Annotated in this window: 104 protein-coding genes and 3 pseudogenes (2 of these 107 running past the window's edge); 60 read left to right on the plus strand and 47 right to left on the minus strand. The window is 55.4% G+C overall.

Features of this window, described 5'->3' with window-relative positions:
• On the minus strand, positions 1-441 hold the start of the coding sequence (locus tag B3B59_RS10520; protein ID WP_286808938.1) for a PD-(D/E)XK nuclease family protein. Its footprint begins 708 nt before the window's first position; only the first 441 of its 1,149 coding nucleotides appear in the window; its start codon is at positions 439-441; its stop codon lies beyond the left edge, outside the window.
• Between the two features lie 163 nt (positions 442-604).
• Between B3B59_RS10520 and B3B59_RS10525 the strand changes: the two genes are divergently transcribed.
• The gene (locus B3B59_RS10525; RefSeq protein WP_286808939.1) at positions 605-943 is read left to right on the plus strand and encodes a hypothetical protein; all 339 of its coding nucleotides are present in this window, start codon (positions 605-607) and stop codon (positions 941-943) included.
• Positions 944-976: 33 nt separating this feature from the next.
• Here B3B59_RS10525 and B3B59_RS10530 read toward each other — a convergent pair whose 3' ends face one another.
• Positions 977-2,074, minus strand: coding sequence for an NADH:flavin oxidoreductase (locus B3B59_RS10530; RefSeq protein ID WP_286781986.1), 1,098 nt, complete (start codon positions 2,072-2,074; stop codon positions 977-979).
• Between the two features lie 120 nt (positions 2,075-2,194).
• Here B3B59_RS10530 and B3B59_RS10535 point away from each other — a divergent pair, with 120 nt between their 5' ends.
• From B3B59_RS10535 to ampC, 5 genes are all read left to right on the plus strand, one after another.
• Positions 2,195-3,082, plus strand: a complete 888-nt coding sequence (locus tag B3B59_RS10535) for a LysR family transcriptional regulator (protein ID WP_286808940.1) — start codon at positions 2,195-2,197, stop codon at positions 3,080-3,082.
• 265 nt (positions 3,083-3,347) lie between these two features.
• Positions 3,348-5,537 (plus strand): TonB-dependent siderophore receptor, encoded by a 2,190-nt coding sequence (locus tag B3B59_RS10540; protein WP_286808941.1) that lies wholly within the window; start codon positions 3,348-3,350, stop codon positions 5,535-5,537.
• Positions 5,538-5,666: 129 nt separating this feature from the next.
• Complete coding sequence (gene hipB, locus B3B59_RS10545; RefSeq protein WP_286808942.1) at positions 5,667-5,936, plus strand: type II toxin-antitoxin system antitoxin HipB; 270 nt, start codon at positions 5,667-5,669, stop codon at positions 5,934-5,936.
• Positions 5,936-7,267, plus strand: a complete 1,332-nt coding sequence (locus tag B3B59_RS10550) for a type II toxin-antitoxin system HipA family toxin (RefSeq protein ID WP_286808943.1) — start codon at positions 5,936-5,938, stop codon at positions 7,265-7,267. The genes hipB and B3B59_RS10550 overlap by 1 nt, the downstream gene beginning before the upstream one ends.
• A gap of 238 nt (positions 7,268-7,505) precedes the next feature.
• Complete coding sequence (gene ampC / locus B3B59_RS10555) at positions 7,506-8,648, plus strand: class C beta-lactamase (RefSeq protein WP_286808945.1); 1,143 nt, start codon at positions 7,506-7,508, stop codon at positions 8,646-8,648.
• A gap of 32 nt (positions 8,649-8,680) precedes the next feature.
• On the opposite strand, the gene B3B59_RS10560 is transcribed toward ampC, so the two are convergent.
• Positions 8,681-9,052: a cupin domain-containing protein gene (locus B3B59_RS10560; RefSeq protein ID WP_040075696.1), complete on the minus strand. Its 372-nt coding sequence runs from the start codon at positions 9,050-9,052 to the stop codon at positions 8,681-8,683.
• 156 nt (positions 9,053-9,208) lie between these two features.
• Between B3B59_RS10560 and B3B59_RS10565 the strand changes: the two genes are divergently transcribed.
• The 6 genes and pseudogenes from B3B59_RS10565 to B3B59_RS10590 all read left to right on the plus strand — a co-directional run bounded on the left by B3B59_RS10565 (position 9,209) and on the right by B3B59_RS10590 (position 12,682).
• Positions 9,209-10,102, plus strand: coding sequence for a siderophore-interacting protein (locus B3B59_RS10565; protein WP_286808946.1), 894 nt, complete (start codon positions 9,209-9,211; stop codon positions 10,100-10,102).
• A gap of 63 nt (positions 10,103-10,165) precedes the next feature.
• Positions 10,166-10,525, plus strand: coding sequence for a nuclear transport factor 2 family protein (locus B3B59_RS10570; protein ID WP_286808947.1), 360 nt, complete (start codon positions 10,166-10,168; stop codon positions 10,523-10,525).
• 103 nt (positions 10,526-10,628) lie between these two features.
• Complete coding sequence (locus B3B59_RS10575) at positions 10,629-10,955, plus strand: YebG family protein (RefSeq protein WP_040075693.1); 327 nt, start codon at positions 10,629-10,631, stop codon at positions 10,953-10,955.
• A gap of 504 nt (positions 10,956-11,459) precedes the next feature.
• Positions 11,460-11,654: pseudogene (locus B3B59_RS10580) on the plus strand (hypothetical protein); the annotation flags it as partial.
• The gene (locus B3B59_RS10585) at positions 11,651-11,980 is read left to right on the plus strand and encodes a hypothetical protein (RefSeq protein WP_286809515.1); all 330 of its coding nucleotides are present in this window, start codon (positions 11,651-11,653) and stop codon (positions 11,978-11,980) included. The pseudogene B3B59_RS10580 and the gene B3B59_RS10585, both read left to right, overlap by 4 nt.
• A gap of 417 nt (positions 11,981-12,397) precedes the next feature.
• Positions 12,398-12,682: a hypothetical protein gene (locus B3B59_RS10590; RefSeq protein ID WP_286808948.1), complete on the plus strand. Its 285-nt coding sequence runs from the start codon at positions 12,398-12,400 to the stop codon at positions 12,680-12,682.
• A 210-nt stretch (positions 12,683-12,892) separates the two neighbouring features.
• Here B3B59_RS10590 and B3B59_RS20430 read toward each other — a convergent pair.
• From B3B59_RS20430 to B3B59_RS10610, 5 genes and pseudogenes are all read right to left on the minus strand, one after another.
• A pseudogene (locus B3B59_RS20430) lies at positions 12,893-13,163 on the minus strand (conjugative transfer ATPase); the annotation flags it as partial.
• 154 nt (positions 13,164-13,317) lie between these two features.
• The gene (locus B3B59_RS10595) at positions 13,318-14,880 is read right to left on the minus strand and encodes a hypothetical protein (protein WP_286808949.1); all 1,563 of its coding nucleotides are present in this window, start codon (positions 14,878-14,880) and stop codon (positions 13,318-13,320) included.
• A gap of 461 nt (positions 14,881-15,341) precedes the next feature.
• Positions 15,342-16,175 carry a hypothetical protein gene (locus B3B59_RS10600; protein ID WP_142900985.1) on the minus strand — a complete coding sequence of 278 codons (834 nt, stop codon included), beginning with the start codon at positions 16,173-16,175 and terminating at the stop codon, positions 15,342-15,344.
• A gap of 222 nt (positions 16,176-16,397) precedes the next feature.
• Complete coding sequence (locus B3B59_RS10605; RefSeq protein ID WP_286808950.1) at positions 16,398-18,107, minus strand: GTPase domain-containing protein; 1,710 nt, start codon at positions 18,105-18,107, stop codon at positions 16,398-16,400.
• Between the two features lie 9 nt (positions 18,108-18,116).
• Positions 18,117-20,213: a GTPase gene (locus tag B3B59_RS10610; protein ID WP_286808951.1), complete on the minus strand. Its 2,097-nt coding sequence runs from the start codon at positions 20,211-20,213 to the stop codon at positions 18,117-18,119.
• Between the two features lie 1,087 nt (positions 20,214-21,300).
• Between B3B59_RS10610 and B3B59_RS10615 the strand changes: the two genes are divergently transcribed.
• Positions 21,301-22,137: an alpha/beta fold hydrolase gene (locus B3B59_RS10615; RefSeq protein WP_040075692.1), complete on the plus strand. Its 837-nt coding sequence runs from the start codon at positions 21,301-21,303 to the stop codon at positions 22,135-22,137.
• Between the two features lie 66 nt (positions 22,138-22,203).
• Here the strand turns inward: B3B59_RS10615 and B3B59_RS10620 are convergent, their stop codons facing one another.
• Positions 22,204-23,391, minus strand: coding sequence for a PLP-dependent aminotransferase family protein (locus B3B59_RS10620; protein ID WP_040075691.1), 1,188 nt, complete (start codon positions 23,389-23,391; stop codon positions 22,204-22,206).
• 243 nt (positions 23,392-23,634) lie between these two features.
• On the opposite strand from B3B59_RS10620, the gene B3B59_RS10625 reads away from it, so the two are divergent.
• Positions 23,635-24,405, plus strand: a complete 771-nt coding sequence (locus B3B59_RS10625; RefSeq protein ID WP_286808952.1) for a hypothetical protein — start codon at positions 23,635-23,637, stop codon at positions 24,403-24,405.
• A 56-nt stretch (positions 24,406-24,461) separates the two neighbouring features.
• On the opposite strand, the gene B3B59_RS10630 is transcribed toward B3B59_RS10625, so the two are convergent.
• The gene (locus tag B3B59_RS10630; protein WP_286808953.1) at positions 24,462-25,520 is read right to left on the minus strand and encodes an NAD(P)-dependent alcohol dehydrogenase; all 1,059 of its coding nucleotides are present in this window, start codon (positions 25,518-25,520) and stop codon (positions 24,462-24,464) included.
• Between the two features lie 110 nt (positions 25,521-25,630).
• On the opposite strand from B3B59_RS10630, the gene B3B59_RS10635 reads away from it, so the two are divergent.
• The 4 genes from B3B59_RS10635 to leuA all read left to right on the plus strand — a co-directional run bounded on the left by B3B59_RS10635 (position 25,631) and on the right by leuA (position 29,436).
• The gene (locus B3B59_RS10635; protein ID WP_046885457.1) at positions 25,631-26,032 is read left to right on the plus strand and encodes a winged helix-turn-helix transcriptional regulator; all 402 of its coding nucleotides are present in this window, start codon (positions 25,631-25,633) and stop codon (positions 26,030-26,032) included.
• Between the two features lie 45 nt (positions 26,033-26,077).
• Positions 26,078-26,365, plus strand: coding sequence for a VF530 family DNA-binding protein (locus B3B59_RS10640; protein WP_207291728.1), 288 nt, complete (start codon positions 26,078-26,080; stop codon positions 26,363-26,365).
• 6 nt (positions 26,366-26,371) lie between these two features.
• Complete coding sequence (locus B3B59_RS10645) at positions 26,372-27,679, plus strand: glycoside hydrolase family 10 protein (RefSeq protein ID WP_286808954.1); 1,308 nt, start codon at positions 26,372-26,374, stop codon at positions 27,677-27,679.
• Between the two features lie 98 nt (positions 27,680-27,777).
• Positions 27,778-29,436, plus strand: a complete 1,659-nt coding sequence (leuA, locus tag B3B59_RS10650; RefSeq protein ID WP_286808955.1) for a 2-isopropylmalate synthase — start codon at positions 27,778-27,780, stop codon at positions 29,434-29,436.
• On the opposite strand, the gene B3B59_RS10655 is transcribed toward leuA, so the two are convergent.
• The 8 genes from B3B59_RS10655 to B3B59_RS10690 form a co-directional block, all read right to left on the minus strand.
• On the minus strand, positions 29,433-30,197 hold the full coding sequence (locus B3B59_RS10655; protein ID WP_286808956.1) for an AraC family transcriptional regulator: 765 nt from the start codon (positions 30,195-30,197) through the stop codon (positions 29,433-29,435). The genes leuA and B3B59_RS10655 overlap by 4 nt on opposite strands.
• Positions 30,198-30,200: 3 nt before the next feature.
• On the minus strand, positions 30,201-31,154 hold the full coding sequence (locus B3B59_RS10660; RefSeq protein WP_286808957.1) for a hypothetical protein: 954 nt from the start codon (positions 31,152-31,154) through the stop codon (positions 30,201-30,203).
• Complete coding sequence (locus B3B59_RS10665) at positions 31,151-31,819, minus strand: hypothetical protein (protein ID WP_286808958.1); 669 nt, start codon at positions 31,817-31,819, stop codon at positions 31,151-31,153. Before B3B59_RS10665 ends, B3B59_RS10660 begins: the two co-directional genes overlap by 4 nt.
• 119 nt (positions 31,820-31,938) lie before the next feature.
• On the minus strand, positions 31,939-34,014 hold the full coding sequence (gene glgX / locus B3B59_RS10670; protein WP_212476092.1) for a glycogen debranching protein GlgX: 2,076 nt from the start codon (positions 34,012-34,014) through the stop codon (positions 31,939-31,941).
• A gap of 23 nt (positions 34,015-34,037) precedes the next feature.
• A complete protein-coding gene (treY, locus tag B3B59_RS10675; RefSeq protein WP_286808959.1) occupies positions 34,038-36,536 on the minus strand; it encodes a malto-oligosyltrehalose synthase in 2,499 nt (832 codons plus the stop codon).
• On the minus strand, positions 36,533-38,323 hold the full coding sequence (gene treZ, locus B3B59_RS10680) for a malto-oligosyltrehalose trehalohydrolase (protein ID WP_286808960.1): 1,791 nt from the start codon (positions 38,321-38,323) through the stop codon (positions 36,533-36,535). The genes treY and treZ overlap by 4 nt, the downstream gene beginning before the upstream one ends.
• 187 nt (positions 38,324-38,510) lie before the next feature.
• Positions 38,511-39,725 (minus strand): diguanylate phosphodiesterase, encoded by a 1,215-nt coding sequence (locus tag B3B59_RS10685; protein ID WP_286808961.1) that lies wholly within the window; start codon positions 39,723-39,725, stop codon positions 38,511-38,513.
• Between the two features lie 118 nt (positions 39,726-39,843).
• Positions 39,844-40,305 carry a winged helix-turn-helix transcriptional regulator gene (locus tag B3B59_RS10690; protein WP_286808962.1) on the minus strand — a complete coding sequence of 154 codons (462 nt, stop codon included), beginning with the start codon at positions 40,303-40,305 and terminating at the stop codon, positions 39,844-39,846.
• Between the two features lie 96 nt (positions 40,306-40,401).
• Between B3B59_RS10690 and B3B59_RS10695 the strand changes: the two genes are divergently transcribed.
• Positions 40,402-41,622: an MFS transporter gene (locus B3B59_RS10695; RefSeq protein WP_286808963.1), complete on the plus strand. Its 1,221-nt coding sequence runs from the start codon at positions 40,402-40,404 to the stop codon at positions 41,620-41,622.
• On the opposite strand, the gene B3B59_RS10700 is transcribed toward B3B59_RS10695, so the two are convergent.
• Positions 41,543-43,012: an alpha/beta hydrolase gene (locus tag B3B59_RS10700; protein WP_286808964.1), complete on the minus strand. Its 1,470-nt coding sequence runs from the start codon at positions 43,010-43,012 to the stop codon at positions 41,543-41,545. The two genes, B3B59_RS10695 and B3B59_RS10700, sit on opposite strands and share 80 nt — an antisense overlap.
• A 274-nt stretch (positions 43,013-43,286) precedes the next feature.
• Between B3B59_RS10700 and B3B59_RS10705 the strand changes: the two genes are divergently transcribed.
• Genes B3B59_RS10705 through B3B59_RS10740 form a run of 8 tightly spaced genes read left to right on the plus strand, consistent with a single transcriptional unit; the run spans position 43,287 to position 51,111 of the window.
• Positions 43,287-44,153 carry a MurR/RpiR family transcriptional regulator gene (locus B3B59_RS10705; RefSeq protein WP_286808965.1) on the plus strand — a complete coding sequence of 289 codons (867 nt, stop codon included), beginning with the start codon at positions 43,287-43,289 and terminating at the stop codon, positions 44,151-44,153.
• A gap of 11 nt (positions 44,154-44,164) precedes the next feature.
• A complete protein-coding gene (gene ddpX / locus B3B59_RS10710; protein WP_286808966.1) occupies positions 44,165-44,719 on the plus strand; it encodes a D-alanyl-D-alanine dipeptidase in 555 nt (184 codons plus the stop codon).
• 31 nt (positions 44,720-44,750) lie between these two features.
• Positions 44,751-46,289 carry an ABC transporter substrate-binding protein gene (locus tag B3B59_RS10715; protein ID WP_286808968.1) on the plus strand — a complete coding sequence of 513 codons (1,539 nt, stop codon included), beginning with the start codon at positions 44,751-44,753 and terminating at the stop codon, positions 46,287-46,289.
• 42 nt (positions 46,290-46,331) lie between these two features.
• Entirely contained in the window at positions 46,332-47,354 is a 1,023-nt protein-coding gene (locus tag B3B59_RS10720) for an ABC transporter permease (RefSeq protein WP_286808969.1), read from the plus strand.
• Positions 47,351-48,244, plus strand: coding sequence for a D,D-dipeptide ABC transporter permease (gene ddpC, locus B3B59_RS10725; RefSeq protein WP_233802386.1), 894 nt, complete (start codon positions 47,351-47,353; stop codon positions 48,242-48,244). Before B3B59_RS10720 ends, ddpC begins: the two co-directional genes overlap by 4 nt.
• A complete protein-coding gene (locus B3B59_RS10730; protein WP_286808971.1) occupies positions 48,244-49,230 on the plus strand; it encodes an ABC transporter ATP-binding protein in 987 nt (328 codons plus the stop codon). The genes ddpC and B3B59_RS10730 overlap by 1 nt, the downstream gene beginning before the upstream one ends.
• The gene (locus B3B59_RS10735) at positions 49,223-50,149 is read left to right on the plus strand and encodes an oligopeptide/dipeptide ABC transporter ATP-binding protein (RefSeq protein ID WP_286808972.1); all 927 of its coding nucleotides are present in this window, start codon (positions 49,223-49,225) and stop codon (positions 50,147-50,149) included. The genes B3B59_RS10730 and B3B59_RS10735 overlap by 8 nt, the downstream gene beginning before the upstream one ends.
• Positions 50,149-51,111, plus strand: a complete 963-nt coding sequence (locus B3B59_RS10740) for a mannuronate-specific alginate lyase (RefSeq protein WP_046885437.1) — start codon at positions 50,149-50,151, stop codon at positions 51,109-51,111. Before B3B59_RS10735 ends, B3B59_RS10740 begins: the two co-directional genes overlap by 1 nt.
• Here the strand turns inward: B3B59_RS10740 and B3B59_RS10745 are convergent.
• Entirely contained in the window at positions 51,108-51,857 is a 750-nt protein-coding gene (locus tag B3B59_RS10745) for an SDR family oxidoreductase (RefSeq protein ID WP_286808973.1), read from the minus strand. The two genes, B3B59_RS10740 and B3B59_RS10745, sit on opposite strands and share 4 nt — an antisense overlap.
• Before the next feature lie 123 nt (positions 51,858-51,980).
• Here B3B59_RS10745 and B3B59_RS10750 point away from each other — a divergent pair, with 123 nt between their 5' ends.
• Positions 51,981-52,895, plus strand: coding sequence for a LysR family transcriptional regulator (locus tag B3B59_RS10750; protein ID WP_046885478.1), 915 nt, complete (start codon positions 51,981-51,983; stop codon positions 52,893-52,895).
• Positions 52,896-52,927: 32 nt separating this feature from the next.
• Here the strand turns inward: B3B59_RS10750 and B3B59_RS10755 are convergent, their stop codons facing one another.
• On the minus strand, positions 52,928-53,356 hold the full coding sequence (locus B3B59_RS10755) for an OsmC family protein (protein WP_040075664.1): 429 nt from the start codon (positions 53,354-53,356) through the stop codon (positions 52,928-52,930).
• 78 nt (positions 53,357-53,434) lie between these two features.
• Positions 53,435-54,313, minus strand: a complete 879-nt coding sequence (locus B3B59_RS10760; protein ID WP_286808975.1) for a LysR family transcriptional regulator — start codon at positions 54,311-54,313, stop codon at positions 53,435-53,437.
• A gap of 109 nt (positions 54,314-54,422) precedes the next feature.
• Here B3B59_RS10760 and B3B59_RS10765 point away from each other — a divergent pair, with 109 nt between their 5' ends.
• The 6 genes from B3B59_RS10765 to B3B59_RS10790 all read left to right on the plus strand — a co-directional run bounded on the left by B3B59_RS10765 (position 54,423) and on the right by B3B59_RS10790 (position 60,509).
• Positions 54,423-55,274 (plus strand): Vmh family MBL fold metallo-hydrolase, encoded by an 852-nt coding sequence (locus B3B59_RS10765; RefSeq protein ID WP_286808976.1) that lies wholly within the window; start codon positions 54,423-54,425, stop codon positions 55,272-55,274.
• A 51-nt stretch (positions 55,275-55,325) separates the two neighbouring features.
• The gene (locus B3B59_RS10770) at positions 55,326-55,847 is read left to right on the plus strand and encodes a VOC family protein (protein WP_040075661.1); all 522 of its coding nucleotides are present in this window, start codon (positions 55,326-55,328) and stop codon (positions 55,845-55,847) included.
• Between the two features lie 140 nt (positions 55,848-55,987).
• Positions 55,988-56,203: a biofilm-dependent modulation protein gene (gene bdm / locus B3B59_RS10775; protein WP_040075660.1), complete on the plus strand. Its 216-nt coding sequence runs from the start codon at positions 55,988-55,990 to the stop codon at positions 56,201-56,203.
• A gap of 95 nt (positions 56,204-56,298) precedes the next feature.
• Positions 56,299-56,436 carry a stationary-phase-induced ribosome-associated protein gene (sra, locus tag B3B59_RS10780; protein ID WP_040075659.1) on the plus strand — a complete coding sequence of 46 codons (138 nt, stop codon included), beginning with the start codon at positions 56,299-56,301 and terminating at the stop codon, positions 56,434-56,436.
• Positions 56,437-56,613: 177 nt separating this feature from the next.
• The gene (locus B3B59_RS10785; RefSeq protein WP_040075658.1) at positions 56,614-58,311 is read left to right on the plus strand and encodes an NAD-dependent malic enzyme; all 1,698 of its coding nucleotides are present in this window, start codon (positions 56,614-56,616) and stop codon (positions 58,309-58,311) included.
• Positions 58,312-58,805: 494 nt separating this feature from the next.
• Positions 58,806-60,509 carry an ABC-F family ATP-binding cassette domain-containing protein gene (locus tag B3B59_RS10790; protein ID WP_233802376.1) on the plus strand — a complete coding sequence of 568 codons (1,704 nt, stop codon included), beginning with the start codon at positions 58,806-58,808 and terminating at the stop codon, positions 60,507-60,509.
• 41 nt (positions 60,510-60,550) lie between these two features.
• Here B3B59_RS10790 and B3B59_RS10795 read toward each other — a convergent pair whose 3' ends face one another.
• The gene (locus B3B59_RS10795) at positions 60,551-61,150 is read right to left on the minus strand and encodes an inorganic diphosphatase (RefSeq protein ID WP_233802374.1); all 600 of its coding nucleotides are present in this window, start codon (positions 61,148-61,150) and stop codon (positions 60,551-60,553) included.
• A 273-nt stretch (positions 61,151-61,423) separates the two neighbouring features.
• Here B3B59_RS10795 and adhP point away from each other — a divergent pair, with 273 nt between their 5' ends.
• Entirely contained in the window at positions 61,424-62,434 is a 1,011-nt protein-coding gene (gene adhP / locus B3B59_RS10800) for an alcohol dehydrogenase AdhP (protein ID WP_040075655.1), read from the plus strand.
• A 32-nt stretch (positions 62,435-62,466) separates the two neighbouring features.
• On the opposite strand, the gene B3B59_RS10805 is transcribed toward adhP, so the two are convergent.
• Positions 62,467-62,976 carry an RrF2 family transcriptional regulator gene (locus tag B3B59_RS10805; RefSeq protein ID WP_040075653.1) on the minus strand — a complete coding sequence of 170 codons (510 nt, stop codon included), beginning with the start codon at positions 62,974-62,976 and terminating at the stop codon, positions 62,467-62,469.
• A 223-nt stretch (positions 62,977-63,199) separates the two neighbouring features.
• Here B3B59_RS10805 and B3B59_RS10810 point away from each other — a divergent pair, with 223 nt between their 5' ends.
• The gene (locus B3B59_RS10810) at positions 63,200-64,402 is read left to right on the plus strand and encodes an NAD(P)/FAD-dependent oxidoreductase (protein ID WP_286808977.1); all 1,203 of its coding nucleotides are present in this window, start codon (positions 63,200-63,202) and stop codon (positions 64,400-64,402) included.
• A gap of 67 nt (positions 64,403-64,469) precedes the next feature.
• Here B3B59_RS10810 and araJ read toward each other — a convergent pair whose 3' ends face one another.
• Positions 64,470-65,645 (minus strand): MFS transporter AraJ, encoded by a 1,176-nt coding sequence (araJ, locus tag B3B59_RS10815; protein WP_286808978.1) that lies wholly within the window; start codon positions 65,643-65,645, stop codon positions 64,470-64,472.
• Positions 65,646-65,843: 198 nt separating this feature from the next.
• Between araJ and ppk2 the strand changes: the two genes are divergently transcribed.
• From ppk2 to B3B59_RS10830, 3 genes are all read left to right on the plus strand, one after another.
• Positions 65,844-66,662 (plus strand): polyphosphate kinase 2, encoded by an 819-nt coding sequence (gene ppk2, locus B3B59_RS10820; protein ID WP_212476053.1) that lies wholly within the window; start codon positions 65,844-65,846, stop codon positions 66,660-66,662.
• 104 nt (positions 66,663-66,766) lie between these two features.
• Positions 66,767-66,955: a hypothetical protein gene (locus tag B3B59_RS10825; protein WP_040075649.1), complete on the plus strand. Its 189-nt coding sequence runs from the start codon at positions 66,767-66,769 to the stop codon at positions 66,953-66,955.
• Positions 66,955-67,263: a CcdB family protein gene (locus tag B3B59_RS10830; protein WP_286808980.1), complete on the plus strand. Its 309-nt coding sequence runs from the start codon at positions 66,955-66,957 to the stop codon at positions 67,261-67,263. Before B3B59_RS10825 ends, B3B59_RS10830 begins: the two co-directional genes overlap by 1 nt.
• A gap of 58 nt (positions 67,264-67,321) precedes the next feature.
• Here B3B59_RS10830 and fdnI read toward each other — a convergent pair whose 3' ends face one another.
• The 3 genes from fdnI to fdnG are packed head-to-tail and all read right to left on the minus strand — an operon-like array spanning position 67,322 to position 71,914.
• Complete coding sequence (gene fdnI, locus B3B59_RS10835) at positions 67,322-67,978, minus strand: formate dehydrogenase-N subunit gamma (protein ID WP_040075646.1); 657 nt, start codon at positions 67,976-67,978, stop codon at positions 67,322-67,324.
• Positions 67,971-68,855 (minus strand): formate dehydrogenase subunit beta, encoded by an 885-nt coding sequence (gene fdxH, locus B3B59_RS10840; protein ID WP_040075645.1) that lies wholly within the window; start codon positions 68,853-68,855, stop codon positions 67,971-67,973. Before fdxH ends, fdnI begins: the two co-directional genes overlap by 8 nt.
• Before the next feature lie 11 nt (positions 68,856-68,866).
• Entirely contained in the window at positions 68,867-71,914 is a 3,048-nt protein-coding gene (fdnG, locus tag B3B59_RS10845; protein WP_156132611.1) for a formate dehydrogenase-N subunit alpha, read from the minus strand.
• Between the two features lie 220 nt (positions 71,915-72,134).
• On the opposite strand from fdnG, the gene yddG reads away from it, so the two are divergent.
• The 3 genes from yddG to B3B59_RS10860 all read left to right on the plus strand — a co-directional run bounded on the left by yddG (position 72,135) and on the right by B3B59_RS10860 (position 75,211).
• Positions 72,135-73,013 carry an aromatic amino acid DMT transporter YddG gene (yddG, locus tag B3B59_RS10850; protein ID WP_286808981.1) on the plus strand — a complete coding sequence of 293 codons (879 nt, stop codon included), beginning with the start codon at positions 72,135-72,137 and terminating at the stop codon, positions 73,011-73,013.
• Positions 73,014-73,625: 612 nt separating this feature from the next.
• On the plus strand, positions 73,626-74,702 hold the full coding sequence (gene ompC / locus B3B59_RS10855; RefSeq protein ID WP_046885423.1) for a porin OmpC: 1,077 nt from the start codon (positions 73,626-73,628) through the stop codon (positions 74,700-74,702).
• A gap of 68 nt (positions 74,703-74,770) precedes the next feature.
• The gene (locus B3B59_RS10860) at positions 74,771-75,211 is read left to right on the plus strand and encodes a GFA family protein (protein ID WP_286808982.1); all 441 of its coding nucleotides are present in this window, start codon (positions 74,771-74,773) and stop codon (positions 75,209-75,211) included.
• On the opposite strand, the gene B3B59_RS10865 is transcribed toward B3B59_RS10860, so the two are convergent.
• On the minus strand, positions 75,201-76,145 hold the full coding sequence (locus B3B59_RS10865) for a LysR substrate-binding domain-containing protein (RefSeq protein ID WP_286808983.1): 945 nt from the start codon (positions 76,143-76,145) through the stop codon (positions 75,201-75,203). The genes B3B59_RS10860 and B3B59_RS10865 overlap by 11 nt on opposite strands.
• Positions 76,146-76,316: 171 nt before the next feature.
• On the opposite strand from B3B59_RS10865, the gene B3B59_RS10870 reads away from it, so the two are divergent.
• Genes B3B59_RS10870 through B3B59_RS10900 form a run of 7 tightly spaced genes read left to right on the plus strand, consistent with a single transcriptional unit; the run spans position 76,317 to position 82,766 of the window.
• Positions 76,317-77,267 carry a branched-chain amino acid ABC transporter permease gene (locus tag B3B59_RS10870; RefSeq protein WP_286782085.1) on the plus strand — a complete coding sequence of 317 codons (951 nt, stop codon included), beginning with the start codon at positions 76,317-76,319 and terminating at the stop codon, positions 77,265-77,267.
• 8 nt (positions 77,268-77,275) lie between these two features.
• A complete protein-coding gene (locus tag B3B59_RS10875) occupies positions 77,276-78,382 on the plus strand; it encodes a branched-chain amino acid ABC transporter permease (RefSeq protein ID WP_040075635.1) in 1,107 nt (368 codons plus the stop codon).
• Complete coding sequence (locus B3B59_RS10880; RefSeq protein WP_286808984.1) at positions 78,379-79,146, plus strand: ABC transporter ATP-binding protein; 768 nt, start codon at positions 78,379-78,381, stop codon at positions 79,144-79,146. Before B3B59_RS10875 ends, B3B59_RS10880 begins: the two co-directional genes overlap by 4 nt.
• Positions 79,139-79,858: an ABC transporter ATP-binding protein gene (locus B3B59_RS10885; RefSeq protein ID WP_040075633.1), complete on the plus strand. Its 720-nt coding sequence runs from the start codon at positions 79,139-79,141 to the stop codon at positions 79,856-79,858. The genes B3B59_RS10880 and B3B59_RS10885 overlap by 8 nt, the downstream gene beginning before the upstream one ends.
• A 24-nt stretch (positions 79,859-79,882) precedes the next feature.
• Positions 79,883-81,040, plus strand: coding sequence for a branched-chain amino acid ABC transporter substrate-binding protein (locus tag B3B59_RS10890; protein WP_233802360.1), 1,158 nt, complete (start codon positions 79,883-79,885; stop codon positions 81,038-81,040).
• Between the two features lie 17 nt (positions 81,041-81,057).
• Complete coding sequence (locus tag B3B59_RS10895) at positions 81,058-81,543, plus strand: L-2-amino-thiazoline-4-carboxylic acid hydrolase (protein ID WP_040075631.1); 486 nt, start codon at positions 81,058-81,060, stop codon at positions 81,541-81,543.
• Entirely contained in the window at positions 81,540-82,766 is a 1,227-nt protein-coding gene (locus B3B59_RS10900; RefSeq protein ID WP_233802358.1) for a Zn-dependent hydrolase, read from the plus strand. The genes B3B59_RS10895 and B3B59_RS10900 overlap by 4 nt, the downstream gene beginning before the upstream one ends.
• Before the next feature lie 74 nt (positions 82,767-82,840).
• Here B3B59_RS10900 and B3B59_RS10905 read toward each other — a convergent pair whose 3' ends face one another.
• Positions 82,841-84,331, minus strand: a complete 1,491-nt coding sequence (locus B3B59_RS10905) for an MFS transporter (protein ID WP_286809516.1) — start codon at positions 84,329-84,331, stop codon at positions 82,841-82,843.
• A gap of 116 nt (positions 84,332-84,447) precedes the next feature.
• Between B3B59_RS10905 and B3B59_RS10910 the strand changes: the two genes are divergently transcribed.
• From B3B59_RS10910 to narI, 6 genes are all read left to right on the plus strand, one after another.
• Complete coding sequence (locus tag B3B59_RS10910) at positions 84,448-85,023, plus strand: TetR family transcriptional regulator (protein ID WP_233802356.1); 576 nt, start codon at positions 84,448-84,450, stop codon at positions 85,021-85,023.
• Positions 85,024-85,225: 202 nt separating this feature from the next.
• Positions 85,226-86,617, plus strand: a complete 1,392-nt coding sequence (locus B3B59_RS10915) for a NarK family nitrate/nitrite MFS transporter (RefSeq protein ID WP_040075627.1) — start codon at positions 85,226-85,228, stop codon at positions 86,615-86,617.
• Positions 86,618-86,685: 68 nt separating this feature from the next.
• Entirely contained in the window at positions 86,686-90,426 is a 3,741-nt protein-coding gene (locus B3B59_RS10920; protein ID WP_233802352.1) for a nitrate reductase subunit alpha, read from the plus strand.
• Positions 90,423-91,967, plus strand: coding sequence for a nitrate reductase subunit beta (gene narH / locus B3B59_RS10925; RefSeq protein WP_212476030.1), 1,545 nt, complete (start codon positions 90,423-90,425; stop codon positions 91,965-91,967). Before B3B59_RS10920 ends, narH begins: the two co-directional genes overlap by 4 nt.
• Positions 91,967-92,662: a nitrate reductase molybdenum cofactor assembly chaperone gene (gene narW, locus B3B59_RS10930; protein WP_233802350.1), complete on the plus strand. Its 696-nt coding sequence runs from the start codon at positions 91,967-91,969 to the stop codon at positions 92,660-92,662. Before narH ends, narW begins: the two co-directional genes overlap by 1 nt.
• A complete protein-coding gene (gene narI / locus B3B59_RS10935) occupies positions 92,659-93,339 on the plus strand; it encodes a respiratory nitrate reductase subunit gamma (RefSeq protein ID WP_212476028.1) in 681 nt (226 codons plus the stop codon). Before narW ends, narI begins: the two co-directional genes overlap by 4 nt.
• A gap of 29 nt (positions 93,340-93,368) precedes the next feature.
• Here the strand turns inward: narI and nhoA are convergent, their stop codons facing one another.
• From nhoA to B3B59_RS10955, 4 genes are all read right to left on the minus strand, one after another.
• Positions 93,369-94,214: an N-hydroxyarylamine O-acetyltransferase gene (gene nhoA, locus B3B59_RS10940; RefSeq protein ID WP_233802348.1), complete on the minus strand. Its 846-nt coding sequence runs from the start codon at positions 94,212-94,214 to the stop codon at positions 93,369-93,371.
• A gap of 73 nt (positions 94,215-94,287) precedes the next feature.
• Positions 94,288-95,943: an ABC transporter permease gene (locus B3B59_RS10945; RefSeq protein ID WP_286808985.1), complete on the minus strand. Its 1,656-nt coding sequence runs from the start codon at positions 95,941-95,943 to the stop codon at positions 94,288-94,290.
• 38 nt (positions 95,944-95,981) lie between these two features.
• Entirely contained in the window at positions 95,982-96,950 is a 969-nt protein-coding gene (locus B3B59_RS10950; RefSeq protein WP_046885407.1) for an ABC transporter substrate-binding protein, read from the minus strand.
• A complete protein-coding gene (locus tag B3B59_RS10955) occupies positions 96,947-97,639 on the minus strand; it encodes an ABC transporter ATP-binding protein (protein WP_233802344.1) in 693 nt (230 codons plus the stop codon). Before B3B59_RS10955 ends, B3B59_RS10950 begins: the two co-directional genes overlap by 4 nt.
• Positions 97,640-97,774: 135 nt before the next feature.
• Here B3B59_RS10955 and B3B59_RS10960 point away from each other — a divergent pair, with 135 nt between their 5' ends.
• Complete coding sequence (locus B3B59_RS10960) at positions 97,775-98,347, plus strand: flavin reductase family protein (protein ID WP_233802342.1); 573 nt, start codon at positions 97,775-97,777, stop codon at positions 98,345-98,347.
• Between the two features lie 46 nt (positions 98,348-98,393).
• Here the strand turns inward: B3B59_RS10960 and fusA are convergent, their stop codons facing one another.
• Positions 98,394-100,496: an elongation factor G gene (fusA, locus tag B3B59_RS10965; RefSeq protein WP_233802340.1), complete on the minus strand. Its 2,103-nt coding sequence runs from the start codon at positions 100,494-100,496 to the stop codon at positions 98,394-98,396.
• A gap of 159 nt (positions 100,497-100,655) precedes the next feature.
• Here fusA and B3B59_RS10970 point away from each other — a divergent pair, with 159 nt between their 5' ends.
• Entirely contained in the window at positions 100,656-100,976 is a 321-nt protein-coding gene (locus B3B59_RS10970; RefSeq protein WP_233802338.1) for an ArsR/SmtB family transcription factor, read from the plus strand.
• 19 nt (positions 100,977-100,995) lie between these two features.
• Here B3B59_RS10970 and B3B59_RS10975 read toward each other — a convergent pair whose 3' ends face one another.
• Positions 100,996-101,871 (minus strand): MBL fold metallo-hydrolase, encoded by an 876-nt coding sequence (locus tag B3B59_RS10975; RefSeq protein ID WP_233802336.1) that lies wholly within the window; start codon positions 101,869-101,871, stop codon positions 100,996-100,998.
• A gap of 119 nt (positions 101,872-101,990) precedes the next feature.
• On the opposite strand from B3B59_RS10975, the gene B3B59_RS10980 reads away from it, so the two are divergent.
• Positions 101,991-102,899 (plus strand): LysR family transcriptional regulator, encoded by a 909-nt coding sequence (locus B3B59_RS10980; protein ID WP_233802334.1) that lies wholly within the window; start codon positions 101,991-101,993, stop codon positions 102,897-102,899.
• Positions 102,900-103,057: 158 nt separating this feature from the next.
• On the opposite strand, the gene pptA is transcribed toward B3B59_RS10980, so the two are convergent.
• The 10 genes and pseudogenes from pptA to B3B59_RS11030 form a co-directional block, all read right to left on the minus strand.
• Entirely contained in the window at positions 103,058-103,288 is a 231-nt protein-coding gene (gene pptA / locus B3B59_RS10985) for a tautomerase PptA (protein WP_040075610.1), read from the minus strand.
• Between the two features lie 36 nt (positions 103,289-103,324).
• Positions 103,325-103,942, minus strand: a complete 618-nt coding sequence (locus B3B59_RS10990; protein ID WP_040075609.1) for a glutathione S-transferase family protein — start codon at positions 103,940-103,942, stop codon at positions 103,325-103,327.
• 40 nt (positions 103,943-103,982) lie between these two features.
• Complete coding sequence (locus B3B59_RS10995; RefSeq protein WP_233802332.1) at positions 103,983-104,870, minus strand: transporter substrate-binding domain-containing protein; 888 nt, start codon at positions 104,868-104,870, stop codon at positions 103,983-103,985.
• A gap of 9 nt (positions 104,871-104,879) precedes the next feature.
• Positions 104,880-105,653 (minus strand): amino acid ABC transporter ATP-binding protein, encoded by a 774-nt coding sequence (locus tag B3B59_RS11000; protein WP_212475992.1) that lies wholly within the window; start codon positions 105,651-105,653, stop codon positions 104,880-104,882.
• On the minus strand, positions 105,637-106,563 hold the full coding sequence (locus B3B59_RS11005) for an amino acid ABC transporter permease (RefSeq protein ID WP_233802330.1): 927 nt from the start codon (positions 106,561-106,563) through the stop codon (positions 105,637-105,639). The genes B3B59_RS11000 and B3B59_RS11005 overlap by 17 nt, the downstream gene beginning before the upstream one ends.
• 10 nt (positions 106,564-106,573) lie before the next feature.
• Positions 106,574-107,083, minus strand: coding sequence for a GNAT family N-acetyltransferase (locus tag B3B59_RS11010; protein ID WP_212475990.1), 510 nt, complete (start codon positions 107,081-107,083; stop codon positions 106,574-106,576).
• Between the two features lie 9 nt (positions 107,084-107,092).
• Positions 107,093-109,356, minus strand: a pseudogene (locus B3B59_RS11015) (NtaA/DmoA family FMN-dependent monooxygenase).
• Positions 109,357-109,372: 16 nt separating this feature from the next.
• Complete coding sequence (locus tag B3B59_RS11020) at positions 109,373-110,494, minus strand: amidohydrolase (protein WP_286808986.1); 1,122 nt, start codon at positions 110,492-110,494, stop codon at positions 109,373-109,375.
• Positions 110,491-111,471, minus strand: coding sequence for an LLM class flavin-dependent oxidoreductase (locus B3B59_RS11025; protein WP_233802326.1), 981 nt, complete (start codon positions 111,469-111,471; stop codon positions 110,491-110,493). The genes B3B59_RS11020 and B3B59_RS11025 overlap by 4 nt, the downstream gene beginning before the upstream one ends.
• Before the next feature lie 110 nt (positions 111,472-111,581).
• Complete coding sequence (locus B3B59_RS11030) at positions 111,582-112,121, minus strand: AAA family ATPase (protein ID WP_233802324.1); 540 nt, start codon at positions 112,119-112,121, stop codon at positions 111,582-111,584.
• A 344-nt stretch (positions 112,122-112,465) separates the two neighbouring features.
• Between B3B59_RS11030 and B3B59_RS11035 the strand changes: the two genes are divergently transcribed.
• Positions 112,466-114,001, plus strand: coding sequence for a methyl-accepting chemotaxis protein (locus B3B59_RS11035; RefSeq protein WP_286808987.1), 1,536 nt, complete (start codon positions 112,466-112,468; stop codon positions 113,999-114,001).
• Positions 114,002-114,030: 29 nt separating this feature from the next.
• On the opposite strand, the gene B3B59_RS11040 is transcribed toward B3B59_RS11035, so the two are convergent.
• Entirely contained in the window at positions 114,031-114,429 is a 399-nt protein-coding gene (locus B3B59_RS11040) for a (R)-mandelonitrile lyase (protein WP_233802320.1), read from the minus strand.
• A gap of 110 nt (positions 114,430-114,539) precedes the next feature.
• Between B3B59_RS11040 and B3B59_RS11045 the strand changes: the two genes are divergently transcribed.
• On the plus strand, positions 114,540-114,863 hold the 5' portion of the coding sequence (locus tag B3B59_RS11045; protein ID WP_212475969.1) for a LysR family transcriptional regulator. Its footprint extends 567 nt past the window's final position; only the first 324 of its 891 coding nucleotides appear in the window; its start codon is at positions 114,540-114,542; its stop codon lies off the right edge, out of view.

Raw genomic sequence — 114,863 nt, forward strand, 5'->3', positions numbered from 1 at the left:
CGGACAGCGGTTAGCGTCTGGCTTCACAATGCAGGTATAGATTGGCTGCCCATTGTCCACACAGCTTTCAAGCAACTGCTGGTAGCTTGCAAAAGGGTTATTAATGGCGGAAAAGGTTTTATGCTCAATGCCGATAATAAAATCCTGATGATAGATCAGCAGATCGAGAAACTTGCCGTCTTCTGTTATGACCTCCCGGCTGACCTCAAGGGACGTGGTATCCAGCGCGTCGCCCTCGTTGCCGATGTTCAGGCAATGTAGCAATGCGTTTAACAACCAGGGCGGTACCCCCGCGTTTTCCCCCATAAACAATGCCAGCAGATCCGAGGTGGGATTCTCCAGATATCCCGAACCGCCTGCGGTAAAGAAATTCACTTCCGGAACGGCCTCTGGCGGCAGAGAATCCAGCTGCTGCAAAAAATCGGTGCTCAGGTCACTCATTTTCCAGTCTTTTCTATGGCTTACAGTCCGGTGATCCTACCGGACACAGGCGCCAGGCAATGCGCGAATTAACCCTGAAGTTTGGTGGGTTTTGGGCCTTTCAGGCGTATCGGCACGCCATGGCCTATTATTCAGAGAGTAATGACTGGGGTTACTGGAGTGCATGATGATCAAAACAATACGTATTGTGTCGCTCGCTTGCCTGCTGTTGGGTGGCTGCTCCAGCAGCCCACTGACCCCGCAGGAGCAGAAGTATCAGCAAATCAAAGAGGCGGCCCGCGTCTGCTCGGAAGAGGTGAAAGCACACACGATGGAGCTCTCCACCGAGGGGCAAACGGCCGACAGCATAGCAACGACCGTGGATTATGATATGGGGGATGGATTGCCGCCGCGTACGGTGGATTCCCGTTCATCACCGGTGCTGGATAACGGGACGCCGGGCAATGCCTGGACTGCGTGCATGAAGCGCAAAGATGCGCTGGTACCCGAACTGAAGATCTGAGCCCGGACAGAATCCGGGCTGCGCGGGGTGTTATCAGACCACCAGCTCGCTCTCTTTAATATCCGCAATGGGTGAAAGAATCGCGTTATCAAAATCACGCGGAGTCGTCCCCGCGGCAATACGGTTTGGCCAGTCATGATTGGCCAGGGCACCCCGGCCCAGGGAGATAAAATCAGCCCCCATTCCCATGACTTCTTCCGCTCGCGCCTTATCATGCAAACTGCCGTTCGCCATTAGCGTCAACTGTGGGGCGTATTTACGCGCCAGTTCCACCAGCGAGAGCGGGTTGTCCGGGAAGGCCGGCTGCCAGGCCTCGTGCTCGGTGAGATGCAGGTAATCAATGCCCGAGTGCGCCAGCAACGTAAATACGGTGCGCGCATCCTCTTCACCATTAGCCCATTTATGGAAAAAGTCGTTAACCTTGCCCTGAGAGAGACGTATGCCGACAACCACATCTGCGCCTACACGAGCACGTACCGACGCGATCACGTCCAGGCTCAGACGCAACCGTCCGGCGATATCGCCACCCCAGCGGTCGTTACGCGTATTGGTATAGTCGGTGAAGAACTGATCGAGAAGATACCCGTTAGCGCCGTGGATCTCCACGCCATCAAATCCGGCAACGTTCACGGCGTAGCTGGCGGCATCTGAGAAGCTGTCGATAATCGCGCCGATTTCGGCTTCATTGAGTGCGCGTGGAACAGGGTATTCACCTTCCCCCCGGTAGAAGGCCATCTGTTGACCGACCGGGCGAATAGCCGACGGGGCCACGGTACCGCTCAGATAGTGGTTTCCCTGTGAGAGGGCGCCCGCATGCTGGATCTGCGCGAAGATTTTACCCTGCTGACGGTGCACGGCGTCGGTGACGCTACGCCAGGCGGCCGCCTGCTGCGGGCTGGTTAGCCCCGCCTGGAAGGCATAGGTTTGTGACCATGCCCGATCGATATAGATCCCCTCGGAGATCACCAGCCCGAAGCCGCCGCGCGCAAAATCCTGATAGTACGACTTCATCCTTTCCGTGGCATGCCCATCGACGGTTGCGGTGACGCGTGTCATGGGGGCCACCACCAGGCGGTTTTTTAGCGCGACATGCCCAATGCGGCCAGGGATAAGAAGGGGGGAGCTGTTCATAAAAGTCCTGTCAGTTTTAACTCTTTTACGCACTATAATCACTGACGAATACGCTATAAACCGGGCAAAATGATAAGGCTGTATATCATTTATCGTTATAATCGCCATGTTGGAGTTGTTATGAATCTTCAGGATGTCTCGCTGTTTCTGGCGATCACCGAAACCCGTAGCCTGACGCAGGCTGCGAAGCGGTTGGATGTCACGCCGATGGCCGTCTCACGCAGGCTGGCCTCTCTGGAACAGGAGCTGGGCACCCGGCTGCTGCAACGCACAACCCGCTCGGTGTCGTTAACCCAGGAAGGGATGGAGTTTTTGCCCTATGCCCGGGCGCTGGTGGATGCCGAAACGGGGGCGAAAGCGCTCTTTTCACCCACCACGCAGGGGGCTTCCGGACTGTTACGGATCACGGCGCCCACCGGCTTTGGTCGGCGTAATATATTGCCGCTGGTGCCCGGGTTACTTGCGGCGAATCCGAAGCTCAATATTGATCTGCAGCTCGGCGAAGACGTGGTGGATATTGTCGGCAGGGGTATTGATGTGGCGATCCGAATTGCTCCGCTGAAAGACTCGAACCTGATTGCACGTAAGATTTGTGATAACCCCCGCATTGTCTGCGCCTCGCCGGCGTATCTGCACGCCTTCGGTCATCCCCAAACCCTGGCCGACCTGGCGGAACATAACTGCTTACGTCTGACCAGCGTGCCGCAATGGGTATTTGAGCGTGATGGCGAGATCATCAGCGCCGCCGTAGAAGGGCGTTTCAGCTCCGATAACGTAGAAGGGGTGCGCGAACTCTGCGTGCAGGGGTTGGGGTTGGTACAGTTGACCCGCTGGGATGTATTAAAGGAGCTCAACGACGGCACGCTGGTCGAGATCGTTCTGGCGGATGTGCGTCCGCAGTCGCTCTCCATCTGGGCGGTACTGCCCACCACACGTTTCCTTCCGCTGCGAGTGACCACCTTTATCGATACCCTTAAATCGTCATTAACCTCTCCAGCCAGAGATTAACCCTGTTTAATGAATGGGCAAAAAAAGATAGGGAGTGGATGTTGTTCCAAATAATCAAGCCGTTAAAGAAAGACTTACTGCCTTCCTGTTAATGAATTATTACATTCCGCATTGTTTAAGTAACAAAAATAAATATCATAACGAGAATCGTTTCGAACAAAGCCCGCAGGCTGAATACGATTCTTACCCCCTGTTTTTGCACGATAAAGCTTCATTGTACGGCCTGCGTTACGTTTAACCTCCACCTACAGGAAACGTTACACCCATGCAGCGTCACTTTTTATGGGCTCTTAATCCTTGCCTGCTTGCACTTTTATCCACCCCAGCCTGGGCGGCAGCCGCCGAAGAGGACGAGCTCGTTGTCTCGGCCAGCCGTTCGCACCGTAGCGTGGCGGAAATGGCACAAACCACCTGGGTAATTGAACAGTCTGAGATTGAGCAGCAGGTACAGGGCGGGAAAGAGCTGAAAGAGGTTCTTGCCCAGTTAATTCCCGGTATGGATGTCAGTAGCCAGGGACGAACGAATTACGGCATGAATATGCGCGGTCGTTCCATGATGGTGATGGTTGACGGGGTTCGGCTTAACTCTTCGCGCAGTGACAGCCGACAGCTTGACGCGATCGATCCATTTAATGTCTCACGTATTGAGGTTATCTCGGGGGCCACAGCGCTGTACGGCGGCGGAAGTACCGGCGGCCTGATTAACATTGTCACGAAAAAAGGGCAGTCGGAGAAAGAAGTTGAATTGCAGACGGGGATAAAAAGCGGATTTAACAGCCATAACGATCATGATGAAAACGTGGCGGCCGCGGTAAGCGGTGGCACAGACCGCGCTTCCGGTCGACTCTCTGTGGCGTATCAGCGCTATGGTGGCTGGTACGATGGCCACGGTGACGAAGTTATTATTGATAATACCCAGACGGGGCTGCAGTATTCAGATCGTCTTGACGTGATGGGCACCGGTACGCTGGATATTGACGACCATCAGCAGATTCAGCTCACGACCCAGTACTTCAAAAGTGAGTCGGACGGTAAACACGGTCTCTATCTTGGTGAGAACTTCTCTGCCGTTACCGGGCAAGGTAAAGCTTATAACTCGGGCAACCTCGACGCCGATCGTCTGCCAGGCACCGAGCGGCATTTGATCAACCTCCAGTACTCCAATACCGATTTTCTGGGCCAGGATCTGGTTGCGCAGATCTACTACCGTGACGAAAAACTGACCTTTTATCCTTTCCCGACGCTTGCGGGCGGCAGCGTGGGGAGCATTGGCGCCTCTCAGCAGAATACTGATTACTGGGGCGGCAAACTGACGCTCAACAGTCAACCCGTCGACGACCTGACCCTGACGTATGGGGTGGACGCAGACCATGAGACTTTTGATGCTAATCAGCAGTTCTTCGACCTGACGAAGGCCGCGCAGAGTGGGGGGATGGATCTGCAGAATGCGTACCGGGTGGGGCGTTATCCGAGCTACAGCATTACCAACCTGGCGCCGTTCCTGCAATCCAGCTACGACATTCGTGCCATTACGCTCAGCGGCGGCGTGCGCTATCAGTACACAAAAAATAAAGTCGATGACTTTGTGGGGTATAACCAACAGCAGGCCATTGCCCGGGGGGATGCCCTCTCTGCCGATGCCGTACCTGGAGGAGAGACCAGCTATAACAACCTGCTGTTTAACGCCGGTATTCTGGGGCGTGTGACGGAACGCCAACAGGTGTGGTTCAACTTCTCTCAGGGGTTCGAAATTCCCGATCTGGCGAAGTACTACGGCTCTGGCCGTTATCAGCTGGTGGACGGTCACTATCGTCTGATCGATAGCGTGAACGTCAACGACTCCAGACTCGATGGTATTAAAGTCAACGCCTACGAACTGGGATGGCGTTATAACGGCGATAACCTGCGTACGCAGATTGCGGCCTATTACTCGCTCTCTGACAAAACGATCAATATTAATAAAACGGATATGACCATTAATATTGAGGACGACAAGCGCCGGATCTATGGCATTGAAGGGCAGGTTGACTACTTCTTCCCGGACAGCGCATGGAGTACCGGTACCAATTTCAACGCCATCAAATCAGAAACGCAGGTGGATGGGCAGTGGCAGAAGCTGACCGTCGATAGCGCCAGCCCGTCGAAAGTGAGCGCGTGGCTTACATGGGCGCCGGGTCCCTTAAGCCTGCGTGTGCAGAGCACACAGACGTTTGACGTGTCGGACGAAGCCGGTAAAAAGATCGACGGCTATAACACGGTCGACTTACTGGGCAGCTACGAACTTCCGCTGGGTAAGCTGAGCTTCAGCGTCGAAAACCTGCTTGATAAAGATTACACCACCACGTGGGGGCTGCGCGCGCCGGGCCTCTATAGCCCGACCTACGGCGATGCCGGCCTCTATACCTATAAAGGGCGTGGCAGAACCTTCGGCCTGAACTACTCCGTTCTGTTTTAACTCGTCATCTATGTGCTTTCACCTTCCGCTGGCCCCTCCGGGCCAGCAGTGGCTTGACTTTATCCCCGATAAGGGATAAACCTGTCTGTATCCCTTGTAGGGGATATTCACCGCCACCCTGAGAGTGATATGAAACCACCCATGATCTACAGCCCCGTGCAGCTGGCAAATTACCTGAAATTAACGCGTCAGAAGAATAACTGGACCCAGAGTGAACTGGCCCGAAAGATTGGTATCAAGCAAGCCACGGTGTCGAATTTCGAAAACAACCCCGACAACATCACCCTGACCACTTTCTTCAAGCTATTACAGGCCCTGGAGTTAACGATGGTGCTATATGAGAAGGGTGAAACGGTCGAGGATAGCACCTCTATTCAGCATCAGGATGTAGAGTGGTAATGCCTAAGCTCGTGACGTGGATGAACAATGAGCGAGTTGGTGAACTAACCAAGCTTCCTAACGGCGCGCATACCTTTAAATATGATCGTGAGTGGCTCTATAACCGCCACGCCAGGCCCATCTCGCTGTCGCTTCCCTTGCAGACCGGCACGCTCAACTCTGATGCGGTCTTCAATTTCTTTGACAACCTGTTGCCGGATAGCGCTGTGGTGCGGGATCGCATTGTTAAACGTTATCAGGCGCGCTCAAAACAGCCCTTCGATCTGCTGGCGGAAGTGGGCCGCGACAGCGTCGGTGCCGTGACCCTGCTGCCCCCGGATGCGATCATCTCTGCCCCGATCATGCGCTGGGAGACGCTGGATGAACCCCGGCTCGAAAAGGTGCTCTCTGCTTATCAGGCCGATATTCCGCTTGGCATGATTAAAGACGAGAACGATTTTCGTATTTCGGTGGCGGGCGCCCAGGAAAAGACGGCGCTGTTACAGATTAACGACGCGTGGTGCATTCCGAAGGGGATAACCCCCACCAACCATATTATTAAGCTGCCCATCGGGGAGATCAGACAGCCCAATGCCACCCTGGATCTTCGCGATAGCGTGGATAACGAATATTTCTGTCTGGCCTTTGCCAGGGCGCTGGGTCTGTCGGTTCCTGACGCCACCATTATTACCGCCGGGCAGATTCGGGCGCTGGCGGTGGAACGTTTTGACCGCCGCTGGAACGCCGATCGCACTATGTTGCTGCGATTGCCGCAGGAGGATATGTGTCAGGCCTTTGGTTTACCCTCTTCGGTGAAGTATGAATCCGACGGCGGGCCCGGTATTTTGCCGATTATGTCGTTTTTGCTGGGATCGAGTGAAGCCCTGCAGGATCGCTATCACTTTATGCAGTTTCAGCTCTTTCAGTGGCTTCTGGCCGCGACGGACGGGCACGCCAAAAACTTCTCGGTGTTCATCCAGCCTGGCGGCAGTTACCGTCTAACCCCGTTTTACGACATACTTTCAGCTTATCCGCTGCTCGGCGGGGCGGGTCTGCACATCAGCGACCTGAAGCTGGCGATGGGGCTCAAGGCTTCCAGAGGGCGAAAGAACGCTATCGATCGTATTTATCCGCGTCATTTTTTTGCGCTGGCAAAAGAAGTGGGGTTTGCACAAAGCGAGATGGAGAGGATCATGCAAACCTTCGCCCAACAAGTTCCTGATGCGCTGCGTCGTGTGAACGATGCGCTTCCGGCTGGTTTCTCCAGCAGGGTAGCTAAAACCATTACCGCCGGGGTGCTGCGACTGCATCAACGTCTGGTAAATGGATTATCCCTTACAGGGGATAAATAATGAATTATCCCTTAGCGGGGATAAGCCTGCAGGTTAACCTCAGATTCTCTTCACCCGCAGAGATCTGTTCAGGTATGAAGCATTACCGGGCTGGTGGCACGAAAGTACCTGATTTTAGAGTTATAGTTCGCGGGGCAGAAAATGAAAAATCTCTCTCTGCCGTGCTATTTCTGTTTATTCAGAAGTCATTTTACTTAACGCGATGATGAAGCGATCGCCCCTGAAGAAGATAACCGCAATGAAGAAAATCGCCCTCTGTTCTCTGTTGGTTTTACTGTCTGGCTCCTCTCTGGCAGCTACTACCAGCGCCACAAATATTGCCGACGTGGTCACGCCGGTCATCACCGCGCTGATGAAAGAAGAGGCGATACCGGGTATGGCCGTTGCGGTGATTTATCAGGGAAAACCTTACTATTTCACCTGGGGGCTGGCCGATGTCGCGGGTAACAAAGAGGTCGATCGGCAAACCCTGTTTGAACTGGGTTCGGTAAGCAAAACCTTTACCGGCGTGCTGGGCGGCGAGGCAGTGGCGCGGGGAGAGGTAGCCCTGGACGATCCCGCCAGCCGGTATTGGTCCGCACTGTCGGGCAAACAGTGGGAAGGGATCACGCTGCTGCATCTGGCCACCTATACCGCAGGGGGCTTACCCCTGCAGGTGCCGGACGACGTCACCGATCGGACATCGCTTGCAGGCTTTTACCAGCAATGGCAACCGCAGTGGGCTCCGGGTACGAAACGCCTCTATGCTAACAGCAGTATTGGCCTTTTCGGTGCACTTGCCGTGACACCGTCACGTTTAAGTTTTGAGAAGGCGCTGGGTGACCGGGTACTTAAACCTCTGCAGTTAAATCATACCTGGCTTCAGGTTCCACCGAGCGAAAAACAGCACTATGCCTGGGGCTATCGCGACGGAAAACCTGTTCATGTGTCGCCGGGCATGCTGGATGCCGAGGCTTACGGCGTGAAAACCACCATTGTCGATATGGCGGCATGGCTACAGGCCAATATGCAGCCCGCTGAAATAAAAGTGCAGTCGCTTAAACAAGGCATGACGCTAGCCCAGTCACGCTACTGGCAAGCAGGCGCAATGTATCAGGGGTTGGGCTGGGAGATGCTTGACTGGCCGGTCAGCGAATGCACGCTGGAGGAGGGCAGCGCCAATACCTACGCGCTGTCGCCGCAGAGCGTAGAGAAAATCACGCCGCCGACACCGCCCGTGAGCGCCTCCTGGGTGCACAAAACCGGGGCTACCGGCGGATTTGGTAGCTATATCGCCTTTATCCCGGAAAAGGAGATCGGTATCGTGATGCTGGCCAATAAAAACTACCCGAATCCTGTGCGTATTCGGGCCGCGTACCGCATTCTTGACGCCTTACAGTAAGCCGCAGGGCCTGCTTCGGCAGGCCAACAGACCTACCAGTCGGGATCGTCATCCGGCAAGTCTTCCTGAGTCCACTTTTCACTTAGATGAATATCCAGAGTCTCAAGGGGGCCGGAACCGGTATTCTTGAACTTATGCGGCACGTTGGCCGGGCCGAAGAGTACGTCGCCGCTTTGCGCTTCAATAACCTCTTCGCCGATTTTAAACAGCGCTGTTCCGCTAAGGATGACGAAGATTTCCGGGTAGGTGTGGACGTGCAGTGATGGCCCTGCGCCATACGCTTCCTGGGTATAGCGCAGGACAGAAACCTGGGTACCAAACACCGTACCGTCGAAATTGCCGTTTTTAAGATCTGGCAGGGATAACCATGCGCCAGCATCGAGCTTCTGAGCTTTATCCGTCATAGAGGAACGCCTTTTTTTGTCATGCCTCCCTAAAGGATAGTCTTTCGATCCTGAATTTCCTCACCCGTTTCGGGGCGGTAATAAGCATTCTCATTATCATTTCCGTTTGCTACTATCGGTCTCTCTAACTGTTCGTTATGGCTGTAAGGCGGTGTTATGTCGGCTGTTCAAAGTTATCGCTTATTCAACGTTGTGCTGGCGCGAAAAGAGAGGCTTTCCCCCTCGATGCTGCGCTGCGTGTTTAGGGGTGACGAGGTGCGTCATATGAAAATCGATGCGCCGGATCAGCGTATTAAGCTACTTTTCCCGTCGCTGAATGGCACCCCGGCGGCGTTAACGTCCGACGGTTCCTGGTGGGAACAGACGAAGGCACTGCCTGAAGATCGTCGTCCTGTACTGCGCACTTATACGCTGCGTCGCGTCGATGTTGAGGCCGGGGAAGCGGAGGTCGAGTTTGTCATGCACGGGACTGATGGCCCGGCATCTGCCTGGGCGATGGGCGCACAGCCGGGCGATGCGCTGCAGATGGTGGCGCCAAACCGTGATTATCCAGAAGATAGCGGTGGGTATGAGTGGAATCCCCATCCAGAGGCCGAACGGGGACTGATTATTGCGGACGAAACGGCGTTGCCCGCAGTGAAGGGTATTCTGGAGCAGTTGGCCCATCGCGATACGCCGCCTCAGATTCAGCTATTTATTGAAGTGCCGAAGCAGGGCGATTGTAGCGATCTCAGCGCCTGGCCTTTTGCAGAAGTGCACTGGTTAGCGCGTGAACTGACCGGAGCCAGCTACGGCGAGGCGCTACTCCAGGCGGTAAAACAGCATGTGATGTTGCCTGACTATGCGCTGACCCGCTGCCAGGAAGTGCAAGAAGAAGAAGAGGGCGAGTTACTGTGGGATCGCGCCGAGAGTGATAACCGCTTCCACGGTTGGGTAGCAGCAGAATCCACGACGGTTAAACATCTGCGACGTTACCTTATTGGTGAACGCAACGTGTCGAAAGAGACGATCAGCTTTTTGGCTTACTGGGCGCGTGGCCGCCGTGCGTAGCGGTGCGGCCTCTTATGTGGTTGAATAGGCCCAGGAATTAATCCGTCTGCGAGGTAGGCCGCAGTGACACTTCTTGAACAATTAATAGAGCTTGAATGTTCACTTCATAACGTCCGGCGAAAGGATGGCGAATGGCTGGAAAAGATCCTTCATCATGAGTTCAGGGAGATTACACGTTCTGGTGTATGGGTTAGCCGCACGGAAACCATTGAAGCGCTGACGCATGAAGACGCCACCACGCTGATTCAAAGTAGCGATTTCCAGCTGATCTCCTTAAAAGAGAATGTCGCTCTATTGCATTACCGAACCTTCAGCCCCGATGGCAGCAGACGCGCTCTTCGTACATCGTGCTGGATATGCGGTGATGATGGGCAATGGCAGCTAAGGTTTCACCAGGGGACACCAGAAGCTGATGGCGCATAGCGCGCCAGCGGGGTTGGCCTGGGGAGTACAAATAAACAACATTCCGGCTGCAACACCATTCCGGAACTGTTATACTGTATATAAATACAGTAGGAGGCGTGAAATGGCTGTTGAAACAAAATTTGTAGTCGTAAGAAAAGGTGAAGAGAAAATGACATTTGCCAGTAAGAAAGAGGCGGACGCTTACGACAAACTGCTTGATATGGCAGATGCGTTCACCGACTGGCTGCTGCAAAGCGATATGCAGATGGATGAAACACAGGCTGAAAATCTGGGTCTGTATCTCGCCGAGCAGAAAGAGGCCGTGCAGCATATTCTGCGTACCAGTAAGCTCCCTGAATCAAATGATGCCGCAAGCGCAACGCCAGATGAGACCGCAGAGTCTGATGTGGCCGGCAGTAAGAAAATCAGGGCAGTGAAAGCAGCCTGATCGCCAGAGTATCTCATCGCTAATAACGGCGCCGTAAGTGGGAAACCGCTTGCGGCTTTTTTATGTCTGTGTGGCGCTGAGTACTGAGTGACTGAGTGACTGAGTGACTGAGTGACTGAGTGACTGAGAGAGTAGAGTGTTGGCGAAACGGTTTGAACGTCGGCTGGATACGTCAAAAAGATAATGCCGGTGATGAGAAGGAAAACGTCGCTAAGAGGCGGTTATCGAAACATCCACACAGACTCGTGCTAAAGACCAACGCAGCTGAGTCAAAGATGAGATGTGTGTGCCGAAGCCGGCCACAGCAATCAGCCACACAAATACCGTAGAATTGAGCTTATAATCCTTTGGTGCGCATAATGTATATTATGTTAAATCACCTACTGTGGTAAATAAGTTCATAAGACACTCCCACTGACTGATAAATCAATACGTTAGGATTTCTGATCTCCCTCTCATTTCTTGCATTAGGTACAGAGTACATTCTCTTCATATCCATGATAAGAACGGCGAAAATCCGCCTCGTTGGTGCCCTTGCAGCCAATATCGACAGCACTAACTGCCGCGCCCTCTTCGTCCTCCATTGCTACGCCACTGGAAATCGTCAAACGGACCGGCCAACTGGCGGTCACGGAACACATGACTTTGGACAATACCATCAAAACCAACCTGCATACTTTTGACGATCGGGATGAATTAGGCTCAAGGCAAAAGGTATCGTTAACGGTGGTTTAAGTACGCTGAGCAGCCTAGAGCGTAAACGCCTAATTGCTGCCTATGTTGATCAGCAACTTAGCCCATTGAATCTACGCCCAAAAGAAAAACAGCAATACGTCAATCGCAAAACCCGTCAGGCTTTGCTGGCCAGAAACCAGCAGTTGCAGGCTGAAGTAAATGAATTGCGAGACCAATTAGCGCAAAATACCCTTTCGTTGATAGAAATTGTCAAAGCGGTAAAAATCAATTCGGTTATACCGGTGGAAAGCCTGTTGGCCAACCATATGATTCGGGAACTACATAAGTAGTCATATTTCTGACATGGAAGATTTAGCCGACAGCTTCCCGGTTGTCGGCAGAATGCTGGTTGTATTGATAAACATATATTTATGGCTCCCTCTTTTGAGTTTGTTATCTGAGAGAGCGTCTTCCACTGTAATGCCCTGCTTGGTTCATTACATCAGTGTAATGCTACACTTTCGTTACCTTCAAAAAGTTCAGTCACTTTATGTGTAATATCATTTTTTGTCAGCATGCTTTTCGCCTGGATGCTTTTTGAGTGATCGGAAGTTCTGGATTTCAACTTTACAAACTCTGACCACGGGACTCTCCCTCTTTTATTCTTTTTGTCCACTCGCCTGTCGTAAAGATAACTACATGTCCGTTTTATCTGGCCCCAGTCAACCGCTGAGCGCTATCCCGCACTTCCCCCTGCCTGGGACACCGTGGCTGATGCGGCCGCGTGGTGCATCGCGCAAGCAGAGCAACTGAATTTTTCGTTATTGTCGCCAGAATCCCTGATCTGGAAGCTGGCCGGTCTGGTCCAGCTCGCCGCCACCGGAGGTGATGCCGACGGACAGCATGCGTTTTATACCCGGGATCTTCCTGGCCTGTTCGAACAGCTCATCGTTCAGTTACAGGACTTCCCTGCACCGCCGACACTCTACCGGCCACAAAGAGAGGAACCCTCTTTTGTGTCGGATGAGCGGATACGCATCATTTGCGGTTAGATCAAAATCTTCATAACTCCGAAAACCCCGGAATGGTCCAGGTGAAAGATGGTGCAGACTCTGCCAGCGCCATCCGACGCCTGCTGCTAATGAATCCAGTTGCGGCTGGCTCGGATCGGTTGCAACAAGCTGCTGGTTTGGTCATTTCCTCGTGTGCCTTCGCGGAACGGGTTTGATAGGCAGGATGATAACACCACTTTTTAGACGGTTTTATGCCAGACCTTTAAGATTATCGATCCCCCGCACCACCAGAATGGCCGCATCCAGCTCGCTTATCCCCCGCTCGCTCATCATCTGCGCGCGTTCTGCCTTTTTGTGTTTTTTCGTCATTCCCAACGCAAGAAATAAGCTGGGTGGCACCATGCAGAATAGCGCTTCTATATTGCTCGCCACGACAACGCCTTCGGTATATTTGCCCGGCAGAGAGCAGTGGCTGGTGCTGGGCATCCGTTAGGGTTTTAAATCGATCCAGCTGTTCCAGCTATTCTAACAAAGACTGCCCTACAGTGGCTTCAGAAACATGTTTCGGTGCACTAAAAATCAGCGAAAAAAGAAGTAGGTGTTTTTTCTTCATACCCCATCCAGTTTTTTTCTTTAAGCGTTCTGGTAATGATGGCCACACAATGCCATGTTCCTCATAATTCTCTTGCTGGCACCCCAATTAGTATTCCTAAGACTTGCGAAACCGAAACGAAATTGGGCAGCAATTTGTGGCTATGATCATGATTTTTTATGAAGTTAACTGTACGTCTTCCTGACATAATAAGCTCTGAAAGTTGCTGATCAGGTACGTCGTCGTTCATCACAAAACCAATCTGGATTTTTGCTGGTCCACTTTCACTGGTATACGTAAAGATTTGCTGTGCATCAGCATTTATTTCATCATGCATATCTTGCGTGTTGGTGAACACCTTTATTGTTCCCATAAAACGTCTTGTGTCTATGTCAAAAATCAGCTCGGCATCTGGTGTCACCCTCGCAATATTATTTGCTGTGTAAATAATAAACTCGTGTAATGTTTCCGGATTATCAATACGTAAATTGGCATAGCAAGACAAAATGAATTCCTCAATTCCAGGTTTTCTCAACGTTTTATCTGGGTACAGATTCTCATAAAAACGGTAGGTATCCTCGAATTCCTTTACCAAAAAATCGAAGTCAATAAAAACGACTGAACGAGGTGGCAAATAGAGGGGGGCATTATTTTTATTGGCTCTGGCCACCTGCATGTTATTGTCCCTAAACGTCTCTACAGCTTGCCAAGGCATATTATAAAATCGCAACAAATCATTAATACAGCACGTGGTATAAAGTTGCAATCTGCTCAATAAGGAGTCAATATCCCCTACATTGAGCAAATCATCTAATTGCACACCCATATGTATGATTTTAGTTCGTAATCCATCGTTTGCTGTCCCTCCAGTATAAGAACGAAACTCCGTTTCCAGTCTAGATTCATCGTAACTATTGCGGGCTAAGTGCTGAGTTATTTTCGCTCTAACTTTTTGAAATTTTTCATAACTATCTGGAAAAGCAATAAATTCAAAAATGCGCATGAATTCAACAAACTTTTCCGTCGAACCAGAACCTTCCAGCGCAGCAGAATATAAATGCATCGCATGCAATGCTATATTCCCTGTTTCATTAATATCTAGTTTATAGATCGGAAATCGATCAAAAACAGAAGTAGACAAAAGCTCAATCCCATGAACAACATGCAATACATTACCGTAAATATCCGCTGAAGCAATTCTGGGAAACCCACCGAACCGATTGGTGACTAGCGCTACGGTGTTCCCACTCTCAAGTTGACCTACTCTTCCTGTCATGAGTCTTTTATCAAGTATAGAACCGTAATTCAGACGAATGAAATCCACTACAGGCCTGGCTTTTTTAATAGCTTTACGCAATATTTCAGCGTTAGACCCTTCGTTATAAATTAATTCGGCATACGCGTCATCACGGACAACAATTGTTGTACTGGATAGAATGGCGGATAAATAATCACGCTTCTTTTTGGATCTTTCCTCGAATATATCAAATGTATTTTTAAATAAATCATTGAATTCTAATGTATTTGCTGGATGTATAGAAACATCACCAAAACTGTACCTCTCCGGGATGGTTAGTCCGACTATGGGAAGTATATAAATATAGTGTTTATCGCTATCAAGAAACAATTCGGTGAGGTTAGGCATACTCGCTCCATACAGTTATCGTGCAAATAAATTGTTTTAGCTGTTTAGCAGGCCATTCATGTTCCCCGGAATCAAACAACACTCCACCATACCCGTCAGAAACATACGTGCCTGCCGAATTTGCTCAAGTGTCAGTTCGTTATGCCGAAGTCAGACAGGTTGTGGTACAGAAATATTACGTACACCCGGATAGGATATCGTTGGTACTATCTGGAAATCATCATGGAACTTTTTCCCGCGCCTAATTTCACGTTTACATACCAGTTCAGTGCCAGCCCCGAGAGAAAATGGGTTTCTTCGATCAGTCCACTAAGTTACGTGCGTAGGGATCAATAACCGGCGTCGGAAAAATCTACTCTGCCAAATGGTTATTCAAATCAGGGACAATATTATGGACGTCACATCATGTTCAACAGCAATTCAGGGATAACCCGTATCTACCCAATCGACCAGTCTATTACTCACTCAATAATGTTTATCGTGGTAGTAGGCCAATTTGTTTTTTCAGTTTCGAAAGTATCTGGGTCAAAAGCCAACAATTCATTTCTTTCGAAATGCATCAATACCCTACCACCAAAAGTGATTTCTTTAGACTCTTTGTTAGGCCAGTAAACATTAAAGGCTTTCGTATTTAAGTGATTATAAACTTTGAATATTTGAGGTGCCCCCCCGATGTATGGTTTTTGTCGATCAAAGATGAATTCTTTTAAAACTTCAAATGGCTCCATATGTATACCGATATCTTCAATTCTGTTCCTTTCTCTTAAAAGAGCATAAACTCTTTCATTAGCCAGATTGGCATCATCTCCTATAAATGCAAAGTATTTATTTCCACCACCTTTTTTTCTGTGAGTAGATGCACTTCGAAACTTGAATGCATTTTCTCTATTATCAAAATATACAGTCCAAATTTTGAAGGATTGAGTTTTCCATGAATACCCAGCTAATATGAACTTCACTTCGGCAGGATCGGGTAATTTTTGCCCACGTGGAAGATCTGTGATTTGCTTCCACATCTCATTGAATAAAGACAATAAATACCCACGAAGAATGGTTAAATCGAAAGCTCTTGATCTCATTTTGGGATGCATTTGAACTGCAGATTGTAGTTGCAACATCAGAGGGTACGCATTGTTTGTATCTCCAGCAAAAGCTATAACTGAATCTCCTCGGCCTAAGTCTAAGACTTTTGGACCAATGTCCCACGCTCTACCACCACTAAGGCGTGAGTCACTAGAAACATACAGTTCTTTGGTATTATTATTATGTCTAACCCAAGCTGCGACTAATGTCATATCTTTCCTTATTAAGTTTATCTATTGGTCTTTAATGATTAATCTTAGCATCCTACTAAATTAACTTCTAAAGTTGACAACAATCCAAACATTATCCTAATTAAGAATCAACAAAGGCCAGCCCATCTTTTAATTGGTAAAAACAGGCTGGCAAGAGTGTATAGTTTTGGAACACCTATTTAGCGCAGAACACTAGATACAAAATAATTATGTCTTGAAATATTAAAAGGCACCATGAATCTCTTCGCGTAAATTTTTGATTTCATCCAGTTGTGCCCGCAGCGCATTAGCGCTATCGGATTTACCTTCAACCTGTGAGCGTATTTCATGCAGAGCCTCATCGATATTCGTGATAGGCAGATCAAAGCCCATTTCAAGCACCTTCTTGAGCTGAGTATCCATACTCTCACGCACGGTTTCGCTGTATTCTTTAAAGTTTTTGCGAATGTCCCGCTTAATTTGAACAATCTTTTTTGCATGCTCAGACTGTTGATAGTCATCATAAATCTGCATACCCACCCCAAAAATCGCCATGGCGGGACCCAGAAATTTTGCGCCCTTCCCTATTTTTTCCGCTATTTTTACCGCCTCCCAAGCTTTGAACTTGTAGCCAAAGAAGCCCCCAATTTCTTTAATAGCACTGTGCAGGCTGCTACCAGAAATGGATTTCAGCCCCGTTTTAGAGGCATCACCTATAGCGCTTTTTGCCAGGAAGGAAAACCCTTTCTCTGCAGACTTCACCATACCCTGATTAATTGCACTATTAAGCTTGAAGGGATCGTCGTTTGAGACGCTGCCGACTTTCCCTTGTTCGGCTTCGGGGTTGAAATTTTTTGCAGTCAATAGTGCTTCATTGATCTTCGCGCTGGCAGGGGTATTCGCCAATTCGACTAACTCAGCCTCCAGATCTGACAGACACTCGTCTACAGTGTCCCGCAGCGCTTCCAAAGTCGAATTAATTAGTCGCTCACATTTGTAAATCGCGCTGTCCTGCATCTTTTCGAATGCTTCCTGTTCTCCACCTAAAGCATCGGCCAGTTGGTTGCCTTGCTCAACGATCTGACTATTCAGCGTGTCCAGATTCACTCCGACTTTTTTAATCAGATCACGCCTGTTAGCCATAAATACGCGCTTGTTTTGAGTGAGTAAGCTCACCAAGCCTTTTTGCAGCGGGTCAGAAATAGTCAGCTCATCTATTTTTGATTCCAGCCTGACTTGAAGCTGCTGGAGAGGCGTTGTCAGCCTGGCGTACAGACCACGTTGCGCCACAAAACTATCAATGGCTTTGGTGAGCCCTTCCGCGTTGGAAAGCTCCAACAGCTCTTGACGCTCTTGCTCATCGTCCTCATCCAACGCGTCGAAGAATGACTGCGCGTCAGTAAAAACGATGGGAAAGTCCTCAGGAATTTTGGGCTCAAGCACCTGCGTGATACCCGAAATCTTAGTCTCTTTATCGGCCGAGTCGCTTTCAAACTTATTGATGACGATCATTATCTCCCCGGCGCGTCCTTGCTTAAAGCACAGGTCCCGGAAGGCCGCGCCAACGACATCATCAAACAGTTCATTGGTAATGACATAGACCAGAAGATCTGCTTTCGATATCGCCTCAAGCGCTTTGGCATCATGTTGTTCGCATTCACCCGCAAGTATCCCAGGCGTATCCCAGATGTTTAACGACTTATGCTGATATTGAGTAACCGCATCTGTAGTAACACCGGACCCAGTTTTGATATTCTCGATACCCGTCAGCATTTTAATGAGAGAGGACTTGCCAGCACTATACTGTCCGGCAAAAACAAGATTTAACGGCGCTAAATTAATATCAAAATTTGCTTCCGATGCATTGACGTTACCGGCGCACCATAACTCATGAGAACGTTGGTAAAGGCTTTCCACCTTTTCTTTGAGCGTGTTGTAACCAATTTCGGTCATGACTCTTCCTTAAACAGTGATGAGGTCTATTTCACAGGAACAAAGCGCAGCCACCATTTTTATGCGGCGGTGGTCTTTCCCAATAATTTTACTTATATTTTTTTTCTGAACGAATACGGAAACATTATTATCTCCGGTCAGTTCGACCCTATCTACGAGCCCTTTATAAAGATGTGATATTTTTTTATCTAGGCTTGTGTTATACACTGCAAGTATCTTTTCTCTCATGGATTTACTCATAGCTATAAGAAGGTCAGTGTTTCGGAAATAATCTGAAATAAGAAAATAACATGCATAGCCAGGAATGCGCACCACCTTGATCGGCCTCGGCAGGACAAAATGTTGCTTAGTGATGATATGAGCCACTCTGTTCAGTAGCCTAAAGTTAATCTCGTGCTTCAAGGTACAGAGTTGACTGTCGGCAACATCCATTTCACTTATAAACTTACTCAGTGCTTGACAAAGAAGAGACAGGTTGTTTTCCGCCGGGATAATGCAGGCCCGATGGATATTCATTTCGAACCAATCGACTAGATTAGCCTTTATTTTTTTCTTACTTCCCTCGATATCATCAAGCAAAACCTGACGCTGTTTAGACTTAGCCTCTTTAAGTTTTTTAGCACGACTATCTGAGAATAACGAGAATATGGTGAATACTAAACCAATACCAGCCGCCACCCAACCGACAGGATTCCAGGCATTAAAGAATGCAATAGCACTTATAGCCCCGGCTATCGCCGAACCCCAGCCATTTATTCGCCTGAAGTCGAACTCGCTGAAGTTCTTCCCATTGTGGATAACTTCAAAAGACAGAGTAATATCAAGTCCCTCATTCATTTCACGATTGAAATCCTGAAGTTCCTCCATCACCTGCTCAGCCAAATCCTGCACCGATTTCTCAATATTTTTAACAATATTTAAACTTTTATAATGACGATCCCAGGCGCCTGCCGCATTGTCACTCTCAATATTGTCATCAACAAAATCAGCCACAGAGTCAATGAGAGGTTTAAAAGCCAGATCGACCTCCCTTGAGAGGAACCGTGGTGCATCGCGAAGCGTCTTCATCTTCCATTGGGAAATACGTGTGAGGCCGCTTTCATACTGTGGCAAAAGCATGGAAAGTTGATCCCTTTGTCTTAGAATCAGTAAACTCTGCTCCTCAATATGGTGAAGGCTTGAATCTAGAAACGTCTGGACTCTACGGATCGGGCCATTGCCTTCGACTTCTTCAATGAGCGCATTAAGAATGTGATCGATTCGGCTCAGCTCATGCAATTGAGTACCTTCTTCACCCGTGATAGTCGTTGCCAGGAAGGCAGCTTGGGCATGAATGGGGATGATTCGAACCGCGCCGGGATTAATGCCTACACGGCCAGCGAGTTTTTTTAAGCGCTCAGTATGCCCTTGAATATCTTCTTCTTTGAAAATATATTTTTCCGGATTATTCAGCGCCCGTCGCCGATTTCCCTCATTCTCCAGATCTTTTTTCATGTTCAACACGAAGATCAAGGGTTTGTTGAGCTTATGAACATGTTCGAGCTCAACAAAAGTTGATTCCTGAATACTGTCGCTATTCAGCATGAACAGCACGACGTCTGACTGTTCAAGGATCTCGTGGGCAACCTGCGTGTCCTCCAGGCCGTTATAGGCTCCGAAGCCAGGAGTGTCGACTATCCTTAAGTTGTTCCATTCGTACTCTTGAACGTCGCGTGTTGTTCTTTGTGCTCCTTTACCAATGGTCCGACCATCTCCTCGGGTAATCGCCTCGCGAACCGTACTTTTACCCGCCATTGTGCGACCAAAAAGCATGACGTTAAAGCAATCAAGACTTCTTAGCTGCTTTGCAAGATTGGCGTTTCGTTTCGAGAGTAGCTTTCCATAATCCCTCTCAAGGTTATGCAGCATGTCGGTAAGACCATCAACAACCATCTTATCTTTGGAAAGCGTTCGGCTACCATGTTCAATCACGCGTTGCAATTCTTTACTCAACCCATCGATAATGGCATCGCATTGTTCGAAGTGGCGCTGAACAGTCGTGTACTCTTCTTTGGCGATCCGTCTACAGGTCTCGAGCGACGCCAGGTAGTTATTTTGATCCGTCATTGCTAACTCCGTTTTATCCCTCGGTTTCGGATTTAACTCCCACTGACCAATAATTTAATTTTATTCAAAATTTCAATAGGATAATCAAAATTATTGATGATACCAGTTGAGAGAAGATAAGCTCATTTTATATTAATAATATTCATTAGAAATAGCGGATGTTTTATTAAACATATGGCTTTCCGTATTACATGATACTAATTTTATTTACTTATTCCTTAACGTTGACACCTGAAGCGCCAGGGTGATTAATTTTTTTTTGAAGCCCCCCTCACCAATACTATTTCGCTTGATTCTTTGTGTGTTGTTAGATTGGTTTATTAATAATTATAGTCGCGTTTTATTGCCCTATCACCGTTTGCATAGAATATTGTTATAACTTGGATGCAATGAAAGTTTCATTTTTTAGAAATGATTGCTACCAGGGTTGAGCTTAAACTCAACGGGAAAACTAGTCAGCAGTGACAACGCTACCGCTTTCAGAATTAGTTATTCTGAATAAGTCTTAGTGCATCTAGATGTTACAGAAACTAAACATTTTTTCAAGAAGGCAATCAGAAAACCCCTAAACATGGTGTGTGTGATTCTACGGCGAACATAGCTAATGTTCCATGCACTGAACAAGCGTATGCTGCCAGAACATGCTCATAGGAAATGAATACCCTGTTAGTTCATGAAGTCATTTAGCTTACCCCAAGAAAAATATCATTTAAATCAATGATATACACAATTAATTTCTAATGAACAGAGCTCTCACTCAACATAAGTTAAATTGGATAATTACGTATTCAGCTTTAGATTCCCTGACCTCTGTTCTCCAATTAACTGGCCTCATCCCCGTCCTCTTCATGCGTTTGCTCGTTCATCCCCAATAAGAAAACTAAGCCATCAGCGAATTTTTACGCAGTGCTGTATTTATATACAGTGCACGGTATTTGCCACATTATTCCCCTTCCCTTTCTCACCCATGAATGCAGACGCAGCTTCGCTACACTACACTTCAACACGGCATGTTATCGCCATCCGATTGCCTGTTCACCAGCGCAACATTCATCCCGACTTTTATTCATTTCGCGAGAGGTCAATCATGTCATTTGTGACGACAAAAGATAATGTCAGTATCTTCTTCAAAGACTGGGGTCCTAAAGATGCACAGCCCATCTTTTTCCATCACGGTTGGCCACTCAGCGCCGATGACTGGGATAATCAAATGCTCTTCTTTTTATCCGAAGGCTTTCGCGTGATCGCGTCCGACCGTCGTGGCCATGGGCGTTCCAGTCAGGTCAGCGACGGGCATGATATGGATCACTATGCAGCGGATGTCTCGGCGGTGGTTGAACATCTGGATCTGCACAATGTGGTGCATGTCGGCCACTCCACCGGTGGCGGCCAGGTGGCGCGCTATGTCGCACAATATGGGCAGCCGCAGGGGCGTGTCGCAAAGGCCGTGCTGATCAGTGCGGTTCCGCCTCTTATGGTGCAAACGCCAGATAATCCGGGCGGGACACCGCTGGAGGTCTTCGATGGTTTCCGGCAAGGGCTGGCAGCCAACCGGGCGCAGTTTTACCTGGATGTCGCATCGGGTCCGTTCTACGGATTTAACCGCGACGGCGCCGACATCTCGCAGGGCACCATTCAGAACTGGTGGCGTCAGGGAATGATGGGCAGCGCAAAAGCGCACTATGAAGGCATTAAAGCGTTTTCAGAAACCGATCAGACCGAAGATCTGAAGGCGATAACCGTACCCACTCTCATTCTTCAGGGTGATGACGATCAGGTGGTCCCCTATAAAAACGCCAGCCTGCTTCAGGAGAAACTTGTCTCTGACAGCACGCTGAAAGTTTATCCTGGCTATCCGCACGGTATGCACACCACTCATGCGGAGAGCATCAATCAGGATCTTCTCGCCTTTATACGGGGCTGATCGCCCTGCCCTTTAATGAGCAATGCCGCATGCGCTAAGGCGTATGCGGCATATTTCATGGGTAACTTAACCCGGCAGCGAGGCTTTCAGGCGACGCACCGCTTCCTGCAGGTTTTCATCGGTCACGCTGACATAAGACATGCGTAAGGTACTGTGGTCCGGTTCATTACAGTAGAAGAACTCGCCCGGCACGTACACCACGCCGTTGTTGAGGGTCGTTTTCAGCCATTCCGTGGTATTCATCTCGTATTTGAATTTCGCCCATAAGAACATCCCGCCCATGGGTTTATGGAAGGTCAGATGATCGCCCAGCTCGCGTTCAACCAGCTGGCACAGCGTCTCGCATTTATGCTTATAGGCTTTGCGGATCAGCGCAATTTGCCCTGGCAGACGACCACTTTCCAGATAATGATAAGTGAGGGATTGGGACAAGGTACTGGTATGCAGATCCGTCGCCTGTTTCAGGTTCACCACCTGCCGTTTAATCCAGGCCGGCACCACCAGCCAACCCACCCGTGCGCCAGGCGCGAGGATTTTTGAGAAGGTAGAGGTATAGATAACGTTATCGCTGTTATCCATCTCTTCAGCCCAGGCTTTCAGAGGCTTGAAAGTGTTATCGGTAAAGTTAATCTCGCAGTAGGGATCGTCTTCAATAATCACAAAATCATAGCGTTTAGACAGTGCCACCAGCTGTTTACGGCGATGCTCAGCCAGCGTCACCCCGCCCGGGTTGCCAAAGGTGGGAACGATATAGACGGCTTTGATTTGGGTGGTTTTCACCAGCGCTTCCAGCTCGTCGATAATCATCCCGTCGCCGTCGGTTCCAACAGACATCAGGTTTGCTTCGGCCAGCTGCATAACCTGCAGTGCCGCCAGGTATGTCGGGCGTTCTACCACTACGATATCACCCGGATCGATCAGAGCACGCGCCAGTAGATCCAGTGACTGCTGAGAGCCAGAGGTCACCACCACATCATCGATATCGCAGTGAATGGCGCGCTCCCCCAGCAACTGGCAAATGGCGCCGCGCAATTCCGGGCTCCCTTCGCTCAGACCATACTGGAAGGCCTCTTTCCAGGCGCTGGAGAGCACCTTCTCCATGGCCATCTCTAATCCTTCGCGATCGAACAGTTCCGGATTAGGAATGCCGCCGCCGAGAGAGATGACCCCTTCCATTTTGCTGTGCTTCAATAACTCACGGATTGCCGATGACTGAAGATTCTGGACCTTTTTTGCTATTTTGTTCTGCGACATCTTCCCTTACCCATTTATTAATGTATCTCAGACTTATTATCACATGCGCAACAATTTGATAACCGTTTAATGGCCCAAATCGATATGTCCCGCCATATTATCCCTCCCAGATCTACATTTCAGGCATGGAATGGCGTTTTCGGACGCGTAAAAATAGCCAATCTGATGGCGTAAATTGTTCTTTAATCTCCTAAGTACGCGCGCTAAGCTCCGCTCACACTCAGTATATTAAGAAACACTATCATGAAACTAGAGCAGTTCAGCGGTCTGTTAACCACGTTAACGCATGACTTCACCAAAACGCTGCCAGGGGAGCTGTTGCTGACGACCGAAGGCGATATCACCACCTTTTATGCCCCCTTTGACTACATTAATACCCAGGCAAAAATCGTCTTGTGCGGCATTACGCCAGGTTTACAACAGGCCAGCCGGGCGCTGGAAGAGGCGCAGCGCCATTTACGGATGGGAGCCACCGTCGAGCAGGCGAGAAAAGCGGCAAAAGAGACGGGCAGCTTCGCCGGTCCAATGCGCAGTAATCTTACCGCTATGCTGGATCATATTGGTCTGCCCGATATTCTGAAAATTGAGCGCTGCGCCCAGCTATTCGGAACGCACAGCCACCTGGTTCATTACACGTCAGCGCTGCGCTACCCGGTGTTTATCAAAGGGAAAAATTACAGCGGTTCGCCTGGCATGTTGCAGCGCGCCAGTATGCGTCAGCAAATTGAAACCCATCTGGCTGAGGAGATTGCGCTGCTGGGGCCTGAATGTCTGTACGTTCCTCTTGGCCCTAAAGTGACGGAAGTGTTTCTGCATTTGCAAGCACGCGGGCTGCTCAAACCGGAGCAACTGCTTGACGGCCTGCCTCACCCGTCCGGGGCGAACGCCGAGCGCATCAGTTACTTCCTCGGTAAGAAAGCGCGCGCTACGCTATCAGCCAAAACCAATGCCGATACGATTGATAATGCCAAAGCCAGACTGCTGGCGAAGATGGCTACCCTGCAAAATCGTTAACGGTTTAGATGACAAAAGCCAGCAAACCATGAGCCTGCTGGCTTTGTGTAGAGTCCTTAACTCGCTGACCAGCGCGTCCCCTGCATATCTATCACAAACCGGTAGCGTACATCGCCTTTCAGCATGCGACTAAACGCCTGTTCGACTTCGTTACCGGTAATCAACTCGATATCGGCGGTAATGTTGTGAGTGCCGCAAAAATCGAGCATCTCCTGAGTCTCTTTAATACTGCCAATCGATGAGCCGCTGATGCTCAGGCGTCGGAAAACCATTGGCGTGATATCCGGAGAGAGATGCGGACTGTCCGGAATGCCCACCAGCACCAGTCTTCCGTTAGTTTTCAGCGTTGCGAGCAAGGGATTCAGATCGTGTGGGGCCGCTACGCAATCAATAATGATATCGAGCGAGCTCTGCACCTCGGCCATTTGCGCCGCATCGCGGGATACCACCACCCGCTTCGCACCCAGCCTTGTCGCATCCGCCCCCTTTTCCGGGGAGGTGGTGAAGAGCGTGACCTCCGCGCCCAGCGCGCTGGCCAGTTTCACCGCCATATGCCCCAGCCCGCCGAGACCAACCACCCCTACGCGATCGCCCGCCTTCACATTGAAGTGGCGCAGCGGAGACCAGACGGTTACGCCGGCGCAGAGCAGCGGCGCGACCCCTGCCAGATGAAGGTTCTGCGGCACTTTGACCACGAAATGCTGATCGACAATCACATTCTGGGCATAGCCGCCCCAGGTGCTCTCACCGGTCACCTTGTCGATACCGTTATAAGTTGCGGTGAAGCCAGCCTCGCAGTATTGCTCCTCCTGCTGTTGGCAGAAATGGCACTCGCGGCAGGAGTCAACCATTACGCCTACGCCGACAATGTCTCCCGGACGCAAGCGATCCACATTGCTGCCGGTCGCCACCACGCGGCCAACAATTTCGTGACCCGGAACCAGCGGATATCGGCTCACACCCCACTCGTTACGCGCCATATGCAGGTCGGAGTGGCAGACGCCGCAGTAGAGGATTTCAATATTGACGTCCTGCTTTTGCAGGGGACGCAGGGTAATGTTCCCGGAGACCAGGGGTTGTGTCGCCTCATGGGCAACTAACGCTTTAACTTTCATGCCACCTCGCAATGCACTGGCTTTTCTCAATCGAAGGCGGCAGACTTTACGTAAATAGGTTCACAATTGATAGTAGTTACCATTTGGTGACCATAAATGAGGAGCACGCCATGCCCGCCTGGGTAGACGGAAAACTGTTTTTTTACGCCGATTCACCGCCGCGCCGGTTAATGGATCTCTTCTCGGTCAAATGGAGCACCATGGTGCTGCACGCCCTCTACCACTGGCCGGACGATCGCGCCCGCACGGGCGAGCTGCAGCGCAGTCTGCAGGGGATCTCAAAAAAGATGCTTTTTCAGACGCTTAAAGAGCTGGAGCAGCGCGGACTCATTAGCCGACACGTCTATGACGTTATCCCGCCCAAAGTGGATTATCGCCTTACCCCGCTGGGCCGAACCTTTGCCGAACCTATAGAGCAGATGTATCAGTGGGGGCTGGATAACCAGGCGGCGCTGGATCAGATGCAGGCATGCTATCAGGCTGCGATAAACACGCAGAAAACCGGCGGATAATGATGTAACCTTTCTTAGCGATAAATGACAACAAACGGACACAGCATGTCAGCACAAATTTCGAAAGATCCTCTGCACGGCGTTACCCTCGAGATGCAAATTAACGCTCTGGTGGCGCGCTACGGTTGGGAAAAGCTGGGTCAGCTTATCAAGATTAATTGTTTCAACAGCGACCCGAGCGTGAAATCCAGCCTGAAATTTTTACGCCGCACACCGTGGGCGCGTGCAGAGGTTGAAGCCCTGTATCTCGATAGCCTCGACGAACCCGCACCGGAATCCGCGCCGGCGCCCACCGCCAGCCCCTGGTCCAATAATCGCCATACAAAGAGCTGACACGCCATGATGCGAGACGTTACACGGTCGGGCATGCTGCTCGTCTGCGCCCTTTTGTTAGCCAGCTGTGCCTCTGAGCCGCCAAAATCGTTGGTCACCCCGCTGCCGCCAGTAGCCAAACAGCCGGTACCAGACCAACGCCAGCAGGATAATCAGCCGATGCGTGGCGTCTGGCTGGCCACGGTCTCTCGTCTCGACTGGCCGCCGGTAAACTCGGTAAATGTCAGCAGCCCCGCGCTGCGCATTCGACTGCAGCAGCAGGCATTAATCACCAAGCTGGACAACCTCAAAAGCCTCGGCATCAACACCGTCTTCTTCCAGGTCAAACCGGACGGCACCGCCCTGTGGCCATCTCAAATTCTGCCGTGGTCAGATATGCTGACGGGCACCATTGGCCAGGATCCGGGCTATGATCCCCTGAAGTTTATGATCGAGGAAGCGCACAAGCGCGGAATCAAAGTGCATGCGTGGTTCAACCCGTATCGGGTTACCACCAATACGAAACCGGGCACGATTACGGCGTTGAGCCGGACCTTGCCGCAAAATCCGGCCAGCGTGTATGTGCTGCATCCTGACTGGGTTCGCACCTCCGGCGACCGCCTGGTGCTCGACCCCGGCATACCCGCAGCGCGGGACTGGATCACCAGCATCGTGGCCGAAGTGGTGGAACGCTATCCGGTAGACGGCGTGCAATTCGATGACTACTTCTATACTGAAACCAAAAGCTCCACCCTCAACGATACACAAACCTGGCAGCAATATGGCCAGGCCTTCGCCTCGAAAGCTGACTGGCGCCGCGATAACACCCAGCAACTGATTGCGCAGGTGTCGCGTACCATTAAGCAGATCAACCCTAACGTGATGTTCGGCGTCAGCCCTGCCGGGGTGTGGCGTAACCGTTCGCACGATCCCGCCGGGTCAGATACGCGCGGAGCCGCCGCGTATGATGAATCTTTTGCCGATACGCGGCGCTGGGTGCAGCAAGGGCTGCTGGATTACATCGCCCCGCAGATCTACTGGCCATTTTCCCGCGATGCCGCGCGTTATGACGTGCTGGCAAAATGGTGGGCCGAGGTAGTTAAACCGACCAAAACCCGGCTCTATATCGGCGTGGCGCTCTATAAAGTGGGCGAACCGTCGCGTAACGAGCCCGACTGGACGGTCAACGGCGGCGTACCGGAGCTGCGTAAACAGCTTGATCTGAACGACACGATGCCGGGCATCAGCGGCACGATCCTCTTTCGCGAAAACAACCTCAATCAACCGCAGGCCCAGCAGGCCGTCAGCTATTTACGCAGCCGCTGGGGCAGTTAGCCCTTCGGTTGTCCAGTTCTCATAACCCTCTGTCCAGGGCGCTAAAGCAGCGCCCTTTTCTCCTGCGCACAATGGAATGAAAACCACAGGAGATGATCATGCTGAGTCACCCACAACAGAAATATCGCCCCTTCCCGCCTCTTAATCTGCCCGATCGCCGCTGGCCATCACAGCAGATCACCCAGGCCCCGCGCTGGCTCTCTACGGATCTGCGCGACGGTAACCAGGCACTCGCTGAGCCCATGGACAGCGAGCGCAAACGCCAGTTCTGGCAATTACTGCTGGCCTGCGGCTTCAAAGAGATTGAGGTGGCTTTCCCTTCAGCGTCGCAAACTGACTTCAACTTCGTTCGTGAGCTGATTGAAGAGGATCTGATTCCGGACGATGTCACCATTCAGGTGTTAACCCAGGCGCGGAAAGATTTGATTCTGCGCACCTTCGACTCTCTGCGCGGGGTGAAACGGGCCACGGTGCATCTTTATAACGCCACTGCCCCGCTGTTTCGTGAGCTGGTCTTCGGCCTGGAGAAAGCGGACATCATCGCCCTTGCTACTCGCTCAACCCGCCAGATCCGCCAATTGTGTGAACAGCACCCGGAAACGCACTGGCAATATGAATACTCGCCTGAGACCTTCTGCTTCACCGAGCCGGAGTTTGCGCTGGAGATTTGTGAAGCGGTGGCGGATATCTGGCAACCATCGTCCGACCGCCCGATGATCATCAATCTGCCGGCGACGGTTGAAGTGAGCACCCCGAATGTCTACGCCGATCAGATTGAATTTTTCTGCCGCCATTTTTCCCGGCGCCAGGATGTCTGCATTAGCGTACATCCGCATAACGACCGGGGAACCGGCGTCGCCTGCGCCGAGCTGGCGGTTATGGCGGGAGCCGATCGCGTGGAAGGTTGCCTGTTTGGCAACGGCGAACGCACCGGCAATGTCTGCCTGGTGACCCTGGCGATGAATCTCTATAGCCAGGGTATCCCACCAGGGTTGCGCTTTGATGATATGAAACAGGTGGTTGAGGTCGTAGAGCGATGCAACCAGTTGCCGGTGCATCCTCGCCATCCGTGGGCCGGTAGCCTGGCTTATACGGCGTTTTCCGGTTCGCATCAGGATGCGATCAAAAAAGGCTTCGATGCGCGTAAGCCCGGTGAGCCCTGGGCAATGCCCTACCTGCCGGTCGATCCCCAGGATATTGGCTGCAGCTATGAAGCGGTGATCCGTGTGAACAGCCAGTCCGGGAAAAGCGGCAGCGCCTGGCTAATTGAGCAGAATCACGGTCTGAAGCTCCCGCGCGCATTGCAGCAGGATTTTAGCCAGCACGTACAGCGTGAAACCGACGCCCATGGCCGGGAGATGACGCTCAACGCCCTCTGGCAACTGTTCCGTACCCGTTACCGGCTGGTGCCGCAGCCCCCGCTGGCGCTGAAGGAGTATAAAAGCGAAAGCCAGCAGAATGGTCAGTTAAAGCTGAATGCTACGCTGCAGGTGGCCGGCGAGCAGCGCAAAATTGAAGGATATGGCAACGGCCTGCTCTCTGCCGCAGCCCAGGCTGTCTCGGGGCTCATCAGGCAGCCGGTGGTGATTAAGGATTACCACGAGCACACCCTGGGGGAACGCAGTGACAGCCGCTCAGTAGCCTATATCCGCTGTCTGTTTGCCGATGGCAGCAGCCGCTGGGGCGTGGGGATTGATAGCGACATCTCCCGCGCGTCGCTGCAGGCGTTCTTCAATGCAGCGCAGCTGGACGATTAACCATCCTGAAAATAGTCGCTGGGTGATATTCCCATCACCCGGCGGAACATGGTCGTAAAGGCGCTGTGGCTGCCATACCCCAGCTCCAGCGCGACGGTCAGTACCGCCTGCCCCTGCGCCAGCCGTATCAATGCCTCCATCAGTTTCGCCCGCCGCACCCACTCTCCCCAGGTGAGCTGGGTTTGCTGCTGGAAATGGCGGTTCAGGGTACGTTTACTCATGTTCACCTGTTTTGCTGCCCGGCTGCTGCTCCAGTCTTCTGCAGGCGACTCGCGCATACACGCGCAGAGCTGGCGCAACACCTCACTGGTCGGTTCGGCCAGACCAAAAGGCAGCACCGACATGCCGCGTATTTCATCGAGAATAAGTTCATAAATGCGCTCGTCCCGGCTGCCGGGTGCGTACGCTTCCGCCAGATCGAGCGAGGCCACAATCAACTCCCGCAGCAACGCCGTAACCTGCACAATCTGACAGCTGGCGGGGAAATCTGCCCGCGCCAGCGGATCGATAAACAGCGTTCTCGCCGCCACCTGTCCGGTGATCCGCAGCGAATGCCGCGTGCCGGCCGGTAGCCAGACCCCCCGCCCAGGCGGCACCACCCAACTGCCGAGCGGTGTGTCTACCCGCACCACCCCGCTCAGAATATGCAGCAGCTGGGCGCACTCATGCTCATGCCAGGGCTCACTCTCTCCGTGGGCGTAGTCATGGGCAAAAGGCACCAGCGGCCGGTGGGTAAACGAAAAGGTTAAGCGGGTGGTCATGGGTTAGCCGACCTTTTGCCCCACCGGAACCGGATCCAGCATACGAATAGCGTCAAAAGGATTATTCAGCAGTTGGCATTGAGGTACTTTTAACGCCAGTGCCAGGGTGTTCTGACTGGATAGCATCTCCGACTGTGTTTCAAGCTGGCGAAAATTAACGACATCGGTTTTCAGCATATCCAGCGCTTCGCGACTGATCACATGGGGGCTGAGGGCTCCGGTTTTTTTCAGCTCTTGCAGACGATGGCGAAGCAGCGCATTCGAGTCCGCATTACGCGCAAAATATCCCTGGGCGATATCGTCCTCTTCAAGACGAATATGGGTTTGACAGAGCACAAAGGTAGCTTTGTTCTTGAGATCCGCCACCAGCATCACAAAGTGAACATTCTCGATAAACGCTTTGTTATCGAGCCCGTCGAGCATGCTTCTAAGCAGGGTATCGAGATCGTTCAGCGCCCGGCGCAGCGGGGTAATATGCAGGCGGATGAACTGATGATCGCTCTGCTTCTGGTTGGCATAGAGTGCCTCTTCAATAGCCGCCAGTGCGCTGCTTTTAATCTCACTGATTTTGATTAACTTACTAAAACGGGCTTCATCCAGCAGCTGCTCGGCCTTGTGATCCAGCGCGTCAATTTTTTCGCTGATCTCTTCCAGCTGTTGACCTAGGGTCTCGGTCGTCTGCTGCGCAGACATGATATTTATCGCTGAAAGCGAAGCCGTCTGACTGGCGAGCTGTTCCATTACCTCTGCATGATTCTGGCCCAGCTGTTTCTCTAGCTGCTCCAGCGGACTTTTTTGACCAGGCTGCCCTTCTTGCGGGAAGATAAGATGTTTAACGATCTTACCTGCAACATCGCGAATAGTGCCGCCATGAATTTTTAGCTCCCCGGATTCAATACGGGCAATAATGTCTGCCGTCAGCGGTAGTGCACGTTCAAGAATCACTGAAAAAATCATAGGTCGATCTCACTGGCATAGTTTTCTGCAGCCAGACGTGAACGAATACTGCCAATAATTAGTACCGCCGGGATGGTCACGCTGTAGGCGGTGCCGGTGAAGGCAAACAGCACCCCTGCCACGCCGGTGAGCACGCCAATAAACTGTCCGGCGACCGGTATCGCAGCAACCACACCGCGACGCAAAATAAAGGTGCCGACAGCCATGAGCGCCGGGGTCATACTCAGCAGGCTTCGGGCGGCGGCGTTTTTGGCGTCGGTTAACATTTTCTGGTCGTCCAGGCTTTCCCGCAATACCTGTTCAAAGGCTTCACGTTCGCTATCTGAAAGTTTGGCTTTATAATCGGCAATGACTTTCTCGGCGATTTTCTCTTCGATTTTAATCAGGTCGCTTTTCATATCGACTTTGGCACCGACTTTCTCCGCAACATCGCAGACGATTTCACGGTAGTTCACCCCGCGTCGACGGAACAGATTCATCACCGTATCGCCTCCCATGCTTTGCAGCTCAATGGTCAGTTTCAACGGATCACGTTCTTCTTTACTGATATCGGCGGATCGCTTACTCGCTATCACCTCGGCCAGAAATGCCTTCTCCTGGTCACTTGCTTGCTGCAATAGAGGATAAAGATCCTGATCGTTACGGGCAAAATGGATGCTTTTCATTTTTGTAGTTTCTGCTTTGCTGTGTGATTGATGGTGAGAATGCTACTCAAAGCAAGCATAACGTCAAGGAATCAATGAGATGAAAAGCAGAGCCAGCGTTAACTGGCTCTCAGGAGGCTTCAGGATTTGCTAAAGAGGGTGATACTGCGAGCGGCCAGTTGCCAGACCGTCTGGTCTTCCTGCGTCGGTGATGACGGGTTTTCACCGGCAGTCGACAGTTGCAGCATCCAGTCGTTGTCGTCGAGGCGCGGGAGCTGGAATGTCACCTCTTCTGTTAACGGATTAAACAGCATCAATACATCGTGCCACACGCCCTCTTCGCGCTGCAGATCCGGACGGCTGATGACGACACCGAGCGTGGCGCTGGCATCCCAGTGTTCATCTTGCTGTGGCCCGCCGTCCGGGTTAAACCAGTGGATCTCCAGCCCGTCGCGCCAGTTTTCCCTGCGTAATAAGGGTTGCTCCGCGCGCAGCTGAATAAGCTTGCGGGTAAATTCCCGCAACGCATCGGCGCTCGGCGGCAGGTTTTCCCAGTGAACCCAGGAGATCTCGCTGTCCTGGCAGTAACCATTATTGTTACCCATCTGACTGCGGCCAAACTCATCCCCGGCCAGCAGCATCGGGGTGCCATGCGACACAAACAACGAGGTGAGGAAGTTACGTTTTTGCTGTTCGCGTACGGCATTAATGGCTTCGTCTTCGCTCGGCCCTTCGGCACCGTAATTGCAGGAGCGGTTATCGTTATGGCCGTCGTTATTGTCTTCGCCGTTATCCTCGTTGTGTTTGTCGTTGTACGACACCAGGTCGTTGAGGGTAAACCCGTCGTGCGCCGTAACAAAGTTGATGCTGGCCCACGGGCGGCGACCATGCTGATCGTACAGATCGCCGGAGCCCAGTAACCGTGCGGCAAAATCGGAAGAGACATTATCCCCGCGCCAGTACTCACGCACCGTATCGCGGTATTTGTCGTTCCATTCTCCCCAGCCCGGCGGGAAGCCGCCAACCTGATATCCGCCGGGGCCGATATCCCAGGGCTCACCAATCAGCTTCAGTTTAGAGAGCTGCGGATCCTGCATAATGGCGTCAAAGAAGCCGCCACGCGGGTCAAAGCCCTGCGGTTCGCGGCCCAGAATGGTGCCCAGGTCAAAACGGAAACCGTCGATGTGCATGGCGTCCGCCCAGTAGCGCAGGGAGTCCATCACCATCTGCAGTACCCGGGGGTGCGAGGTGTTGACGGTATTACCGGTCCCGGTGTCATTAATGTAATAGCGGTGCTGATCCGGCAGCGTGCGGTAATAGGCGAAGTTATCAATGCCCTTGAACGACAGCGTTGGACCCAGTTCATTGCCCTCTGCGGTATGGTTATAAACCACATCCAGAATCACCTCGATGCCCGCGTCATGATAGGCACGAACCATCTCACGAAAACCCTGCATTCCCCGTGGGCCGTAATAGTGCGGCGTCAGGGCGAAGAAGCCCAGGGTGTTATAGCCCCAGAAATTCTTCAGCCCTTTATCAAGCAGATGTTGATCGTGGGGGAACCAGTGCACCGGCATCAGCTCGACGGAGGTAATGCCCAGGCTTTTGATGTAGTCGACCGAGGCCTGATGCCCCATCCCTTCAAACGTGCCACGCAGCGCCTCAGGAATGGCCGGGTTAAGCTGGGTAAAGCCTTTCACGTGGGTTTCGTACAACACCGTATGGGGCCAGGGCACCGCCGGACGGTTGTTATCCTGCCAGTCGAAGGCGTTGGGGTCGATCACCCGACATTTTGGTGTGAACGGCGCGCTATCGCGGGTATCGAAGCTCAGATCCAGATCGTCATGCCCCATCTCATAGGCGAAGTGTGACGGATCCCACTGAAGCTCGCCCACCAGTTCCCGCGCATAGGGATCGATTAAGAGTTTATTGGGATTAAAACGGTGCCCGTTTTCAGGATCGTAAGGACCGTAAACGCGATAGCCATACAGCGCACCGGGCTGAAGGTTCGGGACATAGCCGTGCCACACCTCGTGGGTGAACTCGGGTAGCTCCAGCCGGGCAATCTCCGTTTTACCACTGGGATCGTACAGGCAGAGCTCAATGCGCTCGGCATGTGCAGAAAAAATCGCAAAATTGACCCCTTTTCCGTCGTAATTGGCCCCTAACTGATGGCTGGACCCTGCCTGAATGTCGAAATGATTACCGTTTGGCATGCTTATCTCCATGTGTAACACGCTCAGTCGCAGGCGACCAGTACCCGCCAGCACCACTGTGCAGAGGCTAATTCAAGGGTGTCGTTGAGGGCGAACACCTCTTCTGTGAAGAGATCCCGATAACGGCGTCCGGCCAGAGGCTCAGGCAACGCGACGGAAGTCTCGGGCCATAACGCGGCGCCGGTATAGCTGGCGGCGGCAAAAACCAGCCGTGGGGCGACAACAATCACCGCGTCGTTGCCGTCGGTGCGGGCAAAGGCGATGGCCTTCTCTGCCTGTTCGCCGTGGGTAATCAGCGCCACATAGTCACCCCGGCGGAAAAGCGCCGGTTTGTCCTGGCGTAAACGTAACAGTGTGGCGGTTACGAACTGATTAACCTGGCCGCTGCGCCAGCTGGCATCCTGGTTAAACACGTTCCGATCTGCGTCGCGTAGCTGCTGCGCCAGCCGGGGATAATCGGGCTCACGGCGGTTGTCGGGGTCGACGAGGCTGAAATTAAGGGCTTCGCTGCCCTGGTAGATGTCCGGTACGCCTGGCGCGGTAAGTTTGATCAGCGTCTGGCTCAGGCTGTTGACCAGCCCGGCGCGAATAAAGGGCTGCAGTGAATCGCAGAAATCCGTTAAGAAGGTATGATTCTCGGCGCTGAGCAGATGGCGGGCATACTCCAGCACCACCGTTTCGTAGGCTTCGTTGCTATCCACCCAGTCGGTACGAAGCTTGGCTTCGCGCAGGGCTTTTTCCACAAACTCCAGGAAACGCGTCTCCAGCGCCTTCAGCCCGGCGTGATCATCCGGCCTCAGCGCAGGCGGCCAGACGCCGGCCAGCGCCTGATAGAGCATCCAGGTATCGGCGGCTTTCGGCGCCGTCCCGTCATTCAAGAAACGAACATGCGTCTGGTTCATCTGCCGCCAGCGCGCCACGCCTTCGGCCCACTGAGTGGGGGCTTCGGTCAGAGTATAGAGGCGAGCACGGGCATCTTCCCCGCGCTTGGTATCGTGAGTAGAGGTGCCGGAGAGCGCATCGGGTTGACGTTCACGACGGGTCGCCATCTCCTGATGAAAACGGGTCAGCGAAAAGCCCCGCGGCACCGGTTCGGCGCCGACTTCATTCAGCGCCAGCCCCATGTTCTGGCGGAAAAAGAGAGTATCTTCCACTGATTTGGCCATTAACGGCCCGGTAAGTTGCTGGAAGCGGGTGCGGAAGCTGTTCGCCTGGGCCTGATTCACCACCGCACCGGTCATGATTCGGGTAAGCAGATCCAGCGCCTGCGCATCGGCATCGACCTGAGCGATGACCTGCTGCAACAGGCGCAGATCCGCCGGGGGCAACCCCGCTTCGGTGCCGTAGGTGCGGTAGACCGGGAAGGCTAACAGCAGCTCGCGCAGCGCATGGCGCAACGTCTCTTCGTCGGGCTGCTGCGGCTCGTCGCGGGCGATAACGTTAGCCAGCCCTAACAGGGTGGCAAACTCGCCGGCAAAATTACGATCCACCATCAGCCGGCGGGCAGCGCGCAGTTCGGCATGAGGATCGGAGGTTTTACCCACTACCTCGTCCCAGGCCTGACGCAGGGTATCCATCTTTTCATCATCCACCAGCACTTCCGCCAGCGAGGCGATAAATTCATATCCTGTCGTGCCCGAGATGGGCCAGTCGGCAGGCAGATGCTCCCCTTTGCCGAGGATCTTCTCGACGGTGATGTAGCACTCCGCCCCCGCCTCCTGGCGCAGACGCTCCAGATAACCTTTTGGATTGGCCAGACCGTCCACATGATCCACCCGCAGCCCGTCCACCGCGCCGGAGCGGACCAGGGCCAGAATCAGCGCATGGCAGTCATCAAAAACGGCGGGATCTTCAACCCGAACGCCGACCAGGCCGGTAATTTCAAAGAAACGCCGCCAGGAGAGATCTGACGCCGCATCGCGCCAGCTGCTGAGCCGCCAGGGCTGCTGCTCATGAAGCCGGGTAATGGCCCCGGGATCGGTCAGGCTCAGAACCTCCTCTTCGCGCCCTGCCCAGCTGGCAGGCGTCAGGGGGTAGAAGTTTTCAAAATAGGCCAGCGCGGGGCGGCCAGTATGGGGGTCGCGCTGAATGGTGATATCCCCCTGGGCCACCACCTTGTCAAAATCATCCCCCAGGAAAGGCAGGGTCAGGCGGCGCGACCAGTCGATATCGAAGTGGTGGGCGTAACGGCTCTGCTCGCCGTACTCAATCACATCCCGCCACCAGGGGTTCTCCAGCGAGGTGGACATATGGTTGGGCACAATATCCAGAATCAGCCCAATACCCGCCTCTTTCAGGGCGCTAACCAGCCGCTCGAACCCTGCCCGACCACCGATGGCCGGATCGATTTCGTTCACGTCCGTCACGTCATAGCCGTGAGTGGATCCGCTGGCGGCGGTAAAAATTGGTGAAGCATAGAGATGGCTGATACCCAGTTGCTGCAGATAAGGCACCAGACTGACGGCACGATCGAAAGTCATGCCATTACGAAACTGAATACGCCAGGTCGATACGGGAATCATCGGCAGGCTTCTCCCTCAGCAAAACAGACAATAATCGAATTTGGCGTCAGCGCGCCGGCGCCTTCAGGCCAGACAAACAGCGTGTTACCCGGCAGCTCAGGCGCGGGCAGCGTGCGGTCGCTGACATTCAGCGCCAGGGAGAGCGTGCCCTGCGCAAAGTGCCAGCAGACGGCGATATAGCCAGGTGCGGTGTGCAGGACTTTCCCCTGGCACGCCTGTGCGCCTGTCAGTAAAGGAACAATCGCCTGCTGGCGCAACAGCAGCAGCTGGCGGGTAAAGCGTAGCCAGGATTTACCGCTCTCACTGGTCAGTTTCTGCCAGTCAAGCTGCGAAGCGGTAAAGGTGGTCAGCGCGTTAGGATCGGGAACATCCTCCCCGTCGTGCCCCGTATGGCCGGCAAACTCTTTCGCCCGCCCTTCCCGCACCGCCCGGGCCAGATCGCCATGGAAATCGGTAAAGAACAGGAAAGGATGGGTTTCGCCGTACTCTTCCCCCATAAACAGCAGCGGAATGTGTGGAGAGAGCAGCAACATGGCCAGCAGCACCCTGGTGCGCTCCGCACCCGCAAGCGTAATTAACCGCTCACCCTGGGCACGGTTGCCTACCTGATCGTGGTTCTGAATAAAATCGACAAAGGCCAGCGGCGGCTGATTACGGCTATTCACTCCGCGCGGCTTCCCGCTGTGCGGCGACACCTCTCCCTGATAGGCAAACCCCTCGGTCAGCGCGCGGGCAAGCCACACCTCTGGCGCATCGGCGAAATCTTCGTAGTAAGCGTGAGTTTCACCGGTCGCAAAGACATGCAGGGCGTTATGCAGATCATCATTCCATTCTGCGGTAAACAGTGGCGGTTGCCCGCGCTCATCCCGGGGATGCAGATCGATACCGTTGCGGCTATCTTCCGTGGTCAGATGGATCGGCCGGGTGGTAATGGTTTCGCGAATACGTGTCGCGATCTCTTCCAGCACGTGCGGCTGGCGACTGTCTTCGATATGGTCGATGGCATCAAAGCGCAGCCCATCGAGGCGATATTCACTTAGCCAGTAGAGCGGTAGGCCGATGATAAACGCCCGGACCGGGTCCAGATCATAGGCGATACCATTGCCCCAGGGCGTCATGCGATCCGGGTGGAAAAAGTCCGGGGATAATCTCGGCAGGTAGTTGCCTTCAGGGCCAAAATGGTTGAGCACAATATCCAGCACCACGGATAAACCCAGCCCGTGAGCGGCGTCGATAAAGGCTTTGAAATCGTCCGGCGTACCGTACGCACTGTGCGGCGCGTAAAGCAGGACGCCATCGTAGCCCCAGTTGCGGTTGCCCCCTGTCTGGGAGACCGGCATCACCTCTATCTGAGTGATCCCCAGCTCTGCCAGGTATGGCAGTTTACTGATGGCACTGCGAAAGGTGCCCTGAGGCGTAAAGGTGCCGATATGAAGCTCGTAGACCACCGTCTCTTCCCACGGGCGGCCTTGCCACTCCGGGTATTGCCAGACGTAGCTATGGGGATCGACCACCTGTGACGGGCCATGAACATTCCCCTGCTGCGCACGCGATGCCGGGTCAGGCAACGCAGTGCCATCGGCAAGCACATACTGATAATTGGCCCCGGCAGGAAGGTCGTTCAGGGTGATGTCAAACCATCCATCCCCCGCTGTCTGCATGGGATAATCGTGCCCTTCCACCCGCAATGTCATCTGCTGTTGGCCGCTGGCCCACAGCCTGAAACGCACCGCGCCTGTTTCCAGACGAACGGCACCCCACTGTTTTGATACCTGTTCTGACTGCATACGATCACCTCGTTTTACCCGAACTGCCCCTGGGCTGCTTAACTGGATGGTTACGCGGAGGAGAAAAGCCGTAACATGACGTGAATGCTTAGCGCACGAAGATAAACTATAGACCAGGTTAGCGCTGTGCTGTGGCGGGTGTGCGAACAATTAACAGGTGGCGGGGAGGCCCCGCCAGGGGAAGGGTTCAGGAGGCGATGTGTGGCCAGTTGATGGTACCCACGCCGTTAAGCTGTGGGCGGGCGAAGAGGAAGCCCTGGAAGCGCTTAATCCCGGCCGTTTCCAGCCAGCACCACTCTTCCATCTTCTCAATTCCTTCGGCCACCAGGGTGATGCCCAGGTCGGCGCAGCAGCTGACGATAGATTTCACGATCGCCTGTTTCGGGCCGCTGAGGTGAATATTGCTGACAATCTCGCGGTCGATCTTGATTTTATCGGGCTGGAAACGGGTCAGCAGGGACAGCCCCGCGTAACCCGAACCAAAATCATCGATAGCCAGACCGATACCGGCGGCCCGCAGCTGTTTGATCGCGCTATTAAACTGATTGAAACCGGAGATCATCTCGTTCTCCGTCACCTCAATGACCACCTGCTCCGGCACCAGACCATGGCGCAGGATCTGCTCCATCAAAAACTCCACCGCGCCGGGCACATTTACCAGCGACATCGGCAGCAGATTGATGGCGATTTTATGATCGCCAATACCAATTTTTTCGGCCAGCGCGAAGGCATACGCCTTGGTTTGCAGATCCACTTCGTAAACTTTATCGCTGTCGATAGCGCTGAAAAAGCGCTCCGGGCTGCCTCCGTCATTACTGCGGATCAGGGCTTCCAGCGAGGAGATTTTTCCTTCACCAGGCTCGACAATCGGCTGCAGGGCGAACTGGCACATCTGGTTATCGATCAGCTCACCCCGCGGCGGGCCAAAGGGGGCCTGCTCCTGGGTGAGTGTCCACCGTTCAGGAGACGAGGTCGCGGCAGGCTCTGGCCGCTGAGTTTTGCTAATAAATTGCTGAATGAATTTGAAAACCCGATCTTCCGAAGCCAGATAGCGTTCTATTTTGCTGTAGCTCAGCACGGAGGTCAGGATGGATTTCGGCATATCAACGCGCAGATCGAAAAGCAACATTCCCACGTTTTCAAAACGACGACGCGGGCCATAATCGCGCATCAGCTCCACCACGCTATGGTGCCGCCTGTCGTCCCGGATGGTCTTGAAAAGCGTATCGACGGTCTCTTCTGCCCCCTCGAGAATTTGCAAAAATTCCGTACCGTTAAAGAGCAAAATACCGGTGACACCCAACTTCACATTGCTGTGCTTCGCTTTTTCAATCAAAGCGGTGAGAGATAACAATTCGCAGGAGGAATTTAACTGGCTTCGGTAGATAAGTGTAGTCAGCACAGCAATGGGTCCCGGTCGGTGAAATGTTGTTATAAGCTATTGTTTAGCATACTTCATATTGTGCTACTAAAGATATCGTTGCGGCCTGTGAATTATACATATTCTGACATGAATATAACTAATTTGAATGCTTGCCGTCAGGAGCGATCACACGGCGGGTTTCTCGGGCCTCCACCCGGGTGCCATCCTTATCCGTGACCACCAGTTTCGCGAGGGGTTGCCCATCGGCCGTTTGCAGATGAGACATCGCCTCGCCTTCGTTAAACAGGTTCATCTCACCCCATTGACGCAGGCAGACAACCAGCGGGAAGAGCGCCTCACCACGCGCGGTGAGATGATAAGCCTTATATGCCCCGCCTTCGCTGGCTGGGGTCTGCATCAGGATGCCTGCCTCTGTCAGAGTTTTTAGCCGCGCGGCCAGGATATTTTTGGCTACGCCGGTACTCTTTTGAAAATCACTAAAGCGGGAAATTCCGTCAAACGCGTCGCGGATAATCATCAATATCCAGCGATCCCCCAGCACATTCACGCTGCGGGCTACCGGACAGGTGGTGGTGATAAACGTCTCTTCGTGCGTCATAAAGTACCCTCTACGTAAAAACTGGTTGCAAATAAAAACCAGACCAGGCGATAGTAATCTGGTTTTTATTTAAAACCAGATTAGAGGGTAATGCAAATGAGCCTGACCGAATCGTCACGCGCCACGCCGCTGCTCACCTCCCGGCAGCTGTTTCTCTTCGCCGTGCTCTGCGCGTTTGCGGTAGCCAATGTCTATATGACCCAGCCCCTTCTCGACCAGATTGCCCATGACCTGCACGCGCGTACCGCAAGCATGGGATGGATTATCACCGCGACCCAGACGGGCTATGGGCTGGGGCTGCTGTTTTTAGTGCCGCTGGGCGACAGAGTGAATCGTAAAACGCTGATCGCCTCATTGATGCTAATGAGCAGCCTGCTGCTGGCGCTCGCCTCGCAGGCAGGGTCACTGCTGATGCTCAGTACCCTTATGGGCGTGGTGGGACTGCTGGCGGTGGTGGTCCAGATTGTGGTGGCCTATACCGCCAGCCTGACGGAGAGTGCGCGCCGGGGCGAAGCGACAGGGAGAGTTACGAGCGGCGTGGTGCTGGGGATCTTACTGGCGCGTGTGGTGGCCGGGTTGCTTGGGGAGTGGAGCTCCTGGCGTATTGTGCTTCTCTTTTCTGCCCTGGCGATGCTGGGCATGGCGCTGATTTTTATCCGCACCGCGCCGCAGGAGGAAACGCAGAAGCCGCCTCGCCCCTATAGCGAGCTGCTGCTCTCGCTGTTTGCGCTCTGGCGGGAACTGCCTGTGCTGCAGGTGCGCGCCCTCCTCGCTCTGTTGATTTTTATGGCTTTTAGCCTGCTCTGGACCTCGCTGGTGTTCCCGTTAAGCGGTGCGCCGCATGACCTCAGCCCGGGCCAGATTGGTCTGTTCGGGATAGCGGGCATTGCCGGGGCGCTGGCGGCGCGTCAGGCTGGTCTCCTGGCGGATCGCGGCCAGGGGCAGCGGGTCACAGGCGGGGCACTGTTGCTGCTGTTACTGAGCTGGGGGCTGATGGCCTGCGGCGAAAGGTCTCTTATCATTCTGACGCTGGGCATCATTCTGCTGGATTTTGCCGTACAGGCGGTGCACGTCACGAGCCAGAGCCTGATCTTCGCGCAACGCCCGCAGGCAACCAGCCGTCTGGTTGCGGTGTATATGGCTTTCTATTCGCTGGGTAGCGCCAGCGGCGCGTGGCTCGCCACCCATTTGTGGGCCTGGGGTGGCTGGCACGCCGTCTGTGCTGCGGGCGCGTTCATCAGCGGGCTGGCGCTGGCGTACTGGGCGCTGTTTGCACGATCCGCTGTAACATATAGTCGTAGAAAGGGTTTGAGGTAAGTCGCATCATGGCGTCCATGCCGGCGATCAATCCCCCCGTTTCGCCACGCAGGGCCGCATTACCCAGATTTATGCCAAACCGCTGCGGATCGACTGGCCGGGTACCGTAGAGATCGTCCTGCGGCGGGAACGGCAGCGCCACGTGTGAGAGGGAATAGATATCTGCCGGCCAGGGGGTGGTGAGCGGCGTAATTTGCGCCGCCACTGCCCCGGCGGACAGCCTGCGCGCGACCGTTTTCAGGGTCTGCGCCGAGGCATTGGACACCACCGTCGTCGTATAGCGGCGCGGCGGCGGAGGTAACAGCGCATCAACCGAAAGATACGCCCCCGGACGCAGAAACGGGCGCAGACTGGCGGCCTGGTTGATGTCAAAAATGACCAGCTCGCTGCCGTTAGACGGAAGCAGATTAAACAGCATATCCACCACCGCACGGGTGCTGACGGTGCTGTCCATAACAGACTGGAAGGCCAGTACCGGAGGAAGCGCCGTCAGGCTCTGCTTATCGGCATAACGGCGGATCTGCTGTTGCAACGCCTGGGTCAGTTGCCAGCTCTGGCGCGCCCCGTTCACTGGGAACGAGTTGTATTTAAAGGGATTGTATTCCGGCTGGATATTCAGCCATGCCGCTTTGGCGAAGGGCGGAAGCAGCGCGGGCAGCCCCGCCAGCCCGGCAAAACGGGCGAAGGCGCTGACGCCAATCATCGGCGAGATCAAAATCAGCTGCTGGGGTTTCGCCAGGTGGTTGTCATCAAGGGCGTCGAGAGCGTATTTCAACGCCAGCGCCCCGCCGTTGGAGTAGCCCACCAGATGCAGCGGCACCTTTGCCCCGCCAAGACGACGGGCTTCACGCACGGCCAGACGGGTCACCGCCATCCACTGCTCCCACTCCACATCACTGAGCGCGCCTGGTGCGGTACCGTGGCCCGGCAAACGCGGCACGACGGCCACAAATCCACGCTGTTGATAGTCGGCGGCGATGCGCTGCACGCTGTAGGGGGAGTCAGTTAGTCCATGCAGTAACACCACCGCGCCGCGTGGCGTACCCTCAGGTAGCAGCACCCGGGAGCGATTCCCCTGCAACGAAAACTGTCCGGGCCAGACCAGGCTGTTGCGGTAATAGCGGTTCACCGGCGTCTGCTCGTCACCTTTTGTCTTATCCACCACGTCGCGCTGTAATGCCTGGAAGATCAGCCCTTCCTGACGCAGATAATCGGCAAACGTCGCCTGATCAATATCGCGCGCCGACATCTCCGGCGCAGTCCAGGTGTGCCAGGGGTGCAGCGCGGGGCCGGTCTGCGATTTATAAATCCGGAAGGCCAGCAGCACGATCAGGACGACGCCCAGTACCTTAGCGACAATTTTCACGGTGGAGAACAGCTGGGCGCGCATGGGCTTCCTTTCCAGAATGGGATTGACGCTATCTTAGCGCGTTTCTCCCGGCCCACAAAAATGTGATGCCCGTGACGTATTCACTAATTTCATACCTTCAACGCGGCCTGGCTGCACCAAAAGCGCGCTAGGTTGCACTAATGTTACTCATAAGTTAATCGAATATTGCAGAGAAACCCGCCATTTCTGGCATGGGCTGGATTGGCACGCGTCCTGCATTGTTAATCAGGTAACAGTTTTTCCGGTGATGACAACCCGTTAACAGCGAGGCGGCATGACTCCACACTCTGAATTTCTGGCGCGTATAGAAGGCGGTTTTAGCCAGCTCACCCCTACCGAAAAACGGGTTGCGAGCTGGCTGCTGGCCCATGCGGGGCAAATCCCGTTTGAAACGGCAGAGAGCATCGCGCAGGCCACCGGCACCAGCGGTATCACCGTGGGACGTTACTTACGCAAACTGGGTTATCGCAATCTGGATGATGCCAAAAAAAGTCTGCGCGAATGGCCTGCCGCCCCCTATCAGCCCTGGGGGATGAAAGAGCGTCTCGACTCCTGGCACCAGCAGCAGACGCTTCCTGACCGGGCGCAGCGCTCTCTCGCGCTGGAAATGGATGCTATCGGGCATGTCTACCAGTTGGCGCAAAGCGAGGGTTTTCAACGGGTGGTACACCATCTGGCCACCGCTGACGCGGTTTTTGTGCTGGGGATCCAGTCCACCCGCGGCATTGCTAACGCCTTCTTCAGCCATCTGGAGTATCTGCGCCCGCGCGTCATTTATAGCGAAGGGCTCTCCGGCAGCTGGGTTGAGTCGCTCAACTCCGGCTTTAGCCACCCCTACGTGGTACTGACCGATACCCGCGCTTACTCCTCGGTGGCCCGTCAGTTTTGCCGGGTAGCCTGTGAGCGACAGATCCGTACCGTACTGATCACCGATATCTGGTGCCCCTGGGCGCGGGATTACCCCATCGATCTTCTGCAGGTGAAAACCGATACCGGCCACTTCTGGGACTCTCTGGCCCCGGTGAGCTGCCTGTTTAACCTGCTGCTGTCGGGCGTGGTCCAGGCGCTGGGCGATGCCCTGCCCACCCGCCTGGCGGCAAACCGGCAATTACAACAAGAGTTTGGTCAATTCGAACGTTAAGGAGCGGAGCTATGCCCGAAGAGTGTCAACTGGTCGACGTCGCCAGGACGTTTCCTACCCTGCATATCGACCTGAAGTATGCCACGGCCGACAACATTACCGGCCGCCCTGTCTACCGCGAGGCGCGCTGTCTGCTGCATCCGGATGCCATTACCGCGCTGGCGAAAGCGATAAGTATTGCCGATCTCGCCGGTTTACAGCTGCTGGTGTATGACGCCTATCGTCCGCAGGCAGCTCAGGCTCGCCTGTGGGAGGCATGCCCGGATCCGCAATACGTGGTGGATGTCTCTACCGGCTCGAACCACAGCCGCGGTACGGCTATCGACGTCACGCTGATGGACGCCCGCGGGACGGTGCTGGATATGGGGGCGGGCTTTGACGAAATGCACGACCGCTCTCACGCCTTTCACCCCTCCGTTCCGCCCGAGGCGCAGCGTAACCGTCTGCTGCTGAACGGCATCATGGCCGGCGGGGGATTTGTAGGCATCAGTTCCGAGTGGTGGCACTTCGAGCTGCCGCTTGCTGCCAGCTATCCGCTGCTTGAAGACCGTTTCGCCTGTTTTTGACGCACCCCCTTTTACTCGCTGGAGCCTTGCTATGAACACACTTAACCTGTTTCGCCCCGCGCTGATTGCCGCGGCCCTCGCCCTGGCGCTCCCTGCCGCTCAGGCCGCGGTGCCGAAAGATATGCTGGTCATTGGTAAAGCCGCCGACCCGCAAACCCTCGATCCAGCCGTGACCATCGATAATAACGACTGGACGGTGACCTACCCCTCTTATCAACGTCTGGTGCAGTACAAGCCGGGCTCAACGGAGATTGAAGGCGATCTTGCCAGCGGCTGGAAAGCATCCGAGGACCAGAAAACCTGGACCTTCACCCTGCAAGACAACGCCCGTTTCGCCGATGGCACCCCGGTCACCGCTGAGGCTGTCAAGGCCTCGTTTGAGCGCCTGCTGAAAATTGGTCAGGGACCGGCAGAGGCCTTCCCTAAAGATTTGCAGGTCGAAGCGGTGGATGCGCACACGGTGAAATTCATTCTGAACCAGCCGTTTGCGCCATTCCTCTATACGCTGGCCAACGATGGGGCCTCGATTATTAACCCGACGGTCCTGAAAGCTAACGCGGCGGATGATGCGCGCGGATATCTGGCGCAACACACGGCCGGATCCGGTCCCTTTATGTTGAAAAGCTGGCAGAAAGGCCAGCAGTTAATCCTGGTACCCAACCCGCACTGGCCGGGGAAAAAACCGGCGTTTAAGCGCGTATCGGTGAAGATCATCGGTGAGAGCGCATCTCGCCGTCTGCAGCTTTCGCGGGGTGACATCGATATCGCCGACGCCCTGCCGGTGGATCAGCTCACCGCCCTGAAGCAGGAGGGCAAAGTGACCGTGGCCGAGTACCCCTCCCTGCGAGTGACCTACCTCTACCTGAACAACAGCAAAGCGCCACTGAACCAGGTCGATCTGCGTCGGGCCATCTCCTGGTCTACCGATTATCAGGGGATGGTGAAAGGGATCCTGAGCGGCAACGGTAAGCAGATGCGCGGCCCCATTCCTGAGGGGATGTGGGGCTTTGACGCTACGGCCCAGCAGTACAGTCTGGACGAAGCCAAGGCCAAAGCGGCGCTGGAAAAGGTGAAAGAGAAACCGGCCAGCCTCACCTTCCTCTACTCAGATAACGATCCGAACTGGGAGCCGATCGCCCTCTCTACCCAGGCCAGCCTCGGTAAGCTCGGTATTAACGTCAAGCTGGAAAAACTGGCGAACGCCACCATGCGGGATCGCGTAGGCAAAGGCGATTACGACATGGCGATCGGTAACTGGAGTCCGGATTTCGCCGACCCGTACATGTTTATGAACTACTGGTTCGAATCGGACAAAAAAGGGCTACCGGGTAACCGCGCTTTCTATGAGAACAAAACGGTCGATTCGCTGCTGCAAAGTGCGCTGAAGACCACCGACCAGGCCGAACGGACCAAAGATTACCAGCAGGCGCAGAAGATCGTGATCGACGAAGCGGCCTACGTCTATCTGTTCCAGAAAAACTACCAGTTGGCGATGAACAAAGAGGTCAAAGGTTTCACCTTTAACCCGATGCTTGAGCAGGTGTTCAACATCGCCACGATGAGCAAATAAGCGTGAGCCGGCGCCGGGGGCCCGGCGCCGCAGGAGGGGCGTATGACATTCTGGAGCATTGTGCGGCAGCGCTGCTGGGGGCTTATCCTGGTCGTGGCTGGCGTCTGTATCATCACCTTTATTATTTCGCACATGATCCCCGGCGATCCGGCGCGTCTGCTGGCAGGCGACCGCGCCAGTGAGGAGATTGTGCAAAATATTCGGCTACAGCTGGGGCTCGACCAGCCGTTATATGTGCAATTTGGCCACTACGTGAATGTGCTGGCACACGGCGATCTGGGGACGTCGATACGCACTGGCCGCCCGGTGGCGGAGGAGCTGAAGGCGTTCTTCCCGGCGACCCTCGAACTGGCGTTTTGCGCCCTGTTGCTGGCGCTGCTCATTGGCGTGCCGCTCGGGATTTTGTCGGCTGTTTACCGTAACCGCTGGCTGGATCATCTGGTGCGCCTGATGGCCATCACCGGTATTTCGACCCCCGCTTTCTGGCTGGGTCTGGGGGTGATTGTTCTCTTTTACGGCCAGCTACAAATTCTGCCCGGCGGCGGCAGGCTTGACGACTGGCTGGATCCTCCTGCTCATTTCACCGGCTTCTACCTGATAGATGCGCTGATCGAAGGCAACGGCGAAGTCTTCTTTAATGCGCTTCAGCACCTGATTTTACCCGCCCTGACCCTGGCCTTTGTCCACCTGGGGATTGTGGCGCGGCAGATCCGATCGGCGATGCTGGAACAGTTGAGCGAGGATTACATTCGTACCGCCCGCGCCAGCGGTCTGCCGGGCTGGTACATCATTATGCGCTATGCCTTGCCGAACGCGATGATCCCGTCCATCACCGTGCTGGGGCTGGCGCTGGGCGACCTCCTCTATGGCGCGGTGCTGACCGAAACCGTCTTTGCCTGGCCGGGAATGGGTGCCTGGGTGGTGACCTCGATTCAGGCACTGGATTTTCCGGCAGTAATGGGCTTTGCAGTGGTGGTGTCGCTGGCCTACGTGATAGTCAATCTGGTGGTGGATCTGCTCTATCTGTGGATCGACCCCCGTATCGGGCGCGGAGGTGCTGAATGATGTTAAGCCAGGAAACGCCAGTGACCGTAAAGGCCACGCCGCCCCGCATCGACTGGGCAAAAATAATATGGCTGCTGCGCCAGAGTCCGCTGACGCTGGTGGGCGGGCTGATCATGCTCTTGATGCTGCTGTTAATGATCCTGTCACCCTGGATTGTCCCGCACGACCCGAATGCGCTCGATCTCACCGCGCGTTTACAGGCGCCGTCGGCAACCCACTGGTTTGGTACCGATGAGGTCGGACGCGATCTGTTTAGCCGGGTGCTGGTGGGTAGCCAACAATCCATCGCCGCAGGGCTGGCGGTGGTGGTAATAGCCGGTGGCATTGGCTCACTGCTGGGCTGTTTCTCCGGTGTCATCGGCGGACGTGGCGACGCCATCATTATGCGCGTCATGGACATTATGCTGTCGATCCCCTCGCTGGTCCTCACCATGGCGCTGGCCGCAGCCCTGGGGCCAAGCCTGTTCAATGCCATGCTGGCGATTGCGATCGTCCGTATTCCGTTTTATGTGCGCCTGGCGCGCGGTCAGACGCTGGTGGTACGCCAGTTCACCTATGTGCAGGCGGCGCGCACCTTTGGCGCGTCACGCTGGCATTTGATCAGCTGGCATATTCTGCGCAATGCCCTGCCGCCGCTTATTGTCCAGGCATCGCTGGATATCGGCAGCGCCATCCTGATGGCGGCCACGCTAGGATTCATCGGGCTGGGGGCTCAGCAGCCCACCGCTGAATGGGGGGCAATGGTGGCCGTTGGGCGCAACTATGTGCTCGATCAGTGGTGGTATTGCGCCTTTCCGGGTGCGGCCATTCTGATTACCGCCGTGGGTTTTAACCTGTTCGGCGACGGCATTCGTGACCTGCTTGATCCGAAATCGGGAGGAAAACAGTAATGGGAGACGCAGTCTTAGCCATCGACAATTTACACCTGAGCTTTCCTGTTTTTCGCGGTGAAGTGCATGCTCTGAACCGCGTCTCGCTGGAGGTTAAGCGCGGCGAAATCGTGGGGGTGGTAGGCGAATCGGGCTCCGGTAAATCGGTTACCGCCATGCTGGCAATGCGCCTGCTGCCCGAGGGGAGTTATCGCATTCACAGCGGTCAGGTGACGCTGCTCGGGGAGGACATGCTCACTGCCCACGAAAAACAGCTGCGCCAGTGGCGTGGCGCCCGGGTGGCGATGATTTTTCAGGAGCCGATGACCGCCCTTAACCCGACCCGGCGCATCGGCCGACAGATGATGGAGGTGATCCGCCAGCACCAGCCGCTCTCCCGCCGCGAGGCGCAGCAAAAGGCCATTTCGCTGCTGGAGGAGATGCAGATCCCCGATGCGGCGCGGGTGATGGATCGCTACCCGTTCGAACTCTCAGGGGGGATGCGCCAGCGGGTGATGATCGCCCTGGCCTTCTCCTGCGAGCCGGATCTGATTATCGCCGATGAACCCACCACCGCGCTGGATGTGACCGTCCAGCTGCAGGTGCTGCGGTTGCTGAAGCATAAAGCCCGCGCCAGCAGCACCTCAGTGCTGTTCATTAGCCACGATATGGCGGTCGTCTCGCAACTCTGCGATCGACTGTATGTCATGTATGCCGGAAGCGTGATCGAAACGGGGGCGACCGATGCCCTTATTGCCCATCCGGTGCATCCCTACTCTATCGGCCTGTTGCAGTGCGCCCCGGAAAATGGCGAACCGCGCGAAATGCTGCCGGCGATCCCCGGCACCGTACCCAACCTGACCCGTTTGCCCACGGGGTGCGCGTTTCGCGAACGCTGCTTCGCCGCCGGGGCACAATGTAGCCAGATACCGCCGCTCTCACCGCACGGTGCCACCGGCCAGCTCGCGGCCTGCTGGTATCCGCAACTGGAGACTCGTCATGTCTGAAGTATTACTTGAGCTTAATCGCGTGCATGTGAATTTTCCGGCGCGGAAAAACTGGCGGGGACGGGTGACAGAACAGGTTCATGCCCTGAACGGGCTCGATTTGCAGATAAAACGCGGTGAAACCCTGGGGGTGGTCGGGGAGTCGGGGTGCGGTAAAAGCACCCTTGCCCAACTGCTGATGGGCATGCTGAAGCCCAGCACCGGCGAATGCTGCCACCATGACCGCAGCGGGATGCAGATGGTGTTTCAGGATCCGCTCTCCTCCCTCGATCCGCGCCTGCCGGTCTGGCGGATCATCACGGAACCCGTGTGGATAAAAACGCGCAGTAACGAACGCGCCCGCCGCAGTCTGGCCGAAGCGCTGGCGCAACAGGTGGGGATTCGCCCCGAATATCTCGATCGTCTACCGCATGCCTTTTCTGGCGGGCAGCGCCAGCGAATCGCCATTGCCAGGACATTGTCATCGGACCCCGATATCATCGTGCTGGATGAGCCTACCAGCGCGCTGGATATTTCCGTGCAGGCACAGATTTTGAATCTGCTGGTCAATTTACAGCGTGAGCGGACGCTAACCTATGTGCTGATTTCCCATAATGTCTCGGTGGTCCGGCACATGAGTGACCGGGTGGCGGTGATGTATCTGGGGCAGATCGTTGAGCTGGGCGAGACACAGCAGGTACTGAATAGCCCGTCCCACCCTTACACCCAGCTGCTGCTGGACTCGGTACCGAAAACCGGCGCGCCGCTGGATGATGCCCTGGCATTACGAAAAACCGATCTGCCGGGCAATCGTCAGCTGCCGACGGGCTGCTATTTCCGCGACCGCTGTCCGTTGGCCACCGCAGGCTGCGAACAGCCGCAGGCGCTTGCCACGGTTTCGGGTGGCCGTGCGGTGCGCTGTTGGCGTAAGCTTGAGTAATGCGTTTATTACTTGTTTTGGCCTTTTTACCCTCCCTGCTCTGGGCGGCACCGCTGGTGCCGCCGCCGGGGTTTACCCGCCCCCTGCCGCACACCCTGGCCGGAAAGTGTGTCGATCTGCCTGCCCCCTGGACCGGGGCGCTGGATTTTCCCAGTAAATATGCAGGTTCAGACAGCGCGCGCGCCACCCTGAACCCTGCAGCGGAACGCGCGTTTCGCGCCCAGACCCAACCTATTGTCGACTTTGAACGCGGTATCTCGACCATGGTCTGGCGCTATAAACAGAGCGGCGATCCCGCCACGCTCAACTGTCTCCTGAAGGGTTACCGCGTATGGGCCCGCGCGGGCGCACTAACCTCAACCCAGACCAACCATACCGGGCGGGCAATGCGTAAATGGGCGCTGGCCACTCTCGCTACAGGCTGGCTGGCGCTACAACCGCAGCCTGAAGACGCGCAGGTTGCGCACTGGCTCGGGGAACTGGCGGACCTGGTGGTGGCAGACTGGGACGGTCTGGCGCTGCAAAAAACCAATAATCACAGCTATTGGGCGGCCTGGGCGGTGATGGCCACGGCGGTTGCGCTCGACCGTCAGGATCTCTACGACTGGTCAATAAAGGTGTTTCGCCTTGCCGCCGGGCAGATCGCCGCCGATGGGCAGCTACCCAACGAACAAAAACGCGGTGCACGCGCGCTGGCTTATCATAATTACGCCCTGCAACCGCTGGTGATGATCGCCAGCTTTGCTGCAGCGAACGGACAGGATCTACTGAAGGAGAATCATGGTGCCCTGGGGCGGCTGGCGGGATACGTTCTGAGCCAGAGAGAAACCGATCCGGTGTGGCTGGCGCCCTGGTGCAATCTGACCCGGTGTAACGCCACGACGCGCGCCCTGCGTGACGCCCGTCAACCGCTTGAAAGCCGCCGTCTCGGCGGCAATCTCACGCTTATTTATGCGCCCTAGATCTGCGCCATACCGCCATCGACAAACAGTTCGGTGGCATTGATAAAGCTGGCGGCATCGGAGGCCAGGAAAGCCACGGCTTTACCCACCTCTTCCGGTTCGCCAATGCGTTGCAGCGGGACCTGAGCGGCCAGCGCGTCGAACAACCCCTGGCGCTGCTCTTCCGGTACCAGATCGCCAAGTCCTGGGGTTTTAATCGGGCCTGGGCTTACCACGTTAATCCGCACACCGCGCCCCTGTAAATCCAGCGCCCAGGAACGGGCAAGATTACGTACCGCCGCCTTGCTGGCGCTGTAAACACTGAAATTAGCCGTTCCCATCACCGAGACCGTAGAGCCGGTCAGGATCACCGAAGACCCATTCGACAGCAGCGGCAGCGCCTTCTGTACGGTAAAGAGCACGCCGCGCACGTTAGTGGCGAAAATACGGTCGAAATGTTCTTCGGTAATTTCCCCCAGCGGCAACATGTCGCCGCCGCCCGCGTTGGCAAAGAGGATATCCAGCCGCCCGGCCTGTTCTGCGATCTGTCCATAAACCTTATCGAGGTCGGCAAGCTGCGATGCGTCTGCGCGGATGCCGGTGGCAGCATCGCCCAACGCGGTCAGCGCTTTCTCCAGCTCGGCTTCGCGACGACCGGTGATGTACACCTTCGCCCCCTGCGCAATTAACTCTTTGGCCGTTGCCAGACCGATGCCGCTGGTGCCGCCGGTGACGAGTGCGATTTTTCCAATCAGTGCGTTGTTCATGTGATTTACCTTGTGGTTGCGTTAGTAACTGTCTGTGGGGCTAATCTAACGCTTGCCGGATTAGAGAAAAATTAGCAAAAATGGAAATAACTCTTTCTGTGTGTGCATAATCGAGGGCTGGCGGTGGATCAATTATTGGCAATGCGCGCTTTTGCGCGAGTGGTAGAGAGCGGGAGTTTTACCCGGGCGGCAGACTCGTTGAATATGCCGAATGCGACCCTCAGCAAACTGGTGAAATCGCTGGAAGCGCATCTGGGCGTACAGCTATTACAGCGCACCACCCGTCGGGTAAACGCTACGCCTGAAGGACGCGAGTATTACGAGAAAGCCTCACGAGTGCTAATTGATATTGAAGATATCGACACCGCCTTTAATACAGCAAAACAGCAGCCTCAGGGGCAACTGCGCATCGACGTGGGTGGCTCAACGGCGCGGGATGTGCTCATCCCTGCGCTGCCAGATTTTATGCGCCAGTATCCCGGCATCCGTCTGGAGCTTGGCGTGGCCGACCGGCCGGTTGATTTGATCCGCGGCAGCGTGGATTGCGTGATCCGCGGCGGTGCGCTGGAAGACTCGTCACTGATTGCGCGGCATATCGGTAATGCGGAGATGGTGACCTGCGCCACGCCCGCCTATCTGAAGCACCACGGCACCCCCGCCTATCCCGAAGAGCTACGCAATGGCCACCGGCTGGTGAGCTATCTCTCCCCGGTCACTGGCCGTCCTTTTCCCTTTCGTTTTACCGACGAGGATGAGGTGCGGGAAATGGTGATGCCCCATGCCATCGGCATCAATGAGAGCAACGCTCACCTGGCCGCGGCGGTGGCAGGTATGGGTATTGTGCAAACTTTTCGCTATTCGGCTGGTGAATTGATACGGGAAGGGAAACTGGTTGAGATTTTGGTGAAATGGCGGCCGCCGCGGTATCCGTTTTATGTGGTCTATCCACAAAACCGGCATGTGACGCATCGGTTGCGGGTATTTATCGACTGGCTGACGGCAATCTTCCCCGAGGGATTGAATGGTCCGGGGCGTTGATGGATAGCCGGGCGCGCGGCCCGGCCAGACCATTAATTCAGTTTATAGTCCAGGGTGATCTCAGCATTCAGCACCTGCGACACCGGGCAACCGGCTTTGGCCTTCTGAATAATGCCGTCGAACTGCTGTGGATCAATGCCAGGCACCGTCACTTTACTCTCCAGGGCAATTTTGCTGATGGCAAAACCGCTGTCCGTTTTATCCAGTGACACTACCGCTTTGGTATCAATGGAATCGGCTGTGTAACCCGCTTCGCCCAACATCAGCGAAAGCGCCATTGAGAAACAGGCTGCATGCGCCGCGCCGATCAGTTCTTCCGGGTTGGTACCGGCCGCCCCTTCAAAGCGAGTATTGAAGCCGTAGGGCTGCTGGTTGAGCACGCCGCTTTCGGTAGAAACCGTCCCTTTACCGCGTTTGATGTCACCAGACCAGTGTGCCGAACCGTGTTTATGAATCGTCATGCTTGTTCTCCTTTTGACATACAAAGGGTTAAGTATAGACCACCCTTTTTGCCTGACCCGAAACACGGATAATTCTTGTTAATTGCGCAGATGTTGTTCAACTGCGTCAAGGAAAAGGCGCAGCGCGGCGGGCTGGTATTCGCGTGACTGATAGATACCGAAAATAGACAAGGGCTTAGGCGTGAGTTCGGGCAATACCGGCACCAGTTTACCCTGCGCCAGCGCAGCCTGCGCCTCCTGCTCGGGCAGCATGGCAATTCCGCAGTGGGCTACCGCAGCAGCCAGTAAGAGCGATGAGATACTGGCGCTGAGATTACCCCCGACGGCTACGCTCAGCCCCTCCCCCTCCGGGGTGATAAATTGCCAGGACTGCCCGGCAAAAAAGCTGTAATGCAGACAGTTATGCTGAGCTAATGCCTGCGGGTGCTGCGGTGTGCCATGGGTAGCCAGATAGTGCGGCGAGGCGCAGAGCACTGACCTACAGCGCCCCAGCTTACGGGCAATCATGCCCGGCTCCGGGTTATCCGTGATGCGAATAGCGACATCAATCCGTTCACCCACCAGGCTGACCGGGTGATTATTCACATCCAGCTCGACGCGCACCTGCGGGTAGCGCGCCAGAAAATCAGGCAAAATGGGGGCAAGCATATGGAGGGCGGTAAAATGGGCGCAGGCGACGCGTAACGTACCGGAGGGCAGATCGCGGGGTGCATGGCCCTCGATCTCGTGCGACAGCTGCGCCAGCGTACGGGTTTTCTGCAGCACGTTCTCCCCAGCCGCCGTCAGCGTGAGCTTGCGGGTCGAACGGTTCACCAGACGGGTTCCGGCCCACTTCTCCATCTGTTCCAGATAGCGGCTCACCATCGGGCGTGAAATGCCCAGCGCACGGGCTGCCGCGCTCAGGCTCCCCAGTTCACATATGCGGTTATAGACCTGAGCGGCAATGACGCGATCCATGAAAACTCCATTTGTTCGATTTATGAAACTAAGCATGTCTTGTTTCAGTAATTCTGGCAAATGCGCTGAGGGGTACAATAGCGGCTTTGTTGCTAACCGAGACCCGAAGATGAAGCTTACCCACCTTGCCGTACTGTGCACCCTTATCACCCCCGCCGCCTTTGCGGCCCCATTGACCGTAGAGAGCTATAACCCGCAGGAGAACGCGATTTTTGCCGTCTCCTCAACGCTGGTTTATGGCGCGAAAGAGGCGGTCCTTTTTGATGCGCAGTTCAGCGTGAAAGATGGTGAAGCGCTGGTCGAGAAAATTCGTCGCAGCGGCAGGAAGCTGAACAAAATTGTGATCACCTCCGGCGACCCGGATTTCTACTTTGGTCTGCAGCCGCTGGTCAAGGCCTTCCCGGAGGCCAAAATCCTGGCAACCCGGCAGGTAGTGGATCACATTAACGCCACCAAAGAGGCGAAACTGCAATTCTGGGGACCGCAGATGAAAGACGGTGCGCCGACTACTCTGTACGTGCCGCAGGTGCTGGCCTCCACAACTTTTATGATCGACGGCGAAAAAGTGTCGATAGAGCATGCTGACGATTACGCGGCTTACGTCTGGATCCCGTCCGCGAAAACCATCCTGGGGGGAACCGGCGTTTCCTGGGGCATCCACGTCTGGACGGCGGATACGCAAACCAAAGAATCCCGCCAGCAGTGGCAACAGACGCTGGCGGCGATGGCGGCCCATCAGCCAGAGCGGGTCATTCCGGGGCATTACCTCGGTACGCCGCCTGCAGGAGCGGAGGCGATTCGTTTTACTCAGCATTATCTTGCCCAGTTTGAAACTGCCCTGGCGCAGCATAAAACATCGGCGGATGTGATTAACACCATGAAAAAAGCCTATCCTGACCTGGCTGAAGTTAGCTCGCTTGAGTTAAGCGCCAAAGTGAATACCGGCGAAATGAAGTGGTAATAAGCTAACCTCCTCCTGCTATAGTGAATAATTCGTATAGCAGGAGGAATGATGCAAACGACAGTAAGAGGTATTGACCACATAGGTATTACGGTGCCTGATATTGAACAAGCCACGTTATTTTTAGAACAGGCACTGGACGCGCGCGTTTTATATCGCTCTGTCGAACCCGGCAGCGAGAATATTGACCCTGAGGCGCAGCAGCATACGTTGAGATTATTCCCCGGCACGGAAATACGCGCCATCCGCATGCTGGCGTTGCCGCACGGCCCCGGTATCGAACTCTTTGAAATGCACGGCCCACACCAACAGTCCCCCGCCCGCCCCAGCGATTTTGGCCTGCAGCACTTTGCTGTCTATGTCGATGATTTTTCGCAGGCAATCAGCCGTTTTACCGCAGCCGGCGGCGAGATATTTACCGAACCAAAAGCGCTCTCTTTTCCCGCTGAAAAAGGAGAAGGTAATGCGTTTTGTTATGGTAAAACCCCATGGGGGAGCGTGATTGAATTGATCTCGTGGCCTTCGCCAATGCCTTATGAAAAATATACGAAACTGCGTCGCTGGAAGCCATAATATATTCTTCAAATACAGTTTGATGATATTTTTATTTCCAGGGCGAATCTTAAACACAGCGGTAAAAATATTTGTCATTCTGAATGCGTATTATGTTTTTGCGAGCCGTACCATTAAACAGAGAACGACACGGAGGCAACATGTTTAATTATTATTCTGCGACCAACTCTTCCGCACAGCCGGAACTGGTAAATGCCATTGCACAGGGTTTACGTGCCGAAATGGGTGCTGTCACCGAAGATGACATTTTGATGGAGCTGACCAAATGGGTCGAAGCGTCAGACAATGACATCCTCAGTGATATCTACCAGCAGACCATTAACTACGTGGTTAGCGGTCAGCACGCAGCTTTATAAAAGCCTGCTAAGCTCAATGGGCAACCTTCAGGGTTATATTTCGTTTGCGTAAGCAGACTGGTCCTTAAAACTATCAACAGGATTGAGGAGTTAAGATGAAATCGAACCGTCAGGCACGTCACATTCTGGGGCTGAACTACAAACTCTCTAACCAGAGAAAAGTGGTGATTGAAAACAATCAGGAGTCAGTTACCACCCATGCGACCGGCAGAAAGCGCCACGCAGATAAATAAAGCACACACTGTGATGCGAAACGCCATCGATTTTATCGGTGGCGTTTTTGTTTCCAGAGTGCGGAAATTAATATTCACCTCATTTATACTACCCCCCACCGCAGCCCTGAAGCCAGGCCATCGATGCTGAAAAACGACAATGCCAGGGACCGGATATTCAAAAATTAAGTGAGTGACATGGACAACAAACTGAAAAAACATCGTTCCCTTTACATCCCCTATGCCGGCCCTGTCCTGCTGGAGTTCCCGCTTCTGAACAAGGGCAGCGCCTTTAGCCTGGAAGAGCGCAGCAACTTCAACCTGCTCGGCCTGTTGCCCGAAGTGGTAGAAACCATTGAAGAACAGGCGGAACGCGCCTGGATCCAGTACCAGGGCTTCAAGACTGAAATTGATAAACACATCTACCTGCGCAATATTCAGGACACCAACGAAACCCTCTTCTATCGCCTGGTACAAAACCACCTCGAAGAGATGATGCCGGTCATCTACACCCCGACCGTTGGCGCCGCCTGCGAACGTTTCTCTGAAATTTATCGTCGTTCCCGCGGGGTGTTCATCTCTTACCAGAATCGTCACAACATGGACGATATTCTGCAGAACGTGCCGAATCACAACATTAAAGTCATTGTGGTCACCGACGGGGAGCGCATCCTCGGCCTGGGGGATCAGGGCATTGGCGGAATGGGGATCCCTATCGGCAAGCTGTCGCTCTACACCGCCTGTGGCGGCATCAGCCCGGCGTATACCCTGCCGGTAGTTCTGGATGTGGGCACCAATAATCCGCAGCTGCTCAACGACCCACTCTATATGGGCTGGCGTCACCCGCGTATTACCGATGAAGAGTATTATCAGTTTGTGGACGACTTCATCCAGGCGGTTAAACATCGCTGGCCGGACGTGCTGTTGCAGTTCGAAGATTTTGCCCAGAAGAACGCCATGCCGCTGCTTAACCGCTATCGCGATGAGATCTGCTCTTTCAACGATGACATCCAGGGAACCGCTGCCGTCACGGTGGGTACCCTGATCGCCGCCAGCCGTGCGGCAGGCAGTCAGCTGAGTTACCAGAAAATCGTCTTCCTGGGCGCGGGCTCTGCCGGGTGTGGTATCGCCGAGCAGATTATTGCCCAGACCCAGCGGGAAGGATTAAGCGAAGAGCTGGCCCGTTCACGCGTCTTTATGGTGGATCGGTTTGGTCTGCTGACCGACGCGATGCCAAATCTGCTGCCGTTCCAGAGCAAACTGGTGCAGAAGCGCGACAACCTCAAAAACTGGGATACCGACAACGAAGTCCTCTCCCTGCTTGACGTGGTGCGTAATGTTAAGCCGGATATCCTGATTGGCGTCTCTGGCCAGACGGGTCTCTTCACCGAAGAGATCATCCGCGAGATGCACAAATATTGCGCTCGCCCGATCGTGATGCCGCTCTCTAACCCTACATCTCGTGTGGAAGCGACGCCGCAGGACATTATCGCCTGGACCGAAGGGAACGCGCTGGTCGCGACCGGCAGCCCGTTTGCGCCAGTGGTGTGGAAGGATAAAACCTACCCGATTGCCCAGTGCAATAACTCTTACATTTTCCCGGGTATCGGCCTTGGGGTCATTGCCTCTGGTGCTTCGCGCATTACTGACGAGATGCTGATGTCAGCCAGTGAAACCCTGGCCAAGCACTCTCCTCTGGTCAATAACGGAGAGGGGCTGGTCCTGCCTGAGCTGAAGGATATCCATGTGGTCTCCCGCGCAATTGCGTTTGCCGTGGGCAAGATGGCGCAACAGCAAGGCGTGGCGGTGAAGACCTCCGCCGATGCGTTGCAGCAGGCGATTGATGATAATTTCTGGATGCCGGAGTACCGGAGTTATCGTCGTACATCGATTTAAGATCGTAACGGTAACGTCGGTTGTCATGCCAGTCAGTTAAGCAATCCGGCGTTGCTAAGACAGTAGAGTGGAAAGGTTCCGTTCACTAAGGCATCTCTGCATTATGCCGCTTCCTCTGCGGTGAACGGAACAATTCCACCGTGCTTAACCGATCGGCAATGACAACCTCGGTTGCCGTTTTTTTTGCTGACGCTCTGTGCCTTACCCGTTACTTTGCCCTTTCACCGCTAGCCAAAACGCTTCCGTCCCGCTACACTCCCTTCACCCATTAATCTAATGAATATATAAGGAGGCTAATTATGCTGTACTGTGAAATCTTTCTGTTTTCACGTACTTATGGTGATCGCACCTGCTCAAGCGTTATCGATATCGTGCTGCGATAACTTCGGCTTGAGCGAAGATACCATTCACTAAACCCTTCTCTCGGGCTTACCGGGTTATCGTCAGCGTTGTTTGACGAGGCATTTTCATGCCTGTAACTCTTGAGTAAGCAAATGAGCACATTACTAACTGCACAATCCCTTCGTGTTGATACGGCGTTTGGCACGCTTTTCGACAACCTCTCCTTTACGCTGAAAAAAGGCGACCGCATTGGTCTGTTGGGCGATAACGGCTGCGGGAAAAGTACCCTTCTGAAGATCCTCGACGGCACCGACTCCCCTCTTACGGGCACGGTGACGCTGGCCGGACACTGCCTGATGGCGCGTGTGGAACAGCACCTTCCGGAGGCGCTCTATCCGTTGTCGTTGCTGGACGCGGTGCTGGCACAACTCCCTGCACCCGAGCGTGACAGCCTGCGCTGGCGGGCAGAAACGTTACTTGCCGGCATGGGTTTTGCCAGTCAGGATCTGGCGTTAACGTCAGCGACGCTCAGCGGCGGGCAGCATACCCGTCTGCTGCTGGCGCGAGCGCTGATTCGCGAGCCCGATCTCTTGCTGCTGGATGAACCCAGTAACCACCTCGATCTGCCTACGCTGCTCTGGCTGGAGACGTTTTTACAGCGCTGGACGGGGAGCTTTGTGCTGGTCTCGCATGACAGACAACTGCTGGATGCGGTGACCAACGGCAGCTGGATCCTGCGCGACCAGCGCCTGCACTACTTCGCCCTTCCCTGCACCCAGGCGCGCCGCGCACTCTCTGAGCGGGACGAAAGCGATGCACTTCGCCACAAAGCCGAGCAAAAAGAGATTGACCGGATCGCCGCCAGCGCCAAACGGCTGGCAACCTGGGGCAAGGTCTATGACAACGAAGATCTCTCCCGCAAAGCGAAGCAGATGGAACGTCAGGTCGAACGGCTTAAAGAGAGTCAGACCGATCTGACGGCAGGCTCACCCTGGACGTTAACCCTGCGTGGCGACGCCCTGCGTGCTGACCGTCTTCTGGAGATGACATCTCTTGCGGTGCCGCCCGCGCCGGGCCTGAGCCCGCTCTTTACGCTGGATAGCGCCCGGCTAAAAAGCGGCGACCGGGTAGCCATAGTCGGGCGTAACGGCTGTGGGAAATCATCGCTGATGAGGCTTATCTGGCAGCAATTTATCGCCGGGCAAGCCGCTGAGGCACTGAATATCCACCCGCGGGTTACGCTCGGTTATTACGACCAGACCCTGCATCAACTGCCGGATGACGCCAGCCTGCTGGAAGCACTGGCGCCTTTCGCTGCCGATCCTCAGCGTCGCAAAATGGCCCTGATTAGCGCTGGCTTCCCGTGGGTACGGCACGGTCAGGCCGTGAGTACCCTGAGCGGCGGCGAGCGTTCGCGGCTACTGTTCGTTGGGCTGACGCTGGCGCGATTTAGTTTGCTGATGCTGGACGAACCGACCAACCACCTGGACATGGAAGGCAAAGAGGCGCTGGCCTGGACCCTCGAGCAGTTCGAGGGCGGCGTACTGCTGGTGAGCCACGATCGTCAGTTAATACGCCAGAGCTGTAATCGCTTCTGGCTCATTGAGGACGGTAAGCTTAGCGAGTGGCATGATGCTGACGCGGTGTTTGAGCGTCTGCGCCATAGCGTCCAACTTCCGGCGGTAGCTGACGACTCACTTGACGTTCAACACGAGGAAAACGAGGATCTGCTGGAACGGCTGATTGCGCTGGAGACACTGCTTGCAGAAGATCTGGCGCGCAAGCCTAAACATCAGAAACCCCTGCTGCAGGCGCAGTGGCGTGAGGCCATCGACAGGCTAACGGCACAGCTATAAACCACAGCCCGGCGGCCTTGCGCCGCCGGGCTGCATAGCAGTTATTGCGCAGGTTTCGCTTTCCAGGCATCCCATGCCTGTTTAATTTCCTGCTTCGCGGTCGCGGCATCGTTAAAGCCATTCAGCTCCACTTTTTTGCGCCCTTCCGGCAACTCCTTATAGACGCGGAAAAAGGCTTCCAGACGTTGCTGCTCAATCTTCGGCAGATCGCTCAGCTCTTTAATGTCATCGTAGGTCGGGTCGATTTTGCTTGCCGGTACGGCCACGATTTTGTCATCTTTTTCACCGCCATCGATCATCTTCAGCACGCCAATGGCGCGCAGTTTGATCAGGGTGCCGGGCGCCATCGGCGCACGGGTATAAAAAATAACGTCCAGCGGATCACCATCCCCTGCCAGCGACTGGGTCAGGGACCCGTAGTTCGCCGGATAGGCCACCGGCATAGACTGGAAACGATCGGCAATGATAAAGCCCGTTTTGGCATCGGTTTCGTATTTAATAATCCCGCCAGCCGGGATTTCAGTGACCGCGTAAAACTCTTCCGGATTATTCTCCGGCTGCGGGAACTCAAGAATATTTTGGGCCTGAACGGAGGCAGATAACAGCAGGCTCACGGCGAGCACTTTTTTGACCAGGTGCATTGTCTTTTAACTCTTTGGTTATTAGGAAGACAACACCTTACGGAGCAAAAATGTCAGAAACATGACGGTTTGTTGACGAAACCGATAGCCTACCATTCATCATAGTTATTAATCATTCAGCCCCTCCCACCAGGCAAAATACCGACAAAATTATTACATTATGTTGCTCTGCCCTTGCCGGATTGATTGAAAGAATTAATCCTTAAGAGGTATGTCGTTAGTGCGATATGCCGGACCTGCCTCGCAGATCTCATCATGAACATGGAGAAACATATGAAAGCTGCAGTTGTGACAAAAGACCATCATGTGGACGTGACCGACAAAACCCTTCGCGCACTCAAGCATGGCGAAGCGCTGCTGAAGATGGAGTGCTGTGGCGTGTGCCATACCGATCTTCACGTTAAAAATGGCGATTTTGGTGACAAAACCGGGGTGATTCTCGGGCATGAAGGTATCGGGGTCGTGAAAGAAGTTGGGCCGGGCGTCACCTCTCTTAAGGTGGGTGACCGTGCAAGCGTCGCCTGGTTCTTTGAGGGATGTGGTCATTGCGAATACTGTAACTCGGGCAACGAAACCTTATGCCGCACGGTAAAGAACGCCGGCTATTCAGTGGACGGAGGCATGGCGGAAGAGTGCATCGTTACCGCCGACTACTCGGTCAAGGTGCCGGACGGTCTGGGGTCGGCCGAAGCCAGCAGCATTACCTGCGCCGGAGTGACTACCTACAAAGCAGTGAAGATTTCAGACATCAAACCCGGCCAGTGGATTGCTATTTATGGCCTGGGCGGCCTGGGGAACCTGGCGCTGCAATACGCTAAGAATGTCTTTAACGCCAAAGTGATTGCCATTGATGTCAATGACGAACAGCTGAAGCTGGCGGCGGAGATGGGGGCCGATCTCACCATCAACTCGCGCACCGAAGATGCGGCTAAAATCGTTCAGGAGAAGGCCGGTGGTGCCCATGCTGCCGTGGTGACCGCAGTAGCAAAAGCGGCCTTCAACTCAGCGGTGGATGCCGTGCGTGCCGGTGGCCGCGTGGTTGCCGTGGGCCTTCCACCCGAAGCGATGAGCCTGGACATTCCACGTCTGGTCCTGGATGGCATCCAGGTCGTAGGCTCCCTGGTGGGCACGCGTCAGGATCTGACCGAAGCGTTCCAGTTTGCTGCGGAAGGAAAAGTGGTACCGAAAGTGGCTCTGCGTCCGCTGGGTGATATCAACGCCATTTTCAAAGAGATGGAACAGGGCCAGATCCGTGGCCGTATGGTGATTGATTTCCGCCAGTAAGTCTTAACCCTCGTCTTAGGACGAGGGTGCTTTCAGTTAGAACTGCGCCTGTCGGCAATCCACTCCTGCACTTCAATCTGAAAGGTATCCGGCGCCTTACGGAACATCTTGCGTGCCAGATCCAGAATGGTATGCCGGGATAACTCCTCTTCCATCCGCTGCTGCGCACTGTCCATCACCGAACGGACGCCGCACGGCCCTTCGCAGGCCCATGCGGGAGGGGCTTCATCAAACAGCGCCAGCCGCTGTCGCACTTCGCGACATTCGAACATGTTCTTCTGGCCATCGATGGCATGCGCCACGTCCAGCACGGTGATCAACTCGGCCGCACGCGCCAGCTTAAACCCCCCGCCCTTACCTTCGGTGCTGATGACCAGCCCGGCGCGGGAGAGGCGCGTGAATATTTTGCCCAGGTAGTCATAAGGCACGCCCTGCAGTTCGGCCATTTCCCGCACGCTCATTTCGCGCTCATTGCCCTTTGCATCCACCATGCACATCAGGCTGTGAATACCGTATTCCACACCGGAACTGTAAAAGGCCATGCGTAACTCCGTAATGATTAATCCTGGTTAGTATAGCGTTAGCGTCCTTCTGAAAACTAGTCCGAACCAGATCGCAAGCCTAACCTGTTATTTAAAAAGAATATTTATTGCAATCCAAAATTCGTGCTTGCGCTTAACTCAGAAAACTATTGTCGCAGTTAACTACGACAAGTATAGTTGGAGTCAGGTCAGACATAGAGCCTGACGCGTTTAAGGAACGAAGATGAAGAAGCAACTTTTGATTGTGGGCAGCGGCTTTGCCGGAATGTGGGCGGCGGTCAGTGCTGCGCGTGTAGCTGAACTGAATAGCAGCGATGACCTTCATATCGCCGTGCTGGCCCCCGCCGCCGAGCTGCGCGTGCGTCCGCGTTTTTACGAGGAAAATGTCGCCGGGCTACGTGCCCCATTAAGCGACCTCTATGCCGAACTTGATGTCGAATTTATCGCAGGTCACGCAGAACGCATTGATACTACTGAAAAAACGGTCTGGTATCGCGCACAGGATGGCGGCACGTCGCTCAGGAACTATGACCGTGTGATCCTGGCAACCGGTAGCCAAATCCGTCGTCCTGCCATTAACGGCCTGGCTGAGTATGCTTTTGATATCGACCAGATGGAATCTGCGCAAATCTTTGAAAAACACCTCGACGAACTGGTCAATCAGCCAGCGAGCCTTGCGCGAAATACGGTGGTGGTCTGCGGTGGCGGTTTTACCGGCATTGAGCTGGCGACCGAATTACCGGCACGTCTGCGTGCACGTCTTGGTGATGATACCCAGACCAGAGTTATCGTAGTTGAGCGCGGTGATAAAATCGGCGGACGTTTCAGCGAGGCACTGAGTCAGGTCATCGCGGAAGCCAGCATTGGGCTGGGCGTTGAATGGCGCGTGAACAGCGAAGTTGAGTCCATCGACGCGACGGGCGTAACGCTAAAAGGCGGCGAACATATTGAATCGTCTACCGTGGTCTGGACCGCCGGTGTGGAGGCGCATCCCCTCACCCAGCAGATCCGCGCTGAACGCGATGCACAGGGGCGTCTGCGCGTAAATGATTTACTGCAAATCCCGGCTCTTCCCGACGTCTATGCCACCGGCGATACGGCACATGCGAAAACCGACGAGCTCGGTAATACCGCGCTGATGACCTGCCAGCATGCGATCCAGCTTGGAAAATTTGCTGGTCATAATGCGGCGGCCAGCCTGCTGAACGCCACGCCTCACCCTTATCGTCAGGTTAATTATGTTACCTGTCTGGATCTCGGGGGCTGGGGCGCGGTCTACACAGAGGGCTGGGAACAGGCGGTGAAGAGCGTGCGTGAGGAGGCGAAAAAAATCAAAATCGCCATTACTCACGAACTCATCTACCCACCGGCGGCAAACCGCGCAATTGCCTTTGCCGCCGGCGATCCGCTGGCAAAATTTGTTTAATACCGCCAACCGCCCTCATGGGCGGTTGTTTTACATTCTGCATGAAACCAGACGGGCCTGAAAAGCATCAGGCTACCGCGCTGGCGCTGGAATGAGCCCCTTTAGATTTCCGATATCCGTACATCAATAAACAGGACATTGCGGCAAACGACAGCAGGGCTGCGGGCAGCGTGACATAGTCCCAGCTGTAGCCAAGCGTAATCATCAATCCACCGAACCAGGCCCCAATTGCGCTGCCAAGGTTAAAGGCCACCTGGCCGCCTGCCGCCCCCAGCAATTCCCCGCCTTTGGCGTTTTGCAGTAACAAAATCTGCAACGGCGCAGAGAGTGCAAAGAGTCCGGCGCAGCAGATAAAGCCCATCACCAGCGAGGCGGTTTGGTTCTCACCGAAAGTGAACAGCAGCAACAGGGACAAGACAATCACCAGGTCTGTTGTGGCGGCAATGCGCAGCGGACTGAAACGTCCGGATAACTTGCCGCTGAGCAGGTTGCCGAGCACCATCCCCAGCCCCATCAGCATCATGATGAAGGTCATAAACAGGTCAGAGAAACCAGAGACGTTAACCATGAAGGGTTTAACGAAGCTAAACCAGGCAAACACCCCTGCGTTGCCAAACATGGTCGCGGCAAAGATCAGCCAGGGCTCAGGTTTCTTCAAAAAATGGAACTGCTCGGTGAGGCGGGCTTCGCTTTTATCGTAGAGCTTAGGCACCCATAAGAGTATGGAAAGAATCACCAGCGCATCGAAAAGCGCAATCAGGGCGAAGGTGTAACGCCAATGATAGGTCTGGCCAATCCAGGTGCCCAGCGGCACGCCCATCAGATTGGCGACCGTCATGCCGGCAATCATTCCGGATACGGCCAGCGTGACTTTACCCGGCGGCGCAATTTTAGAAAGAAGAATGGCCCCGACGCCAAAGAAAGCGCCATGCGGAAGACCCGAGATCAGACGGCCCAGCGCCAGCATGGTATAGGAGTTTGCGCAGGTGAAAATGGCATTACCTGCCACGCAGAGCGCCACCAGAAAGAGCAGCGTGCTCTTCAGGGAAAACTTACTGGAGAAGAGCGCGATGATCGGCGCGCCAATCACTACGCCAAAAGCGTAAAACGAGATCATATTGCCCGCAGAGGGAATGGAGATCCCGGTATCCTGCGCCAGTTCAGTTAACACACCCATAATGCCAAATTCGGCCATACCCAGGCCGAAGGTGCCAAGTGCCAACGAAAAAACGGTTTTTTTCATACCACGACCACTTGTTAATAGATTGCGACGCGCATTATCGGCCAATCTTACTGTGTGAGCCAGTTCAAAACTGTCCGCTGACCGTTTCATCCATTATTTCGGGTAGGGTGTGAATATTTTCCGCCAGCCTGCCACGCCACGATTACACTTCAAGGTGTTAGCACGCAATGAACCTGCAACTCCATCGAGGATCGCAACATGGCAGAGAAGAAAAAGAGCAAGGCCGTCGCGGATGCCACTCCCACTGCACCGCTTAAAAACAAAGCGTATGAAAAAGAGCTGCGCCGACTGCACGTGGAGCTGGTTAAATTGCAGCAGTGGGTGGTCGCAAAAGGGTTAAAAGTCTGCATCGTCTTTGAAGGGCGAGATGGTGCCGGTAAAGGCGGTACCATCAAAGCCATCACCGAGCGCGTCAGCCCACGGGTATTTCGGGTGGTGGCTCTCCCTGCCCCAACCGAAAAAGAGAAAAGCCAACTCTACATGCAGCGCTATGTGCCTCATCTGCCTTCTGCCGGCGAAATCGTCATCTTTGACCGCAGCTGGTATAACCGCGCCGGTGTAGAGCGAGTGATGGGGTTCTGTACCGAGGATCAAGTAGAAAAATTTCTTGATGGCACCCCGGTAATGGAAAAGGCCATGGTGGATGCAGGCATTATCTTGCTGAAGTATTGGCTTGAGGTTACGCCGAAAGAGCAAGAGCGCCGGCTTCGCGATCGTATTAACGACGGGCGCAAGACCTGGAAGCTCTCCCCGATGGATATTAAATCCTTCAATATGTGGGATGAATATACCGCCGCCCGCGACGCCATGTTTGAAGCCACCGACACCGCCTGGGCGCCCTGGTTTGTGGCGCGTTCAGAAGATAAAAAGCGCGTTCGCCTGAATATTATTTCGCATCTGCTGTCACAGATTCCGTATAAAGATCTGCATATTAAGCCGATGGATTTACCGAAGCGAAAAATAGGCAAGATAAAACCGACGAAATATCCGTTCAGGTATATTGCGGAGCGCTTCTAAAATTACTGGAAGACGCCTCGCAAGAATCACTCTTGCCAGGGGAAGTGCTATTGTCTTTTGTCGGCTGCGGTTGATAATAACCGCACCAACACAGGAGGTGAAAAATGAAAGCAAACGAGAAAGAAAATCGCTGTACTCAGCAGCATCTAAGCCCAGCGATGCCGCTTCCCGCCTTGCACAAAGATGATAAATTACCGCCGGGCCAGCACGACAAAGAATTTATTAAAGCTATGAATGCGTTTACAGCAAAAGCGGGGCTATTGTCAGATGATCCCTATTTCGGAGGGATTTGATGGGATATCAGTTCGATATTTACCGCAACCCATCGGGCAGGACTTGCGAGTATCAACCCTATTTTATGATCATTCAACATGATTGGTATGACGACTTATCAACGAGGCTTATTATACCATTAAGTTATCGTATTCATCTGAATAGCCATATTCACTCTGCAGCTCCTCTGGTTAACATTGAATTCGAGAAGTTGTTCCTGAATACACTTGGTATGACTCATATAGATAAAAATAAGCTCAATAAGAAAAACTATGTCTGTAATTTAAAGAGTGCACGAAGTCGTGTTATCGCAAGCATTGATGCTTAAATCACCAATACATGACCCGCAAAGCGCCGCCGGACTCTGCCGACGGCGCACGGCCGGGTTAGTTTATCCCCTCTTCACTCTCTTTCTTCGCTTCCAGACGTTCCACATCCCGATACCAGCGCGGATGGTGTTTCTTCGCCCAGCGGCGGCTCACCTTCCCTTCAATCATCCCCTTAATCGACCCTTTAACCCAGAAAGCCATATACATATGGATCAGAATGGCATGGATCAAAATAATGGCAGACGTCGCGTGGATCAGCAGGCTATAACGCACCAGCTGAATCGGGAATAAGTGGGCAAAATAAGGACGCCAGATTATGACGCCCGTCACCAGCAGCACAAAAATCATGCTCATGATGGTCCAGAACATCATTTTTTGCCCGGCGTTATATTTCCCTACTTTTGCGACTTTATGTTCGTTCCCTTTCAGGACCTCAACAATCCCCTTCACCCACGGAATATCCTGCTTGTCCGGAATGTTATGGTGTACGAAGCGCACGAACATAAACATCAGTGCCACGAAGATCAGCACCCCGAAGAATGGATGCAGAATGCGCCCCATCTGCGGGGTACCGAAGGTTTCGGTCAGCCACTGTAGCGTCGGGAAGAAGAACGAAATTCCCGATACCGCCACCAGGAAGAAGCAGATCACCACCGTCCAGTGACAGGCGCGGTCGATAAATTTCGTGCGCACAATCATCTTTGACTTACTCATGATGCTCCTCCTCGTCGTCATCCACCTCTTTGTTCGGACCAATGCCAATATAGTGATAAATCAGCCCGGCAAAGGTGGCGATAAAGCCCGCCGCAGAGAGGGGTTTCAACGCCCCTTTCCACAGGTTGATCGAAGTATCGATCGCCGGGTCTTTCGGCAGATTGTGGTACAGCTCCGGCTGGTCGTTATGGTGCAACACATACATCACGTGTGTCCCCCCGACTCCCTGTGGATTGTAGATCCCCGCGTTGGCATAACCGCGCGCTTTTAACTTGTCGACGCGCTGCTGCGCCACCTCCAGCATCTCTTTTTTGGTCCCAAAGTGAATGGCGCCCGTCGGACAGGTCTTCACGCAGGCCGGCTCTTGCCCAACGCTGACGCGATCCACACACAGGGTGCATTTATAGACCCGGTTATCCTCTTTATTAAGACGTGGGATGTTAAACGGACAGCCCGCAATGCAGTAACCGCAGCCGATACAGTTGTCCTGCTGAAAATCCACGATGCCGTTGGCGTACTGAATAATCGCGCCGGCAGACGGGCAAGCCTTGAGGCAGCCCGGATCTTCGCAGTGCATACAGCCATCTTTGCGGATCAACCACTCCAGCTTGCCGTTCTGGTCGGTTTCGCTAAAGCGCATCACCGTCCAGGATTTAGCGCTCAAATCCGCCGGGTTATCGTAGACCCCGACGCAATGGCCCACTTCGTCACGGATATCATTCCACTCTGAACACGCCACCTGGCAGGCTTTGCAGCCTACACACGATGACACATCGATAAGCTTGGCAACTTCGGCCTTGTAATCCCGCGCGCGGGGCGCGGGAGTGATGCCATTGGTCGCGGAGCGTTTAATAATGTCTTGTGTTTCCATCGCCATCTTATCGCTCCTTACGCTTTCTCGATGTTAACCAGAAACGCTTTGTACTCCGGCGTTTGCGAGTTGGCGTCGCCGACGTTAGGCGTCAGGGTATTGGCGATATAGCCTTTCTGCGCCACCCCTTCAAAGCCCCAGTGCAGCGGAATACCGACGGTTTCCACCTGCTGACCGTGTACGTTCAGGGTCTGCAGACGACGGGTCACCACCGCAACAGCGCGTATAAAGCCGCGCTTGCTGCTTACCTTCACGCGGTCGCCGTTGGCAATCCCCTTCGCTTTCGCCAGATTTTCGCTGATCTCCACAAACTGTTCCGGCTGCGCGATGGCGTTGAGCCGCGCGTGCTTGGTCCAGGTGTGGAAATGCTCGGTCAGGCGGTAGGTGGTCCCCACGTACGGGAACTTGTCCTTCTTACCTAAACGCAGCACGTCGTCTTCGTAGATACGCACCACCGGGCTGGAGACCACGTTCGGGTGCAGCGGGTTGGTGCCGAGCGGCGTTTCCATCGGCTCGTAGTGTTCCGGGAATGGCCCTTCCGCCAGTTTGTCGAGGGCAAACAGACGCCCCAGCCCTTCCGGCTGCATAATGAACGGACCGGTGTTGCTGCCCGGCGCGGCGGTGTTGTAGTCCGGGATATCGTTCCCCGCCCACTTCGATCCGTTCCACGCGATCAGCATCCGTTTTGGATCCCACGGCTTGCCGTTGATGTCCGCAGACGCACGGTTGTAGAGCACGCGACGGTTAAGCGGCCACGCCCATGCCCAGCCCAGCGTATTGCCCAGACCTGATGGGTCTGCGTTGTCGCGGTTGGCCATCTGGTTACCTTGCTCGGTCCAGCTGCCGGTATAAATCCAGCACGAGGAGGCCGTGGTGCCGTCATCACGCAGCAGCGCGAAGCTGTTCAGCAGCTGGCCTTTCTTCGCCAGCAGGTTACCGTCAGCATCATAGAGATCCGCCAGCGCAATGCCGTTGTTCTCTTTGGCCACTTCCTCTGACTCGGGGTGATCCGGCTGCTTATAACTCCAGCTCATCTTCAGCAGCGGTTCGACGCCCTTGCCGCCTTCCGTGCGATACATGTCGCGCAGACGGTGGTAAATGCCCGCCAGAATTTCGCCATCGTTACGTGCTTCACCCGGCGCATCCTGTCCTTTCCAGTGCCACTGCAGCCAGCGGCCAGAGTTGGCAATAGAGCCATCCTCTTCAGCGAAGCAGGTGGACGGCAGGCGGAACACTTCGGTCTGAATCGAGGCCGGATCGACGTCGTTAGACTCCCCGTGGTTCTGCCAGAAGGTCGAGGTTTCAGTCACCAGCGGATCGATAACCACCATGTACTTCAGCTTGCTCAGGCTGCGAACCACTTTGTTTTTGTCCGGGAACGAGGCAACAGGGTTAAAGCCCTGGCAGATATAGCCCGTCACCTTGCCCTGATCCATCAGGTTGAAATACTTGATGACGTCCCAGGACTGATCCCACTTCGGCAGCCAGTCAAAGCCCCAGTCGTTCTCTTTCTGCGCCGCATCGCCGTAGAAAGATTTCATCAGGCTGACGTAGAACTTCGGATAGTTGCTCCAGTAGTTCACCTGATCCGGTAACGTCGCTTTTGGCGTATTTGCTGCCAGATAGCTTTGCAGATCGGTCTGTTTTTCTGACGGCAGCGTCAGGTATCCCGGCAGGCTGGTGGAGAGCAGCCCAAGATCGGTCAGCCCCTGAATGTTGGAGTGGCCGCGCAGCGCGTTCACCCCACCGCCCGCCATCCCCATGTTGCCAAGCAGCAGCTGGATCATCGCCATGGTGCGGATGTTCTGCGCACCCACGGTATGCTGTGTCCAGCCCAGCGCATACAGGAAGGTGGTGGTTCTGTCTGCTGCACTGGTTGAGGCCAGCACTTCACACACTTTCAGGAAGTCCGCTTTCGGGGTACCACAGATGTTTTCCACTACGTCCGGCGTATAACGGGAAACATGCTGTTTGAGCAAATTCCACACGCAGCGAGGATGCGTTAGTGTTTCATCGCGCATCGCATAACCGTTTTCATCGAACTGGTAGTTCCAGGAGGATTTATCGTACTGGCGTTTTTCCGCGTCATAGCCGCTGAACAGCCCGTCTTCGAAGGCAAAATCATCCCGCACCAGCAGGTTAGCGTTGGTGTAGTGCTTAACGTATTCCGCGTTAATTTTGTTATTTTCGATCAGATACAGCAGTACACCAGAGAGGAACGTAATGTCCGTACCGGAGCGAATAGGCGCATAGATATCGGCCACCGATGCCGTACGCGTAAAGCGCGGATCGACGACGATAAGCGTTGCGTCGTTGTTGTTTTTTGCTTCCATCGCCCAGCGGAACCCCACTGGATGGGCTTCAGCGGCGTTACCGCCCATCACCACCACGACATTCGCGTTTTTGATATCAACCCAGTGGTTGGTCATCGCACCGCGACCAAATGTTGGAGCAAGACTTGCTACCGTTGGTCCGTGTCAGACGCGCGCCTGGTTATCTACCGCCAGCATGCCGAGGGAGCGCACAAACTTTTGCGTCAGCATGCCGGTTTCATTACTTGCCGCGGATGCACAAAGCATCCCGGTGGAAAGCCAGCGGTTAACCGTGACGCCCTGCGCGTTCTTTTCAATAAAGTTGGCATCGCGGTCGGCTTTCATTAATTTTGCAATTCGGGAGAAGGCCTCATCCCAGGAGATGCGCTGCCATTTATTGGAACCTGGCGCGCGGTACTCCGGATAGCGTAGACGGTTGTCGCTGTGAACGTAATCCAACAGCCCCGCCCCTTTCGGGCACAGTGCCCCGCGGCTTACCGGATGATCCGGATCCCCTTCAATATGATAAATCGCCTCTTTGGTGTTCTTCGCACCATCACCCAGGCTATACATTAATAGCCCGCATCCAACGGAGCAGTATGTGCAGGTGTTACGGATCTCTTTAGCGCGCAACAGTTTGTAGTTGCGTGCCTGAGCCAGCGCCATTTTGGGCGCAAATCCCAGCATTGCTGCTGTAGTCCCGGCCATACCGCCCGCGCAGATTTTAAAGAACTGTCTGCGGCTGACGTCCATTGCTGTCCTCTTTTTCTGATAACTCTTCGCGCCGCAAACTATCAGCAAAGCCCCTGTTTTTATTGCGTCAAATCAAAGTCACCTGAATTCGCCCTCTTAATTGTCACGATTAGCCGTTTTGCTTAACCCGTTGGTATTAGCTCGCTTACGTTTCATTCGCGAAAGCGGCTCAAAGGGTGCTATAAACTTTTCCCTTTATTTCAATACCTCCGGGAGAGATATGGACAAGAAAAAAGCCACGCTGATCGGCCTGCTCGCCATTGTGCTATGGAGCACCATGGTGGGACTTATTCGGAGCGTCAGCGAAGGATTGGGGCCGGTGGGTGGTGCGGCAATGATTTATACCCTGAGCGGCTTATTATGTTGGCTAATTGTTGGACTTCCATCGCTTCACCGTTTTACGCCAGGCTACCTGATTGCTGGTAGCGTGCTATTCGTCAGCTACGAAATATGTCTGGCGCTGTCGCTCGGTTATGCCAGTACTCGCCATCAGGCGATTGAAGTGGGGATGGTGAATTATCTCTGGCCAAGTCTGACCATTGTTTTTGCTATTCTCTTCAACGGGCAGAAAAGCAGCCTGTGGGTAGTGCCCGGATTACTCATCGCACTCTTCGGCGTAAGTTGGGTATTAGGAGGTGAACAGGGTCTGCATGTTGATGAAATAGTCAGCAATATTCTCTCAAATCCTCTGAGCTATGGCCTCGCCTTTGCCGGTGCGTTTATCTGGGCGGCCTACTGCACCGTTACCTGCAAATATGCTAAGGGTCAGAATGGCATTACGCTCTTTGTGTTACTCACCGCCCTGACGCTGTGGATGAAATATCTGCTGAGCGACCAGCCGGAGATGACCTTTAGCCTGCCGATCGTTTTCAAATTGCTTCTGTGCGGCATGGCTCTGGGTGTCGGCTATGCGTCCTGGAATATTGGTATCCTGCACGGAAATGTTTCCCTGCTGGCGACAGTCTCCTATTTCACACCGGTGTTATCTGCCGCCCTTGCCGCCGCGCTACTGAGCGCGCCTCTCTCTTTCACCTTCTGGCAGGGTGCATTACTGGTCTGCGCTGGGTCGCTGCTCTGCTGGTATGCCACGCGCAATTAACGGTTTGGCTCCCTCCCGCGGGGAGGGGCGCCTCAGTTGTTAAATAAAATGTGATCTCTCCTCAGAATATTTAGGTAAACACTAGCCGCTACGTTGTGTGTTTGTTTATATTTGTTTCCGTCGTAAATAAATATTTCATTGAACTTACATTTATTGACAACAGATGTAATTAATTGACTCCTAATACTCACGTGCGATATAGCACGAAGTGCAATAGTATGTTTCTGAATATTTCAAAGAAAAATGTATAAAATATAGCCTGACCGCTCATTAACCCTCTGTTTTTGACTAATTAAATGTCTTGAGCCGATCAAATTTCGCTCACCCGCCCCGCTAATTACCCTTCGAAACAAAACCCCTCCAAAACTATAAATAGATTAATAATAAATTACGGCACTAAATAATTTTCAGAACATTTTCTAAGCGAATTTTGCAATATATGCGCTCATTTTACCGATCGCGATCACACTAATTGAAATTAAGATTAATAATTTGAAACTTATTATTGAAACGATGCAGCAAGAATCTTAAAAATAGCGTGCCATTGACGAGCGGCCTCGTTCATCAAGGGTTGAGGGTGTGCTTAAAAGAAAATTATAAGGATTACAAGCAATGAAACTTAAATTAGTTGCAGTGGCAGTGACTACCCTGTTGGCGGCTGGCGCAGTAAACGCAGCCGAAGTTTATAACAAAGACGGCAACAAACTGGATCTGTACGGTAAAGTGACAGGTCTGCACTATTTCTCTGACGACACCGATAACGACGGCGACAAAACTTATGTTCGTCTGGGCTTTAAAGGTGAAACTCAGATCAACGATCAGCTGACCGGTTTTGGTCAGTGGGAATATGAATTCAAAGGTAACCGTTCTGAGTCCCAGGGCGCTGACGGTAACAAAACTCGTCTGGCCTTTGCTGGTCTGAAATTCAACGAGTTCGGCTCCTTCGACTACGGCCGTAACTATGGTGTTGCATATGACATCGGCGCATGGACCGACGTTCTGCCGGAATACGGCGGCGATACCTGGACCCAGACTGATGGCTTTATGACTGGCCGTACTACTGGCGTAGCGACCTACCGTAACACCGACTTCTTCGGTCTGGTGGAAGGCTGGAACTTCGCGGTTCAGTATCAGGGTAAAAACGACCGTGATGATATCGCCGAATCCAATGGCGATGGCTGGGGTCTCTCCTCTACCTATGAAATGGACGGTTTCGGTGTAGGTGCAACCTACGCGAAATCTGACCGTACCGACGATCAGGTTCGTGCAGCAGTTAACGAACTGAACGCTGGCGGCGATGACGCAGACGTATGGGCAGCGGGTCTGAAATATGACGCAAACAACCTGTACCTGGCAACCACCTATTCTGAAACTCGCAACATGACCAGCTTCGGTGACGGTTATATTGCGAACAAAACCCAGAACTTTGAAGCGGTTGCTCAGTACCAGTTCGACTTCGGTCTGCGTCCGTCCGTTTCTTACCTGAAGTCCAAAGGTAAAGACATCGGTTCTTACGGCGACCAGGATCTGGTTGAGTACATTGAAGTGGGCGCAACCTACTACTTCAACAAAAACATGTCTACCTACGTTGATTACAAAATCAACCTGCTGGACGACAGCACCTTCACCGATACTGCCGGTATTGCAACCGACAACATCGTTGCACTGGGTCTGACCTACCAGTTCTAATCGACATATCATGTCTAAGGCCAGCCTCCGAGCTGGCCTTTTTATTGGGCGTAATAAAGGAATATGCCATGCAACGTTTTACCGGGCGCTGTTTATGCGGGATGAGCCACTTCAGCGTTACGATCAAGAACTTCGACGTCTATGCGTGCCACTGCACCCTCTGTCAGAAATGGTCTGGCGGGGTGGCAATGTACCTTGAAACTGAGGGCGAGCCGCAGGTAGAACAGGGCTCTATCGCCCCCTCTCATTTTCACTCGTCCGAACGCGGGGAGCGCCGGTTCTGCCCCGGCTGCGGCTGTCCGCTCTGGTCCACACTCACCACCGTCGGACGCTATTTTGTTCCCTGGACGCTGCTGGAACTGAGCGAAGATGAACGCCGCCGCCTGGTCTTGGCCGCCGAAATTTACACCGAAACGCAGCCCGCCTTCTGGCGTTTGACCGGGCAATATGCCCGCTTCAGCGGCACCGAGATCGAAGCGCAGGATAATCACTGTTCGCTTACGCCGTAACGTCACCGCCCCCCGCCGCTCGGCGCAGCCACGATTGAAGCAGTTTGCCATCCTGGGTCATCTCAGAATCCTGGCGCACACAAAGGTAATAATCGCGGCCGTCATCGATAGGGGCATCAAAAATTTTCACCAGTTCACCGCTCTCCAGATAGGGTGCAATCAGCGGCTCGCGCATGAGGGCGCACCCTAACCCCGCCTGCACCCCCGCCAGCGTCAATAAGCCATCTTCAAACATCGGCCCGCTGCGGCGCGCCGGACGTTTTACCCCCTGCTGGGTGAACCACATCTGCCAGGTTGCACGCTCTTCGTCATGCAGAAGCGGCATTTGCAGCAGCTGTTCCGGGGTATCGATATGGCCATGGAGCCGCAAGAACGCCCTGCTACAGACCGGCACCATCTGGCCCGAGATCAGCTTTTCACTCTGGTAGCCCGTCCACTGACCGTTACCAAAGCGGATAGACATATCCGACGCGTCGCTAAGGTAGTTACGGTGATTGGCATAGACCACGTTGATCTCGGTCTGGGGATTGGCACGCATAAAGGTCGGTAGGCGCGGAATAAACCACCCCATACCAAACAGCGGGATCAGGCTGATCGTGACCTGCCGGGTCTGCGCCTGCTCCACCAGGTGCTCGGTGGCCTGGCGTAGCACATTGAAGGCCGCCCGTATCGAGCGGTAATAGTCGCGACCATTCTGACTGAGTACCAGCTTGCGCCCCTGCCGTTCAGTCAGCGGCATTTGCAAATATCCCTCCAGCACCCGCAGTTGATGACTGACCGCTGAAGGAGAGATTGCCAGCTCCTGTGCCGCGAGCGTGACGCTGCCGAGTCGGGCGATGGCCTCAAAAGCGCGTACCGCCCGTAAAGGGGGATCGTTTGCCAGACGGCTCTCTGCGTAAGAGGCAAGCATCACTGATTGTTCTGTTTTATTCATATATTGATTTTAATGAAGAAATCGCCCTGAGGGTCCATTGCGCTATTGTGTTTAAAATCATGCAGATAAATCAATCATTAAATATCATAAGAAATAATATATGCGTATTTTACAATTTAATTCATTTGTCAGATGTTACCCGCTGAAAGAGCAATTTGTCGGGTAGGAACGTTGGACACTCTCATACAACAACTGATCAATGGGGTAATGCTTGGCAGCATCTACGCCCTGATCGCGCTGGGCTATACCATGGTGTATGGCATTTTGCGCATTATCAACTTTGCCCACGGCGATATTCTGATGGTTGGCGCGCTCACAACGCTTTCTGCCATTAACGCCCTGAATAACCATTTCCCTGAAATGCCGCTGCTGTTACAGCTCGGTTTTGCGTTGATCATCGCAATGGCGGTGTGTGCCCTGCTGGCGATGGCGGTAGAACGTTTCGCCTACCGCCGCCTGCGTAATGCCCCGCGCCTGGCGCCGCTCATCTCCGGTATCGGCGTCTCCGTACTGCTGCAGACGGTGGCGATGATCGTCTGGACGCGCAATCCGCTGATGTTCCCGCAGATCCTGCCCATGGATCCGATCGCCGTTACCGCCGGTAGCGACGCCCATCCTCCCGCAATTATCACCGTTACCGGCATGGTAACGGTTGCGCTGGCGCTGGTGGTGATGATCGGCCTCTGGTTGCTGGTGGAATACACCCGCCTCGGGCGTGGGATGCGCGCAGTGGCGGAAAACCCGCGCGTCGCCACCTTAATGGGCGTTAACCCTAACGCCATTATCACCCTCACCTTTGCCATTGGCGGCATCTTCGCCGCGCTGGCCGGGGTGATGATGGCCAGCAATTTTGGTAATGCCAGCTTCTCGATGGGCTTTTTGCCGGGGATTAAAGCCTTTACCGCTGCGGTATTAGGCGGCATCGGTAACATTCGCGGCGCGATGGTAGGAGGGATCCTCCTCGGCCTTATCGAATCGCTCGGCGCGGGCTACCTTGGCGATCTGACCCATGGCGTGTTCGGCAGTAATTACCAGGATGTATTTGCCTTCATTGTGCTGATTCTGGTGCTGGTCTTCCGTCCGGCAGGTCTGCTGGGCGAGCGCGTAGCGCACAGGGCGTAGAGGAATTTATGACAACCATACAAATACAGGCACCCGCCTCTACCCGCCGATTCTGGTCCGGCATGACGCTGTTTATCATTGCCCTGTTGGTTGCCCCCGTGGTGGCCTCCCAGCTCGGCGGCAACTACTGGGTGCGCGTGATCGACTTCGCGCTGCTCTATATCATGCTGGCGCTCGGGCTCAATATTGTTGTGGGCTATACCGGCCTGCTGGATATGGGATTCATCGCCTTTTACGCGGTGGGCGCCTACCTGGCCGCGCTGCTGGCCTCTCCGCATCTGCTGGAGGTCTTCCCGATCCTCGCCGTCTGGTTCCCGGACGGGCTGCACACCTCTTACTTGCTGATTATCCCTGTTGCCGCGCTGGTGGCGGCGGTATGCGGGATCCTGCTGGGGGCGCCGACCTTAAAGCTACGAGGAGACTACCTCGCGATTGTCACCCTCGGTTTTGGCGAGATCATTCGCATTCTGATGCGTAACCTCGACCGTCCGGTCAACATCACCAACGGCGCAAAAGGCATTACCGGCGTCGATACCCTGAATCTGTTTGGCCTGAAGTTTAGCGGGGTCTATCACTGGTTTGGCATGAAGGTTCCCGCGCTGTGGCTCTGGTATTACCTGCTGATGGTCGTCATCGTCGGCATTATTTTTGTCTGCCTGCGCCTGCAACACTCGCGCATCGGCCGGGCCTGGCACGCCATCCGTGAAGATGAAGACGTGGCCCGGGCAATGGGAATTAACGTGCGCAACTATAAGCTGCTGGCTTTCGCCATGGGCGCCTCGTTTGGTGGCGTGGCGGGCGCGCTGTTCGGCGCGTTCCAGGGCTTTGTTTCGCCAGAGTCCTTCACCCTGCAGGAATCCATTGCCGTACTGGCGATGGTCGTGCTGGGCGGGATGGGTCATATCCCGGGCGTGATCCTCGGGGCCGTGCTGCTGACCGCCCTGCCGGAAGTGCTGCGCAGCCAGGCGGCCCCGCTGCAACAGGCACTGTTTGGTTCCGTGCTGGTTGACCCGGAAATATTACGCCAGCTCTTCTACGGCCTGGCCCTGGTCGGTGTAATGCTGGTGCGTCCTTCAGGTATCTGGCCGATGCGCCACAAGGAGGTTAAGGCATGAGTCTGTTAACGGTGCGCAATATGTCAAAACGTTTTGGCGGCCTGACGGCGGTCGATAATGTTTCGCTATCGATTAATAGCGGTGAGATTTACGGGCTGATTGGCCCTAACGGCGCGGGCAAAACGACCTGTTTTAACCTCATCACCGGCCTTTACCCGGCGGACAGCGGTGAATTTTCTATTGCCGATAAACCCTATTACCCGAAACAGATTGAGAAAGTGACCGCCGTCGGCATCGCCCGCACCTTCCAGAACGTGCGGCTGTTTAACGAGATGTCGGTACTGGAAAACGTGATGGTAGGCCGCCATGTCCGCACCCGAAATGGGCTGTGGGCCGCGCTGAGCCGCCATAAACGCGCCCGGGAAGAAGAGGCGCAAACCTGTGAGATGGCATGGCACTGGCTGGAGTACACCGGTATCGCCAAATATGCCCATTATCGCGCCTGTGACCTCGCCTATGGCCATCAACGGCGACTCGAGATTGCCCGTGCGCTGGCAACCGACCCGCTGCTGCTGGCGCTTGACGAACCGGCCGCCGGGATGAATGCCGTCGAAAAAATGGCGTTAGGCGAGCTTCTTACCCGCATTCGCGACGATGGCAAAACCCTGTTAATGATTGAGCACGACGTAAAGCTGGTGATGGGGATTTGCGACCGTCTCACGGTACTCGATTACGGTAAAACTCTGGCAAGCGGCACGCCGGATATCGTCCGTCGGGACCCAGCGGTCATTGCTGCCTGGCTTGGAGGTAGTGTCCATGTCTGAGTTATTAAAAGTCGAGCATCTGGATGTGCATTACGGCGGTATTCAGGCCGTGCGCGATCTCTCTTTCACCCTCCAGGAAGGTGAACAGGCCACGCTGATTGGCGCTAACGGCGCCGGTAAAAGCTCCACGGTGCGGGCCATTACCGGGCTGGAGAATTTTAGCGGCCACATTGCTTTTAACGGTAAATCGGTACGCAAACATAAAGCCGAAGCGCTGCTGCGCGATGGACTGGTGATGGTGCCGGAAGGACGCGGGATCTTTGCCCGTATGACGGTGCTGGAAAATTTGCAGATGGGGGCATGGCTTCGCCGTGACACTGTCACCGTCAGGCAAGAGATGACAGAAATTTTTGACCGCTTCCCACGCCTTGGCGAGCGCCAGCATCAACTCGCCGGTTTGCTCTCTGGCGGTGAACAACAGCTGCTGGCGCTAAACCGCGCCCTGCTCAGCCGCCCGCGCCTGCTCATTCTGGATGAGCCCTCAATGGGGCTAGCACCGCGGATGGTTGAGAACATTTTTGCGGTGATCGCCGGACTGCGGGAGCGCGGCGTGGCGTTACTGCTGATTGAACAAAATGCCCGTCTGGCGCTGGAGGTTACCGATCGCGCCTGGGTGATGGACAGCGGCAGCATCGTGCATCACGGCGAGTCAAAAGCGATGCTCGACGACGATCATATTGCACAGATTTATTTGGGCGAAATGCCCGTTTAATACACCAACATCAGGGAAAATATAATGAAAACAATTAAAATTAGCGCACTGAGCGCAGCACTGTTGCTCGGCGGATTTGGCTCCGCTACCAGCTGGGCTGCCGAAAGCGAGACCGTGGTTATCGGACTGGCTGGCCCGTTAACCGGCCCTTCTGCCCGTATCGGTAAAGATCTGGAAAACGGGGCGCAGCTGGCCATTGACGACATCAATAAGCAGCACCCCACCATCGGCGGCAAAGCAGTCACGTTCAGGCTGCAGTCTGAGGACGATCAATCTGACCCACGTACCGCGGTAGCCGTCGCTCAGCGTCTGGTCGATAGTGATGTGGCCGGGGTTGTCGGTCACTGGAATACCGGTACCAGCATCCCGGCGGCGCGGGTCTACCACGATGCGGGCATCGCCCAGGTCGCACCGGTTGCCACCGGACACGCCTATACCAAACAGGGGTTTGACACCAGCTTCCGCGTGATGGGTCACGACGATGACGGCGGCCAGTTTGCCGGTGAGTATGCGGTAAATACCCTGAAAGCAAAACGCATCGCTGTAATTGATGACCGTACCGCCTTCGGCCAGGGGCTGGCCGATGAGTTCATCAAATCGCTCGAGGCGCAGGGGGTGAAAATTGTCGATCGCCAGTATGTGGATGATAAAACGGTCGATTTCAGCGCCGTGCTGACCGCCATTCGCAGTAAAAACGCCGATCTGATCTTCTTTGGCGGCGTCGACAGCCAGGCCGCTCCGCTAGCGCGCCGTATCAAACAACTCGGGATGAAAGCGACCCTGATGGGTGCCGGCGGTTTTGTTAGCCAGACCTTCCTGCAGCTGGCGCAAAAAGAGGGTGACGGCGTTGTTGCCCTGGAGCCAGGCCTGCCTGTTGATCAGATGCCTGGCGGTAAAGCCTTTGAACAGGCGTATCAGTCTCGCTATCACACCCATATCGAACTCCACGCCCCGTTCGCCTATGACGCTACCCGCGTGCTGGTTGCTGCCATGGAAAAAGCCGACTCTGTCGATCCCGCTGACTATCTGCCTGCCCTGCGCGCGATTAACTATTCTGGCGTCACCGGTCAGATCGCCTTTGACGGTCAGGGCAATCTGAAGGCGCCGTCATTTACCGTTTACAAAGTGGTGGACGGGAAATGGCAACCGCAAACCGTGCTGGGTGGCGCTAAAACGAAGTAACGTAGTGAGGCAATGTGATGAGCAATAATAATGAGCTGGGTATTCTCGCCCGCCGCAAAATTGAAGCAGAAATTATTAAACCTATTTACGAAATCCTGGTGCGTGAGATAGGCAAAACGCGCGCACAGGCGGTGATCGGCGAGGCCATTGAGCAGGCCGCGATCGATGCGGGAAAGTCGTTTGCCAGTAAAGAGCCGAACGGTGCGGACGTTAAGAGCTTTATCGCCCTGCAGTATCTTTGGGAAAAAGATAATGCGCTGGAGGTAAAAGTCATCGACGCCGATGACCAGCAGTACAACTACGACGTCACCCGCTGCCGCTACGCTGAGATGTATCACGAGATGGGGCTGGGGGAGATTGGTCATCTGCTGTCGTGCGCCCGCGATGAGAAATTCATCGTCGGCTATGCACCGGACGTGAAGCTGACCCGCACTACCACCATCATGCAGGGCGGCAAATGCTGTGACTTCCGTTACCGCAGCCAGAAAAAGGACAACGCATGATACGCATCGATGCGGCGCGACTCTGGTCCACGCTTGAAACGATGGCAAACATCGGTGGAACCCCTGCCGGCGGCGTTACCCGTCTGGCCCTGAGCGAAGAGGATCGCATGGCGCGCACCCTTCTGCGCGACTGGGCTCTGGAGGCCGGATTCAGCTGTGATGTGGACAGCATGGGCAACATGTTCATCCGCCGCGCGGGCAAAAACCGCGCGCTCCCGCCGGTGATGACCGGTTCGCACGTGGATTCACAGCCGCTGGGAGGCAATTACGACGGCATTTACGGCGTTCTCGCCGGGCTGGAGGTGCTACGTACGCTGAATGACAACCAGACTGAAACGGAACGCGATATCGTACTGGTGAACTGGACCAATGAAGAAGGCGCCCGCTTTGCCCCGGCAATGCTGGCCTCTGGCGTCTGGTCCGGACAACTTACGCAGGAGTTCGCTTACGCGCGGAGCGACAGCGCAAAAATCACCGTCCGCGAGGCGCTGGAAGCTATCGGTTACCGGGGCGAACTGCCCGCCCGCGCGTTTCCGGTTCACGCCTGCTATGAGCTGCATATTGAGCAGGGACCGATCCTGGAAGATGAAGGCATAGATATCGGGCTGGTTCGCGCGGCGATGGGTCAGCGCTGGTTTACGATCGCCCTCGAAGGTTTTGCCGCACATGCGGGTACGACACCGATGCACAGCCGTCGGGATGCCCTCACCGCGTTTGCGGAGCTGGCGCTGCAGGTGGAGGCGATTGGCTATCAGCATGCGCCAGATGGACGAGCGACTATCGGCATGGCGCAAGTCACCCCTAACTCCCGAAACGTGGTCCCTTCCCGCGTAGTGTGCAGCGTGGAGTTTCGTCATCCCGACAGCGAAGCACTGGCGGCAATGGAAGCGTCGCTGCGTCAGGCCGCTGAGGGGCTGGCGGCCCGCGGCGTGCAGGCTGATGTAGAACGCATTTTTGACTACGCCCCTATTACGTTTGACGCCGACTGTCTGGCACGCAGTGAAGCGGCGGTCACAGCGCTGGGGTATACGGCAAAACCAATGGTTTCCGGTGCCGGTCACGATACCTGTTACATCAGTAAAATCGCCCCGGCGAGTATGATCTTTATCCCCTGCGTTAAGGGCATTAGTCATAACGAGGAGGAGCGGATTTTACCGGCGTGGTCTGAGAAAGGGGCCAATGTGTTGCTGCATAGCCTGTTGAGTGCGGCACAGGAGTGTTAGTTTTGCACGTTCCCCGGCCACAGGCCGGGGAACCTTATTAAAACAAAAGCTAATAGTATGTTGTAACTAATAAGTTATGCCGAACGCGGTACCTTTGCCAGGCTAAACCAGATGCCAATGGCAAGTAACAGCAACATTCCGCCAGCACTCCCCAGCGCCACACTATGGGAGCTGATAAACGCCGTTTTCGCCGCCTGGATGACCGACTCCGCCAGGGCCGGTGGCAACTCCTGCGCCACTTTTACCGCCTCGCCAATCGACGAGGCGGCCTGTTCTGCCACCCTGCTCTCCAGCCCCTGCGGTAAGGCAATCGCGGCGGAAAAACTGCGGGTAAGCAGCAAGCCAAACAGAGCAATGCCCAGACCGGCACCCAGTTCGTAGGACATGGTCTCGATGGCGCCTGCGGCCGCTGCCTTCTCCTTCGGTGCGGCGGCCATAATGGCCGAGGTCGATGCCAGCAAGGCGCTGGCCGCGCTGAACCCGAGCAATACCATTAAGCCCCAGGCCAGCCACTGCTGAGTACTGAAATCGAGCATCGACAGGCCGATAAAGCTGAGCGCGCTCAGTCCCATTCCCCCGGCCGCAACGATACGTAGCCCAAGCTTACTCACCAGCACACCCGCAATCGGCCCACTAAATCCGCTGGCCACCATCACCGGCAGCATAAACATGCCTGCGTCGAAGGGGGTAAAGCCATGCACGAACTGAAGTTCCTGCGCCATTAATAGCTCAAATCCCACCAGCGCAATCATCGCCGTCATGGCCATCACCACCCCGCTCAGGATGATGCGGTGGCCGAAAAGACGCATATCGATCATGGGGATCGCGGCGCGCAGCTGGATGCGGACAAATATAAACAGCAGCATCGCCCCGATAAACAGCGTAGTGGCGACCAGCCAGGGCGAGAGCGCCCCTTTCAGCGCGGTTTTGGCACTGAACACCAGCAACAGGATTGCCACTATCAACATAATGGCGTGGCTGATATTGAGCGGCTGCTCCGGGCGCCCCTGCTGCGGCGGCACCAGACGCGCCGTCAGGACCACCACAATCGCCACGATAGGAACGTTAATGAGAAAGACCGATCCCCAGTAAAAGTGCTCCAGCAATGCCCCACCAATCAGCGGCCCGAAGGCTGCGCCGCCTGACCCTACCGCGGCCCAGACGCCGAGGGCAATGTTGCGTTGACGCGCCTCGGTAAAGAGCGTGCGGATCCCGGCGAGGGTAGCCGGAATAATCATCGCCGCCCCTATCGCCAGGCTGGCACGCGCGGCAATCAGCCAGCCGGCAGAGCTGGACGCTGCCGCCCACAGGGAAGAGAGACCAAAGAGCACGCTGCCCAGCATTAACAGGCGTTTAAATCCGATACGATCGCCCAGGGCCCCCATTGGCAGCACCATACCCGCCATGACCAACGAATAAATATCGATGATCCACAGCAGTTCGTTGCCGCTGGCGCCCAGCGTCATGCTTAATGTCGGCGCCGCCACGTGCAGTACCGTGGCATCAATGGCCACAGGTATATAAACCAGCACGATTATCACTAACGCTAACCACTGACGAAACATAAATGTCCTTTTCATTACAAACCTGGACACATGTCCAGAAATGCGATCCTACGGAAAGCTGAACAACTGTCCAGCTTTTTGTTACACTCGTTGCGTCGCGATTGAGGGTGAACAAAATGGCCTATTTAAACAAGGATGAACGTCGGGAAGCGATCCTGCATGCCGCCATGCGTGTGGCATTAAGTGAGGGATTAACCAGCATGACGGTTCGACGTATCGCGGCCGAGGCCGACGTCGCCGCAGGCCAGGTCCATCACCACTTCGCCAGCATTGGTGAGTTAAAATCACAGGCTTTCATTCATCTTATCCGCGACCTGCTGGATGCAGAGGTGGTGCCCGCCGATGCCAGCTGGCACGACAAGCTTCACGCCATGCTGGGTAGCGACGACCGCCACTTTGAACCCTACATCCGCTTATGGCGCGAAGCACAAATCCTTGCTGCCCGCGATGAAGAGATTAAAGGTGCCTATGTCCTGACGATGGAGATGTGGCACAAGGAGACGGTAGCCATTATTGCAGCGGGTGCAGAGGAAAAAGTCTTTAATCTTCATGACACGCCAGACAATATAGCCTGGCGATTGATAAGCCTGGTTTGCGGTTTAGACGGAATATATATGTTAAATATTGCCGGTATGGATGAAGCTGCATTTAATAAGCATCTTCATAAAGTCATTACTCTGGAATTATATTAAACCGCGTTACAAAATTATAATTTTACAATTAGTAACACTTAAGCAGACGCTTCTTAACCCTTCATTGCTCATGGATTCCCATTCTTATCTATCCTTTCAGACATATCCCAAAATTTCCTGATAATTCAATAGAACAAACCTGCAGGCAACTGCCTGATTCCCGGTGCTTTTTCTGCTGTTTATGGACATTTAAGAGGGCGATATGTCACAACTTAATGAGAAGAATAATCATTATCTATTAAACAACTGGAAACCCGAGAACCCCGCTTTCTGGGAAAATAAAGGCAAACATATCGCCCGTCGTAATTTATGGATCTCCGTCAGTTGTTTACTTTTAGCCTTCTGCGTCTGGATGTTATTTAGCGCGGTGAGCGTAAACCTGAATAAGGTGGGTTTTAATTTCACCACCGATCAACTCTTTATGTTAACGGCCCTCCCTTCTCTTTCAGGCGCAATATTACGCGTCCCCTACTCCTTTATGGTGCCTATTTTTGGTGGTCGCTACTGGACGGTATTAAGCACCGTAATACTGATTGTTCCCTGCGTCTGGCTGGGCATCGCCGTACAGAATAACGCTACTCCGTACTGGGTATTTATTATCATCGCGCTGCTGTGTGGTTTCGCCGGGGCGAACTTTGCCTCCAGCATGGGCAACATCAGCTTCTTCTTCCCGAAAGCGAAACAGGGCAGCGCGTTGGGTATCAACGGCGGGCTGGGTAATCTGGGCGTGAGCGTTATGCAAATGGTCGCTCCGGTCGTGATATTCCTGCCGATGTTTACCTTCCTCGGCGTGCACGGCGTGCCGCAGGAGGACGGCTCTCTCCTGTCGCTGGCCAACGCGGCCTGGATATGGGTACCGCTGCTGGTGCTGGCAACCCTTGCTGCCTTTTTTGGCATGAACGATATCGCCAGTTCTAAGGCCTCGATTGCCAGTCAGTTACCGGTACTGAAACAGCCGCACCTCTGGCTGTTGAGCCTGCTCTATCTTGCAACCTTCGGCTCGTTTATCGGCTTTTCCGCCGGTTTTGCGATGCTCTCTAAAACGCAGTTCCCGGATGTGAATATTCTGCACCTCGCCTTCTTCGGTCCGCTAATTGGGGCGCTGGCGCGATCGGCCGGCGGCGTGGTCTCTGACAAACTGGGCGGCGTGCGCGTGACGCTGGTGAACTTTGTTCTGATGGCGATCTTCACCGCCCTGCTGTTCTTCACCCTGCCGGGCTCAGGCTCCGGCAACTTTACCGCCTTCTACATCGTCTTTATGGGGCTGTTCCTCACCGCCGGGCTGGGCAGCGGATCGACCTTCCAGATGATCGCCGTCATCTTTCGGCAAATTACGATTTATAAAGTGAAATTGCGCGGCGGTAGTGAACAGCAGGCGCAACAAGAGGCCGTGACTGACACCGCTGCCGCGCTCGGCTTTATCTCCGCCATTGGCGCAGTCGGCGGGTTCTTCATTCCGAAGGCCTTCGGCACCTCGCTGGCAATGACCGGGTCCCCGGTAGGCGCGATGAAAGTGTTCCTCGTCTTTTACATCGTCTGTGTATTCATCACCTGGCTGGTGTATGGCCGCCGTCAAAAGCACATCAAATCATAAACATGCCATTAATTACGTTATGAGCAGTGTAACCACGGGGCGGGAGTCGCCCCGTCAGGAGAGACGTCATGAGTAAATTGTTGGATCGCTTCCGTTACTTCAAACAAAAAGGCGACAGTTTCGCCGATGGGCACGGACAGGTGTACCACACCAACCGTGACTGGGAGGACAGCTATCGTCAGCGCTGGCAGTTCGATAAGATTGTGCGATCCACCCACGGGGTTAACTGTACCGGCTCCTGTAGCTGGAAAATTTACGTTAAAAATGGCCTGGTGACCTGGGAGACCCAGCAGACCGACTATCCCCGCACCCGCCCCGACCTGCCTAACCATGAGCCGCGAGGCTGCCCGCGCGGTGCCAGCTACTCCTGGTATCTCTACAGCGCAAACCGCCTGAAGTACCCCCTGGTGCGCCGCGCCCTGATTGAACTCTGGCGTGAAGCGCTGGCGCAGCATGGCGACCCGGTGCTGGCCTGGGATACCATCCAGAGCGACCCGGTGAAATGCCAGCGCTACAAACAGGCACGTGGGAAAGGCGGATTTATTCGATCGGGCTGGAAGGAGCTCAATCAACTGATTGCCGCCGCCAACGTCTGGACCATCAAAAACTTCGGCCCCGACCGCGTGGCGGGGTTCTCGCCCATCCCGGCGATGTCGATGGTCTCCTACGCCGCCGGCACCCGCTATTTGTCATTGCTGGGCGGTACCTGTCTCAGTTTCTACGACTGGTATTGCGACCTTCCTCCCGCTTCGCCGATGACCTGGGGCGAGCAGACCGACGTGCCGGAATCGGCCGACTGGTACAACTCCGGCTACATCATCGCCTGGGGTTCCAACGTGCCGCAGACGCGTACCCCGGACGCCCACTTCTTTACCGAAGTGCGCTACAAAGGCACCAAAACTATCGCCATCACCCCCGATTTTTCAGAGGTGGCAAAGCTTAGCGATCAGTGGCTTGCCCCTAAACAGGGTACCGACAGCGCGCTGGCCATGGCGATGGGCCATGTCATTCTGAAAGAGTTCCACCTCGATAACCCCAGCGACTACTTCCTGAACTACTGCCGTCGCTACACCGACATGCCGATGCTGGTGATGCTCGATGAGCGTGAGGACGGGACCTATGTGCCAGGTCGGATGCTGCGCGCCTCGGATCTCGCCGACGGGCTGGGAGAGGCCAATAATCCGGAGTGGAAGACCGTTGCCTTTACCCTGGCCGGTGAACTGGTGGCGCCGAATGGCTCTATTGGCTTCCGCTGGGGAGAAAAAGGCAAATGGAACCTTGAGCCGCTGGCGGCAGGCCAGGAGACGGAGCTAACGCTCTCGCTGCTGATCACCCACGATCGCGTCGCTAACGTGGCGTTCCCCTACTTTGGCGGCAACGAAAATCCCCATTTCCGCAGCGTGAAGCAGGAGCCGGTGTTACTGCGCAAAGTCCCGGCAAAAACGCTGACTCTGGCAGACGGCACCACCAGACAGGTGGTCAGCGTCTATGACCTGGTGCTGGCCAACTACGGCCTCGACCGTGGGCTGGACGACAGCAACGCCGCCACCGATTACGCAGAGATCAAAGCTTACACCCCGGCCTGGGGCGAGCAGATCACCGGCGTGCCGCGCCACCATATCGAACAGATCGCCCGGGAATTTGCCGATACCGCCAATAAAACCCATGGCCGCTCGATGATCATTCTCGGCGCCGGGGTGAACCACTGGTATCACATGGATATGAACTACCGGGGGATGATCAATATGCTGGTCTTCTGCGGCTGCGTAGGCCAGAGCGGTGGCGGCTGGTCGCACTATGTGGGCCAGGAGAAACTGCGTCCGCAAACCGGCTGGCTGCCGCTGGCTTTTGCGCTGGACTGGAACCGGCCGCCGCGCCAGATGAACAGCACCTCCTATTTTTATAACCACGCCAGCCAGTGGCGCTATGAAAAGCTGACGGCGCAGGAGCTGCTCTCGCCGCTGGCGGACCCGGGGCAGTTCACCGGGCACCTGATCGACTTCAACGTCCGCGCTGAGCGTATGGGCTGGCTCCCCTCCGCCCCGCAGCTCAATCTCAATCCGCTGCATATTAAAGCCCGCGCCGATGCTGCCGGCATGACGCCGCAGGAGTACACCGTGCAGGGGCTAAAATCGGGCGATGTCCGCTTTGCCTGCGAGCAGCCGGATAACGGTAAAAACCATCCGCGTAACCTGTTCGTCTGGCGCTCTAACCTGCTGGGCTCCTCCGGTAAAGGGCACGAGTACATGCTGAAGTACCTGCTGGGGACCGAGAGCGGGATTCAGGGCGAAGATCTGGGCTCGACGGATGATGTGAAACCGGAAGAGGTGGAGTGGCAGACCCCCGCCATCGAAGGGAAGCTTGACCTGCTGGTGACCCTCGATTTCCGCATGTCCAGCACCTGCCTGTTCTCGGATATTGTCCTGCCGACCGCCACCTGGTACGAGAAGGACGACATGAATACCTCGGATATGCATCCGTTTATTCACCCGCTTTCGGCCGCCGTTGACCCCGCCTGGGAGTCCCGCAGCGACTGGGAGATCTACAAAGGGCTCGCTAAAGTTTTCTCGGAAGTCTGCGTGGGCCATCTCGGTACCGAAACCGATGTGGTGCTGCAACCCCTGCAACACGACTCCCCGGCGGAGCTCTCGCAGCCCTTTGATATTCAGGACTGGCGCAAAGGCGAGTGTGAGCTGGTTCCCGGCAAGACTGCCCCCTCCATTGCGGTGGTGGAACGTAACTACCCGGAAACCTACGAGCGCTTCACCGCCCTCGGACCGCTGCTGGATAAACTGGGCAACGGCGGGAAAGGCATTTCGTGGAACACCGAGAAAGAGATCGATTTCCTCGGCAAGCTGAACTACGTCAAGCTTGATGGCCCGGCGAAAGGCCGCCCGCGTATCGAAACCGCCATCGACGCTTCAGAGGTGATCCTCGCCCTCGCCCCGGAAACCAACGGCCAGGTTGCCGTGAAAGCCTGGGAAGCCCTGGGGCAACTGACCGGACGGGATCATACCCACCTGGCGCTGAATAAAGAGGATGAAAAAATCCGCTTCCGCGATATTCAGGCGCAGCCGCGCAAGATTATCTCCAGCCCCACCTGGTCCGGCCTCGAGAGCGAACATGTCTCTTACAACGCCGGTTATACCAACGTCCATGAGTTAATTCCGTGGCGCACTCTCTCGGGCCGTCAGCAGCTTTACCAGGATCACCTGTGGATGCGCGCCTTCGGCGAAAGTCTGGTGGTTTATCGTCCGCCAATTGATACCCGTAGCGTGACGCACATGCGTGACATTCCGCCGAACGGCTTCCCGGAGAAAGCGCTGAACTTCCTGACGCCGCACCAGAAATGGGGCATCCACTCGACCTACAGCGAAAACCTGCTGATGCAGACCCTGTCGCGCGGTGGTCCGATTGTCTGGATAAGCGAAACGGATGCCCGGGAGCTGGGTATTGAGGATAACGACTGGATCGAGGCATTTAATGCCAACGGCGCCCTCACCGCTCGCGCCGTAGTGAGCCAGCGCGTGCCGCCGGGCATGACCATGATGTACCACGCCCAGGAGCGCATTCTGAACATTCCAGGTTCGGAAGTGACTGGCCGACGCGGCGGTATTCATAACTCTGTCACCCGCATCTGCCCGAAACCGACCCACATGATCGGCGGTTACGCGCAGTTGGCCTACGGCTTTAACTACTACGGCACCGTCGGGTCGAACCGCGATGAGTTCATCATGATCCGCAAAATGAAAAACATTAACTGGCTGGATGGTGAAGGTCGGGACCAGGTACAGGAGGCGAAAAAATGAAGATCCGCTCACAGGTTGGCATGGTACTGAACCTTGATAAGTGTATTGGCTGTCATACCTGCTCGGTCACTTGCAAAAACGTCTGGACCGGGCGTGAAGGGATGGAGTATGCCTGGTTTAACAACGTTGAGACCAAGCCGGGCATCGGCTACCCCAAAAACTGGGAAGACCAGGAGGAGTGGCAAGGCGGCTGGATCCGCGGTATCACCGGCAAGCTCACTCCCCGCCTCGGCGGCAAAATGGGGGTGCTGTCGAAAATCTTCGCCAACCCGGTCTTACCGCAGATTGACGACTATTACGAACCCTTCACCTTTGACTACCAGGATCTGCACCGCGCCCCGCAGGGAGATCACTTACCTACCGCCCGTCCACGCTCGCTGATTGACGGCAAGCGGATGGATAAAATCAAGTGGGGGCCAAACTGGGAAGAGCTGCTCGGCGGTGAGTTCGAAAAGCGCGCCCGCGACCGCAACTTCGACAAGATGCAGAAAGAGATGTACGGCCAGTTTGAAAACACCTTCATGATGTACCTGCCGCGCCTGTGCGAGCACTGCCTGAACCCAAGCTGCGTCGCTACCTGCCCCAGCGGCGCCATCTATAAACGCGAAGAAGATGGCATCGTGCTCATTGACCAGGATAAGTGCCGCGGCTGGCGTCTGTGCATCAGTGGCTGCCCGTACAAAAAAATCTACTTCAACTGGAAGAGCGGTAAGTCAGAAAAATGTATCTTCTGCTACCCGCGCATTGAATCCGGCCAGCCGACGGTCTGCTCAGAGACCTGCGTCGGGCGTATTCGCTATCTCGGCGTGCTGCTTTACGACGCGGATCGCATTGAGGAGGCGGCCAGCACCGAACATGTCACCGATCTTTATGAGCGCCAGTGCGATGTCTTTTTAGATCCGCACGATCCGGCGGTGATCGAAGAGGCCGTTAAGCAAGGTATTCCGCAGAACGTGATTGACGCTGCCCAGCGCTCGCCGGTTTACAAGATGGCGATGGACTGGAAGCTGGCCCTGCCGCTGCACCCGGAATACCGTACCCTGCCGATGGTCTGGTATGTGCCGCCGCTGTCACCGATTCAGTCCTACGCCGATGCGGGCGGCCTGCCCAAAACCGACGGCGTGCTCCCCGCCGTGGAGAGCCTGCGTATCCCGGTCCAGTATCTGGCAAATATGCTGAGCGCGGGCGATACCGGCCCGGTGCTGCGCGCCCTCAAGCGCATGATGGCTATGCGCCATTACAAACGTTCACAAACCGTGGAAGGCGTGACCGATACCCGCGCCATTGACGAGGTCGGGTTGACGGTCGAACAGGTGGAAGAGATGTATCGCTATCTCGCCATTGCCAACTACGAAGATCGCTTCGTGATCCCCACCAGCCACCGCGAAATGGCCCGTGATGCCTTCCCCGAGAAGAACGGCTGCGGCTTTACCTTCGGCGATGGCTGCCACGGCTCAGACACCAAATTCAACCTCTTCAACAGTAGCCGTATCGACGCCATTAATATTACCGAGGTGCGTGAACACGGGGAGGGAGAGTAATGCGGATTCTGAAAATCATTGCGCTGTTAATGGAGTATCCCGACGAGATGTTATGGGAGAACCGCGATGAGGCGTTAGATCTCATTGCCCAGGATGCCCCGACGCTGTTGCCCTTTACGCGAACCTATCTCAGCGCCCCGCTGCTGGACAGGCAGACCGAGTGGTGCGAAGTGTTTGAACGTGGCCGGGCCACCTCGCTGCTGCTGTTTGAACATGTGCATGCGGAGTCGCGGGATCGCGGCCAGGCGATGGTCGACCTGATGGCGCAGTACGAGAAGGTTGGTCTGCAGCTGGATTGCCGGGAGCTCCCCGATTATCTGCCCCTTTATCTGGAATATCTCAGTATTGTGGGCGAAGCGGAAGCGCGCGATGGGCTGCAGAACGTCGCCCCGATCCTGGCGCTGATTGGGGGGCGGCTGAAGCAGCGCGACGTTGCCCATTATCAGCTGTTTGACGCTCTGCTACGGCTGGCCGAAACCCGGCTTTCCAGCGATAGCGTAGCGGCACAGGTTGCCACCGAGAAGCGTGATGACACCCGTCAGGCGCTGGATGCGGTGTGGGAAGAAGAGCAGGTGAAGTTTATCGAAGACAACGCCACGTCGTGCGACAGTTCGCCGATGCAGCAATATCAACGACGCTTTAGCCAGGACGTTGCACCGCAGTACGTGGACGTCGGCGCCGGAGGCCCCAAATGACGCACTACCTGAACGTGTTTTTCTATGACATCTATCCCTATATTTGCGCCACCGTCTTCTTCCTCGGAAGCTGGCTGCGTTATGACTATGGTCAGTACACCTGGCGTGCCTCGTCGAGCCAGATGCTGAGCAAGCGCGGCATGAACTGGGCCTCTAACCTGTTTCATATCGGTATTCTGGGGATCTTCTTCGGCCACCTGTTCGGGATGCTGACCCCGCACTGGATGTACGCCTGGTTTCTACCTATCGCCGTGAAACAGCAGTTGGCCATGTTCGCCGGGGGCGTGTGCGGTGTGTTAACGCTGATTGGTGGGTCAATGTTGCTCTACCGCCGGCTGTTTAATCAGCGCGTGCGCGCCACCTCCACCACGCCGGACATCATCATCATGAGCATTTTACTGCTTCAGTGCATTCTGGGGCTGAGCACGATTCCCTTCTCCGCCCGTTTTCCGGACGGCAGCGAGATGATGAAACTGGTGGGCTGGGCGCAGGGTATCGTCACTTTCCGCGGCGGCTCATCGGAGATGCTTAACGGCGTGGACTTTATCTTCCGTGTGCATCTGGTGCTGGGGATGACCATTTTCCTGATCTTCCCCTTCACCCGTCTGGTGCATGTGTGGAGCGCGCCGTTTGAATATTTCACCCGCCGGTATCAGGTTGTTCGGTCACGGCGCTAATTTATACGGGTGGCGTCGCCGCCACCCGGCTATTTCCCTGCCTGCGGATGCGTCTCAAACCCCGCCATCACCGCCGTCAGCTCGGCCAGTGAAAAACCGTTTTTCGGATCAGATACCCCCAGCCCAAACTGCTCCTGCAATACCTGATACAGCTCGGCGGCATCGGCGAGATGACGCTGCTCAACCGCCAGCGCCCCCTGCCAGCGGGTGAAATTAAAATTGGTTAAGGTCAGTTTGCCCCCCTCGGGCAGGTGTCGGCACATCAGCAGGTGATGGCGAAAATGCGATTGCGGCCAGTGAGCCGACCAGAAATTGCCCATCACATAGTCATTGAAATGCTGCTCTGCGAGATCGAACTGGTACATCGACTGCCAGCGATCGTGATGGTGAACCTGTAAGGCCCAGTTATCCCCTTCGTTCTGCAGGCGGTACATGCCGTGCGGCGTGGGCTGCTCCAGGTCGGCAATCAGGCGAACCGGCGCGGTCAACGTCTGGCCGCCAAAGCCCACGTCGGCAATCCAGCGTTCGCCATTTAGCTCAACCAGCAACAGTCGGTGGGTACGCGGCGGCATCTGCGGCGGATTCGCCAGCACCACGCGGCCCAGCAGGCTGCGGACCGTAAAACCCACCTCACGCAGCACGCGCTCGAAGAGTCCGTTCTGCTCAAAGCAGTACCCACCGCGACGGGCGGTAACCAGTTTGTCTTGCACGCTCTCCTCGTCGAGCTGGATCTCGCGTGGCAACACCACGTCAAGATTCTCAAACGGGATGCTGCAGTTATGGTGGAGATGCAGCCCGCGCAGGGTGTCGATATCCGGGATCGCGGGCTGTTGCCAGCCCGTGCGGGCGAAATACGCAGTCAGAAATGGAGACATAGTGAACTTCCTTGCAATGATGTTCCCTGTTTATAAACTATTTTTGCGTCGCCACCTGCGTAAAAGTGCTTTTTTAGCGTCCCGTCGTGCGCTGCATGATACCCAGCGCGCTCAGCATCAATATCAGTCCGGTCACTAACGTCAGGGTGGCCATCGCCATTCCCTGGCCAATCGAGCCTTGTTCGAACTGGCGCCAGATAAAGACCGAGACGGTCTGCGTCCCCGCCGGGGCCAGTAATAGCGATGTCACCAGCTCGCGAGAGGCAATGGCGAAGACCATCAACATCGCCGCCAGCATGGCCGGCGACACCAGCGGTATCACGATAAAACGTAGCGCCTGCAGCGCCGACGCGCCGTGTACCCGCGCCGCCGGTTCGAGATTGCCACCCAACTGGCGCAGCGCACTGCCAATGTAGCGGACCGGCCACGGCAATAGCAGGCAGCAGTAAGAGAGCAGCAGTATGACCCAGCTGTTATAAGGTGATAGCGGCCAGAAGGTGCGGTTCCACAGTAAAATAAGCCCCACACCTACCACAATCCCTGGCAGCGCGGCGGGCATCAGGGATAACGCATCCACCAGCGCCCGGCCTCTGATTTTTTGCACCACCACCAGCCAGGCGGCTAACAACCCCAGTAGCCCGGTAATGCACGCCGTTCCCAGCGCCAGCGACAGGCTGGTACCCAGCGCAGCCAGGGCATCTCCCTGCTGGCTAAAGAGTGCCGCGTAATGTGACAACGTCACGTTAGCCGCAGTGACTCCCGCCGATAAGGTGCCGAGCACGCCTGAAAGCGCCATCGAGGCCGCGGGCAGTACCACAGCAATCAGCCCAACCAGCCCCATCAGCACGACGACGGGCAATATAAAGATCCCGGCATCCGCCCCTCTGTTCTCGGTCGGCTTACCCGTGACGCTGGTTACGTCGTGCTGGCCCGTTAGCTTTTTCTGCAACGCCCAGGCGCAGAGCGCGATCGCCACCAGTACCACGGACAGCATCGATGCCCCCGAGAGATCGATAGGCCAGTCGGCCAGCTTTTTCTCGATATCGGTGGTCAGCATCAACACCCCTGCCCGCGTGCCCAGCGCCGCCGGAACGCCGTACTCTTCGATCGCCAGCGTAAACGAGAGCAGCATGCCTGCCGCCAGCGCTGGTGAAAGCAAGGGCAGCGTGATATGCCAGAAGGCCCGCCCTGCGCTGGCACCATGCACCCGCGCAACCCACGCCAGCCGCTGCCCGCTGGCCAGCAGACTGCGCGAGACGGCAAAATAGACTACCGGGAAGATATTGAGCGCCATCACCAGCACAATACCGGTTTTACTGAACAGCAGATCGTTCAGATTGATACCCGTTAGCTGTTGCAGGTAGCCATTACTCTGCAGGACCAGCATCCACGATAAGGCCGCGATATAGGGCGGCGTTAAAAAGGGGATCAGGAAGAGCAGATCCCACAGGCGCGGCAGCGGCAACGTCAGTAGCCCGCGCGCGACCCCAAGGGGAAAACCAATCAGCGCGCTGACCAGCGCCACGCCCAGGGCGATCTGCAGAGTTCCCCCCAGCATCCCCGGGAGCTGCGGCTCGGCCAGCAGTTGACGTACGCCACCAAAGGCGGCCGAAAAAGAGCCGGCGCTAAATTGCGGGAACACCGCCTGTAGCACAATAAACAGTAGCGGAAGCGCCACCAGTACCATCAGCATGGCCAGCGTCGCCCCTGAAAGAAAGGAGTGTTTCACACGCGATCCTGAAGACGGGGTTGCCCCCGTCGGAAAAGTTACAGAGAGAAGAGCGTGTTAAAACGCTTCAGAATGGCGCTGCGCTCGCTGTTGCCGTCGCTTTTGGTCGGCAGGATGTTCAGTTCGTTCAGCAGCGGGCGTTTCGCCTTGATGTCTTCGCGGGCTGGCATCAGCCAGGCGTCGGCCACCATCGCCTGGCCTTCCGGCGACAACACATAATCAACGAAGGCTTTGGCGTCATCCGCATGCGGGGTAGATTTGAGGATCATCATCGGGCGTGGGGCAATGACCGTGCCGCTGGCCGGGAAGATCACCTTCAGAGATTCCCCCTGGTGAATGTTGCCGTAAGAGACGTAATCCACCGCGCCAAATACTGCCGCTTTTGCCCCCTGCATGACCGGGGTGACCGCCTGAGCGTTCGGGCCGCTCACCACCATGCCGTTCTTCTTCAGGTTATCAAATAGCGACCAGGCCTTATCGCCCATCCCATTTTGTAACCCGATCAGCAGATCGAGAGAGGCGCCTGACAGCGCCGGGTCTGGCGTCGTCACTTTATCTTTGAAGGCGTCAGTAGTCAGGTCCTGCCACTCCTTCGGCTCCGGGGTACCGCTTTTGGTGTTCCAGACGATGCCCAGCGCCGATACCCCCTGGGCCACGAAATCGGTAGATTTCAGGTCGGCGGGCACGTGTTCAGCGTTGGCGCTCTGGTACGGCAACAGCCAGCCGCGGTTATGCAGATCTTCCGCCGTATCCCAGGAGGCGGAGATCAGAATGTCGGCCTGCGGGTTGGCCTGCTCCGCCTCGAGGCGCGCCATCACCTTACCGGTGGTGGCCTGGAAGATATCCACCTTCACGCCGGTTTTCTTTTCAAAGCCGCTTGCAAGGTTCTTCGCCAGCGATCCCGGCCCGGCGGTATAGAGGGTGAGCGCGTGGGCGCTCGACATCATGACGGACGATAATGCCATGGCTACCAGCACTCCTTTTTTTACGGACAGTGTAATTTTCATGCAAACTCCCCTGAGGATTGAATCAAACGATCGGCAGCGACGCTGCCAGCAGAAAGGTGCACGATGCGATCGGCCAGAATCTCGGCTTCACGGCGGTCATGCGTAACGTAAACGGCGGTGGTGCCAAGCTGGCGCAGTAGCGACGCCATCTCAAGGCAGAGCGATTCGCGCAGTTCGCTGTCGAGGTTGGAGAGCGGCTCGTCGAAGAGCAGTACCCGGGGTTCGGCGACAATGGCGCGGGCCAGGGCGACGCGCTGCTGCTGCCCACCGGAAAGCCCGGCGGGTTTGCGGTCGGCAAAGTCAGCCAGACCCACGCGCCGTAAAGCCTGCGCGACGCGGTCTTCACGCGCGCTGCCTGAGACATTGCGCATCTTCAGTGGAAACGCCACGTTCTGCGCCACCGTCATATGGGGCCAGAGCGCGTAGTCCTGGAAGACCATGCCGATATCGCGGGCCTCGGGCGGTAACGACCAGCCCGCCCTCGCCACCTGACGATCGCCGAAATGGATATCGCCCTGCAGCGGGTGGGTTAACCCGGCCAGCAGACGTAACAGCGTGCTTTTTCCACAGCCCGAGGGTCCGAGCAGCGCAACCACGCTACCCGCCTCGATGTGCAGATCGATTTGGTTTAATACGGTATTCGCGCCAAACGCGTACGAGACGCCTTTGAGCGTGATGGGGGTGAGCATATTGTTATCCTCTTTGGGATTTAGTGCCGTCACTGTAGGGGGGCTATGTGACGAAACCATGAACAAAATGTTGCGTATTGATTTTGTCTGCGCTTCAGAGGTTTAATGGCCTGGCGCTAATACTGAGGAGTTGTTATGAGCCACTTTCGCCCCGTCGAGTTAAAACATGCCAGCCGTCTGCTGAACCACGGCCCTACGGTGCTGATCACCAGCCGGGATGAGCAGATTGACCGACGTAATGTTATGGCGGCCGCCTGGTCGATGCCGGTCGAGTTTGAACCGCCGCGTATCGCCATCGTGGTGGATAAAAGCGCCTGGTCTCGAGAGCTGATTGAGCGCAGCGGCATGTTTGGCATTGTGGTGCCGGGCGTTGCCGCCGCTAACTGGACCTACGCGGTGGGTAGCGTGAGCGGGCGGGATGAAGATAAATTTAACTGCTACGGGATCCCGGTTATTAACGGCCCGGTGCTGGGGCTGCCGGTCGTTGAAGAGAAGTGTCTGGCGTGGATGGAGTGTCGGCTATTACCGGTGACCGCCGCCGCCGAGAAATATGACACCCTGTTTGGCGAAGTGGTGGCCGCGGGCGCAGATGAGCGGGCGTTTGTCGCCGGACGCTGGCAGTTTGATGAGGATAAGCGCAACACGCTGCATCACCTGGGCGCAGGGACCTTTGTGACCAGCGGTAAGATGGTGAAGGCGGCGGAATAGCCGCCTGGCCCTCGCCCCAATGGAGCGAGGGTATTTACTGCAACAATTAACCTTTCGAACGGCTGGCGATAATCCCTTCTGCAACATTACGCGGCGCTTCGGCATAGTGATGAAACTCCATGCTGTAGGTCGCGCGGCCCTGGGACATCGAGCGCAGCGTGGTGGCATAGCCGAACATCTCTGCCAGCGGCACATCGGCGCGGATAATCTGGCTACCGTACCGCTCCTCCATGCCCTGCACCATGCCGCGGCGGGAAGAGAGATCGCCCATTACATTCCCGGCGTAGGTCTCAGGCGTCTCTACCTCAACGTGCATCACCGGCTCCAGGATGACCGGCTCGGCCCGACGCGCCCCCTCTTTGAAACCAAAGATCGCCGCCATGCGGAAGGCCATCTCCGAGGAGTCAACGTCGTGATACGAACCAAAGGTCAGGGTCGCTTTCACGTCCACGACCGGATAGCCCGCCAGCACGCCGCTGTTCATCGCCTCGCGCAGCCCTTTTTCCACCGAAGGGATGTATTCGCGCGGCACCACCCCGCCTTTCGTGGCATCTTCAAAGACAAAACCGCTGCCCGGCTCCAGGGGTTCGAGGCTGAGGACAACATGGCCGTACTGCCCTTTACCGCCGGACTGACGCACAAATTTGCCCTCGATCTCTTTCACCGCTTTGCGCAGGGTTTCACGGTAGGTTACCTGCGGCCGACCGATATTCGCCTCCACGCCAAACTCGCGTTTCATCCGGTCAACGATAATCTCCAGATGCAGCTCACCCATTCCGGAGATGATCGTCTGCCCTGACTCCTCGTCGGTGTGCAGGCGGAACGACGGATCTTCTGCAGCCAGACGTTGCAGCGCGATCCCCATTTTCTCCTGATCCGCTTTGGTTTTTGGCTCTATGGCCAGCGAAATCACCGGATCCGGGAACTCCATCCGTTCAAGGGTAATCACCGCTGACGGATCACAGAGCGTGTCGCCGGTAGTGACATCTTTTAACCCGACACAGGCCGCGATATCCCCGGCGCGCAGCTCGTCTACCTCGTGGCGATCGTTAGCCTGCATCAGCACAATGCGCCCAATACGCTCCTTCTTGTCTTTCACCGGATTGTAAACCGCGTCGCCTTTTCTCAGCACGCCGGAATAGACCCGGATAAAGGTCAACTGGCCCACGTAGGGGTCGGTCATTAGCTTGAACGCCAGCGCCGAGAAGGGTTCGTCGTCGCTCGGGTGGCGCTCGGCAGCCTGCCCCTTCGCATCCACACCGTCAATTGCCGGGACGTCCAGCGGCGAGGGCATCAGTTCAATCACCGCGTCGAGCATCCGCTGCACCCCTTTGTTTTTAAAGGCGCTGCCGCAGAGCATCGGCTGGATTTCCCCCGCCACGGTGCGTTGACGCAACCCGCTGATGATGTCAGCTTCGTCCAGATCGCCCGTTTCCAGATATTTATCCATGAGCGCATCGCTGGCTTCAGCCGCCGCCGAGACCATCTGCTCACGCCAGGTCTGCGCGGTGGCCAGCAGCTCATCCGGCACCGGTGCATAGCTGAAGGTCATGCCCTGCGTGGCATCGTCCCAGACGATAGCGCGCATCTTAATGAGATCGACTACGCCGGTGAAATGCTCTTCCGCCCCGATCGGAATCACGATCGGCACCGGGTGAGCTTTTAGCCTGTCGACCATCATCTGGACCACGCGGAAGAAATCGGCACCCGGGCGGTCCATTTTGTTGACGAACGCGATACGGGGTACGTGATACTTATTGGCCTGCCGCCAGACGGTTTCCGACTGGGGCTGCACGCCACCGACAGAGTCATACACCATGACTGCGCCGTCCAGCACCCGCATGGAGCGTTCTACTTCAATGGTAAAATCCACGTGCCCCGGGGTATCGATGATATTAATCCGGTGCGGTTCATAGCTACGGTCCATACCGGGCCAGAAGCAGCTCACCGCCGCAGAGGTAATGGTGATACCTCGCTCTTGCTCCTGCGCCATCCAGTCGGTTGTTGCCGCGCCATCGTGGACTTCACCCAGCTTGTGACTCATTCCGGTATAAAACAGGATGCGCTCAGTGGTGGTCGTTTTACCGGCATCGATATGCGCGGAGATACCGATGTTGCGATAACGTTCGAGAGGGATGGGTCGGGGCATGATGCGTCCTTAGTCAGTTGACTGTGAGTAAGCGACCGGGATGGTCGCGTCTGAGTTCGTCTGCTATCATAGTCCTACTGTACGAGTATGTACGAACTTTTTTTTAAGGTTTGCGCTATCATTGGTATAGCTCAAGCTGATGTCTTATCCAGGAGCCTTATGATCCCTAACCATCCCGAACCTGAACAGATACAGCTAGAAAACGTGCTTTTAGCGCTGGGTAATCCGCTGCGTCTCGCCATCATCCGCCAGCTTGCAGACGGCAGCGAAGCAAGCTGCAACGCCCTGCGACCGCCGGATATCGCGAAATCGACCATGACACACCACTGGCGCGTACTGCGCGACAGCGGGGTCATCTGGCAGCGGCCACAGGGGCGAGAAAATATGATTTCATTGCGCAGCGAGGATCTCGATAATCGCTTTCCCGGCCTGCTGGAAACATTGTTGCGGGTGATGAATAACGCGGCTCCGCGCGCCTGAGTCAGGCGCGCCAGCGACATCAGAACGCCGGGGACCCGCCGTCGTATTGCAGGCTAAATTTCGCATCGCCGCGCTTTACGCTGGCGCTTACCGGTGAATTGAAGTGCATACCGGTCACGCTGAGATTATCTGTCGCTACCCGCTCAAGCAGGCGTTTGCGCGTTGTCGCCGCGGTCACCGGATCGCTGTCAAAGGCAATGGTGACATTCGGCTGCTCCACCTGAATATGCGGGAAATGGACGATATCGCCCCAGATTAATAGCGAATCCTGCGCGTTCCCGACCACATAGCCGGTATGCCCCGGCGTGTGACCAGGCAGTGGCACCGCCTGAATACCGGGCAAAATATCTTCCTGTGTGAAGGTCACCAGTCTGTCGTCATACGCGGCAAAAGCATTTTGTGCCAGCTCGAACGAGGGCTTAAACCTCTCTGGTGCGCTGGCCTGCATCGTTTTGTTGCGCCAGAACGCCAGTTCACGCTCGTGCACAAACAGCCGTTCAACATGGCGAAAATGGGGCGTGGCGAGCGGCCCGGCAAGGCCACCGATATGGTCTGGATGGGCATGTGTAAGCAGGACGGTGTCGATCTGCAAGGGATCAATTCCTGCCGCCGCCAGCGCCACCGGCAGCCGCCCGCCCCAGCCTTTGAAGTTGCCCGCGCCGCTATCCACCAAAACCGTATGCTGCCCGGTCTGGATCACGTAGATGTTGATGTTCATACGTGGCAACGTGCTCACGCCCCGCGCCTGCAGCAGGGCTTCGGCTTTTGAGCCGGTGATCCCCGAAAGTAGCTCAAACGACCCATCCAGGTAGCCATCGCTGAGCATGGTAACGATGCTATCGCCCACTTTTTTCCGGTTGACCATGGGTGCCTGAACCTGGTGTGTTAACGGCATGATATGACCTCTCTGGTTGGTGTGGCTTAAGCATAAGTCGTTGGTGAGGCAGTAAACAGAGGCTTTTTCGTATTACACTGTTATCCACAGAGTAATAATCGTTAGCTGAGGCCATCCCGATGCGTGCCAGAATGTATGAACAGATGAGCATTTTTGTTGAAGTCGCCGAACGGGGAAGTTTCGCCCGGGCAGCGGATGTGCTCCACCTGCATCGCCCCGCCGTAACCAAAGCCATCCAGCAGCTGGAAGAGGAGCTGGGTACGCGCTTACTGCATCGCACCACCCGAAAAGTCAGCCTCACCTCAGAGGGCGAGCTCTTTTACCAGCGGGCAAAAGGGTTGCTGCATGAGGTTGAGGATGTGATGGCATCGTTTTCGCCGACGCGTCCTCCTCGCGGTCGACTACGCGTTGATACGCCACTCTCGCTGGCACATGCCGTACTGATCCCGGCGCTGAGGGACTTTCAGGCCCGTTATCCGGATATCGAACTGGAGCTGACCTCTTCCGATCATCGGGTTGATATGGTGGCTGAGGGCATTGATTGCGTGATCCGCCTTGGCGAATTGCAGGACTCTACGCTGGTGTCACGACGTCTGGGCGATGCGCGGTTGGTCACCTGCGCTACGCCGGAATATCTGGCGCACTATGGCGTGCCCGGCACGCCGGAGGATCTCGCCAGACACCAGACCGTGATGTTTTTCAGCGGGCACAATCGGGTTGTGATGAAGTGGCGATTTATAAAACAAGGTACGCCGGTGACGGTACACCCGGCCAGACACATGCTGGTCGACAACACCGATATTATGCTCTCCTGCGGGCTGTCGGGGCTGGGGATAATCCAGGGTATCCATGCGGTTATGGCCCCTCATCTCGCCGCCGGCCGACTGGTGGAAGTGCTCTCTGAGTACACCACCGCATCGAAACCGGTCTCGGTTCTCTTTCCGGACCGACGCTATCTGACACCTAAAGTACGGGTCTTTATCGACTGGCTGAGTGAGCTTTTTGCCGAAAAATCGGGGGTTTTATAAGATTGTTATCCTGAAAGAAACAGTGCGTGAAGAGCGGCGATGGTATTTATTCACAAACCTTACAGGTAAATGCCGTAAGAGAATGACCCGATGTTGCCCTCCTCCTTTGCGCCACAATTCCGCCAAAAAAAACGGTAACCTTCGTTACCGTCTTTGCCTTACAGAGAATATCCCGGCTTCTTAATCAGCTCGTCGAGCTTCGGGCCAATCTCCGTATCCCAGACCTGCGCTTTCCAGTCTGCTTCCTGAACTTCGTTAAGCGCCACGGAAACAGCGCGATCTTTACTGTTCAGGTGACGAACGATCACCTCGGCGATCTCCTCTGCCAGAGCGGTTTTTTGTTCGTCATTCAGATCGCGCGGGAAACATTTAATATCAACGTGTGGCATAAGCAGGGCTCCTCTATCAGTTAGCCTTTCACGCTATCAGATTATCTCGTTAGCTTTTAGCACCTTGTGCAGTTTAGCGAGCTGGCTCACCTTATCGGCGATGGCGACGATATTGGGGGTATTGGCCGCGAACCACTCGCCGCGCGGCCCCCAGCTACGCATCACCACAAGGTAGGCATCGAGTAAGGTGAGTTGTTCGCCAAGGGCCCACGGCGTGGCCTTGAGATGGTTATCCAGCCACAGATAGAGCGATTTGCGGTACTCCCGACAGTTTTCTTGCAGTTGCTGCGGTGCATCAGGCGCCCAGCGCTCCGGATAATCGGCGTAGGTAAAGGTGGGATAGACGTTAGCGACCAGCCAGATGAGTAAGCGCTGAAACTGCTGACGTTCACTGTGCCCTACCGGCGGCGCCAGTTCGGGGCAGCGGTCGAGGATCATCAGCGCAATCGCGGCGGTCTCCGTCATGATCTCGCCATTCTCCAGTTCTAGCGTGGGCACCTGGCACAGCGGGTTAAGCCGCTCAAGCCTTTCGCGCTGCGGCCCGGGGGCGTCAAAGCCCTCTACGTTGATAAACTGATACGGAATATCGGCGAGGGTCAGCATCACCTCACTGATTGCCGAGCCCCAGCCGGGTACGCCATAGACTTTAATCATGCTGCCTCCACGCAAGAGAAACCCTAAGTGTAGAGCAGCATTAGTAGGTTATCCCCGGCGGATTGACCTCCGATCGTTCCACCGCTTCGCCCTGCTCGCCCCAGCGCGCCAGCACCTGCTGATACTCCCCGCGCTGGATGGCTCCGTCCAGCGCCGCCTGCAGGGCATAGACCAGGCCATTGCCCTTCCTGGTGGTGGTTGCCACATAAGCCTTCTTCGGCCCTAACCCGACCACGCGGGTTTTGCCGGTGAGGGCCGCTTTGTAAGCTGAGACCGACTGCGGCCCGAAGAAGACATCCGCCCTGCCGGACTGTATATAGAGATTGCCCGAGGCATCGTCCGTCAGATAGACCGGCAGCGCCGGCTGGCGCCCCGTCCGAATATTTTCTTCATTCCAGCCCAGCAGGATCCGCTCCTGATTCGTCCCCGAGCCGACAATCACTTTTTTGCCCGCCAGATCGGCAGCCGTGTTGATCGACGCTATTTCGCTGGTGGATTTCACCGAAAAAGCCAGCGAATCCACGCGATAGGTGGCAAAGTCGAATTTCTGTTTACGCTGCTCCGTCACCGCTATGTTCACCAGCGCCACGTCGTAGCGCCCGGCGATGATCCCCAGCGGCCAGTCTTCCCAGGCCACGGGAACCAGCTTCAGCTTTAACCCGAGACTGCCCGCCAGCAGCCGGGCAATATCCGGATCGCTGCCGATACGGGTGCGGTTATCGCTGGCAAGGAGCGCCAGCGGGGGCGAGTTGAGGGCCGAGATCGCAACGGTCAGGGTGCCCGGCTCGATAAAACGATAATCTGCCGGGATCTTCGCCACCGCCTGTTTATCGAGAGTTACCGTCAGCGGCTGTTCATTGGCCTGCAGATCAATGCTGGCGTGGCTTGCGGTGGATACGAGTAGCCCAGCCAGAAGTCCATATTTCATCTACGCTCCTTACAACACTTTCGAGAGGAACTGGCGCGTACGCGCATGGGAAGGACGGTTCAAAACTTCGTCGCTGCTGCCCTGCTCCACAATTTTGCCATCGACCATAAACACCACCTGGTCCGCCACTTCACGCGCAAAGCCAATCTCATGAGTCACCACGACCAGCGTGGTGCCCGAGCGGGCCAGCTTTTTAATCACATCCAGCACTTCGCCCACCAGCTCAGGATCAAGCGCCGAGGTAGGTTCATCAAACAGCATGACGCGCGGTCGCAGCGCCAGGGCGCGGGCGATGGCAATACGCTGCTGCTGCCCACCGGAGAGATGGCGCGACCAGGCGTCGGCCTTATCGCGCAGCCCTACCACATCCAGCAGCTCGTAAGCGCGTTCTATTGCCGCTTTACGGGTCAGTTTTTTGTGCGCCACGGGTGCTTCAATCAGGTTTTCCAGCACCGTCAAATGCGGGAAGAGGTTGAAGTTCTGGAACACATACCCCACGTTCACCCGCTGTTTGAGGATCGCTTTCTCCTTCAGTTCAAAGAGCTTGTCGCCCTGACGGCGATAGCCAATGTAGTCGCCATCTATCTGGATAAACCCTTCGTCCACCCGCTCCAGGTGGTTAATGGTGCGCAGCAGGGTTGATTTGCCCGAGCCGGAGGGGCCGAGGATCACCGTCACGGAACCCGGCGGGATCTCCAGCGAGACGTTATCCAGCGCCTTGTGGCGACCAAAAAACTTACTGACGCCGGTGATTGAAATATGTCCTTCAGGAGAGGCTGGCATGGATAGGCTCCTGTGTCTGGGTGGGAGTGACGGAACGGCTGCGGCTGGCGCTGCGGTTCTGGTTGACCGCGGAGCGACGCTCGCTGCGGGCGAGGCCGCGCTCCACCAAGTGTTGAATAGCCGAAAGGACGGTCGTGATCGCCAGATACCAGACGGCACCCACCATCAGCAGCGGTATCACCTCCTGGGTACGGTTGTAGATCATCTGAATGGTGTAAAAGAGCTCAGGCATCGCCAGCACGTAAACCATTGCCGTCCCTTTGGCGAGGCTGATGATCTCGTTAAACCCGGCCGGCAGAATGGTGCGCAGCGCCTGAGGCAATATGATGCGCAGGGTACGGCGCGAGGCAGGTAACCCCAACGCAGCGGCCGCTTCATACTGACCGTGATCCACCCCCAGAAAACCGCCGCGAATGATCTCGGCGGTATAGGCGCTCTGCACCAACGTCAGCCCCACTACCGCCGTGGAGAACTGCCCGAGCACGTTAATGGTCTCAAAACGGCCCCAGGTGATATGTGTAAAAGGCACTCCGAGAGAGAGCGTGTCGTACAGATACGAGAAGTTATAGAGAATAATCAGCACCACGATCAGCGGTAGCGAGCGGAATAGCCAGATATAGCCCCACGCAAGGCCACTGAGCAACCACGACGACGACAGACGCGCCAGCGCCAGCATGCCGCCAATTACCACGCTAAGCGCGGTGCCAATCAGGGTGAGTAAGAGCGTCTGCCCCACCCCTTCCAGGATGACCGGGTCGAAGAACCAGTGGGCAAACACCGCCCACTCCCAGCGCGGATTAAAGGCCACCGACTGTACGACCACAGCCAGCACAAAGAGCGCCACAACGGCCCCCAGGGTACGCAGCGGGTAGCGCGCCGGGACCACTTTGATGGTTTCAACGTTGTTCATTGTCACTTCCTCATGCGGTTTTACTGAGCGCTTCGCGCACCAGCGTTTTGGTGAAGCGCAGACGGCCATCGAACGGTGGCTGGCTGTACTCTTCCGGATCGCGATTCAGATCGAACTGCGGCTGATACCCCTGACTGAGATAGAGCCGCACCGCCTCTGGCTGGCGAAAACCGGTAGTGAGGTACATCTGGCTATAACCTGCACGCACTGCCCTGCGCTCCAGCTCCTGCACCACCCTGGCCGCCAGCCCCTGCTGACGCAGCGTTTTGTCCGTCCAGATCCGTTTGATCTCTGCGGTTTGGGGATCAAAGGCTTTATACGCGCCGGTGGCGATAATCACCCCGTTGCGCTCCAGCACGATAAACAGCCCCTGCGGCGGCAGATACCACTCGGTCAGTTCGACTTCCGCATCTTTCGAGAAGTAGTCGCCGTAGCGGTCGGCATACTCCTGGAACAATCCTTCGAGAATCGGCTGCAGATCGGCATCTTGCGGCGAAACGTCGCGAAATAGCTCGCTCATGGGACCTCCTTAGTCGCCAAGTCCGGCCGGATTCACTTCAGAGTGCGGAATACGCTCCACGCCCTCGCCCCAGCGGTTGAGTACCTTGTCGTAATCGCCGTTTTTGATCGCTCCGTTGAGCGCGGTCTGCACCGGCTCGACCAGGCCACCGCCTTTTTTCAGCGTCACGGCGATGTGCGCCGCCTTCGGCCAGCCGCCATCCACGCTGCCCACTAATTTCGTTTTACCGGTGAGCGCGGCTTTCCAGGCCCCAATCACGTTCGGGCCAAAAAAGGCATCTGCGCGACCCGACTGGATCGCCAGGGTTTGCGCCGCATCATCCTTGGTATAGACCGGGATAAAGGGCTTCAGCCCTTTTTTGAGGTTCTGCTCATTCCACGCCAGCAGGATGGCCTCCTGATTGGTGCCGGAGCCCACAATAATGCGCAGCCCGGCGATATCTTCCGCTTTCTCAATGGCGTGGATCGGACTGGAGGATTTAACGTAGAAGCCGAGAGAGTCTTTTCGGTAGGTGGCAAAGTCGAACTTCTCTTTGCGCGCTTTGGTCACGGTAATATTGCTGATTGCGGCATCATATTTGCCGGACGAGACCCCTAGCGGCCAGTCCTCCCAGGAGGTTGGCACCACGTTCAGCGCCAGCCCAAGACTATCGGCGACGAGCCGTGCAACGTCGACTTCACTGCCCAGCAACGTTTTGTTGTCATCAGAAAAAACGGTCAGCGGCGGTGAATTTAGCGCTGCTACCGCCACGGTAAATTTCCCCGGCACCGCAAAGCGATAGTCTTTCGGCAACTGTGCCACCGCTTCGTCGTTTTTCGGGGTATGGATCGGGGTTTTATTGGCCTCAAGGCTCACGCCGGTGCCATTAATATTGACATTCTCTGCCCAGACGGCAGGGGTAAAGGCCAGCGCGAGCGCCAGAATAAGCGATGTTTTCTGCATAGCGGATGTCTCTTTTATTATTTTACGAACTGGTTTTCAGGCTGCTCTAACCCCAGGCTGTCGCGCAGGGTGGAGCCGGGATAGTCGGTGCGGAACAGGCCGCGGGCCTGCAGGATCGGCACCACCTCATCGACAAAGCGCGGGAAGGTCTCCGGCGTGCCGCCCTGAATGATAAAACCGTCCGCGCCCCGGGCGTCGAACCACTGCTGCAGACCGTCTGCCACCTCTTGCGGGGTGCCGGAAAAGCGCGGGCGCGGTGAGGCCGCCTCCAGCGCAACCTGGCGTAGTGTGAGATTGCGCTCGCGGGCATTGCGCTTGATCTCATCGGTAGTGCTGCGAAAGCTGTTCTGCCCCAGCTCGCCGATGTCCGGGAAGGGTTCGTCGAGAGGATATTGCGCGAAATCGTGATGCTCGAAATAACGCCCCAGATAGTTGAGCGCGTCATGAATGGACACTAACTCCGCCGTGGTTTGATATTGTTGCTCTACGTCATCGGCATCTTTGCCCACGATGACGCTCACCCCCTGAAAAATATGTAACTCCTCGGGGCGGCGGCCGTGTAATTCGAGCTGTTGTTTAACATCCTGATAGAAGGCGCGGGCCTCCTGCAGGCTGTCGTGGTGAGTAAAAATGGCGTCGGCATGTTTCGCCGCCAGCTTTTTGCCGTCGTCTGACGCCCCGGCCTGAAATACAATCGGTCGCCCCTGCGGCGTGCGCCCGATATTCAGCGGCCCTGCTACCTGGAAGAAATCGCCCCGGTGGTTGAGGGTATGCAGCTTTTCAGGATCAAAGAACTGACCGCTCTCTTTATCACGAATAAAAGCGTCTGCCTCCCAGGAGTCCCAAAGCCCTTTTACCACCTCCAGATACTCGTCGGCGATGCGATAACGTAGCGCGTGCTCCGGATGTTTATCCCGGGAGAAGTTTTTCGCCGAGCCTTCCAGCGGCGATGTCACCACGTTCCAGCCCGCGCGCCCGTTGCTCAGGTGGTCGAGGCTGGCAAACTGCCGGGCCACGGTAAAGGGTTCGCTATAGGAGGTGGAGAGCGTGCCTACCAGCCCCAGGCGTGAGGTCAGGGTCGCCAGAGCGGATAATACCGTCAGGGGTTCGAAGCGATTTAAAAAATGCGGAATCGACTTCTCATTAATATAAAGACCGTCGGCGACAAAAATAAAGTCCAGCTTGCCCGCTTCCGCCTTTAATGCCGTCTCTTTAACAAAGTTAAAATTAATACTGGCATCGGCAATCGCCGCCGGATGGCGCCAGGCCGACATATTTCCGGAAGCGCCATGCAGTATGGTCCCCAGTCGCAATTGTCGTGTTGCAGACATATTCACCCCTTAACGATTAAATGTGTTGTAACGCTTTCTCGGCAAGCTGCGCGAAATATCGGGCGGCGGGCTCGATTAATGCCTCGTCCGGATTGAACGCCGGATGATGCAGTCCGAACGCGCTGGCGCTGCCAATACTGACGAACGCACCGGGGATCTGCTGCAGGTACACCGCAAAATCTTCTCCCCCCATATGCAGTTCGGCGTGGTGGGTTTCGTAGCCGGTTTCCCTGGCCACGGCGGTGGCGAAATCAGCCCAGTGCTCATCGTTAACCAGCGCCGACGGGCCGGTATACCAGGTGATATCAATCTGGGCGTTAAACGCGCTGGCAAAGCCGGCGGCAATTTCACTGACCCGATCCTTCACCTTCTGCTGCACCTGAGTGCTGTGGGTGCGCAGGGTCCCCTCCAGCTCGACGCTTTCCGGCAGGACGTTCCAGGTATTGCCCCCTTCGATACGGGTTACGCTGAGCACCACCGACTCCAGCGTATTAACATTACGGCTGGCCACGCTCTGCAGGGCCGTAACTAACTGGCTGGCGAGCACGATAGCGTCAGAGCCCTCATGCGGGCGCGCCGCATGGGCACCTTTACCGGTGATACGGAAGACAAAACGATCGACGTTGGCATAGAACGGGCCCCCACGGGTGGCAAAGGCTCCCACCGGCAACCCAGGTTCGTTGTGCATGCCAAAGATAGCGCTGACACCCTGCAGGGCTCCCGCGCGGATCAGGCTTTTCGCGCCGCCAAAGTTCTCTTCTGCGGGCTGGAACAGAATACGCACGCGACCGGGCAGCGTGGCTTCACGGGCTTTTAGCTGCAGGGCCGCGCCGAGGATCACGCTGGTGTGAATATCGTGACCGCAGGCGTGCATCACCCCGGCGTGCTGCGAGCTAAACGCAACACCGCTGCGCTCGTCGATGGGTAAGGCATCAATATCGGCCCGCAGGGCGATCTGTTTCGGCCCGGTGCCGATCTCGGCGATCACGCCCGTCGGGATGTCATACGGGAGTACGGCGATCCCGGCGTTATCGAGCCAGCGGCGAATGCGGGCGGTGGTTTCCACTTCCTCGCCCGACAGCTCCGGGTAGCGATGCAGCTCGCGCCGCCAGGCGATCAGTTGTTCATTGAAGTTCATGCCAGCACCTCGCGAGTTTGCGCCAGCAGACGTAAGGACTGCGCCCGGCTCTGCCCGTCGGCGATCGGCGTATCGATAATAAATTCGTCGATGCCCCAGCGGTCATGCAGCGCCTGCAATTGCGCCGCCACTGACTCTGCGGTACCTGCCAGCAGCGACTGGGCGCGCCGGGCAATGCGCAGCGGCTCGCTTCCCGCCTGGCGTGCGAAAGCGTAAGCCTGCTCTTCGCTGGCTACCGACACGCGCTGGCCGTTCACCAGCTCCACGCCCCACACCTCGACCTTTTCCGCCAGGGTATCGGCCTGGGCCTGGGTCGGCGCAACGATGGCCTGCACGGCCACTATCACGTCCAGCGCACTGCTGGCGCGCCAGGTGGCAATGACATCGCGTAGCAGATCGGGGTCGCCGTTCAGGTGCGCGGCGAAGACAAAGTTCCAGTTGAGGCGCGCCGCCAGCAGTGCGCTCTCGATGCTGGCCCCCAGCAGATACCCCTGCGCCGGAATGGCGGGCAGCGGAGTGGCACGCAGTTCGTTATCAGAGGGGGTTAGCCAGCCGTCCAGTTGGGTCAGTTGTTCAGCGAAACTGCCCTTCTCCTGCGGATTCACCCCCTGTTGCAGGGCGCGGGTCGAGAGCGGCAGCCCGCCCGGGGCTTTGCCAATGCCGAGATCGACCCGGCCAGGGGCGAGATTGGCCAGCACGTTGAAGTTTTCTGCCACTTTATAGGGGCTGTAGTGTTGCAGCATTACGCCGCCAGAGCCGACGCGGATGCGGGAGGTCTGCCCGAGGATCCAGGCAATCAGTAACTCCGGGGATGGACTGGCCAGCTGCGCGGTGTTGTGGTGCTCGGCAATCCAGAAGCGGTGGTAACCCCAGGCTTCGGCCTGCCTGGCCAGCTGTAAGGTACGCGCCAGCGCATCGGCGGCGGTGTCGTTTTCCGCGACGGGACTTTTATCCAGAATGCTGATTCGCCAGGACATGTTTTGTTCTCGTTTGACTTAACATGTCGTCATTATTAAAGGGCGATTTCAGCGCTGAGAAACAATTAATTTACATTTGGTTTGCCAGAAATCAGAAATAGCGCAACGAATTACGCCATTGTGCGCAGCTCAGCAATCAGATCGTCGGCCTGCTGGCGTCGGGTTATTCGCACAAAGCGAATATGGGAAAATTGCGGGTTAGCCATGTCGGCTTCATAGCGCGCACGGTTGCTGCGCCAGGTTTTAATGGTCCAGAGCAGAACCGATTCGCGGCTGAAGAAGGAACGGCGAAAGCTCTCGCGATTGCCGGTGCCGGGCCATAACTCTTGCTGGCTCCAGGCGCGTTTAGCTGCCCTTACCACCGCCTGGCGAAGCGTACGCATAAACCCGTAGTCAACCCAGATAATCAGATCCACATCGCGCCACTTTACGGGACGCGTGCGATTGTAGTTGCCATCCAGCACCCAGCCCGGCGTAGCACTGAGGACGTTTTCCAGCTTTGCAAAGAGCTCCTCATCAGACGTACCTTGCCACGCTGGCCGCCAGTAGAGCGTATCCATTTCGATATAAGGGAGATGCAGTTCGGCGGCAAGGCGTCGCGCCAGGGTGCTTTTGCCACTGCCGCTGGTACCAATAAGATTGATCTTCACAAACGGGCTCCGTCAGGGATTATCGGGGGCGTATAATAGCGTTTTCACCTTGTTAATGAAACGGCAGTTCAAAACAATAGTTTTGCCCACGGATTCATTTCGCGCTTTTTATTTCACTTAAGTCACTTCATTCACCCGTCCTGTTTATTAATATGGTAATGTTATTTTCATTTTTATTACATTATCGTCGGCACGGTATTAAAAAATATTTAATTTAGGCACTTTCTAATTCCAGATATTTTGTGGAGAATACGCCGCCTGGTTTATAAAAAATAAATACTTTATCTTGCCTGATACTTTATCGGGTAATCGCTATTTATGACGACACCACCCTGGAGTAACGTATGAGGCGTAACAGTCCTGTTACACAAAACGAGTATTTGCTTAACGATGGCACGACGTTAATGTCGACCACGAATACGCAAAGTCATATTACTTACGCCAACTCGGCCTTTATTGCGGCCAGCGGTTATAAAGAAGAAGAACTTATTGGCGAGCCGCATAATGTGATTCGCCATCCGGATATGCCGCCGGAGGCCTTTCGCGATCTGTGGTACACCCTGCAACAAGGCGAGAGCTGGACAGGGCTGGTGAAAAACCGCCGCCAGAATGGCGATCACTACTGGGTGCGTGCCAACGTGACGCCCGTTTATCAGAACGACACGCTAACCGGCTATATTTCGGTGCGAAATATTCCCCTGCGCGACGAAATCGCCGCCAGCGAAAAATTATACGCGCGCGTATGCAATAATGAATTAAAAGGGCATCGCTTTTATAAAGGAGTGCTGATGCGCCGGGGTCTTCTCTCCTTCTTATCATTATTTAAGCGTATTAGCACCGCCAGCCGGGTCAATTATGCAATGGTGGTATTCGCCGCTCTGGCAATGACGACCCCTTTTTTATTTACTCAGCCGCTCTGGCAAGCCTCCGTGCTGGCCCTCTTATTTGTCTTGCAGGCATGCTATCTCAATAGCCAGATTTGCCGCCCGCTAAAAACAATCGTTAAACAGATGCAGCGCGTCGTTTCGGGCCGAAAAACCGATTATTACCATTTTGACCGCGTGGATGAAATTGGGTTGATGATGCGCCTGGTAAACCAGTCCGGGTTGAATCTCAATTCGCTGGTTGACGACGTAGGAACTCAAATTACCGGTATTCGCGAGATCAGCCAGCGGGTAGCCACCGAGGGCGATGCGCTGCAGGCACGTTCGGAGGAGATGGCGGACGATCTGCAGCAAACCGCCGCCGCCGTAGAAGAGATAGCCAGTGCGGTAAAACAGACCGCCGAAACAGCCCGTGAAGCGATTCTGATGGCCGACCAGACCCGTACCAGCGCAGACCATAGCGAAGCGATCATGAAGCAGACCATTGGCATGATGCAGGCAGTATCACAGGATAATGGCCAGATCGTCGACATTATCGGGGTGATTGATCGTATCGCGTTTCAGACCAATATTCTGGCGTTGAACGCCGCGGTCGAGGCCGCGCGCGCCGGGGACGCCGGTCGGGGCTTTGCGGTGGTGGCAGCCGAGGTGCGCCACCTGGCGCAGCACTCTGCCTCCGCTGCAAAAGAGATCAAAGCGCTGATTGAGAAAAACGTCGCCAGCGTTAACGCCGGCGTGAATAAAGTGGAGCAGACTGAAACCCACCTGAGCGCAATGATCGGCAACGTGCTGACCATGTCGACATTGATTAAAGAGATAGGCCACGCGACTCAGGAACAGACGCAGGCGTTGTCCCTTATCAATACCGCCATTTCACGTATTGGCGTGATGACCCATAACAATACCGCCATGGTTGATAACGTCACCCAGGCGGCAAATCACCTCACCCAACGCACCACCCGTCTGCAGCACGCGATTGCGGTATTTGGCGGCTAAACGGTCGCCCTTCGTCAGGTATCGGGCCGTTAGCGGCCCTGATACTGCTCGTCGCTGACTTTTTCCATCCACGTCACCGGGCTGCCGTCCACCGATTCCGCAATAGCAATATGGGTCATTGCCGTTTCGCTGCTCGCCCCGTGCCAGTGTTTTACGCCGGGTGGGATCCAGGCGATATCCCCTGCATTCAGCTGCTGCGCCTCTTCGCCCCATGCCTGCAGCCAGCCGCGCCCCTGGGTGACAATGAGCGTTTGTCCCAGCGGATGGGTGTGCCAGGCCGTGCGTGCGCCGGGTTCAAAGGTGACAGTTGCGCCACCGACGGTGGCGGGCCCGGTTGCCTGAAACGGGGCATCAATGCGTACGGGGCCGGTAAACCATGCTTCGGGGCCGCGCACGGAGGGCAGTGAACCATTTCGGATAATTTTCATTTTCGCTCCTGTTTAGCTGATGCGTTAACAGTAGCGCACCTCTGCTGCGCCGATTAGACTGCATAATCAGAAAGGAACCATGAGCCAAATTCATTAATGGGAAGCCCGGCATGCTGAAAGACAATTTTAACGATCTGCTCTCCTTTATGGTGGTGGCACGCGAGCGCAGCTTTACCCGTGCGGCGGCGCAGCTGGGGGTCTCTCAGTCGGCGCTTAGCCATGCGATGCGTAATCTGGAGGCGCGCCTTGATGTGCGCCTGCTGACCCGCACCACGCGCAGCGTGGCCCCCACCGAGGCGGGCGAGCAGTTATTTCTCCGTTTGCGCCCCCATTTGCTGGAAATTGAACAAGAGCTGACAGCCCTGCGCGATATGCGTGACCAACCGGCCGGGAATATTCGTATCACCGCCGGAGAGCATGCCATGTCGGCGGTG

This window comes from Leclercia sp. UBA2479 (assembly GCF_002341985.1).
In the GTDB taxonomy this organism is placed as follows: Bacteria; Pseudomonadota; Gammaproteobacteria; order Enterobacterales; family Enterobacteriaceae; genus Enterobacter; species Enterobacter pneumoniae.

What these genes read in the sequence shown, in the direction of transcription:
- B3B59_RS10525 (WP_286808939.1), top strand. Translation starts at nt 605, where the DNA reads ATGATGATCAAAACAATACGTATTGTGTCGCTCGCTTGCCTGCTGTTG.
- B3B59_RS10530 (WP_286781986.1), bottom strand. Translation starts at nt 2,074, where the DNA reads ATGAACAGCTCCCCCCTTCTTATCCCTGGCCGCATTGGGCATGTCGCG.
- B3B59_RS10535 (WP_286808940.1), top strand. Translation starts at nt 2,195, where the DNA reads ATGAATCTTCAGGATGTCTCGCTGTTTCTGGCGATCACCGAAACCCGT.
- B3B59_RS10540 (WP_286808941.1), top strand. Translation starts at nt 3,348, where the DNA reads ATGCAGCGTCACTTTTTATGGGCTCTTAATCCTTGCCTGCTTGCACTT.
- hipB (WP_286808942.1), top strand. Translation starts at nt 5,667, where the DNA reads ATGAAACCACCCATGATCTACAGCCCCGTGCAGCTGGCAAATTACCTG.
- B3B59_RS10550 (WP_286808943.1), top strand. Translation starts at nt 5,936, where the DNA reads ATGCCTAAGCTCGTGACGTGGATGAACAATGAGCGAGTTGGTGAACTA.
- ampC (WP_286808945.1), top strand. Translation starts at nt 7,506, where the DNA reads ATGAAGAAAATCGCCCTCTGTTCTCTGTTGGTTTTACTGTCTGGCTCC.
- B3B59_RS10560 (WP_040075696.1), bottom strand. Translation starts at nt 9,052, where the DNA reads ATGACGGATAAAGCTCAGAAGCTCGATGCTGGCGCATGGTTATCCCTG.
- B3B59_RS10565 (WP_286808946.1), top strand. Translation starts at nt 9,209, where the DNA reads ATGTCGGCTGTTCAAAGTTATCGCTTATTCAACGTTGTGCTGGCGCGA.
- B3B59_RS10575 (WP_040075693.1), top strand. Translation starts at nt 10,629, where the DNA reads ATGGCTGTTGAAACAAAATTTGTAGTCGTAAGAAAAGGTGAAGAGAAA.
- B3B59_RS10595 (WP_286808949.1), bottom strand. Translation starts at nt 14,880, where the DNA reads ATGCCTAACCTCACCGAATTGTTTCTTGATAGCGATAAACACTATATT.
- B3B59_RS10600 (WP_142900985.1), bottom strand. Translation starts at nt 16,175, where the DNA reads ATGACATTAGTCGCAGCTTGGGTTAGACATAATAATAATACCAAAGAA.
- B3B59_RS10605 (WP_286808950.1), bottom strand. Translation starts at nt 18,107, where the DNA reads ATGACCGAAATTGGTTACAACACGCTCAAAGAAAAGGTGGAAAGCCTT.
- B3B59_RS10610 (WP_286808951.1), bottom strand. Translation starts at nt 20,213, where the DNA reads ATGACGGATCAAAATAACTACCTGGCGTCGCTCGAGACCTGTAGACGG.
- B3B59_RS10615 (WP_040075692.1), top strand. Translation starts at nt 21,301, where the DNA reads ATGTCATTTGTGACGACAAAAGATAATGTCAGTATCTTCTTCAAAGAC.
- B3B59_RS10620 (WP_040075691.1), bottom strand. Translation starts at nt 23,391, where the DNA reads ATGTCGCAGAACAAAATAGCAAAAAAGGTCCAGAATCTTCAGTCATCG.
- B3B59_RS10625 (WP_286808952.1), top strand. Translation starts at nt 23,635, where the DNA reads ATGAAACTAGAGCAGTTCAGCGGTCTGTTAACCACGTTAACGCATGAC.
- B3B59_RS10630 (WP_286808953.1), bottom strand. Translation starts at nt 25,520, where the DNA reads ATGAAAGTTAAAGCGTTAGTTGCCCATGAGGCGACACAACCCCTGGTC.
- B3B59_RS10635 (WP_046885457.1), top strand. Translation starts at nt 25,631, where the DNA reads ATGCCCGCCTGGGTAGACGGAAAACTGTTTTTTTACGCCGATTCACCG.
- B3B59_RS10640 (WP_207291728.1), top strand. Translation starts at nt 26,078, where the DNA reads ATGTCAGCACAAATTTCGAAAGATCCTCTGCACGGCGTTACCCTCGAG.
- B3B59_RS10645 (WP_286808954.1), top strand. Translation starts at nt 26,372, where the DNA reads ATGATGCGAGACGTTACACGGTCGGGCATGCTGCTCGTCTGCGCCCTT.
- leuA (WP_286808955.1), top strand. Translation starts at nt 27,778, where the DNA reads ATGCTGAGTCACCCACAACAGAAATATCGCCCCTTCCCGCCTCTTAAT.
- B3B59_RS10655 (WP_286808956.1), bottom strand. Translation starts at nt 30,197, where the DNA reads ATGACCACCCGCTTAACCTTTTCGTTTACCCACCGGCCGCTGGTGCCT.
- B3B59_RS10660 (WP_286808957.1), bottom strand. Translation starts at nt 31,154, where the DNA reads ATGATTTTTTCAGTGATTCTTGAACGTGCACTACCGCTGACGGCAGAC.
- B3B59_RS10665 (WP_286808958.1), bottom strand. Translation starts at nt 31,819, where the DNA reads ATGAAAAGCATCCATTTTGCCCGTAACGATCAGGATCTTTATCCTCTA.
- glgX (WP_212476092.1), bottom strand. Translation starts at nt 34,014, where the DNA reads ATGCCAAACGGTAATCATTTCGACATTCAGGCAGGGTCCAGCCATCAG.
- treY (WP_286808959.1), bottom strand. Translation starts at nt 36,536, where the DNA reads ATGATTCCCGTATCGACCTGGCGTATTCAGTTTCGTAATGGCATGACT.
- treZ (WP_286808960.1), bottom strand. Translation starts at nt 38,323, where the DNA reads ATGCAGTCAGAACAGGTATCAAAACAGTGGGGTGCCGTTCGTCTGGAA.
- B3B59_RS10690 (WP_286808962.1), bottom strand. Translation starts at nt 40,305, where the DNA reads ATGACGCACGAAGAGACGTTTATCACCACCACCTGTCCGGTAGCCCGC.
- B3B59_RS10695 (WP_286808963.1), top strand. Translation starts at nt 40,402, where the DNA reads ATGAGCCTGACCGAATCGTCACGCGCCACGCCGCTGCTCACCTCCCGG.
- B3B59_RS10700 (WP_286808964.1), bottom strand. Translation starts at nt 43,012, where the DNA reads ATGCGCGCCCAGCTGTTCTCCACCGTGAAAATTGTCGCTAAGGTACTG.
- B3B59_RS10705 (WP_286808965.1), top strand. Translation starts at nt 43,287, where the DNA reads ATGACTCCACACTCTGAATTTCTGGCGCGTATAGAAGGCGGTTTTAGC.
- ddpX (WP_286808966.1), top strand. Translation starts at nt 44,165, where the DNA reads ATGCCCGAAGAGTGTCAACTGGTCGACGTCGCCAGGACGTTTCCTACC.
- B3B59_RS10715 (WP_286808968.1), top strand. Translation starts at nt 44,751, where the DNA reads ATGAACACACTTAACCTGTTTCGCCCCGCGCTGATTGCCGCGGCCCTC.
- B3B59_RS10720 (WP_286808969.1), top strand. Translation starts at nt 46,332, where the DNA reads ATGACATTCTGGAGCATTGTGCGGCAGCGCTGCTGGGGGCTTATCCTG.
- ddpC (WP_233802386.1), top strand. Translation starts at nt 47,351, where the DNA reads ATGATGTTAAGCCAGGAAACGCCAGTGACCGTAAAGGCCACGCCGCCC.
- B3B59_RS10730 (WP_286808971.1), top strand. Translation starts at nt 48,244, where the DNA reads ATGGGAGACGCAGTCTTAGCCATCGACAATTTACACCTGAGCTTTCCT.
- B3B59_RS10735 (WP_286808972.1), top strand. Translation starts at nt 49,223, where the DNA reads ATGTCTGAAGTATTACTTGAGCTTAATCGCGTGCATGTGAATTTTCCG.
- B3B59_RS10740 (WP_046885437.1), top strand. Translation starts at nt 50,149, where the DNA reads ATGCGTTTATTACTTGTTTTGGCCTTTTTACCCTCCCTGCTCTGGGCG.
- B3B59_RS10745 (WP_286808973.1), bottom strand. Translation starts at nt 51,857, where the DNA reads ATGAACAACGCACTGATTGGAAAAATCGCACTCGTCACCGGCGGCACC.
- B3B59_RS10755 (WP_040075664.1), bottom strand. Translation starts at nt 53,356, where the DNA reads ATGACGATTCATAAACACGGTTCGGCACACTGGTCTGGTGACATCAAA.
- B3B59_RS10760 (WP_286808975.1), bottom strand. Translation starts at nt 54,313, where the DNA reads ATGGATCGCGTCATTGCCGCTCAGGTCTATAACCGCATATGTGAACTG.
- B3B59_RS10765 (WP_286808976.1), top strand. Translation starts at nt 54,423, where the DNA reads ATGAAGCTTACCCACCTTGCCGTACTGTGCACCCTTATCACCCCCGCC.
- B3B59_RS10770 (WP_040075661.1), top strand. Translation starts at nt 55,326, where the DNA reads ATGCAAACGACAGTAAGAGGTATTGACCACATAGGTATTACGGTGCCT.
- bdm (WP_040075660.1), top strand. Translation starts at nt 55,988, where the DNA reads ATGTTTAATTATTATTCTGCGACCAACTCTTCCGCACAGCCGGAACTG.
- sra (WP_040075659.1), top strand. Translation starts at nt 56,299, where the DNA reads ATGAAATCGAACCGTCAGGCACGTCACATTCTGGGGCTGAACTACAAA.
- B3B59_RS10785 (WP_040075658.1), top strand. Translation starts at nt 56,614, where the DNA reads ATGGACAACAAACTGAAAAAACATCGTTCCCTTTACATCCCCTATGCC.
- B3B59_RS10790 (WP_233802376.1), top strand. Translation starts at nt 58,806, where the DNA reads ATGAGCACATTACTAACTGCACAATCCCTTCGTGTTGATACGGCGTTT.
- B3B59_RS10795 (WP_233802374.1), bottom strand. Translation starts at nt 61,150, where the DNA reads ATGCACCTGGTCAAAAAAGTGCTCGCCGTGAGCCTGCTGTTATCTGCC.
- adhP (WP_040075655.1), top strand. Translation starts at nt 61,424, where the DNA reads ATGAAAGCTGCAGTTGTGACAAAAGACCATCATGTGGACGTGACCGAC.
- B3B59_RS10805 (WP_040075653.1), bottom strand. Translation starts at nt 62,976, where the DNA reads ATGGCCTTTTACAGTTCCGGTGTGGAATACGGTATTCACAGCCTGATG.
- B3B59_RS10810 (WP_286808977.1), top strand. Translation starts at nt 63,200, where the DNA reads ATGAAGAAGCAACTTTTGATTGTGGGCAGCGGCTTTGCCGGAATGTGG.
- araJ (WP_286808978.1), bottom strand. Translation starts at nt 65,645, where the DNA reads ATGAAAAAAACCGTTTTTTCGTTGGCACTTGGCACCTTCGGCCTGGGT.
- ppk2 (WP_212476053.1), top strand. Translation starts at nt 65,844, where the DNA reads ATGGCAGAGAAGAAAAAGAGCAAGGCCGTCGCGGATGCCACTCCCACT.
- B3B59_RS10825 (WP_040075649.1), top strand. Translation starts at nt 66,767, where the DNA reads ATGAAAGCAAACGAGAAAGAAAATCGCTGTACTCAGCAGCATCTAAGC.
- B3B59_RS10830 (WP_286808980.1), top strand. Translation starts at nt 66,955, where the DNA reads ATGGGATATCAGTTCGATATTTACCGCAACCCATCGGGCAGGACTTGC.
- fdnI (WP_040075646.1), bottom strand. Translation starts at nt 67,978, where the DNA reads ATGAGTAAGTCAAAGATGATTGTGCGCACGAAATTTATCGACCGCGCC.
- fdxH (WP_040075645.1), bottom strand. Translation starts at nt 68,855, where the DNA reads ATGGCGATGGAAACACAAGACATTATTAAACGCTCCGCGACCAATGGC.
- yddG (WP_286808981.1), top strand. Translation starts at nt 72,135, where the DNA reads ATGGACAAGAAAAAAGCCACGCTGATCGGCCTGCTCGCCATTGTGCTA.
- ompC (WP_046885423.1), top strand. Translation starts at nt 73,626, where the DNA reads ATGAAACTTAAATTAGTTGCAGTGGCAGTGACTACCCTGTTGGCGGCT.
- B3B59_RS10860 (WP_286808982.1), top strand. Translation starts at nt 74,771, where the DNA reads ATGCAACGTTTTACCGGGCGCTGTTTATGCGGGATGAGCCACTTCAGC.
- B3B59_RS10865 (WP_286808983.1), bottom strand. Translation starts at nt 76,145, where the DNA reads ATGAATAAAACAGAACAATCAGTGATGCTTGCCTCTTACGCAGAGAGC.
- B3B59_RS10875 (WP_040075635.1), top strand. Translation starts at nt 77,276, where the DNA reads ATGACAACCATACAAATACAGGCACCCGCCTCTACCCGCCGATTCTGG.
- B3B59_RS10880 (WP_286808984.1), top strand. Translation starts at nt 78,379, where the DNA reads ATGAGTCTGTTAACGGTGCGCAATATGTCAAAACGTTTTGGCGGCCTG.
- B3B59_RS10885 (WP_040075633.1), top strand. Translation starts at nt 79,139, where the DNA reads ATGTCTGAGTTATTAAAAGTCGAGCATCTGGATGTGCATTACGGCGGT.
- B3B59_RS10890 (WP_233802360.1), top strand. Translation starts at nt 79,883, where the DNA reads ATGAAAACAATTAAAATTAGCGCACTGAGCGCAGCACTGTTGCTCGGC.
- B3B59_RS10895 (WP_040075631.1), top strand. Translation starts at nt 81,058, where the DNA reads ATGAGCAATAATAATGAGCTGGGTATTCTCGCCCGCCGCAAAATTGAA.
- B3B59_RS10900 (WP_233802358.1), top strand. Translation starts at nt 81,540, where the DNA reads ATGATACGCATCGATGCGGCGCGACTCTGGTCCACGCTTGAAACGATG.
- B3B59_RS10905 (WP_286809516.1), bottom strand. Translation starts at nt 84,331, where the DNA reads ATGTTTCGTCAGTGGTTAGCGTTAGTGATAATCGTGCTGGTTTATATA.
- B3B59_RS10910 (WP_233802356.1), top strand. Translation starts at nt 84,448, where the DNA reads ATGGCCTATTTAAACAAGGATGAACGTCGGGAAGCGATCCTGCATGCC.
- B3B59_RS10915 (WP_040075627.1), top strand. Translation starts at nt 85,226, where the DNA reads ATGTCACAACTTAATGAGAAGAATAATCATTATCTATTAAACAACTGG.
- B3B59_RS10920 (WP_233802352.1), top strand. Translation starts at nt 86,686, where the DNA reads ATGAGTAAATTGTTGGATCGCTTCCGTTACTTCAAACAAAAAGGCGAC.
- narH (WP_212476030.1), top strand. Translation starts at nt 90,423, where the DNA reads ATGAAGATCCGCTCACAGGTTGGCATGGTACTGAACCTTGATAAGTGT.
- narW (WP_233802350.1), top strand. Translation starts at nt 91,967, where the DNA reads ATGCGGATTCTGAAAATCATTGCGCTGTTAATGGAGTATCCCGACGAG.
- narI (WP_212476028.1), top strand. Translation starts at nt 92,659, where the DNA reads ATGACGCACTACCTGAACGTGTTTTTCTATGACATCTATCCCTATATT.
- nhoA (WP_233802348.1), bottom strand. Translation starts at nt 94,214, where the DNA reads ATGTCTCCATTTCTGACTGCGTATTTCGCCCGCACGGGCTGGCAACAG.
- B3B59_RS10950 (WP_046885407.1), bottom strand. Translation starts at nt 96,950, where the DNA reads ATGAAAATTACACTGTCCGTAAAAAAAGGAGTGCTGGTAGCCATGGCA.
- B3B59_RS10955 (WP_233802344.1), bottom strand. Translation starts at nt 97,639, where the DNA reads ATGCTCACCCCCATCACGCTCAAAGGCGTCTCGTACGCGTTTGGCGCG.
- B3B59_RS10960 (WP_233802342.1), top strand. Translation starts at nt 97,775, where the DNA reads ATGAGCCACTTTCGCCCCGTCGAGTTAAAACATGCCAGCCGTCTGCTG.
- fusA (WP_233802340.1), bottom strand. Translation starts at nt 100,496, where the DNA reads ATGCCCCGACCCATCCCTCTCGAACGTTATCGCAACATCGGTATCTCC.
- B3B59_RS10970 (WP_233802338.1), top strand. Translation starts at nt 100,656, where the DNA reads ATGATCCCTAACCATCCCGAACCTGAACAGATACAGCTAGAAAACGTG.
- B3B59_RS10975 (WP_233802336.1), bottom strand. Translation starts at nt 101,871, where the DNA reads ATGCCGTTAACACACCAGGTTCAGGCACCCATGGTCAACCGGAAAAAA.
- B3B59_RS10980 (WP_233802334.1), top strand. Translation starts at nt 101,991, where the DNA reads ATGCGTGCCAGAATGTATGAACAGATGAGCATTTTTGTTGAAGTCGCC.
- pptA (WP_040075610.1), bottom strand. Translation starts at nt 103,288, where the DNA reads ATGCCACACGTTGATATTAAATGTTTCCCGCGCGATCTGAATGACGAA.
- B3B59_RS10990 (WP_040075609.1), bottom strand. Translation starts at nt 103,942, where the DNA reads ATGATTAAAGTCTATGGCGTACCCGGCTGGGGCTCGGCAATCAGTGAG.
- B3B59_RS10995 (WP_233802332.1), bottom strand. Translation starts at nt 104,870, where the DNA reads ATGAAATATGGACTTCTGGCTGGGCTACTCGTATCCACCGCAAGCCAC.
- B3B59_RS11000 (WP_212475992.1), bottom strand. Translation starts at nt 105,653, where the DNA reads ATGCCAGCCTCTCCTGAAGGACATATTTCAATCACCGGCGTCAGTAAG.
- B3B59_RS11005 (WP_233802330.1), bottom strand. Translation starts at nt 106,563, where the DNA reads ATGAACAACGTTGAAACCATCAAAGTGGTCCCGGCGCGCTACCCGCTG.
- B3B59_RS11010 (WP_212475990.1), bottom strand. Translation starts at nt 107,083, where the DNA reads ATGAGCGAGCTATTTCGCGACGTTTCGCCGCAAGATGCCGATCTGCAG.
- B3B59_RS11020 (WP_286808986.1), bottom strand. Translation starts at nt 110,494, where the DNA reads ATGAACTTCAATGAACAACTGATCGCCTGGCGGCGCGAGCTGCATCGC.
- B3B59_RS11025 (WP_233802326.1), bottom strand. Translation starts at nt 111,471, where the DNA reads ATGTCCTGGCGAATCAGCATTCTGGATAAAAGTCCCGTCGCGGAAAAC.
- B3B59_RS11035 (WP_286808987.1), top strand. Translation starts at nt 112,466, where the DNA reads ATGAGGCGTAACAGTCCTGTTACACAAAACGAGTATTTGCTTAACGAT.
- B3B59_RS11040 (WP_233802320.1), bottom strand. Translation starts at nt 114,429, where the DNA reads ATGAAAATTATCCGAAATGGTTCACTGCCCTCCGTGCGCGGCCCCGAA.